Raw genomic sequence first — 112,743 nt, forward strand, 5'->3', positions numbered from 1 at the left:
GGCAGACACGCGGCCAGCGTCTCGCGGGCGTGGGTCAGCCGGTTCGCGGCGGCCGGGGTGCTGGCCTCCGTCTCCGCCGCCGTCTCCGGCAGATCGAGGCCCACCCCGTCGTACAGCACGAGCGTGCGCCGGTACACCGGTGGCAGGTTCAGCAGGGCCTCCAGCAGCGCTCGGTCCGCCGGGTCGGCCAGCGGCGGCTCCGGGCTGCGGTGCCGGCGCCGGAAGCGGTGCCAGGGCGAGAGCGCGCACTCGTGCGCGGCAGCCCGCACCCAGCCGCCGGGATCCCGGTCCCGGGCCACCTCCGGCCAGCGCTGCCAGGCCAGTTGGAAGGCCCGCTCCACCGCCTCGCGGGCCAGTTCCCGGCGCCCGGTGAGCAGATAGCTCTGGCGTACGAGGGCGGGGGCGCAGAACGCGTACAGGGTGTCGAAGGCCTGAGCGGGCGTCAGGGGCTCCGGGCCACCGGTGGTCATCGCTTGCTCCACGCTCACCTCCGCTGTCGTGGTACACCCTTCCGTACCAAAAAGAACATAAACGTATATTGTGCGACACATCGGTAGTTCGCCTGTTGCGACGGGAAAGCGTGTGTCATTGGGAGCATGGCCGCGTGATTCTGACGACCGCTCGCCGAACGTCGCTGTCGCCCCTGCTGACCCGGATGCGGGACCGCGAGCCCGGGCTGGCCGCGAGTTTCCTGGGCGGCGCCGTGGCGGCCGGGCTCGGGTTCGCCTCGTTCGCCGCGCTGCTGATGGTGCTGTGGGTCAGCTCGCCGTACCCCGACAGCGGTCCGGGCGGCGCGCTGCACGTCGCCGCCGCGTTGTGGCTGCTCGCGCACGGTGTCGAACTGATCCGCACCGAGACGCTCTCCGGCGCGCTCCTGCCGGTGGGCGTCTCGCCGTTGCTGCTCCTCCTGCTGCCGGTGTGGCTGGTGTACCGGGCGGCCAGGGACGCGGTGGACGCGCCCGCCGACGCCGACGGCCCGCCGCCCGTGCCGGCGCGCACGGTGTGGACGGGGGTCGTCCTCGGCTATCTCGTCGTCGGCGGCGCGGTCGCCCTGTACTGCGGGGGCGCGGAACTGCGTCCCAGGTGGCCCTGGGTGACGGTGTGTCTGCCGCTGGTCGCGGCGGGCTCGGCGGCGGCCGGGGTGTGGTCGGCGTACGGCTGTCCGCGCGAGCCGGTGCTGAGGGCGCTCGCGGTGCTGCCGGAGCCGGTGCGGCGGCTGGTCCTCGGCGCGGACGAGTGCGCCCGGCTGGGTACGGCCGTACGGGCCACCGGCGCGGCCATGGCGGTGCTCCTCGGCGGCGGGTCGCTGCTGCTCGGAGTGTCGATGGTGTGGCACGGCTGGGCGGCGCGGGCGTCCTTCCTGCAGCTGACGGAGGGATGGACGGGGCGGTTCGCGGTGCTGCTGCTCGGTGTCGCCCTGATTCCCAACGCGGCGGTGTGGGCCGCGTCCTACGCCCTCGGCCCCGGCTTCCTCCTCGGCGTCGGGCATCCGGTGCAGCCCTTCGCCTCCCATCCGGCCCCGCTCCTGCCGCCCTTCCCGCTGCTGGCGGCGGTGCCGGACGCGGGCGTCGGCACCCCGGCCAACTGGGCGGCGGGGCTGGTGCCGGCGGTGGCCGGGGTGACGGCGGGGTGGTTCGTCGCACGGGGAGCCGTGGGCCTGCCGGAGCCGGGCGCGCCGGCGCCGACGCGCTGGTCGGCGGCCCGTACCGCCGGGGTGACGCTGCTGACGGCGGTGCTCTGTGCGGCCGCCTTCGCCCTGCTCGCCGAGTGGGCGGGTGGCCCGCTGGGCGTGTCCGCGCTGGCCCGCTTCGGACCGGTGTGGTGGCAGAGCGGGGGAGCGGCGGGGGCGTGGACGGCGCTGTTCGCGCTGCCGGTGGCGCAGGTGGTACGGGCGTGGCGGCTGTGGAGGCGGCGGGCGCGGGGTGGTGACGTTCCGGCGCAGGGCACGCGGGCGGGGGCCGGCGGGACCGGAAAGGAACAGCCGAGGGCGAAGGCCGTCGCCCGGGCCGATGAGGCCGGTGGGAAGAAGGAGCCCGCCGAAGGGAAGGACGGGGGCAGGCGCACGGGCAAGGGCGAGCAGGCGGCCGACGGGAAGGGGCCGGGCAAGGGCGAGCAGGCGGCCGACGGCAAGGAGCCCGGCAAGGTCAAGGTGCCGGGCAAGGGCAGGGAAGCGCCCGACGGCAAAGAGGCGGCCGACGGCAAGGGCCCCGGCAAGGGCAGGGAGGCCGGCAAGGGCAGGACCGTCATCGCCCGGCCGGAGCCCCTTCCCGAGGAGGAGCTGTACGACTTCCTCCCGACCGACGACCCCTTCCCCTCGGACTGGCACGACGACCTGGCGCGCGCCTCACGCTGGGCCGCCCTGCGGGAGGCGGCCGCCTCCGACGGCCCGTCCGTCCCATGGACGAGTCCCACGCCGCCGCCACTCTCCGAGCCGCGCCCGGAACCGACCGACCGGACCTCGCCGTCGCCGGACGCGCCGGAGCCGGCGCACCCGGAGTCGCCGTCGCCGGAGACCCCGCAACCCCCTGAACCGGCCCCATGACCGGCCGGCCGCGGCCCGCGGCGTTGCAGGCGCGGCTCCGGCCGTGGGGTCTCAGCTGTTCCCGACTCCCAGAACGCCCCGCAGCTCCTGCGGCAGCAGCCGGTCGCAGGACTGTTTGGCCTCGTGCGTGAGGGCGTCGCTGACGCAGGTGTAGTAGTCGCGGTAGACCAGCTGGACGGTGAACGTGGAGGCCACCAGGACCAGCGCCAGGCAAGCCGTGAGCAGGCCGCCGATGGCCGCCGTCGTCTGGGGCCGGGCCGCTCCCGGTGGCGTCGGGGTGTCCGGGCCGGACCCGCGGGGCTTGGTGCGCAGGGCGCTGATGCCCCAGTACAGGGCCAGCGCGCCCAGCAGCAGGGCCACGTACGTCCAGCCGAACAGGGCGAAGAAGACGGCCCACATGCCGGACAGGAGAGCGTAGCGCGCGCGGCGCTGGGTGGGGTCGGTCGGGTCCCAGCGCATGCCGGGACCGGTCGGTCCGCCGGGGCCCTGGGGGCCGCCGCCGGGGCGCTCGCCGAAGCCGCCGGGGGAGCGTCCGGGCTGGCGGTCGCTCCACTGGCTGCCCCACGCGGGGCCGCCCCCATCACCGGAGCCATGAGAGCCCTCGGGGTGGCGCGGCTGCCAGGGCCGGTCGGGGGTGCCCTCGGGCGGCGGCGCGAAGGGGTTGTCGTCCTGCTGTCCGCCGCCCCGTCCGTCGCCGTCCCGACCGCCCGGACGCGCCTGTCCGCCCTGACCCGCCTGTCCGCCCGGACGCGCCTGTCCGCCCTGACCCGCCTGACCGCCTTGACCCGCCTGACCGCCCTGGTCCTCCTGGTAAGCCTCGGCCGGCGAGGTCGGCCGCTCCCGGAGCAGCACGGTGCGACGCTCGCCTTCCTGGGCAGGGCTCGGAGGGAACGTGAGGAGTCGCAGGCTGCGATCGGGCATCAAAAGAGCGTCTTCCCCTAGGTGAATACGGCTGTGACCACGGCAGTCCGATATGAGCTTTCCCCCCGACAACGCACGGTACGACGACCGCGTTCCCGAAGCTGCCCTCCGTGATTCCTTGCGAACGCTACCTTCCGGCCCCGCCCCCGTCCCGAGGGGGCCGTCCCGTGTGCCGGTATCGTTGCTGACGGTCGGCCGCTTCGTAGACTTCCCTGTATCGCGGGGCGTGAAGCATTCGTATGAATGCACAAAGCGAAAGCGCCGGCCGGTACCGTCGCCCACCCCGAGAAAGGGCCCCATCGTGGCCGCCACCCCCGCTGGCCCAGCGGTCAAGCGCCTCGTCGTGCTGGTCTCCGGATCCGGCACCAACCTTCAGGCGCTCCTGGACGAGATCGAGCGCACCGGAGCCGAGCGGTACGGCGCCCGGATCGTCGCCGTAGGGGCCGACCGCGACGGCATCGAGGGGCTCGCCCGCGCCGAGCGCGCCGGGCTGCCGACCTTCGTGTGCAAGGTCAGGGACCACGAGAGCCGGAAGGTCTGGGACGCCGCCCTCGCCGAGGCCGTGGCCGGGTACGAGCCGGATCTGGTCGTCTCCGCCGGATTCATGAAGATCGTCGGCAAGGAGTTCCTGGCCCGCTTCGGCGGCCGGTTCGTGAACACGCACCCGGCGCTCCTCCCCAGCTTTCCGGGGGCCCACGGCGTCCGTGACGCGCTCGCGTACGGCGCCAAGGTCACCGGCTGCACCGTCCACTTCGTCGACGACGGCGTCGACACCGGCCCGATCATCGCTCAGGGCGTGGTCGAGGTCCGGGACGAGGACGACGAGAGCGCGCTGCACGAGCGCATCAAGGAAGTCGAGCGAAGGCTGCTCGTCGAGGTCGTGGGGCGGCTCGCCCGCAACGGCTATCGCATCGAGGGACGAAAGGTAGTTATCCAGTGACCGCCCAGACCAACGACAGCACCAAGCGGGCCATGCGCCGCGCGCTCGTCAGCGTCTACGACAAGACCGGACTGGAAGAGCTGGCCCGCGGGCTGCACGAGGCCGGTGTGTCGATCGTCTCCACCGGCTCCACCGCCTCCCGCATCGCCGCCGCCGGCGTCCCCGTCACCAAGGTCGAGGAGCTGACCGGCTTCCCCGAGTGCCTGGACGGCCGGGTCAAGACCCTGCACCCGAGGGTGCATGCGGGCATCCTCGCCGACCTGCGCCTGGACAGCCACCGCGAGCAGCTCGCCGAGCTGGGCGTCGAGCCGTTCGACCTGGTCGTCGTCAACCTCTACCCCTTCCGGGAGACGGTCGCCTCCGGCGCCTCGGACGACGAGTGCGTGGAGCAGATCGACATCGGCGGCCCCTCCATGGTCCGCGCCGCCGCCAAGAACCACCCGTCGGTCGCCGTGGTCACCAGCCCCGAGCGGTACGCCGACGTTCTCGCGGCCGTCCAGGACGGCGGCTTCGACCTGGCCGCCCGCAAGCGGCTGGCCGCCGAGGCCTTCCGGCACACCGCCGCGTACGACGTGGCCGTCGCCTCCTGGTTCGCCTCCTCCTACGCCCCCGTCGACGAGTCGTCCTTCCCGGACTTCCTGGGCGCCACCTACGAGCGCAAGAGCACCCTGCGCTACGGCGAGAACCCGCACCAGGACGCCGCTCTCTACGTGGACGGCACCGGTGGCCTCGCCGAGGCCGAGCAGCTGCACGGCAAGGAGATGTCGTACAACAACTACACGGACACGGACGCCGCCCGCCGTGCCGCGTACGACCACGACGAGCCCTGCGTCGCGATCATCAAGCACGCCAACCCCTGCGGCATCGCGGTCGGCGCGGACGTCGCCGAGGCGCACCGCAAGGCGCACGCCTGCGACCCGGTGTCCGCGTACGGCGGTGTCATCGCCGTGAACCGTCCGGTCAGCAAGGAGATGGCCGAGCAGGTCGCGGAGATCTTCACCGAGGTCATCGTCGCGCCGGACTACGAGGAGGGGGCGCTGGAAGCCCTCACCAAGAAGAAGAACCTCCGCGTGCTGAAGGCCCCGAGCGCCCCCTGCAACCGGGTCGAGGCCAAGCAGGTCGACGGCGGTGTGCTGCTCCAGGTCACCGACCGCCTCCAGGCCGACGGCGACGACCCGGCCACCTGGACGCTGGCCAGCGGCGAGGCGCTCGGCGAGGAGGAGCTGAAGGAGCTCGCCTTCGCCTGGAAGGCGTGTCGCGCGGTGAAGTCCAACGCGATCCTGCTCGCCAGGGACGGCGCCTCGGTCGGCGTCGGCATGGGCCAGGTGAACCGCGTCGACTCCTGCAAGCTGGCGGTCGAGCGGGCCGGCGAGGAGCGTGCCCGGGGTGCCTACGCGGCCTCCGACGCCTTCTTCCCGTTCCCGGACGGCCCGGAGATCCTGATCGACGCCGGTGTCCGGGCGATCGTCCAGCCGGGCGGCTCGATCCGTGACGAGCAGGTCGTCGAGGCCGCCAAGAAGGCCGGCGTGACGATGTACTTCACGGGTACGCGCCACTTCTTCCACTGAGCAGCCGCGGAGAAGCCGACGGCCTCCGGCCCCCCTTCGAGGGAGCCGGAGGCCGTCGTGCTCCGGGGGAAGACATCAGGGCCGTGTCTCTCCCCGGACGGGAAAGACACGGCCCTCGACGCCGGTGTGGCGCGAACTGTTTCCTCGCGCGGGCGGGTTCAGTAGCGCGGGCGGTTGAACCACGCCTTGCCGTTGGCGCCGCCCACGAAGCAGGCGATCAGGATGGCCAGCACCGTGTGCACGAGGCCCACGATGACGAACGGGTACAGGCCGAGGACGGCGGTGATGATGCCGAACACGAGCGTGGTGACGCGGACACCGTTGCCGCCGGTGTTGAACTTCACCGCGAGCACGGCCGCGAACACGCCCCAGGCGAGCGCGAACACCGCCATGGCCACCAGGATTCCGGTTCCGTAGTCGGCCATCCGCTGGAAGGCGGAGTCGTCCTGCAGGGTGCTGTCGTGCTTCGCGTGGTTCACGGCCGCCGCGTAGAACGCGCATCCCGCCACGCCGATCACCTGCAGGCCGACGATCACCCAGAGCATCACGCGGGCCGCGCTGACGCTGCCCGGCATGGCGGCCATCGGGACGCCGCCGCCGTACTGCTGCTGGACCGGCGGGGCCTGCGGGTAGCCGTAGCCCGGCTGCTGCGGCTGCTGCTGCGGGTAGGCGTAACCGGGCTGCTGGCCCTGAGGGGGACCGTAGGGATTGTTCGGGTCGCCGAAGCTCATGGCGCTGTTTCCTCCGTTGATCGAGTGCGGGGACGAGGCGCGGCACTGCACGGAGGAGAGTTTCAACAGATGCGGTCCGTCCCCCCGTCGAGCTGCCCGCTGCACTGCGCTGCTCATCGTTCTTGACCGGTTACTGACTTGTCCAGCCAGTGGACGCATGTGTTGTGCAAGTGCAACATCGTTGATCATCTGCTGACCATGCGGTACGGCGTACGGCCACCCGGATTGGAACCGTGGCCGGGTCATCCGCGAGGATGGGAACATGACCGCCCAGATTCTCGATGGCAAGGCCACCGCAGCCGCGATCAAGTCCGATCTGACCGCCCGCGTGGCGGCGCTGAAGGAGAGGGGCGTCACGCCCGGCCTCGGCACGATCCTGGTCGGGGACGACCCCGGCAGCCAGAAGTACGTCGCCGGCAAGCACCGCGACTGCGCGCAGGTCGGCATCGCCTCGATCCAGCGCGAACTGCCTGCCACGGCCACGCAGGAGGAGATCGAGGCGGTCGTCAGGGAGCTGAACGAGGACCCGGCCTGCACCGGTTACATCGTCCAGCTGCCGCTGCCCAAGGGCATCGACGAGAACCGCATCCTGGAGCTGATGGACCCGGCCAAGGACGCCGACGGCCTGCACCCGATGAACCTCGGCCGGCTGGTGCTGAACGAGCCCGCCCCGCTGCCCTGCACCCCGAACGGCATCCTGACCCTGCTGCGCCGCCACGGCGTGGAGATCAAGGGCGCCGAGGTCGTGGTCGTCGGCCGCGGTGTCACCATCGGCCGGCCGATGCCGCTGCTGCTCACCCGGCGCAGCGAGAACGCCACCGTGACCCAGTGCCACACCGGCACCCGCGATCTGTCCGCCCACCTGAAGCGGGCCGACATCGTCATCGCCGCGGCCGGCTTCCCGCACCTGATTCGCGCCGAGGACGTCAAGCCGGGCGCCGCCGTCCTGGACGTCGGTGTCTCCCGCAACGCCGAGGGCAAGATCGTCGGCGACGTGCACCCGGACGTCCTCGAGGTGGCCGGCTGGATCTCCCCGAACCCCGGCGGTGTGGGCCCGATGACCCGGGCGCAGCTGCTGGTCAACGTGGTCGAGGCGGCGGAGCGCAGTGCCGGCTGAGCGGGCGCACGGCGGTGAGCCGACCGTGCGCGACGCGATCAGCGCCCCTGACGCCGAGGGGCGCCCCCGGCGGACCACGCGCCGCTTCCCGCGGATCACCAGGGACACCGCCCGGCCCGAGGGCGGCGGCCGGGCCGCGTCCGGTGACGCCCCGGCCCCGGCGCGGCAGTGGCCCCTGCTCGTCGTGCTCGGCACGGTGGCGCTCGGACTGCTGCTGACCGCGCTGGACGTGTTCCGCTTCGGCACCCTGCTGATCGGCGCCGCCCTGCTGGCCGGTGCGGTGATGCGCTGGATCCTGCCCGGCGTCGGCATGCTCGCCGTCCGCTCCCGCTTCACGGACATCGCCACCTACGGCATCCTCGGCCTGGCGATCGTGCTGCTGGCGCTGATGGCGCAGCCCAAGCCGTTGATGGAGATACCGTTCCTGAAGGACGTCCTGCACTTCACGCTCAGCGACAGGTAACGCGGGCCGCCGCGGAAAGCGGATGTCGCGCCGCCGGTGGCCCGCCTCCCCCTGGGACGCGGGCCACCGGTGTACCCCCGTCCTTCGACGGTACGGCCGCCCGGCCGGATGCCGCATCCCTCAACAGATTGAACTCCCGTACCACTCAGGGTGGTTGCCGGCCTTTCCCGGCAACTTCCGGACGGCCCGACGGCGGCTCGCCCCCACCCCCGACGAGGGGCGAACCACCGTCGTCAAACACCCTTCCGCCCGTGAACCGCCTGTTCAACGCCTGTCCTTGCGCTGTGGCACGGAAGTGACCGTTCCGCTACGGTGCCCACGCGCCGTCCATGCTCCCGCGCGCCCCCACTGCGGGAACTGCGCCCCTTAGACAGTGCATCCTTGTGGGTAGCCAGGACGGGGGAAGCAGGGGGGAAGCGATGCCTCGTTGGAAAGACCTGCCGGAGGGTCTGGATCCGCAGATCAGGGAGTTCACCTGCCAGGTGCGGCGGCTCGTGGACCGCAGCGGTCTGAGCGTCGCGGCACTCGCCGACCGCACGGGCTACAGCAAGACGTCCTGGGAGCGTTACCTGGGCGGCCGACTCCTCGCGCCCAAGGGTGCGGTCATCGCGCTCGCCGAGGTCACCGGAACCAGTCCCGTGCATCTGACCACGATGTGGGAGCTGGCCGAACGCGCCTGGAGCCGGGCCGAGATGCGGCACGACCGCACCATGGAGGCGATCCGCATCTCCCAGGCGCGCGCCGCGCTCGGGGAGGCCGGGGCGGCGGAGGCGACCGGGGGGCCGGCCGGGCGCAAGGACGGCGGTATCGGCGCGGCCACCGGGATCGCCGGTCCGGCCGGCGTCTCCCCGACGATTCCCGTCCAGCCGTCCGCCCCCGACGCCGACGCCCGCAAGGACGCGGGGCGCGACCGGGCCGAGCGCGCGGATCACGAGCCCGCCGACGGCGCGGGGGGCGGTGCGGCCGACGGCGACGGCGGGTCCGAAGCCGCCAACTCCTGGGGAGTGGCCGGGTACCAGGGGCCGTCCAGGACGAGCGCCCGCCCCGGTGGCGCGGCGCGCGCGGGTGCCGCTGCCGGCGCCGGGGCGGCCGCCGCGAACGGTGCGCGGCCCGGCGCCTTTGCCGGCGGCCCGGGATGGCCGCCGGACACCCCGCATCCGTACGACGGACAGCCGCAGGCGGCCCGCCCGGCCCCGGGGAACGCCGGACGGCAGCGGGTGTTGATGTTCCTCGCCGGGCTCGTCGGGGTGGCCGTCGTCATCGGTGCCGTCTTCATCTTCACCGACCGGGGCGGCGCCAGGCACCCGAGCGCCAAGCCGCCGTCCGCGACGGCCTCCACGCACGTGAGCCGGCCGCCCGGCGTCAAGTGCGCCGGTTCCGCCTGCGACGGCAAGGACGCCGAGGCGATGGGGTGCAGCGGCGACCTGGTGACCACCGCCAGGACCGCCACCGTCGGCACCACCACCCTGGAGGTCCGCTACAGCAAGGCTTGCGGCACCGCCTGGGGCCGCATCACCGGCGCGGCCGACGGCGACAAGGTCCAGATCTCCGCCGGCCGGGACCGGCAGACCGGCGAGACCTCCGGCGCCGGCGACACCATTGCCTACACCCCGATGGTCGCGGTGCAGGACGCCGGGCAGGCCAAGGCCTGCGCGACGCTGGCGTCCGGGCGGACGGGGTGCACCCGGTAGGGCGAAGCGCGCGCCGCAGGGTGGAACGACCAAGGAAAAAACAAGGAGGGCGGAATTCCGGTGCGGGACGCATGGCGCGCCGGAAACTGGGCACGCGAGCCTGTACCCCCACGGGAGTCCGGCCCTCCGGTACCCCCCACCCGGTGGCCGCCTCCGTCCTCTCCCCCTCTCCCGGACAGGCGGCCGCCGGGTTGTGCGACACGTGTCCGACTTGTGGGGTGAGCCACAGGGCCCCGTACGTCTCGCATGCCGGATGCGCGATAGCCTGACCGCTGGATCGATCTCTTGACGCCAAGAGATCGATCATCCGTCCGGGGCAGGGACGCCCCATCGCCAGCTGTCATACGGAGAACGCCATGACCCGCACTCCCGTGAACGTCACCGTCACCGGCGCGGCCGGCCAGATCGGTTACGCCCTGCTCTTCCGCATCGCCTCCGGCCAGCTGCTCGGCGCGGACGTGCCGGTCAAGCTGCGCCTGCTGGAGATCACCCCGGCCCTGAAGGCCGCCGAGGGCACGGCCATGGAACTCGACGACTGCGCCTTCCCGCTGCTCCAGGGCATCGACATCAGCGACGACCCGAACGTCGCCTTCGACGGCGCGAACGTAGCCCTCCTCGTCGGCGCCCGCCCCCGCACCAAGGGCATGGAGCGCGGCGACCTGCTGGAGGCCAACGGCGGCATCTTCAAGCCCCAGGGCAAGGCCATCAACGACCACGCCGCGGACGACATCAAGGTCCTCGTCGTCGGCAACCCGGCCAACACCAACGCCCTCATCGCGCAGGCCGCCGCGCCGGACGTCCCGGCCGAGCGCTTCACCGCGATGACCCGCCTGGACCACAACCGCGCGCTGACCCAGCTCGCGAAGAAGACGGGGTCCACGGTCGCCGACATCAAGCGCCTGACCATCTGGGGCAACCACTCCGCCACCCAGTACCCGGACATCTTCCACGCCACCGTCGCCGGCAAGAACGCCGCCGAGGTCGTGAACGACGAGAAGTGGCTGGCCGAGGACTTCATCCCGACCGTCGCCAAGCGCGGTGCCGCGATCATCGAGGCCCGTGGCGCCTCGTCGGCCGCCTCCGCCGCCAACGCCGCGATCGACCACGTGCACACCTGGGTCAACGGCACCGCCGAGGGTGACTGGACCTCCATGGGCATCCCGTCGGACGGCTCCTACGGCGTCCCCGAGGGTCTGATCTCCTCCTTCCCGGTCACCTGCAAGGACGGCAAGTACGAGATCGTCCAGGGCCTGGACATCAACGAGTTCTCCCGTGCGCGTATCGACGTGTCGGTGAAGGAGCTCGAGGAGGAGCGCGAGGCGGTCCGCTCCCTCGGCCTCATCTGACGGCTCCGGAAGACACGGCAGAGCTCGGCACCCCGCCGTAGGGGTGCCGAGCTCTGCCGTGTGCGGGCGGGTGACGGGGTGCATGCGCGGTGCGCAGCACTAGCGGGCCGCAGTGCCGTCGGCTTCGTGGTGCGGCACCCTGCCGGGGCGGGCGAGCGGGCCGTACTCCGCCACCACCAGTGCCGTGGCCGCGAGTACCACCAGCCCCACCGTCCGCAGCGCCGGTCCCATGCCGTGCAGCAGGTCGGGGTGGGAGGACAGGACAGTACCGGTGACGGCCACGCCCAGCGCGGCACCGGTCTCCCGGGCCGTCGTACCGAGGCCGGAGCCGAGGCCCGCCTGGTGGGCCGGGAGCGAGGTGACCACGCCGAGCGTGAGGGCCGGCATGGACAGCCCCGCACCGGCCGAGATGACCAGGAGCCAGCAGACGAACACCGCGTACGGCGTGCCCGCGTCGGCCGTGGACGCGCCGAGCAGACCCAGGCCGATCAGGGTCAGACCGGCGCCGATGACGGCCCGGGGACGGCCGGCCCAGCGGGTGGCCAGCTTCTGCGCCGCGGCCATCCCGAACACCAGCGGCATGATCGCCACCCCGGTGACGGCGGCCCCGAAGCCCTTGACGCCCTGCAGGTACTGCGAGTTGACGAAGAACAGGGCGAAGAGGCCGAAGAATCCGGTGGCCGTGCCGAGGGAGGCCGCCCGGAGCCGGGCGGAGCCGAAGACCCGTGGGTCGAAGAGGGGGGCCGCCGAGCGCAGGGCGTGCAGCGCGAAGGCGGCGATCAGCAGGGCGCCCGCGGCGAAGGCGCCGAGGATGCGGGCGGAGGTCCAGCCGTAGGGCGGGCCCTCGATGATGCCGAACAGGACCGCGACCAGCCCCGCGGTGAGCAGCAGGGTGCCCAGCGGGTCGGGATTGCTCCGGGCGGAGCGCTCGGTGCGCGGGACGGTGACCGCGACGGCCACGGCGAGGGCGGCGGCGAGCGGGACCATGACCGCGAACAGGGCACGCCAGGTGAGGAACTGCCCGGCCAGCCCGCCGCCCAGGTTGCCCGCCGCGCCGCCCAGGCCGATCGACAGCGTCCAGGCACCCATCGAGCGGGCCCGGCGCTCGGGAGCGGACAGGTGCATCAGGACCGAGAGGGTGGCCGGGGTGATCAGTGCCGCTCCGGCGCCGGACAGCCCCCGGCCCGCTATCAGGAAGGCCGGGCCGGTGGCGAGCGCGCTGGTGGCGGCGCCCGCCGCGAACAGGGCGAGCCCGGCGAGCAGGGCGCCCTTGCGGCCGTACCGGTCGCCGAGCGCGCCGGCCGGGACGAGCAGGCCCGCGAAGACGATGACGTAGGCGTCGACCGTCCACAGGATCCCGGTGCGCGAGGGATGCAGGGACGACGAACTCAGCTGCGGAATCAGGAGGTTGATCGCGGCGACCATGCTCTGGGCGACCAGGACGCAGGCGCAGAGCGCGAGCAGGGTGGAGCGTTTCAGGGCGTGCGGGGGCACGGCTCCTCCTGGGAGTGAAGGCGGTGGGGTGGTCGGGACGCGCCCGGTGGCGCTCTCGGATGCGCTCACCGTAGGCTCGCCGCTGACCTGCTTTCCAGTGCAACCTTTGCAAGGGATGCCTGCACATGACGCAATCCATGGGCCTCGACCTGAACCTGCTGGTCGCGTTGGACGTGCTGCTGGAGGAACAGAGCGTGCAGGGCGCCGCCCACCGCCTGCATCTGTCCGAGCCCGCCATGAGCCGCACGCTCGGCCGGATCCGCAAGGCGCTCGGCGATCCGATCCTGGTGCGCGCCGGACGCCGGATGGTGCCCACCCCGCACGCGCTGGCCGTGCGGGCCGAGGTGAGCGCGGTGGTGGAGCGGGCCCGCGCCCTGTTCACGCCGGGCCGCCAGATCGATCTGCGCACGGTGAGCCGGACCTTCACGCTCCTCGGCCACGACGCGATCGCCGCCACCCACGGAGCCGCGCTCTTCGCCCGCGCCGCCCGCGAGGCGCCCGGCATCCGTCTGCGCTTCCTGTCCGAGAGCCACGTGGACGCGCCGTTCCTGCGTCAGGGCACCGCCGACCTGGAGGTCGGGGTGATCGACACGGTCGCGCCCGAGGTGCATGTGGAGACGGTGTACGAGGAGCGCATGCTGGGCGTCGTACGGCGCGGGCACCCGCTGCTCGACGGGGAGCTGACCCCCGCGCGGTTCGCCGGGGAGGCGGGCCACCTCATCGTCTCCCGGCGCGGCAGGCAGCGCGGACCGATCGACGACGCCCTCGCCGGGCTCGGCCTCGCACGGCGGGTGGTGGGCAGTGTCGGCACCTACCCGGCCTCGATGTTCGTGCTGCGCGAGACCGACCTGATCGGGCTGATCACCTCCTACGGCCGCCCGATGGCCGACGCCCTCGGACTGGTCACCTTCGAGATCCCCCTCTCCCTGCCCTCGGTCGAGGTGGGCTTCGCCTGGCATCCGCGCCACGACGCCGATCCCGCCCACGCCTGGCTGCGTGATTGCGTACGGGAACTGATGATCCAGATGTAGCCCGTTTTTGTCCGTTTTCGAACCTGTTTTTAGTGACGCCGCGCACGTTCGACCATGAATTGCGCATGCGATTCATGGGCCCGGGGCAGGCGGCCACGGTCCCTGAGCCGGTCACGCCTGTGACACAGGGGCATGGATCAGGAACGGAAGGCAATACCGATCATGGCGGACAGAACGGAACGAAAGGCCCAGGCCACCATCCACGCGGGAGGCGAGTGGCTGGAGGCGATCTCCGGTGCGACCCGCGAGATCCTGGACCCCGCGGACGCCCGGCCCTTCGCCGTGGTCGCCGAGGGTGACGAGAAGGACGCCGAGCGCGCCGTGGCCGCCGCCCGGCAGGCGTTCGACAGCGGCCCGTGGCCCCGTACCCCCGTCGCCGAGCGCGCCGCCCTGCTGCGCCGCGTCGCCGACCTCCTCGTCCGCGACCGCGAGGACCTCGGCCTGCTGGAGAGCCGGGACGCGGGCAAGACCGTCGAGGAGGGCCGGACCGACATCGACTGCGTCGCCGACGCCTTCCGCTACTTCGCCGACCTGGTCGCCGCCGAGGCGCCCGGCCGGGTCGTGGACGCGGGTTCGCCCGACGTCCACAGCGTCGTCGTGCACGAGCCGGTGGGCGTCTGCGCACTGATCACCCCCTGGAACTACCCGCTCCTCCAGGCCAGCTGGAAGATCGCCCCGGCGCTCGCCGCGGGCAACACCTTCGTGGTCAAGCCCAGCGAGATCACCCCGATGACCACCGTCGCGCTGATCGAGCTGCTGGCCGAGGCGGGCCTGCCCGCCGGAGTGGCCAACATCGTCACCGGTCCCGGCCACACCGTCGGCGCCCGGCTCGCCGAGCACCCCGACGTCGACCTGGTCTCCTTCACCGGTGGCCTGGTCAGCGGCATCAAGGTGGCCCAGGCCGCCGCCCCCACCGTGAAGAAGACCGCCCTCGAACTCGGCGGCAAGAACCCCAACGTGGTCTTCGCCGACGCCTGCGCCACCGAGGAGGGCTTCGACACCGCCGTCGACCAGGCACTCAACGCCGCCTTCATCCACAGCGGCCAGGTCTGCTCGGCCGGCGCCCGGCTCATCGTCGAGGAGTCCGTGCGGGACCGGTTCGTCACCGAACTCGCCGACCGGGCCCGGAAGATCAGGCTCGGGCGCGGCACCGAGGACGGCGTCGAGTGCGGCCCGCTGGTCTCCGAACAGCAGCGCGCCAAGACCGAGGCGTACGTCGCCTCCGCGCTGGCGGAGGGTGCCGTACTGCGCTGCGGCGGCAAGCGGCCCGAGCCGTCACCGCAGCGCCCGGCGACCGGCTACTTCTACGAGCCGACCGTCCTCGACGGCTGCCACCGCGAGATGAAGGTCGTACGCGAGGAGGTCTTCGGGCCGGTCCTCACCGTCGAGACCTTCCGCACGGAGGACGAGGCGGTGTTCCTCGCCAACGACACCGAGTACGGCCTCGCCGGCGCCGTGTGGACCGCCGACCCGGGCAGGGCCCGCCGCGTCGCGGGGCGGCTGCGCCACGGCACCGTCTGGATCAACGACTTCCACCCCTACCTGCCGCAGGCGGAGTGGGGCGGCTTCGGCCGGAGCGGCACCGGGCGCGAGCTGGGGCCGGCCGGACTCGCCGAGTACCGCGAGACCAAGCACGTCTACCAGAACCTCGCGCCGAAGCCGGTGCGCTGGTTCGCCGGCTGACCCCCCACCGGAGATCGCGCCGCACCCCCGGAACCGGGAGCAGGGCCCCACATCCCCGCTCCCGGTCCCCGCTCGACCTCCCACCCCCCAGGAGTAACCACCCCATGCACGATCACACCCACGAGTTCGACTACGTCGTCATCGGCGGCGGCACCGCAGGGTCCGTCATCGCCTCCCGCCTGACCGAGAACCCCGACGTCACCGTCGCCGTCATCGAGGGCGGCCCGAGCGACGTCGGCCGCGACGACGTCCTCACCCTGCGCCGCTGGATGGGTCTGCTCGGCGGCGACCTCGACTACGACTACCCGACCGTGGAACAGCCCCGCGGCAACTCCCACATCCGGCACAGCCGCGCCCGCGTCCTCGGCGGCTGCTCCTCGCACAACACCCTCATCTCCTTCAAGCCGCTCCCGTCCGACTGGGACGAGTGGGAGGAGGCCGGCGCCAAGGGCTGGGGCGCCGTCCCCATGGAGGCCTACTTCGCCCGTCTGAAGAACAACATCGTCTCCGTCGACGAGAAGGACCGGAACGCCATCGCCCGCGACTTCGTCGACGCCGCCCAGGCGGCGCTCGGGGTACCCCGCGTCGAGGGCTTCAACCGCAAGCCGTTCACCGAGGGCGTCGGTTTCTTCGACCTCGCCTACCACCCGGAGGACAACAAGCGGTCCTCGGCGTCGGTGGCGTACCTGCACCCCGTCATGGACGAGCGGGCCAACCTGACCATCCTGCTGGAGACCTGGGCCCACAGGCTGGAGCTGAACGGCACCCGCGCCGAGGGCGTGCACGTGCGCACCAAGGACGGCGAGGAGCTGCTGATCCGCGCCCGCAACGAGGTCGTGCTGTGCGCGGGCGCCGTCGACTCCCCGCGTCTGCTGCTGCACTCGGGCATCGGACCCCGCAGGGACCTGGAGGCCCTCGGCATCCCCGTCGTCCTCGACCTGCCGGGCGTCGGCGAGAACCTGCTGGACCACCCCGAGTCGGTCATCGTCTGGGAGACGCACGGCCCGATCCCGGAGAACTCCGCGATGGACTCCGACGCGGGACTGTTCGTGCGCCGCGACCCCGCAAGCGCGGGCCCCGACCTGATGTTCCACTTCTACCAGATCCCGTTCACGGACAACCCCGAGCGCCTGGGCTACGAACGCCCGCGGTACGGCGTCTCGATGACCCCGAACATCCCCAAGCCGAAGTCCCGCGGCCGCCTCTACCTCACCAGCGCCGACCCGTCCGTGAAGCCCGCCCTGGACTTCCGCTACTTCACCGACGAGGACGACTACGACGGCCGGACCCTGGTCGACGGCATCCGCATCGCCCGCGAGATCGCCAGGGCCGAACCGCTCGCGAGCTGGCTCAAGCGCGAGGTCTGCCCCGGCCCCGACGTCGTCGGCGACGCCGAGCTGAGCGAGTACGCCCGCAAGGTCGCGCACACCGTGTACCACCCCGCCGGCACCTGCAAGATGGGCGCCGCCGACGACGAACTCGCCGTGGTGGACCCTGAGTTGAGGATCCGCGGTCTCGAAGGAATTCGCATCGCCGACGCCTCCGTCTTCCCGACGATGACCGCCGTGAACCCGATGATCGGTGTGCTCATGGTCGGGGAGAAGGCCGTCGACCTGATCGGAAGTGACGCCTGATGACTCTCACCGTGCCCACACGCAAGCCGCCCACCACGACCGGCCCCGTCTTCTCGGTGTCCGGCCTGTGGAAGGTCTTCGGCCCGAAACCGGAACGGATCCCCGCCGACCCGGAGCTCGGCGCACTCGACCCCGCCGACCTCCGCGCCCGCACCGGCTGCACCGCGGCCGTCCGTGACGTCTCCTTCGACGTCCGCAAGGGCGAGGTCTTCGTCGTCATGGGCCTGTCCGGCTCCGGCAAGTCCACCCTGGTGCGCTGCCTGACGCGCCTCATCGAACCGACCGCCGGCACGATCGCCATCGACGGCGAGGACGTCCGCGCGATGGACAAGGCACGCCTGCGCGAACTGCGCCGGCACCGGGCCGCCATGGTCTTCCAGCACTTCGGCCTGCTCCCGCACCGCACGGTCCTCGACAACGTGGCCTACGGCCTGGAGATCCAGGGCATGGGCAGGGCCGAGCGGCGCGAGCGGGCCGCCGAGGTCGTCGCCAAGGTCGGCCTCGAGGGCATGGAACACCGCCGCCCCGCCCAGCTCTCCGGCGGCCAGCGCCAGCGGGTGGGTCTGGCACGGGCGCTGGCCGTCGACCCCGAGGTCCTGCTCTTCGACGAGCCCTTCAGCGCCCTCGACCCGCTCATCCGGCGCGACATGCAGGACGAGGTGGCCCGCCTGCACCGCGAGGAGGGCCGCACGATGGTCTTCATCACCCACGACCTGTCCGAGGCACTGAAACTCGGCGACCGCATCGCCCTGATGCGCGACGGCAAGGTCGTCCAGCTGGGCACCCCGGAGGAGATCGTGGGCTCCCCGGCCGACGACTACGTCCGTGAGTTCGTCCGGGACGTACCGCGCGAACAGGTGATGACGTGCCGTTCGGCGATGCGTCCGGCCTCCGCCGGGGAGGCGGAGGCCGGCCCGGCGGTCCGCCCGCAGGCCACGGTCGCCGAGGCGATCGAGGCCGTGGCGCGGGCGGGAGAACCGGCCCGGGTCATGGACGAGGGCAAGTGCCTCGGCGTTGTCGACCACGAACAGCTGCTGGACGTGGTGGCCGGCGTGGCCACCCCGGCCCCGCGCGCACAGGCGATCCCCGCCCAGGCCAGTACCACCCCGGAGGCCATCTGATGGCAACGCTCAGTCTCCCGACCTCCGGTACCGGCAAACCCCGCATCCTCAAGAGCCGGGCCGCGGGCAAGCTCCTCCTGCTCGCCCTCTTCACCGCCGTCCTGCTGCCGTTCCTCAACGGCCGCTTCGGCAGCGGGTCCTGGCCCCACGAGCTGACCGTCCACCTCGACAAGCCCCTCACCACGGCCAGCAACTGGGTCATCGACAACCGGGACAGCCACCCGCTGTTCCTCTACTTCTTCGGCTACGTCAGCAACGCCGTCGTCCTCTCCGTCCGCGCCGTCTACCTCACCCTCCTCGCCGCGGGCTGGACCGGTGTCACCGCGTTCGGCACGCTCGTCGCCTGGCGCGTCGCCGGCGTCCGCCTGGCCGCCGGCACCGCGATCGCCTTCCTGGCCTGCGGCGCCCTCGGCATGTGGGTCCCGACCATGCAGACCCTCGCGCTGATGGTCGTAGCGGTCCTCGCCTCCGTGGCCGTCGGCGCGGTCCTCGGCCTCGGCGCCGGCCTCTCCGACCGCCTCGACCGCGCCCTGCGCCCGGTGCTGGACACCATGCAGGTGCTGCCGGCCTTCGCGTACCTCCTCCCCGTCGTCCTGGTCTTCGGCATCGGCGTCCCCGCGGCCGTCCTCGCCACCGTCGTCTACGCCGCCCCGCCGATGGCCCGCCTCACCGCGCTCGGCCTGCGCGGCGCCGACCCCGAGGTCCTGGAGGCCGTGGAGTCGCTCGGCGCGACCCGCCGCCAGCGGCTGCTCACCGCCCGCATCCCGCTGGCCCGCAAGGAACTCCTGCTCGGCCTCAACCAGACGATCATGATGGCGCTGTCCATGGCGGTCATCGCGTCCGTGATCGGCGCCGGCGGTCTCGGTGACCGCGTCTACCAGGCGCTCGCCTCGGTCGACGTCGGCCAGGCCCTCGCGGCCGGCATCCCGATCGTGCTGCTCGCCATCGTCCTGGACCGGGTCACCGCGGCCGCCGGATCCGGCACCCCGGCGAGCGACCGCCCGCAGACGATCGGCCGGCCGTACGCCCTCGCCGTCACCGTGGCGATCGCCCTGGTGACCCGCCTGCTCGGCGGTCTCGACTGGCCCTCCGGCTGGACCCTGGACATCGCCGAACCGGTCAACCGCGCCGTCGACTGGATGACCGCCCACCTCTACTCCGGCGTCCCGGTCGTCGGCGGCACCGCCGACTGGGCGGGCCACTTCACCACCTGGGTGCTGGACCCGGTGCGCGGTGGCCTGCAGTGGCTGCCCTGGTGGTCGGTGCTGCTGATCGTCGCCGCCCTGGCCTGGCTGATCGGCACCTGGCGCACCGCGCTGACCGCCGTCCTCGCCATGGCCGCCATCGGTGTGCTGGGGGTCTGGGAGCCGTCGCTCGACACCCTCTCGCAGGTGCTGGCCGCCGTCGCCGTCACCCTCGTCCTCGGCTTCGCGGCCGGCATCGCCGCCGCCCGCAGCGACCGCGTCGAACGCGCCCTGCGTCCCGTCCTGGACGTCTTCCAGACGATGCCGCAGTTCGTGTACCTGATTCCGGTCGTCGCCCTGTTCGGCGTCGGCCGCGCACCCGCGGTCGCCGCGGCCGTCGTCTACGCGCTCCCGGCCGTCGTCCGGATCACCGCGCAGGGCCTGCGCCAGGTCGACCCGGCCGCCCTGGAGTCGGCGCGCTCGCTCGGCGCGACCGGCCGCCAGCAGCTGTGGCAGGTCCAGCTCCCGCTCGCCAAGAGGTCGCTGCTGCTCGCCGTCAACCAGGGCGTGGTCCTGGTGCTCGCCGTCGTCATCATCGGCGGCCTGGTCGGCGGCGGCGCCCTCGGCTACAACGTCGCCTTCGGCCTCGCCCAGGGCGACCTGGCGACCGGCCTGGTGGCCGGTGCGGCCATCGTCTGCCTGGGCCTGATGCTCGACCGGGTGACCCAGCCGACGCAGCGACGTGCGACGAAGGGAGCGTGACATGAGCAAGCAGCTGAAACCGACGGGGCTCAAGCGCAGGACGGCCCTGGCCGCCGCCGGAGCGGCCACCGTGTCGCTGCTCACCGGCTGCGGTGCCGCCGACATGACCAAGCAGGCCAGCCCGTTCGCGAACGCCCGGGGCTCGAAGACGGTCACCCTGTCCGTGCAGTCCTGGGTGGGCGCGCAGTCCAACGTCGCCGTGGCCCAGTACCTCCTGGAGCACGAGCTGGGCTACCGCGTCGACACCGTCCAGGTGGACGAGGTGCCGGCCTGGGACGCGCTCAGCCAGGGCCGGGTCGACGCGATCCTGGAGGACTGGGGTCACCCCGACCAGGAGAAGCGGTACGTCGAGGACAAGAAGACGATCGCGCGGGGCGGCGACCTCGGGGTGACCGGTCACATCGGCTGGTTCGTGCCGACGTACCTCGTCAAGCAGCACCCCGACATCACGAACTGGAAGAACCTCAACAAGTACGCCTCGCTCTTCCGCACCGCGGAGAGCGGCGGCAAGGGCCAGCTGATGGACGGCTCGCCGTCGTACGTCACCAACGACAAGGCCCTGGTACAGAACCTGAAGCTGGACTACCAGGTCGTCTTCGCCGGCTCCGAGGCCGCCCAGATCACCCAGATGAAACAGTTCGCCAAGGAGAAGAAGCCCTTCCTGACCTACTGGTACTCGCCCCAGTGGCTGTTCAAGAAGGTCCCGATGACCGAGGTGAAACTGCCGCCGTACCGGGAGGGCTGCGACGCGGACGCGGCAAAGGTCGCCTGCGCCTACCCGCACACCCCGCTGCAGAAGTACCTGAACGCCGGCTTCGCGAAGTCCGGCGGCAAGGCGGCGGCCTTCCTGAGGAAGTTCAGGTGGACGACCGAGGACCAGAACGACGTCTCCCTGATGATCGCCGACGAGAAGCTCTCCCCCCAGGCCGCGGCCAAGAAGTGGGTGGACAGTCACCCCTCCGTGTGGAAACAGTGGCTGTCCTGAACATCCCGGGTGCTGCGACACTGGCCCCGGAGGGTGGCGGCGATCTCCGTCAGCGCGGCGGTCGCCCTGTGATGGAGTCCCGGCCCGAACGTGATGCGGGTGGCCCCGAGTTCGCCGAGTCCGGCGGGCGAGGGGCCGCTCCCGTCCAGCCGGGCCAGTGCGTTCAGCGGACCCTGGATCCCGGACCGCAGCAGGGGCAGTACGCCGACGGGGGCGAGGATCGGATAGATGCAGTCCGCGCCCGCCGCCACGTACAACGCGGCCCGCTCGATGGCCCGTCCGGGGTCGCCGTCCCCGTGCGCGAAGACGTCGACCCGGGCGTTGACGAACAGCCGGTCCGCGGCGGCCGAGCGCACCTCGGCGAGGTACTCGGCGTGCTCCTGCGGGTCCTTGAGGACACCACGGTCGGAGTCCTCGATGTTGCACCCCACGACACCCGCCTCCAGCAGCCGCTCCACCAGCTCCTTCGGCGCGAGGCCGTAGCCGCCCTCGACGTCCGCCGACACCGGCACGTCCACCACTCGCGTGATCCGGGCGACCGCGGCGAACATCTCACCGGCCGGGGTGGCCCCGTCCGCGTACCCGAGCGAGGCGGCCACCCCCGCGCTCGGCGTGGCCAGCGCCGGAAACCCGGCCGCGGCGAACACGCGCGCGCCGGCCGCGTCCCAGGGCCCGGGCAGGACCAGCGGATCGCCCACCCGCGTCCGGTACGGCAGCGGACGGCACGCCCGACCGGGCGCCGGCGCCCCGGCGCAGCGAACCGGCCCGCCCGGTCCACAGCCTCGTCCCCGGCACTCCCGACCTCGCCGCCTTCCCGCGCGCCGAGTGGCTCGCGGCCGCCCGCCGCGCCCTCACCACCGCCCCGTACCACGCCCTCGGCTACGGCGATGCGCGTGGCCGCCCCGAACTGCGTACCGCCCTGGCCGGGTATCTCGCGCGCGTGCGGGGCGTCCGTGCGGACCCCGAGCGGGTCCTGATCACCTCCGGTTTAGCTCACGCCCTGCGGATCACCGCCACGCTCCTCGGCGCGCGCGGGGTGCACACGGTCGCGGTCGAGTCGTACGGCCTCGACGTGCACCGGGATCTGCTCCGGCGGTCCGGACTCGCCACCCCGGCCCTCCCGTACGACGAACTCGGCACGGATCCAAGGGCGCCGGCGGGGGCGGGCGCCGTACTCCTGACCCCGGCCCACCAGTTCCCCATGGGCACGCCCCTGCACCCCGACCGGCGGGCCGCCGTCGTGGACTGGGCGCGGCGCACCGGCGGGCTGATCCTGGAGGACGACTACGACGGCGAGTTCCGCTACGACCGCCAGCCCGTCGGCGCCCTCCAGAGCCTCGACCCCGACCGCGTCATCTACTTCGGCACCGCCAGCAAGTCCCTGGCCCCCGGACTGCGGCTGGGCTGGATGGTGCTGCCGCCGTCCCTCGCCGAGGAGGCGGCCCGGGCCAAGGGCGGCACCGACACCGTGGGTACGCTGGAGCAGCTCACCCTCGCCGAGTTCCTCACCTGCGGCGCGTACGACCGTCATGTCCGCTCCTCGCGCCTGCGCTACCGGCGCCGCCGTGACGCCCTCGCCGCCGCCGTCGCGGCCCGCGCGCCCGAGGTGACGGTCACCGGCATCGCCGCCGGCCTGCACGCGGTCCTGCGCCTGCCGAACGGCATGGAACAGTCGGTGATCCAGGCGGCGGCCTGGCAGGGCCTCGCCCTGCACGGCCTGTCCTTCCACCGGCACCCGCAGGCCGTCACCGAGCCGCTGGACGCGCTGGTCGTGGGCTACGCGACGCCGCCGGACAGCGCCTGGGCGGGGGCACTGGACGCGTTGTGCAGGGTCCTGCCGTAGGGATCGGCGCCCCGAAGCCGAAGGTCTCCGCCGCCTCAGGCGGCCCCTTCCTCCACCGGCGCCTCCCCGAAGCGTGCGAGCGCCATCGCCCCCACCACGGCCACCACGAAACCGAGCACGGCCAGCCAGGCCAGGCCCTCCCGCGTACGGTCCCCCAGCCAGACCACACCGACGGCCGCCGGACCGATCGTCTCCCCGATCACCATGCCGGCCGTGGCCGTCGTCACCGACCCCCGCTGAAGAGCCGACGTCAGCAGCATGAACGCGGCGCCACCCCCGATCAGCAGGGCGTAGGCCGCCGGGTTGGTGACAAGATCCGCCGGTGCCAGGCTGTCGATCAGCCGGACCGACACCTCCACCACCCCGAACCCGAAACCGGCCCCGAGGCCGAGCACCAGCGCCCGTCCCGGCCCGGACAACCGCCCGCCCGCGAGGGCGAGGAGCAGTATCCCGACGGCCACGCCGAGCATCACGTACCGCAACGCGTCCGAGCCGTCCTCCGCACCCTCCGGCCCGGACGCCAGCCCCAGCATGGCGAGCCCGGCGCACACCACGGCCACCGCACCCCACTCCGTGCCGCTCAACCGCACCCGCAGCAGGCGCGCCGCCACCACCGCGGTCACCGCCAGACTCGACGCGAGGGCCGCGCTGACCGCATAGATCGGCAGGGACCGCAGCGCGGCGATCTGGAACAGGAAACCGAGCCCGTCCAGCGCCAGCCCGGCCAGGTACCGCCACTGTCTGAGCGCCCGCAGCAGCAGCGCCGCCTCGCCCCCACCACCCGCGCCGGCCGACCGCGCGGCCACCGCCTGCAACACCGTCGCGGTACCGAAGCAGACCGCCGCGCCGAGGGCGCACACCATTCCGAACAACACAGAGGGACTCTAGGGGAGTGGTGAAAGGGCGGGTCGCCCGGGCGGCCGTTCTCACCGGTCTGCGGACTCGGCCGCCGCTCAGCCGCTCAACACCGCCGCCAGCTGCTCCAGCCCCCAGTCCAGGTCCTCCTCGCCGATCACCAGCGGCGGGGCGATCCGTACGGTCGTCCGGTGCGTGTCCTTCACCAGCACCCCGCGGTCCATCAGCCGCTCCGACACCTCCCTTGCCGTGCCGGCCCCCGGCGCGACGTCCACGCCCGCCCACAGCCCGCGGCCGCGCACCGCCGTCACCGTGCCCGTCGCCCGCAGCGCCGCCAGCGCCCGGTGCATCCGCTCGCCCAGCCCGGCCGCCCGCGCCTGGAACTCGCCGGTGCGCAGCATCGCGATCACCTCCAGTGCCACCGCACAGGCCAGCGGGTTCCCGCCGAACGTCGACCCGTGCTCGCCCGGCCGGAACACCCCGAGCACCTCCGCACTCGAGACCACCGCCGACACCGGCACGATCCCGCCGCCCAGCGCCTTGCCCAGCACATACATGTCCGGGACCACGCCCTCGTGCTCGCACGCGAACGTCCGCCCGGTCCGGCCCAGTCCCGACTGGATCTCGTCGGCGACGAAGAGCACGTTCCGCTCGCGCGTCAGCTGCCGGACGGCGGGCAGATAGCCGGCCGGGGGCACGATCACGCCGTTCTCGCCCTGGATCGGCTCCAGCAGCACCGCCACGGTGTTCTCCGTCAGCGCCTGACGCATCGCCGTGAGATCGCCGTACGGCACGATCTCGAACCCGGGCGTGTAGGGCCCGAAGTCCGCCCGGGCCTCCGGGTCGGTGGAGAAGCTGATGATCGTCGTCGTACGCCCGTGGAAGTTGCCGCCCGCCACCACGATCTTCGCCATCTCCGCGGGCACGCCCTTCACCCGGTACCCCCACTTCCGGGCCGTCTTCACCGCGCTCTCTACCGCCTCGGCGCCGGTGTTCACCGGCAGCACCATCTCCATCCCGCACAGCTCGGCCAGCTCCGTGCAGAACGCCGGGAACCGGTCGTGCAGGAAGGCGCGGGACGTCAGCGTCACCCGCTCCAGCTGAGCCTTCGCCGCCTCGATCAGCCGCCGGTTGCCGTGGCCGAAGTTGAGCGCCGAGTAGCCGGCCAGCAGATCCAGGTACCGCCGCCCTTCCACGTCCGTCATCCACGCGCCCTCCGCCGTGGCCACGACGACCGGCAGCGGACGGTAGGTGGGCGCACAGTGCGCTTCGGCGGCGCTGATGAGGTCTTCTGCAGTGGTCATGGCCTCTCCCGGAGACGACGAGAACGCGACGGGGACACGACGATGAACTCCTTCCTATCCCCGCTCGCATGGTGGACGCGGGAGCTGCGCCGTCCGGCTCGCCCGGTAGGCTGATCAGCGGGCCGTGACTGGCGCGCTGGGATGGGACGGACCATCGGGGAGCGGCCCCAGTGGAAGAAAGTGCCGTGCGCCTGGGCCGAACGTGAACGCTGTACGCACATCGTCCGGAGGTCCTCATGCCAGAGCAGCAGCCCCTGTCCACCGAGTCCACCGCCTTCCGAGCCGCCCTCGACGTCATCCGCGCCGTCGAACCGCGCGTCGCCGACGCCATCGGCCAGGAGGTCGCCGACCAGCGCGAGATGCTCAAGCTGATCGCCTCCGAGAACTACGCCTCCCCGGCCACCCTGCTGGCCATGGGCAACTGGTTCAGCGACAAGTACGCCGAGGGCACCGTCGGCCGCCGCTTCTACGCCGGCTGCCGCAACGTCGACACCGTGGAGGCGCTGGCCGCCGAGCACGCACGGGAACTCTTCGGCGCCCGCCACGCCTACGTGCAGCCGCACTCCGGCATCGACGCCAACCTCGTCGCCTTCTGGGCCGTCCTCGCCGACCGGGTCGAGGCCCCCTTCCTGGAGAAGGCCGGCGCCCGCCAGGTCAACGACCTCTCCGAGGCCGACTGGGCCGAGCTGCGCCAGGCCTTCGGCAACCAGCGGATGCTCGGCATGTCCCTGGACGCCGGCGGCCACCTCACCCACGGCTTCCGCCCGAACATCTCCGGCAAGATGTTCGACCAGCGCTCCTACGGCACCGACCCGGCCACCGGCCTCATCGACTACGAGGCCCTGCGCGCCCAGGCCCGTGAGTTCAAGCCGCTGATCGTCGTCGCGGGCTACTCGGCGTACCCCCGTCTGGTGAACTTCCGGATCATGCGCGAGATCGCCGACGAGGTGGGCGCGACCCTCATGGTCGACATGGCCCACTTCGCGGGCCTCGTCGCCGGCAAGGTCCTCACCGGGGACTTCGACCCGGTCCCGCACGCCCAGATCGTCACCACCACCACCCACAAGTCGCTGCGCGGCCCGCGCGGCGGCATGGTCCTGTGCGACGACTCCCTCAGGGACCAGGTCGACCGCGGCTGCCCGATGGTCCTCGGCGGCCCGCTGCCGCACGTCATGGCCGCCAAGGCCGTCGCCCTCGCCGAGGCGCGGCAGCCCGCCTTCCAGGACTACGCCCAGCGCATCGTCGACAACTCCCGCGCCCTGGCCGAGGGCCTCATGCGGCGCGGCGCCACCCTGGTGACCGGCGGCACGGACAACCACCTCAACCTGATCGACGTCACCACCTCCTACGGCCTCACGGGCCGTCAGGCCGAGGCCGCCCTGCTGGACTCCGGCATCGTCACCAACCGCAACGCCATCCCGGCCGACCCCAACGGCGCCTGGTACACCTCCGGCATCCGCATCGGCACCCCCGCGCTGACCACCCGGGGCCTGGGCACCGCCGAGATGGACGAGGTCGCCGGCCTCATCGACCGCGTCCTCACCACCACCGAGCCGGGCACCACCAAGTCGGGCGCCCCCTCCAAGGCGGCCCACGTCCTGGACGAGAAGGTCGCCCAGGAGATCGCCCAGCGGGCGACCGACCTGGTGGCGGGCTTCCCGCTGTACCCCGAAGTCGACCTGGGCTGAAGCGCCTGAAGGGCGCGGGGGGCCGCGCGAGCGACCACGACGGTCCGCGGTCCCCACGCCCCGCGCCACCCCACCTCATGGGCCGATCCCGCCCCAGCCGATGAGACAATGGGCGACATGGCCACTGCTGATCGCCCCCGCGTGCTCTCCGGGATCCAGCCCACCGCCGGCTCGTTCCACCTCGGCAACTACCTCGGCGCCGTCCGTCAGTGGGTGGCCCTGCAGGAGTCCCACGACGCCTTCTACATGGTCGTCGACCTGCACGCGATCACGCTCCCGCAGGACCCGAAGGAGCTGCGGGCCAACACCCGGCTCGCCGCGGCCCAGCTGCTGGCCGCCGGTCTGGATCCGGACCGCTGCACCCTCTTCGTCCAGAGCCACGTCCCCGAGCACGCCCAGCTCGCCTGGATCATGAACTGCCTCACCGGCTTCGGCGAGGCCAGCCGCATGACCCAGTTCAAGGACAAGTCCGCCAAGCAGGGCGCCGACCGCGCCTCCGTCGGCCTGTTCACGTACCCGGTCCTGCAGGTCGCCGACATCCTGCTGTACCAGGCGAACGAGGTGCCGGTCGGCGAGGACCAGCGCCAGCACATCGAGCTGACCCGCGACCTCGCCGAGCGCTTCAACGGCCGCTTCGGACAGACGTTCACGATCCCGTCGCCGTACATCCTCAAGGAGACGGCGAAGATCTATGACCTGCAGGACCCGTCGATCAAGATGAGCAAGTCGGCGTCCACGCCGAAGGGCCTGATCAACCTGCTCGACGAGCCGAAGTCCACCGCGAAGAAGGTCAAGAGCGCCGTCACCGACACCGACACCGTGATCCGCTACGACGCGGAGAACAAGCCGGGCGTGTCGAACCTCCTCACCATCTACTCCACACTCACCGGCAAGTCGATCGGCGAGCTGGAGCGGGAGTACGAGGGCAAGATGTACGGCGCCCTCAAGACCGACCTCGCCGAGGTCATGGTCGACTTCGTGACGCCGTTCCGCGAGCGCACCCGGCAGTACCTGGACGACGCCGAGACGCTCGACTCGATCCTCGCCAAGGGCGCGGAGAAGGCGCGCGCGGTCGCCGCGGAGACGCTCGCGCAGGCCTACGACCGGGTGGGTTTCCTGCCGGCCAAACACTGACGACCAAGGGCCGGCGCCGAGGCGCACGGCACGGGGGAGCACGGACCGGCGCCCGGGCGCACGACCGTACACACGTCCGAGTGGGCGGAGCGCTGCACATCACTTCCACTGCGCCTGCCCACAGGACATCCGTGGCCGTACAGTCGATAACCGACGGCCCGGACGAGACGGCCGAGAAGACGACAGACACGACGACAGGAGACGACGTGGGGACCGTAACGATCGGCGTGTCGATCGCGGTCCCGGAGCCTCACGGCAGCCTGCTCCAGGAGCGGCGCGCGGGCTTCGGCGACGCCGCGGCTCACGGCATCCCCACACATGTCACGCTGCTGCCGCCGACCGAGGTCGACGAGAGCGAACTGGCCGCCGTCGAGGCCCATCTCACCGAAGTCGCCGCGGCCGGCCGGCCGTTCCCGATGCGGCTCTCCGGCACCGGCACGTTCCGTCCGCTGTCCCCGGTGGTCTACGTCCGCGTCGTCCAGGGCGCGGAGGACTGCACCCTGCTGCAGCAGCGGGTGCGGGACGCCTCGGGACCGGTGGCGCGCGAGCTGCAGTTCCCGTACCACCCCCACGTCACCGTGGCGCACGGCATCGACGAGGCGGCGATGGACCGCGCCTTCGAGGAGCTGGCCGGGTTCGAGGCCCAGTGGCCGTGCACGGGTTTCGCGCTGTACGAGCAGGGCGCGGACGGGGTGTGGCGGAAGCTGCGGGAGTACACGTTCGGGGGATCGGTGGTACCCGCCCAGGCCGCCCACGCCGACGTCGTGCGCGGGAAGATCGCCAGCCGGTAGGTGCCGGCCGTCAGATCGGCAGCCTGCGGAACAGCACCCTCGGTGTGTGCCGCAGCGCCGACATCACCAGCCGCAGCGCTCCCGGCACCCACACCACCTCCGAACGTCTGCGCAGGCCCAGTTCGATCGCCGTGGCCACCGCCTCCGGCGTCGTCGTGAGCGGCCCCCGGACCTGGACGTACCCGGGCCGTACGACCATCACGTGCACGCCCGTGCCGTGAAGGGCGTCGCCGAGGCCCTGGGCGAAGGTGTCCAGGCCGGCCTTGCTCGAGCCGTAGATGAAGTCGGCGCGGCGAGCCCGCTCACCGGCGACGGAGGACAGGACGACGAGCGAGCCGCGCCCCTGGCTCTGCAGCGCGCGGGCGGCGGCGAGGCCGGCGCAGACGCCGCCGGCGTAGTTGGTCCGGGCGACCTGGGCGGCGCGTACCGGGTCCCGCTCGTCGTGGGCCTGGTCCCCGAGGACACCGAAGGCCAGCAGCACCATGTCGATGCCGCCCTCGGCGAAGACCTTTTCGATCACGCTCTCGTGGGACCCGGGATCGAGGGCGTCGAAGTCGACGGTGCGGGTGTGCGCGCCGAGCGCGCGCAGGCTCGCGGCGGCCTGCTCCAGGGCCGGTGAGGGGCGGCCCGCCAGCCACACCGTGCGGGTGCGGCGGGCGATCAGCCGGCGCGCGGTGGCCAGCGCGATCTCGGAGGTGCCGCCGAGGACGAGCAGGGACTGGGGGAGACCGAAGGCGTCCTTCACGTCAGCTCCTGGGATCCGGCGGGAATGCTAGAGGTCGAGCCTGCGGGCGAGGTCGGAAGCGAACACGCCGCGCGGATCCAGCCGGGCGCGCAGGGCGCGGAAGTCGGCCACGCGCGGGTACATGACGGGGAGCAGGTCGGGGCGCAGCGGGGAGCCGTCGGCGAGGCACACCCGTCCGCCGGCCGCGGCGACCTCCTCGTCGATCTGGTCGAGGAGGCCGTCGAGTCCGGGGAACGCGGCTGGGAGGTCCAGGGCGAGGGCCCAGCCGGGCACGGCGAAGGAGAGCCACCCGGGGTCGGCGTCCCCGAGGGGCTGGAGGATGGCGTGGGCAGAGGCGCAACGGTGTGCGGCGAGACGCCGCACGATGCGGTGCAGGGTCTCCTCCTGACCGGGGCCGACGGCGAACCGGTGGCGGACTCGGCCGGCTCGGCCGGGGCCGCCGGGCTTGTGCGGGACGGTGGCCGGGGAGGGGAACGCGGCGGCCAGCGGCCGGAGTTCGCCGACACGCGCGCGTGGCGTGGCACGGTGGCGGAACTCGCCCAGCAGCCCGGCGGCGGTGCGGCCCAGTGGCCCGTCGGGGAGTTCGACGGGGAGGCCGCCGGGGAGGAGGGCGGACGCGGACGGCAGGCGGCGGGGGAGGGGGGACAGCGGGTGCCGCCACGCACGCGTGCCCGGGCGCAGCGCGCCGAGCGGGGTGTGGTCGGCGCGGGTGAGGACGGCGCGTCCGGTGGCCGCACCTCGCGCCGTCAGGTCGATCCGGGCGGTGCGGTAGCGCTGCCGTGCGCGGGCGGCGGTCATGCGGGCCAGCAAGTCGTCGAGGTCCGTGGCACGTTCGGTGTCGACGGTCAGGTACGCCGTCTCCACCGCAAGCAGCCGGACGGTGGCCGTGAGGATCACTCCGGTCAGGCCCATGCCGCCGGCGGTCGCCGCGAACAGCTCGGTGCCCGGCTTGACCGCGTGGACCTCGCCGTCGGCGGTGAGCACCTCCAGGGACAGCACATGGCGGGAGAAGGAGCCGGCGACGGGATGGTTGCCGCCGTGCAGGTCGGCGCCGATCGCGCCGCCGACGGTCACCCGGCCGCCCACGGGGGCGACCGGTACGGACCAGCCGAGGGAAGGCAGGAGTCGGGCCAGCCGGTGCAGGGGGACGCCGGCGCCGCACAGGACGATTCCCTCGTCGGCGTCGACGACGTGGACGCGGTCGAGGCCGGCCATGTCCAGGACCGCGCCGCCCGCGTTCCGCGCCGCGTCCCCGTGCGGCCGTCCCGGGCCGCCCCGGGCCACGGCGCCGCGCGCCCCGCAGTCGCGGACGGCGGCCGCGGCCTCCTCGTACGTCCGCGGGCGGACCACGGAAACCGTGTCTCCAAGCATGTCGGTGACCGTATCGCCCATATACGGGTGGTTAGTTACGGAACATTCGCCCGCTCCACACAACGGGTGATTAGTGGGATGTCATACGAGCGCGGGGGCAGGGGCAGGAACGGATCATGGACTGGCTGAAGAGACTCCCCGGCATCGGGCCGATCGTCGCCCGGCTGATGGAGACGCACGCGTGGCACTGCTACGAACGGCTCGACCGGGTGAAGTGGACACGGCTGGCCGCGGCCATGACGTTCATCAGCTTCATCGCGCTGTTCCCGCTGCTGACCCTGGTCGCCGCGATCAGCGCCGCCACACTGAGCCCGGACCGGCAGCAGACCGTCCAGCACAAGATCTCCGAGCAGTTCCCGGGCGTCCTCTCCAGCCGGCTGGACCTCACCTCGCTCGTGCAGAACGCCGGCACCGTCGGTGTCATCGCGGGCGCCGTGCTGCTGTTCACGGGCATCGGCTGGGTCGGCCAGACGCGGGACTGCCTGCGCGCGGTGTGGGAGCTGCCCGACCAGCAGCAGAATCCGGTGGTGGCCAAGGCCAAGGACGCCGGAATCCTCCTCGGCCTCGGCGGGGCCCTGCTGGTCACGCTCGCCGCGTCCACGCTCGCCTCGGCCGCCGTCGGCCTGGTCTCACGCGAACTCGGCCTGGCCGAGCACGGCTGGGGCAGCGTGCTGCTGCGGATCGCCGCGTTCGCGGTGGCCGTGCTCGCCGACTTCCTCGTCCTGCTCTACGTCCTGACCCTGCTGCCCGGGGTCGAGCCGCCGCGCCGCCGCCTGCTGGTGGCCGCACTGCTCGGCGCGGTCGGCTTCGAACTGCTGAAGCTGCTGCTCAGCGGCTATATTCAAGGTGTCGCGGCAAAGAGCATGTACGGCGCGTTCGGTGTTCCCGTGGCACTGCTGCTGTGGATCAACTTCACCGCGAAACTCGTCCTGTTCTGCGCCGCCTGGACGGCGACGCACGGGACCCCCGCAGAGCCGGCCGACGTCACGGACGCGACCGGCGGCGCATCAGGTCCGGCAGCGGCCACCGGCGGTTGACCAGGAACGCCCCGCCCCCGAGCAGCACCAGCAGCCCGCCCGCGATCGCGGCCGCGGTGCCGACGCCGGAGCCGGATCCCGCGGTCGCGCGGGCCGCCGCCCCGGTCCCGGGCCCGCCGGTTCCCGTGGCATTCGCGGCGGAGGCGCTGGGCGCGGGGCTCGGCAGGGCGCTCTTCGGCCGCACCAGCTCGCCGACCGGGTTGACCTTGCCGGCCGCCTGGAAGCCCCAGTCGAACAGCCTGGCGGCCTCCTTGTAGACCTCGTTGTGCCCGGGCTTCTCCGGGTGCATCACCGTGACCAGCAGCACCCTGCCGTTGCGCTCGGCGACTCCGGTGAAGGTGGCGCCCGCGTTGGTGGTGTTGCCGTTCTTCACGCCCGCGATGCCCTGGTAGACCGGCACGTCGGTGTCACCGCTCAGCAGCCGGTTGGTGTTGCGGATCACCCCGGACCCGAACCTGGCGCTGACGGTCGCGCAGTAGTCCCGGAAGTCCTTCTTCTGCAGCCCGGAGCGGGCGATCAGCGTCAGGTCGTACGCGGACGACACCTGCCCCGGCTCGTCGTAGCCGTCGGGGGAGACCACGTGGGTGTCCAGGGCCTGGAGTTCGTCGGCGTGGTCCTGCATGTCCCGGACGGTCTGCGCGACGCCCTCGTTCATCGCGGACAGCACGTGCACGGCGTCGTTGCCGGAGCGCAGGAAGACCCCGAGCCACAGGTCGTGGACGGTGTAGGTGTGCCCTTCCTTTATCCCGACCACGCTGGAGCCGGCACCCATGCCCGCGAGGTCGGACGACATCACCTTGTGCTCGGTCTCCTGCGGGAAACGGGGCAGCAGGGTGTCCGCGAACAGCATCTTCAGCGTGCTCGCCGGGGGCAGTGGCCAGTGCGCGTCGTGCGCGGCGAGCACGTCGCCGGACTCGGCGTCCGTGATGATCCAGGACCGGGCGGTGATGTCTTTCGGCAGCACGGGCACGCCCGGCGCGAGATTGACCTGGGTGCCGCTCTGACCCAGCCGGACGCCGCCCACGGTCGACATGGTGGCCGGGGGCGTGGCCGCCGGGCTCGTCGACGGGACCGGGGCGGCCAGGGCGGCGGGCGCGGTGACGGACAGGGACAGCAGCGTGGCGGAGGTGACCAGCAGGGATCGCCGGCCGGTCTTCTTCGGAGCGGACACGGTCGAGAACGTACCTGGAGTGGACCACGAAGTCCCAGCACCGACCGCACCCCCGACACGGAACCGGACGGCGAGCGGCAATACTGGTCCCATGAAGCTCAGCCGCCCGGTCTCCTGGTTCCTGCTCGCTTTCGGGGTGTGGTCCTGGGTCATCTGGGTCACTTTCGTCAAGAACCTGGTCAAGGACAGCAGCGGGCTCGCCTTCGACGACGGCCACCCGACCGCGTACTTCTGGGTGCATCTGCTGCTCGCGGTCGTTTCCTTCGTATGGGGGACGGTCATCGGGGTCATCGGGTTGCGCGGTCTGCGCGCACTGCGCCGCACGTCATGAGCACGGCGTACTGAACCGCTGTCACCCTGTGAAGACGCCGTGAAACCCGGGGGAAACGACGCCACCGTAAGTTCTTTCCCCATGTGGTCAGAAAGCCCTTCCCCCAGGCGAAACCCGTGTGATTAGGTGAGCCGCGCCACTAGGGGAGTGGCCGAATCGTGCTGGCCAGGGGTAGGGCCTGTGAAGGGCCTGGGGAGGGCACCACCATGCGATCTGTTCGCATGCGCATTCTCGTGACGCTGCTCGTGCTGGCGGTCGTGGGAATCGGCGGTTGGCAGCTGCTGCCGTCACAGCGGGACAAGAACAAGAGCATCGCGGTCGGTACGACGGACGCGGTCACGGACCTCGACCCGGCCGGTGCCTACGACGCCGGTTCCTGGGCGTTGTTCAGCAATGTCTTCCAGTCACTGCTGACCTTCGAGCCGGGCGGCGTCGACCCGGTCCCGGACGCGGCGAGGAGCTGTGACTTCCAGGGCGCCGGCCTGAAGACGTACCGGTGCACGCTGCGGCCGGGGATCACCTTCCCGAGCGGGCGCACGATGACGGCCGAGGACGTGAAGTACTCCTTCGACCGGGTCAAGAAGATCAACTCCGATGTAGGCCCGGCGTCGCTGTTCTCCACGCTCGCCTCGGTGACCGCCGACAACGCGACGACCGTCACCTTCCATCTGTCGTCCGCGGACGCCACCTTCCCGCTGAAGGTCGCCACGGGCGCCGGGTCCATCGTGGACAAGGAGAAGTACCCGGCCGGCTCCCTGCGCACCGGCAGCGCCGTCGACGGCACCGGCCCGTACACGCTCACCTCGTACACCAAGGGCGAGCAGGCCGACCTCGAGCCGAACGGGCACTACAGGGGCTACCTCAGTGGCACCGGCCGCCCGATCGAGCTGCGTTACTACACCGACTCCGCGAAGCTGAACAGTGCCTGGAAGGCGGGGCAGGTCGATGTCGCCACCCGGGATCTGCCGCCGACCATGCTGTCCGCGCTGAACCCGAGTGACCCCAACAAGCGGGTCAACGAGTCCGACAGCGCCGAGACCCGCAACCTCTATCTGAACACGCGCCCGCAATCCCCGCTGCACGACGTGCGGGTGCGCCGCGCGCTGGCCTGGCTGGTCAACCGCGAGGAGCTGGCCTCGACGGTCTACGAGGGCACGGTCGACCCGCTGTACTCGCTGATCCCGACCGGCATCACCGGCCACACCACGTCGTTCTTCGACGACTACCCGGCGCAGAGCGTGCAGAAGGCACGGGCGCTGCTCACGCAGGCCGGGGTGACCCTGCCCGTCCGGTTCACCTTCGGCTACGGCAAGAACCGGGGCGAGGGCGAGGCGGAGGCCGCGGCGCTGAAGAAGCAGCTGGAGGCCGGTGGTCTGTTCAAGGTGGACGTCCAGGGCTACGAGTGGACCGACTTCCAGAAGCGCTGGGCCGCCGGGAAGATGGACGCGTGGGCGGTCGGCTGGGTGCCCGACTACCCCGACCCGGACACCTTCGGCGCCGCGCTCGTGGGCACCGGCTCCACGATGAGCACCGGGTACAGCAACAAGCTGGTCGACCATCTCATCCTGGACAGCCAGCAGTACGCCGACCGGACCCGGGCCGGGAACGACTTCAGGAACATCCAGGCGGACGTCGCCCAGGACGTCCCGCTCATCCCCTTGTGGCAGCGCAAGTCGTACGTGGTCAGCACGGAGGACGTGGGCGGCAGCCAGTACCTGGACGACGGCACGGGCGTCTTCCGCCTGTGGCGTCTGCAGTGGATCTGACCGGCGCGCCTAGCCCTTTTCCTCGCCCTTTTCCTGCCCCTTCTCCTCGTCCTTTTCCCGGGCTCTCGGCTCGTTCGTCGCCTCGTGCCCCCTGGTCGCCCTGGGTCCCCTGGACCGCGGGTCCGGCAGCGCCTTGGTCATGCCGGGCAGGAAGTCCGTGAACAGCTCGTGGACCTCGAGGACCAGGGGGCGCAACACCCGGAACCGGGCGAGGGCCACGCCGCGGGCGGTCAGCCTGGCGCCGCGGCGGGCCAGCCGGTAGCTGCGCTCGCGGCCCTCCGTGCGGTCGAAGATCCAGTACAGGACCAAACCCATCTGGGACAGCCACATCAACTCCGGCAGAATGTCCCGCAGTTCGGGGGCGACCTTGGACTTCGAGCCGGCCAGCACCTCCCGGTGGACGCCGATGGCCTCCTCGCGGGCGTGCTCGCTCTCCGGGGAGAAGGGGCTGAGCGGGCTGTCCGGGTCGGCGGCGTTCTTGAAGAACTGCACGGCGAACTCGTGGTACGGGCGGGCGATGTCGAGCCAGACGGTCAGCACGCCCGCGAGCCGCGCCTCCAGATCGGTCTCCCGGTCCAGGACCTCGCGGACCGCCGCCCGGTGTTCGGCGGCGAGCCGGTCGTAGAAGCCCTGGATCAGGTGTTCCTTGCCCTCGAAGTAGTAGTACGCGTTGCCGACGGAGACCCCTGCCTCCTTGGCGATGGCCCGCATGGTGGTCTTGTCGTACCCGCGCTCCTGGAACAACCGCATCGCGGTCTCCAGGATCAGTGCGCGGGTCTGCTCGGACTTGCTGCTGGGGGAGCCGGCCGTCTCGGGGCCGCCGTTCTTCGCGGGCACGGTAGAAGAGCCTAACGAGTGCGCCGGAGGTGACCGACGGGTGGCGCACGAGCCGTCGGCGCAGGCACCCGGCCCCTGTCGATGTCCTGCCGCCGGTACGTCCGGTGCGTCCCCGCCTCAGCCGCGGCGCCCGAGCTCCCGGCGCTTGGTGTAGTCCGTGAATCCGAGGACGTTGCCCCAGGGGTCGGCGATCTCCACGGTCCAGCCCGTGGCTCCCTGGAACACCTGGTCCAGGGGCGTGATGCCGGCGGCGGTCAGCTTCCGCGCCGCGGCCCGCGCGTCCGGCACCTCCAGCCAGATGCGCGGTGAGGGCCACGGCGGTGTCCGGTGGCTCAGCGCCTCGTCCGCCCGCAGCAGGATCCCGGGTGTCTCCCCGCCGACCTTCAGCAGTGCGATCCCGGCCTCGTCGAAGCGGAACCCCACGGCGAATCCGGCCCGCTCGTAGAAGTCGACGGCCTCGCCGAGGTTCCCGACGGGCAGCAGCACGTTGTCGAAACCGAGCAGTTCGTAGGACTCATCGTCTGCCATGTCGTCAGATTAGAGCCGCAGAGGAGGCAAATCCGTTAAAACCATGTCGAAACCCAGCAAAAACGCCCGAGGGCCCTGCTTCCGGAGGATCGGAAGCAGGGCCCTCGGCCCGAACCGGCGGAGCCGGGAAGGATCAGTAGCGGCGTGTGATGAGCGCGCGCTTCACTTCCTGGATCGCCTTGGTGACCTCGATGCCGCGCGGGCAGGCGTCCGTGCAGTTGAAGGTCGTACGGCAACGCCACACGCCGTCGCGGTCGTTCAGGATCTCCAGGCGCTGCTCGCCCGCCTCGTCACGGCTGTCGAAGATGAAGCGGTGGGCGTTCACGATCGCGGCCGGACCGAAGTACTGGCCGTCGTTCCAGAACACCGGGCAGGACGACGTGCACGCGGCGCACAGGATGCACTTCGTCGTGTCGTCGAAGCGCTCGCGGTCCTCGGCGGACTGCAGCCGCTCACGCGTCGGCTCGTTCGTGTCCTTGGTGACCAGGAACGGCATGACGTCCCGGTACGCCTGGAAGAACGGTTCCATGTCCACGACCAGGTCCTTCAGGACCGTCAGGCCCTTGATGGGCTCGATCGTGATCGGCTTCTCGGGGTTGATGTCCTTGATCAGCGTCTTGCAGGCGAGGCGGTTCTTGCCGTTGATCCGCATCGCGTCCGAGCCGCAGATGCCGTGCGCGCACGAGCGGCGGAAGGTGAGGGTGCCGTCGACGTCCCACTTGATCTTGTGGAGGCCGTCGAGGACACGCTCCTTCGGGTCGATCTCCAGCTGGAAGTCTTCCCAGGTCGCCTCGGCCGAGACCTCCGGGTTGAACCGGCGGACCCGGAAGGTGACCGTGATGTAGGGGGAGTCGGCGAAGCCGGGCTCGGGCTGGCCGGCCGCGTCCGCCTTGTCCAGAACAGGGGTAGCCATCAGTACTTACGCTCCATCGGCTGGTAGCGGGTCTGGACGACCGGCTTGTAGTCGAGACGGACGGTTTCCGAGCCGTCGGCGCCGACCTCGCGGTACGCCATGGTGTGGCGCATGAAGTTGACGTCGTCGCGGTTCGGGTAGTCCTCGCGGTAGTGACCGCCGCGGGACTCCTTGCGGGCCAGGGCCGAGACGGCCATGACCTCGGCCAGGTCGAGCAGGTTGCCCAGCTCGATGGCCTCCAGCAGGTCCGTGTTGAACCGCTTGCCCTTGTCCTGGATCGCGACGTTCTTGTAGCGCTCGCGCAGCTCGGCGATCTTCTCGACGGCCGTCTTGATCGTCTGCTCGGTGCGGAACACCATGACGTTGGCGTCCATGGTCTCCTGCAGCTCGCGGCGCAGCGTCGCCACCCGCTCGTTGCCCGTGGAGTTGCGCAGCCGCTCGATCTGCTCGACGACGAGGGTCTCCGGGTTCTCCGGCAGCTCGACGAAGTCGGTCGTCGCGGAGTACTCGGCGGCGGCGATGCCCGCGCGGCGGCCGAAGACGTTGATGTCCAGCAGCGAGTTGGTGCCCAGGCGGTTGGCGCCGTGCACCGACACGCAGGCGACCTCGCCGGCCGCGTACAGGCCCGGGACGACCGTGGTGTTGTCCGCCAGGACCTCACCCTCGACGTTGGTCGGGATGCCGCCCATCGCGTAGTGCGCGGTCGGCTGGATCGGGATCGGGTCCGTGTAGGGCTCGATGCCGAGGTAGGTCCGCGCGAACTCGGTGATGTCCGGGAGCTTGGCGTCCAGCTGCTCCGGCGGGAGGTGCGTCAGGTCGAGGTAGACGTGGTCGCCCTCGGGACCGCAGCCGCGGCCCTCGCGGATCTCCGTGTAGATGGAGCGGGACACGACGTCACGGGACGCCAGGTCCTTCATGACGGGAGCGTACTTCTCCATGAAGCGCTCGCCGTCCTTGTTGCGCAGGATGCCGCCCTCACCACGCGCACCCTCGGTCAGCAGGATGCCCATGCGCCAGATGCCGGTCGGGTGGAACTGGAAGAACTCCATGTCCTCCAGCGGCAGGCCCCGGCGGTAGACGGCGGCCTGGCCGTCACCGGTGAGGGTGTGCGCGTTGGAGGTCACCTTGAAGAACTTGCCGCAGCCGCCGGAGGCGTAGATGACGGCCTTCGCCTGGAAGATGTGGATCTCGCCGGTGGCCAGCTCGTAGGCGACGACACCGGCCGACTTCTTGACGCCGTCGACCTCGCTGATCAGCTGGTCCAGGACGTAGAACTCGTTGAAGAACTCCACGCCCTCCTTGACGCAGTTCTGGTACAGCGTCTGGAGGATCATGTGGCCGGTGCGGTCCGCGGCGTAGCAGGACCGGCGGACCGGGGCCTCACCGTGGTTGCGGGAGTGACCGCCGAAGCGGCGCTGGTCGATGGTGCCGTCCGGGGTCCGGTTGAACGGCAGGCCCATCTTCTCCAGGTCGAGGACGGCGTCGATGGCCTCCTTCGCCAGGATCTCGGCGGCGTCCTGGTCGACCAGGTAGTCACCGCCCTTGACCGTGTCGAAGGTGTGCCACTCCCAGTTGTCCTCCTCCACGTTGGCCAGCGCGGCGGCCATGCCGCCCTGCGCGGCGCCCGTGTGGGAGCGGGTGGGGTAGAGCTTGGTCAGCACCGCGGTGCGGCTGCGCTTCGTCGACTCGATGGCCGCGCGCATGCCCGCGCCACCGGCGCCGACGATGACGGTGTCGTACTTGTGGATCTTCATGATTCTCGCAGCCCCGTGCCTAGCGGATGTTCGGGTCGAAGGTGAAGATCACCAGCGTGCCCAGCAGGATGGTCCACACCGTGGCGGTGTACAGCAGGGCCTTCAGCCACATGCGGGAGGCCGGCCGCTCGGCGTAGTCGTTGATGACCGTGCGCAGGCCGTTGGCGCCGTGCAGCATCGCGAGCCACAGCATCAGCAGGTCCCAGACCTGCCACCACGGGGAGGCCCAGCGGCCCGCCACGAAGGCGAAGCCGACCTTGGACACACCGCCGTCCAGGACGAGCTGGATCAGCAGGTGGCCGAGGACCAGGACGACCAGCACGATGCCGGACAGGCGCATGAACAGCCACGCCGCCAGCTCGAAGTTGCCCCGGGTCGACTTCGGGGACTTCTTGGTGCGCTTGCGCGGCGCCTCGATCAGCGGGGCGGGGTTGTCGGCGCCGTAGACGGGGGCGCCCTCGACCGGGCCGACTCCGGACGCGGTGGTTTCAGTGGTGGACATCGGCGTCAGCTCCCAAAGAGAACGCGGGCGGCGTGGCCGAGGACCGGGTAGATCGCACCGATCATCAGGACGACCCAGACGCCCATCACGGTCCAGAACATCTGCTTCTGGTAGCGCGGGCCCTTCGACCAGAAGTCGACGGCGATGACGCGCAGGCCGTTGAGCGCGTGGAAGAGGATGGCGGCGACGAGGCCGTACTCCAGCAGCGCGACGATCGGCGTCTTGTACGTGGCTACGACCTTGTCGTAGTCCTCGGGGGAGACACGCACGAGAGCGGTGTCCAGCACGTGAACGAACAGGAAGAAGAAGATGAGGACACCGGTGACTCGATGAGCCACCCACGACCACATTCCTTCCCGGCCGCGGTACAGCGTTCCAGCCGGCACGGAAGAACCCTCCGGGAGCGGGGACTAGGGCCGCGCCGGCTTCACTGTCGGTCGGGCCCGGCCGGGTACGGTCCACCGGCCCCCAGCATCGTAGCGAGGCGCCGCGCCGTGCCTTACGGGGGGCCTGCCGGTGTGATCAAAGTGGCACCGGACGGGCTAGAAATGCGGCTGCTGGGGCGGATTGCCCTGTTATTTACCGTGTGCGGGCGCGTTGGGGCTGGTCGCGCAGTTCCCCGCGCCCCTGAGGAACCGGCCCAGTCGGTCGCGCGCCAGACGCCGGAGTTCGTCCGCCGCCACCACCCGCTCCTCCTCGGGATCGTTTGCCAATCGTGATCGAATCGCCTCGAGGATGCGGTCGAGGGACTCGTCCGGGTGGGTGTCCCCCAGATAGATGACGAACGCGTGCCCGAACCGGGCCTCGTAGGCCGCACGGGCCGCGCCCATGGCCATGTGGGCCGCCGAGTACGTGCCCTCGGGCAGGTCGGGGAGCGATTCTCCGGCCAGCGCCTCCGCCAGGTCGGCCGGTGACAGGTCGTACGCCGCCTCGTCCGCCGCGGCCAGGAGGGACTCCAGATCGGGATACGGGCGGTGGTCCGTGACGCGGTGGGACCAGCGCGGGCTGCGCAGACAGTGCAGCAGGACGGCGCGGGCCTCGCCGGCGGGAGCGGCGTTGAAGGCGTCGAGCGGCTTGGGGAGGTGGGGGAGAGAGTGGGCGGGCAGCGTAGGTCCTCGCGTCACATGTGGCGTGGCAGGGGATGCTGTGAAATGTGTGTCGTCAGGTTATCGAGAGTGGTCACTGTGTGTCCCTGTGATGCCTGAAATTCACCCGGACGGGAGAGTTTCGGAACCCCTCGATGACGAAGTACGTGCGAATCGGTCGTACGTTGGCGGGGTGACCCAGCACAGGCGCCGCGCTCCGGCGCAGCAGGTACGCAAACGGGCGGTGGTGGCCGCCGCGGTCGTCGGGACCGTCGCGCTCGGCACGGGGGTCGGCGTGTGGGCCTCCTCGGACGGCGGCGGGACGGAAGGGCAGTCGTCGTCCGGGCGGGTGGCCGGCAGCGCCTCGGCCACGTCCCCGGCGAGCCCGACGCCCAGCCGGTCCTACCCGCTGTCCCGGCCGCCGCGCACGATACCCGCGGTGCGCTCCGCCACTGCGGCGCGCGGCCCGGGCTGGAAGCCGCAGAAGGCGGACCGGGTGGTGATCGGCGACGGCGAGCTGGCCGACGAGGGCCGGCTGATAGCCGGGGAGCTGGGACTCACCTACGCGGGGCGGCAGGACGACGTGCGGGCGGGGGACGTCCGGCTGGCGCTCGGCGGCGGGGACGGTAACCAGGAGTCGTACACGATGACGGTCCGTGGCGGACGGGTCGACATCAGCGGGCCCGGCGAGGCCGGTGTCTTCTACGGCACCCGGACGCTGAAGCAGGAGGTCCACGGCGGCGGTACGGCGCCGGAGGGCGTCGTACGGGACGAGCCGGCCAAGCCGGTGCGCGGGTTCATGCTGGACATCGCGCGCAAACCGTTCTCCGAGTCCTGGATGGAGGACCGGATACGCGAGCTGGGGGATCTGAAGTTCAACGAGCTGGGCCTGCACTTCTCCGACGACCAGGCCTTCCGGATCGAGTCCAGTACCCACCCCGAGATCGTCTCCAGGGATCACCTGACCAAGGCGCAGGTCAGGCGGATCGTGGGCCTGGCGAACAGTCGGCACATCACCGTCGTCCCCGAGATCGACTCGCCGGGACACCTGGGCGCCGTCCTCGCCGCCCACCCCGAGCTCCAGCTGCGCAACGCGAGCGGGGTCGCCACCAAGGGCGCGATCGACATCTCGAAGCCCGCCTCCGCGAAGCTCGTCGACGATCTGCTGAACGAGTACGCGGGCCTGTTCACCGGCGGCCAGTGGCACCTCGGCGGCGACGAGTACCAGGCGCTGACCGTGAAGGACCCGCAGGCCTCCTATCCGCAGCTGGCAGCCGCCGCGCGGAAGAAGTACGGCTCCGGCGGCACCGTCGCCGACCTCACCACCGGCTGGCTCGACGACCGCGCCGCCACCGTCCGTGCCCACGGCAGGACCATGAGGGCCTGGAACGACGGCTTCTACCGCGGGACCTCGGTGCAGGCGGCCAAGGACCTGCAGGTCGCCTACTGGACCGGCAAGGAGATCGGCGCCCGCCAGCCGGTGGAGTATCTGAGCGCGGGCCGCAAGGTGCTCAACTACAACGACGAGTTCCTCTACTACGTCCTCGGCCAGCCGCAGACCTTCGTCTACCCGACCGGGCAGCGGATCTACCAGCAGTGGAACCCGCGAGTGCTGCGCGGCACGACCGCAGTGCCGGCCGGCTACGACGGCCAGATACCCGGCGGCTCGTTCGCGGTCTGGTGCGACTTCCCCGACGCCCAGACGCAGGCCCAGGTGGCGGCCGGGATACGGCTGCCGCTGCGGGCCACCGTGCAGAAGCTGTGGGACCCGGGCACGCCGGCGCTGTCTTGGACCGACTTCCGGAAACTGGCGAACCGGCTGGGCTGACTTGGCCGAAAACCTCTGCGAACCCCGGCTGTGACACTCCCGCGCCGTATCACGCAGTAAAGGGAAGTGCGGGCTCCGTAACGGTCGGCGCCCCGGCGAGGGAGACACTGCATGAGCCTCGTGGAACTGATCGCACAGGCCGACGAACGCGGACTGGCCGCCAGCGGGTTGGCTTGTTTGGATCGGTGCCTGCCGCTGCTCGGCGCCGACGACGAGCTGCTGCGGCCCCTGTGGGCGAGCCTCGCCGACGGCTCCGGCTGGGGCGACAGCCTGGACAAGGCCCGCGGGACGCTCGACGCCGAGCAGCCCGGCGACGACGAGGCCGCTCGACTGACCCGCCGCATGCTCCATGCGGCCCCGGCGGCACGCACCGCCGAGGCGATACGTCCCTGGGCCGACGCCTGCTCGGTCGCCTCGCTGCGCATCCACCGGCTGCTCGATCCCGCGGCTGACGGCACGTCGGCGGACGGCGTGGATGCCGGCCGGACGGGGGACACGGCGGACCTGCCTCCGCTGGTGGCGGCGGAGCTGCGCCGGCAGACGACGGTCCTGGAGGTCCTCGCCGAGCACGGCCCCAACGGTCTGCGCCGCGCGCTGGACCTGTCGATCGAGGGGCGCCGGGTTCTGCGCGCGGTGGTGTCGCGGCGGGCGCGCAGCGGGGCGTGAGCGAAACAGGACGCGTGTGCGCACTGCGAGGGTGCGCCGAGCTGGTCGGACCCCCTTTGTGGGCGAGTCCTGTGACTGTCCTGCGGTCGCCGTGGGGTGGTTCCGCGACGGTTGGCGAAACGCCGCGGAATCGCGTGACGGATGGCCGGGGCCGCTCGCTCTTCCCTATGTGACAGCCCATTACGTGACAGCACAGCAGGAGACCCGGCCGCACGCCGCGGCGAAGCCCGTGCGGTGGGCCGCGGACGCCGTGGCGACGATGCGCGAGGGCGCCCGGGTGCGGCTCGACTACACGGCGCAGAGCCTGTGGCGGGTCGACCGGATGATCGAGGAGATCCGCCGCGAGGGGCCGCCGTACGCCGCCGTCGAGACCGTGCTGCGCGGCTTCGGTGCCTACGCGGGTGAGGTGATCGTCCGCCAGACCGGTGCCGAGTGGTGGGGGAGCGGCGGTGAGCACTGGGTGCGCACACCCGACGGCCGGCTCTGGGACCCCATCGACGAGGCCCGGCGGACCTACGGCGGCCACGGCTCGCTGCGCCTGCTGTGCCGCGACGCCACCGCCACCCACTGACCGAGCTCATGGGGCCGGCCGGACATCACCGGGCCCTGTGGGCAACCGGCCTGCCCGTCCCTCTCCAGGAGGGTGACCGAGACCAGCGGCCGGCCCGAGGTCCTGGCCTACGGTGGTGCCCGTGTTCGTGGACGTCGTGACGGTCGCCTCGGTCGTACTGGCTCTCGTGCTCGCCCCCCGGGTGGCGGCCGCCGCCCGGCGCGTCCCGGCCGGGCCGCGCCCCGGCCGCTCGATGCCGCCGCTCACCGCGCTTGCGGTGGTGACCGGGCTGGTCTACGTCAACCAGGTGCTGTTCACGGTGTACGTGGTGCGCGTCCACGGCGGTGACCCGTCCTTCGTCGCGCGGTACCTGCCGCCGGGATGGTTCGAGCTCGCCTCCGGCAACCCCGTGCTGCGACGGTTCGCCGACGGCTTCCCCGCACCCGGACTGCTCGCTCCCTCGGTCCTGCGCGCCCAGGCCTTCCTCGAACTCCCCTTCGTCCTGCTGGCCTTCGCGACCGTGGTGCGGTGGCTCGACGCCGGCCTGTACCGGGCGATCGCCCGGTCCGCCCTGCTGCCGGCGGCCTCTGTGTCGTACACGGTCGTGTTCTGCCTGGTGGAGTGGGATCTGCGCAATCCGTACACGGTCGACGACATCGTCGTGCGGGGTGTCTCGGCCGTCCTGACCCCCTGTCTGCTGCGGTGGCTCGCGGGACGGGACACGCACACCTCCCGCACGCCTGCCTCCGTGCCGGGACTGCTCGTGTTCATCGGGTCGCTCGGCGCCCTGGGCACGCTCGTCCTCGTCGTCTACGACACCGCTCTGCTCTACAACCTGGGACGGCTGGGCGAACGCCTGCCCATGGCCGCGGTGGCCGTCCTCGCGCTCGCCGGCCTCCGCGGTGCCGCCGCCCGTCTGCGGGAACCGGCCGCCCCCGGACCCACGCAGGCCTTCGCGCACCATGCCCTGGGCCACTGGCTCGCCCTGTTCTTCCTGCCCGCCCTCGCCATCCGGTACGGCGTCGTGTTCGGCACGCCCCGGCTGGCCGAATCGGCAGGCGTTTGGGTGGCCGTCACCGCCATCGCCCTCTCCTGGCGGGACGCGCCGGCCGACGCAGGGCGGCTCGGGCTCGCCGTGCTCGCCGCCACCGGCGCCGCGTGCGCCGCAGCCCGGGCGACGCCGGCGCCGTACTACGAGGTCACCCTGCTGTTCGCGACGGCCGCCTTCCTCGGCACGGGCATCGTCGTCGGCGGACTCGTCGACGCGCGCGCGGAGCGCCGGTCCCGCCGACGGCTGTGACAAAACCTTGAGCCCCGGCGCTGATCACCGTGGGGCATGGAGCACGCGCGGCCTCTGTCGCACGATGCCGATTCGGTGCGAGCGCGGGCACGAGCCCGGGCCGGGTACGGACGAGGACGGTTCTTGGGCCAGGGAGGACGAGCCCGCCGACCGCAGCCGCGGGACGGGGAGCTGGGCGCGGCCGTCGCGCGCGCCCGGGACGGCGACGAAGCTGCCTTCGCGGTGGCCTACCGGATCGTGCAGCCGGGCCTGCTCGGCTATCTGCGGGGCCTGGTCGGCGAGGACGCCGAGGACGTGGCCGCCGACGCCTGGCTGGAGATCGCCCGGGACCTCGGCCGGTTCAAGGGTGACGGCGCCGGTTTCCGCGGCTGGACCGCGACCATCGCCCGGCACCGCGCCCTGGACCACCTGCGCCGCAGGCGGGTACGGCCCCGGATCGCGCCGCTGGAACAGGACGCGCTGGAGCTGCCCGGCCGGCTCACCACTCACGAGCAGGCCCTGGAGTCGCTGTCCACCGAACGAGCCCTGGAGCTGGTGCGCGGCCTGCCCCGCGACCAGGCCGAGGCGGTACTGCTGCGGGTGGTCGTCGGCCTGGACGGCCCGGCAGCCGCGCGCGTCCTCGGCAAGCGTCCCGGCGCCGTCCGCACCGCCGCCCACCGTGGGCTGAAACGTCTCGCCCGGCAGCTGGGCGCCCACGGAGCGGCCGATGACGACACCGAGGGCATGACCGGCGACCGCCCCCGGACGCCGGGTGAGCCGACATGAACGGCGCCGGCCGAGAGCCGTATGGATACGGGAGACAGGGGAGCGCGGCCGGCCCCGGAGCCCGTAGCGGGTCCGGGAGCCGCGGCTTCGACGGCACAGCGGGCGAGGACGGGAACGGACATGGGTGAACGGCACAGCGGCGACGGGCTCCTCCGCCGCCGGTACCCGCACCCCGGGGGCACCGTGTCCGCACCGGACCGCGCCGACGGGGCCCGGGCCGACGCCGCATTCGAGGCCCGGCTCGGTGCCGCGCTGCGCGCCGGCGGCGTCGACGCCGAGGCCGAGCGCCGGGCCGTGGCCGCTTTCCGCGCCGCCCGCGAGTCCGCGCCGGCACGGGCGCGCACCCGGCGCCGGGACGACTGGCGGCCCGCCGCACGCAGGCGTGCCCGGCTGTCGCTGAAGGCCACGCTCTCGATGGCGCTCGCGAGCCTCACCCTGGGCGGTGTCGCGGTCGCGGCGATCGGCTCCGCCGGATCCGGCGCCGACGGCCACCGCGACACCCCGCCGCGGGCGCACTCGTCGACGACCGCCCCGCACCGGCCGGCCGCTCCCGCCGGAGCCACCGGACGCGGCTCCCTTGCCGCCTCCGCGCGCCCGGACCACCCGGCCACCGCCCGCGACACCGTGGCCCACTGCCGTACCTACGTGCGGGCCGGGGGCCGGGGCGGTGCCCTGGACTCGGCGGCATGGCAGCGGCTCGTCACGGCGGCGGGCGGCAAGGACGAGGTCGCGGCCTACTGCGCGGCCCGGCTGACGTCTGCTCAGGCCAAACAGCGCGACAAAAGCGGCTATCCACCCGTGAAGGGGCAAAGTGCCGCCAAAGGCAAGAATGCCAATGGCGGTGGTGATGCGGGGCGTCAGGGCCCCGGCAGGAAGAAGTAGGTCCCGGCCCTCGTCCGTCGGGCGGAGCGGGTAAAGGCAACGGCCGGGGCCGCCACCCCCCACAGGAGAGGCCCCGGCCGTCGCGCTGACGGACCGCGCGCGGCCCGTACTCCCTACAGCGCCGTGAGTGCGTTTTCTGTCACACCCCGTTCCGGTGGACCCTCACCCTGCGCACATCCGTACCTGGTCACGAGTTAGTTGCATCTTCTACAGACATGGACGGGGAGCGGTTTCACGCCGTAACGTGCCTTTCGCGCCGACCAGGGAACCAGGCGTAAAGGGAGTGCGGTGCTGGGGGACGACGCGGAGCTGACCACCGCGGTGCGTGCGGCGCAGTGCGGAGACGAGAGCGCGTTCCGTACGGTGTACCGCGCGGTGCACCCGCGGTTGCTCGGATACGTACGCACGCTGGTCGGTGATCCGGACGCCGAGGACGTGGCGTCCGAGGCCTGGCTGCAGATCGCCCGCGACCTCGACCGGTTCAGCGGAGACGCCGACCGCTTCCGTGGCTGGGCCGTCCGGATCGCCCGCAACCGCGCCCTGGACCACATACGCATGCGCGGCCGCCGTCCCGCCATAGGCGGCGACGAGACGGAACTGACCGGCCGGGCCGCCGAGGCCGACACGGCCGGCGAGGCCATCGAGGCCCTGGCCACCGACAGCACCCTCTCCCTCATCGCGCGCCTTCCGCAGGACCAGGCCGAGGCGGTCGTCCTGCGCGTCGTCGTCGGCCTCGACGCCAAGAGCGCCGCCGAGACCCTCGGCAAACGCGCCGGTGCCGTACGGACCGCGGCGCACCGCGGTCTGAAGCGGCTCGCGGAACTGCTCGGCGACGATCCGGAATCGGCCGGTGTGCTGGACGCGCTCCCACCCCAGCGAGAACCGCGCGGTCGCGCGGTGTCGTCCGCAACTGTGACGGATACGCGTGCGCGGACGCAGAAGGACATGTGATGGCCGACGAGCAGTACAAGTGGCTGAACCGGGAGACGGCGGAACGCCTGCTGCGCGGTGAGTCACTGGACGCCGTCGACGCCTCCGCCCGTGACCAGGCCGAACGTCTCTCCAAGGCACTCGGCGCGCTCTCCGCGGAGGCGGCCCCCGCCACCGGTGAACTCCCCGGCGAAGAGGCGGCCCTGGCCGCGTTCCGCAAGGCCCGCGAGTCCGCCGACGCCGAACGGACCGCCGCCGGCCGCGCCGACGGCACCTTCGGCCTGCCCGCGTCCGGCACCCATGAGGGCCTGGTCCGCATCGGCGCCCCGGCCCCTACCGGAATCCCGGCCCGCCGTCCCCGCTGGGGCCGCCCGGTGCGCCTGGCGCTGGCCGCCGTGGTCGCCGCGGGCACGTTCGGCGGGGTCGCCATGGCCGCCGGAGCGGGGATGCTGCCCACGCCGTTCGGGCCGGAGCGGCCCGGCCCCGCCGCCTCGGTCTCCGCCGACCCGAGTTCCGGGGCGCCGCTCGCCTCGGTTCCGCCGCACGGCACCCCGGGCGCGACCGACGGTCCGGGCCTGCCGAGCGGCAGCCCGGGCGGCCACCCCGGCGGCGCCTCCGGCGAGGCCGTCGGACCGGACGACCGCACGGGCAGGAGCAGCACTCCGGGCACCGGCGAGCCCTCCGGCACCCCCGGCGGCCGGTGGAAGGGCGCGGCCGCGGCCTGCCGTGACTTTCGCGACGGCAAGGAGCTGGACGGCGGCCGCCGGCGCGTCCTGGAGAAGCTGGCGGGCGGCAGCGCCCGGGTGAGCCGGTACTGCAAGGTCGTCCTGGCCACCGCCGGTTCGGCCGACGGCACGACGAGCGGCGGCAAGGGCGACGACGGCGGCGCCCGGGGCGGGAACAAGGGCAAGGGCAAGGGCAACGAGAACGGCCAGGGCGGCGACGACGAGGGCAACCCCGGCCGGGGCGGCGGCCGTCACCCGGGCTGGGGTGGCCACCTCGGCAAGGGCAACGGCGACGGCAAGGGCAACGGCGACGGCAAGCGCCGGCACGGCGACGGCGCCGCAGTCGTCCCCACCGCCCTCAGCTTCGACGTGCACCCCTCACGCCCCCTGTGACCTGCGGTTTCGCGGCCGCCAAAAATTTTTCGCGCGGGGGTGTGACGTTTTTGGAGCCCGGGACGCAGTACTGAGTGAGCCGACTGGTCATCGGCCGTCGCACTGAGCCGGGGTTCCCCCCGTACCTACGGCTCGTGCACCTGGCGCGGGCGGGACACGTTCCCCCGGTCCCGCCCGCGCCCCGCTTCGTTTCCCTCCGCTCCCCTGGTTCCCCTCGCTCCGCGTCACCAGTGGATGACGACTTCGTCGCCCACCCGCACCTGAGCGAACAGCCCGGCGATCGCCGTCTCGTCGCGGACGTTCACGCATCCGTGCGAGGCGCCCGCGTAGCCCCGCGCCGCGAAGTCGTACGAGTAGTGCACCGCTTCGCCGCCGCTGAAGAACATCGCGTACGGCATCGGTGAGTGGTAGAGCGTGGACACCCAGTTCCGCGCCTTCCAGTAGACGTGGAAGACGCCCTCCCGGGTGGGCGTGTACTGGGCCCCGAACCGCACCGACATGGTCGAGAGCGTCCGCCCGTCGACCATCCAGCGCAGCGTCCGCGTCGTCTTGTCGATGCACAGCACCCGCCCGGTCATGCAGCGCGGGTCTGGCGCACCGGCCGGCTGACCGCCCATCAGGTACAGCTCCCAGGTGCCGGGCGCATGCGTCATCTCGACCAGCCGCCGCCAGGTGACGGTGTCCGTCCGCCCGGTCCGTGGCAGACCCCGCTTGCCCTGGAAGCCCCGGACGGCCTGCTCGGTCAGATCGTCGTACGAGCCCGTCGGCCCGTCGAACAGCCAGTCCAGCCGGCGCAGCCGCGCCTGCAGCTCCCGTACGCCCGGCCCGCTGTCACCGCGCGACCACAGCACCCGCGCCGCGGGCGCGGCCGGTGACCGCTGGGCCGTCCGGGTGGGATCCGCCGGGCGGCTTCCCGGGAGCCGGAGGTGCACCGGCGCCCGGGCCCTGCCGTCGGCGTCCGTGGGCTGCACCGTGCAGCCGCACAGGGCGGCGAGGGCGGCGGCAGCGGCGAGTACGGCGGCGGGTCTTCGCGGGATCCTCATGCCGAGGATGCTTCCCAGCGTGACCGCCGCCGAACGACGGGGCATGGTGAGGGGAGACAGGACGTACCGCGGAGGCCTCCATGACGCGTGAGTCGGAGTCGGGACTGCCGATCGAGCCGGTCTACGGGCCCCAGGCCCTGCAGGGCTGGGACCCGGCCGGGAAACTGGGCGAACCGGGCACGTACCCCTTCACCCGCGGGGTCTACCCGACCATGTACACCGGCCGCCCCTGGACCATGCGCCAGTACGCCGGCTTCGGCACGGCCGCCGAGTCCAACGCCCGCTACCGCCGGCTGATCGCCCACGGCACCACGGGCCTGTCGGTCGCCTTCGACCTGCCCACCCAGATGGGTCACGACTCCGACGCGCCGCTCGCGCACGGCGAGGTCGGCAAGGTGGGCGTGGCGATCGACTCCGTCGAGGACATGCGGGTGCTGTTCGACGGCATCCCGCTCGACCAGGTCTCCACGTCGATGACGATCAACGCCCCGGCGGCGCTGCTGCTGCTCCTCTACCAGCTGGTGGCGGAGGAGCAGGGCGTACCCGCCGGCCGGCTCACGGGCACCATCCAGAACGACGTGCTGAAGGAGTACATCGCGCGGGGGACCTACATCTTCCCGCCGAAACCCTCACTGCGCCTGACGGCGGACATCTTCAGGTACTGCACCGCCGAGATCCCGAAGTGGAACACGATCTCGATCTCCGGCTACCACATGGCGGAGGCGGGCGCGTCGCCCGTACAGGAGATCGCCTTCACGCTCGCCGACGGCGTCGAGTACGTCCGCACGGCGGTGGCGGCGGGCATGGACGTCGACGACTTCGCCCCGCGCCTGTCCTTCTTCTTCGTGGCCCGTACGACGCTGCTGGAAGAGGTCGCCAAGTTCCGTGCGGCGCGCCGCATCTGGGCCCGGGTGATGCGGGAGGAGTTCGGGGCGCGCAATCCCAAGTCCCTGATGCTGCGTTTCCACACCCAGACGGCGGGGGTCCAGCTGACGGCCCAGCAGCCGGAGGTGAACCTGGTCCGGGTGGCGGTGCAGGCGCTCGCGGCGGTACTCGGCGGCACCCAGTCCCTGCACACCAACTCCTTCGACGAGGCGATCGCCCTGCCGACGGACAAGAGCGCCCGGCTGGCGCTGCGGACCCAGCAGGTGCTGGCGCACGAGACGGACGTCACGGCGACCGTGGACCCGTTCGCGGGGTCCTACGCGGTGGAGCGGATGACGGACGACGTGGAGGAGGCGGCCGTCGACCTGATGCGGCGGGTCGAGGACTTGGGCGGGGCGGTCGCGGCGATCGAGCGCGGCTTCCAGAAGACCGAGATCGAGCGGAACGCCTACCGGATCGCGCAGGAGACGGACTCCGGGGAACGGGTGGTGGTGGGGGTGAACCGCTTCCAGCTGGACGAGGAGGAGCCGTACGAGCCGCTCCGGGTCGATCCGGCGATCGAGGCCCGGCAGGCCGAACGGCTGGAGAAGCTGCGGGCCGAGCGGGACCGGGGGGCGGTGCACACGGCGCTGGACGCGCTGCGGAAGGCGGCGGAGGGGGAGGACAACGTGCTGTATCCGATGAAGGAGGCGCTGCGGGCGCGGGCGACGGTGGGAGAGGTGTGCAACTCCCTTCGGGGGGTTTGGGGTAGTTTCGTGCCATCGGATGTGTTCTGACGGGTGGTTGTGTCCGACCCACCCCTCCTCCCGGTGTCGTACCCCCGTGCGACACTCCTCGCATGTTCGGCGTCATCGACCTCCCCACCTACCTCGCGGGCCTGATCCTGATCGTGCTGCTGCCCGGACCCAACTCGCTGTACGTCCTGTCCGTCGCCGCCCGGCGCGGCGTGCGGGCCGGTTACACCGCCGCCGCCGGGGTGTGGTGCGGGGACACGGTGCTGATGGCGCTGTCCGCCGCCGGCGTGGCCTCGCTGCTCAAGGCCAACGCCGTGCTGTTCGGGATCGTGAAGTACGCCGGTGCCGGGTATCTGACCTGGCTGGCGATCGGGATGCTGCGGGCCGCCTGGCGGATGTGGCGCACGCGGCGGGAGAAGCCGCTGGAGGGCTCCGCGGCCGCCGCGGCCGCCGTCCCCGATGAGCGGCCCTTCCGGCGCGCCCTCGTCGTCAGCCTGTTCAATCCCAAGGCGATCCTGTTCTTCGTCGCCTTCTTCGTGCAGTTCGTCGACCCGGGCTACGCGTACCCGGCGCTGTCCTTCGTCGTCCTCGGCTCGTTCGCCCAGCTGGCGAGCGGCCTGTATCTCAGCGCGCTGATATTCGGCGGCACCCGGCTCGCCACGGCGTTCCGGCGCCGCAAGCGGCTGTCCGTGACGGCCACCTCGGCGGCCGGTGTGCTGTTCCTCGGGTTCGCGGTGAAACTGACGCTCGCTTCGGCCTGACGCAGGCCCAGGCTCGCTGCGCGTACTCCTCCAGTCCCCGTGCCGACCCCCCGCCCAGCCGCCGCAAGGGTTCCCGCCGCGACGCCGTGCCGTCGGACCAGGAGAGCGACCGGCATGTCAGCGATCGGCTCCGTCGTCGAGGAGCAGGGCGTGAAGCCCCTCCCGGGCGAGCGCCGGGAGGGGTACGACATCGGGGAAAGCACTTGGCGGCCGGCCGGCCGGCCACCTGCTCGCGGCCGAGGCCGGACAGTTGCTCTTCGACGGCTGCGACGAGCAGTTCGAGGAGGGGCGGGCGGTCGTGACCGCGGGCATCGGGGCCCGGTACGGGACCGGCTGAGCCGTCACCTCCGGGCGGCGCGGGCGTTGCGTATCGCCCGTGTGACCACCGGTGGGAGCAGGTCGACGGCGACCCGGCGGATCCGGCGCGTGCTGCGCCGCGGCGCGGGCCGGACCGGTGCCTGCGCGGCCACGGGAGCGGGTCCGGGGTCCGGGGCGGGCGCGGCGGCCTCCCGCGGCTCCGGTGCCGGAGCCGCGGCCGGTTCCCCGCTCGCCTCCGCGTGCTTGGACGGCGGGAACTGCGGCGCCCGCATGCCCTTCGACTTCAGCCGGATGATCCGGTGTCCGGCGGCTTCCTGGACACTCAGGTGGCAGTCCGACCGCTCCCGCACCATGGCCACCAGCTCCTCCTGGACCGGCTCCGGGTCGCCCCAGGTGCCGTACAGCTTCTGGGTGCTCAGACAGACCGGGTGCAGACCACGGTTGAGCACGGCCTCCCAGGCGGCTATGGAGACCCCGGGGGTGTGCTCGGAGCGGAAGTCGTCCAGGACCACGATGCCGTCCGGAAGCAGCAGGTCGTGCGCGGCTCCTATGTCGCCGTGCACATGCTCGTACAGGTGGGAGGCGTCGACGTGCACGAACCGGCACGAGCCCGGCTCGACCTCGCCGGGCACCAGTGAGCTGGGGCCCTGCAGCACGCGGGGCAGCTCGTCGTGGAAGGAGAGGTAGTTGTCCTCGAAGAGCCGCCGGGTCAGCGCGCTGTAGGACTGGGTCGCCTCGGCCCGGTTGGCGTCGTCGGGGGCGTCGCCCTCGAAGAGGTCGCACACGGTGTACTTCTCGCCCGGCTGCTGGTGCCGGCCGGTGAAGATCGCGCTCTTGCCCATGTAGACCCCGACTTCGAGCAGATCACCCCGCATGCCGGAGCTCTCCTGCCGGTTCAGGAACCAGTCGAACAGCACCTGGTCCAGCACCGGGAACCAGCCGGGCACGTCGTCGAGACGGCGGGGCGGTTGCGTCGCTTCCTGAATGGTGGCCATGCGGGGTGGGCACTCCCTCGGTACGGCGTCTATGGGATCCCTGCGGGGGGCCTGTGAGGAACAGGTGGCAAGGGCTCTACGGTGCCTGCCCGTCGGGCACTTTCAAAACCCACGACGAGGTGAACTGCTGGCCAACTTCCGTGCTTTCAGGGCCCTCTTCAGTCGTGGGCCGAGCGGTCGCTCCACGAACCGGTGGATCAGCCAGGCCAGTACCAGCATGCCGAGCACGGTCACCACCAGGGTCGGCCACGCAGGCAGGCCGAGTCCCCGGTGCAGCACCCGGATGACGAACCAGCCCAGGTGTTCATGGACCAGGTAGAACGGGTACGTCAGCGCGCCGGCCGTGGCCAGCCAGGACCAGGAGGCCCAGCGCGCCCAGCCCAGCGCCACGGCGGCGACGGCCGCGAAGGCGACGGTGACTATCAGCAGGACGACGTAGGGATCGCGGTGCGGGTGCGGGTGCCACAGCCCGCGGGTGGCCTCGCTCTGCGCGAGCAGCCAGGACATTCCGACGATGCCCCACGCGAGCAGGTCGCTGCCGAAGCGGTGGACCAGGTACAGCGCCAGACCGCCGATGAAGAAGGGGGCGTAGTCCGGCATGACCACCTGGTTCAGCAGGTCGTTGCCGGACGATCGGCACAGGACGGCCGCCACGGTCCAGATGCAGGCGAACAGCACCACCCGGCGGTGGTTCACCCCGCGCAGGACGACGAGCAGCGCGAACAGCACGTAGAAACGGACCTCGACCCAGAGCGTCCAGCACACGCCCAGCACACGGGTCGCGCCCATCGGCTGCTGGAGCATCGTCAGATTGACCAGGAATTCGTCCAGCCGGACCGGGTGGACCACGACGGGCAGGGCGAGGGACGCCCCCGTGACCAGGAACAGGGCCACCCAGTAGGCGGGGTAGAGGCGGGCGACCCGGGAGCGCAGGAAGTCCCCGGGGGTACGGCCCCAGCTGCTCATGCAGATCACGAAACCGCTGATGACGAAGAAGAACTGCACGCCGAAATTGCCGTACACAGCTGCCCGGGACAGGGACGGGAAGAGGTGGGCCGGACTCCCGTGCCAGGACGCGGAGACCGTGCCGCCGCGTCCGGCGTAGTGGTAAAGGCAGACCATCAGCGCGGCGACGAGCCGCAGGCCGTCCAGGGCCAGGAGACGGCTACCGCGCCCGCGGGACGACACCGGGGCGGGAGCCGTCCGGGATATCAGCGGGCCGGGGGCGGCGGTGAGGCCGGGGGGTGAAGCAGCCATGTGCGCTTTCCTTCCTCATTCGGTTGTGCGGCCGGCCGGGTGCGGTCCGCCGCCCTGCCGCTGCTAACCGCGTGCGCCCCGGCGCAGGCTGCGCGCCTTGCGGGCCACCCGGCGGACCGTCGCGTTGCGCGGGATGAACGCCAGCTGGGCGGGCACCCCGCCGGGCAGGGCCAGCGAGGACAGGCGCCGGCGCTTGAAGTAGCGCGTGGTCTGGGGGTTCAGGTGCCGGGCGAGCCAGGTCTCCGCGTGCGGGCGCAGCTTCGGGTAGATCTTCGGCTGCATCGCGAAGCCCACCGCACGGATCAGCGCGCCGAGCGCCTCGACGGCCATGCCGGTGCGCTGCTCGGTCACCGCGGCACGGTCACCGAGGCTGGGCAGCAGCGCGTCCACGATGGTCACCGGGACCCGGTTGCTGTTCTCGTACGGCGCGAGCTGCTCCAGCAGCAGTTCGGTGCCGATCCGGGCGACCGGGAGGCCGTACAGCGCCTGTGCCGTGAGCAGGGCGGTGGAGAAGCAGCCGACGACCAGCGTCGGCCGCATGCGCTGGTACAGCACCTCGGCGAGGACCGGGGTGTCGAGCACGGTCAGCTCGACCTCCAGCCGCTCCGCCTCCTGCTCCAGCAGACGGGCGAAGCGCGCCGGGGCGGACGGGTGCGGTTTGAACACGACCTTGGTGTGGCCCAGCGCGGCCGCGCCCTTCAGCATCCGCACATGCAGCTTCTCCTCCTGCTCGGCGGTGAGGATGTCCAGCGCGGACAGGTACTGGCCGAGCAGCAGGGCGGGCTCCTCGATCTCCGGCAGTTCCGCGCCGGAGGGGGCGAGTTCGGCGAGCACCTTGGTGAAGGCGGCCGTCTGCACGATCTCGCCGGGCACGTCGAACTCGGTGAGCAGCAGCGGCTTCAGCCCCGGGACCAGGTCCAGGTGGAGCACCCGGTCCACGCGGGTGCCGACCAGCGGGTCGATCTTGTTGCGGGTGGGGCCGTAGCTCATCAGTCCGTCGGCGTAGACCGTGACCGGGGCGCCGGTGAAGATCTGCGCGAGCGCGAGGGAGGGGTTGACCTGGATCGACTCGACGGCCAGCTCCACGTCCTCGTCGCCGAGTTGCCACTCGTGGCGCAGGAAGCGTTCCCACAGCGGCATGTCGTCCACGCGGGGCGCCCAGCCGCCCGGGTGGAACGGGAAGATGGTCTCGTTGTACAGGATCACGTCGTCGAAGCGGTCGCGCAGCTTCTCGAAGCCGGGCGCCTCGTCCAGCGCGGGCGTGGTCTCGGGCGTGGCCGCGTTGTTGCAGACCAGCAGGATCCGCCGGTCGGCCGGGCGGAAGCAGCCGGAGTCCAGGGCCGCGGCGAGGGTCGCCGTGCCGTACAGCGTCGACGCCTGGAAGATCTGGGTGGTCACGCGGCGGCCCCCGCGGTGGCGGGACGGCGGCGCAGCCGGCGCAGCTTGGTGGCGCGCTGGAGGTCCATGGAGTCCAGCGCCTCGTCCAGCACGTCCTGCGGCATGCGCCGCAGGGCCGCGGCACTCATGGATTTCAGTTTCTTCGCCACCGCGGGCTCGAACCTTTCGATGGATCCCAGATGATGGGAAATGATGGCGCAATAGGTGCGGACGGCCTTCGGCAACAGCTGATCGGCATCCCGGTCCTGAGCGGTTTCCGCGACGACTTGATCGAACGCGCGAATGAAATCGAGTTGCCGTACGTCACCGATCTGGGTGAGCGAGGAGGCGACCCCGCGCCGGTAGAACACGCCGAGCATGCTCACCGCGGCGAAGGATTCCGCCTGCCGGTGCAGCTTCCAGATCCACGGCCGGTCCTCGGCCGTGCGCAGTCCGTCGGTGAAGTGCAGCAGCCCCTTGTCCACCAGCCGGCGGTGGTAGACGCCCGCCCAGGCGTACGCGTAGTCCACGGACGTGGACCGGTCGGCGGGCAGTATGGCGTCGCGCGGGTCCAGCACCACGTTGCGCCGGCCGACGGGGACCCGGTTCACCTGGCGCGACCGCGCCGTGCACTGCACATGGTCGGTGCGGATGAAGTCGCAGCCCAGCTCGTCCATCGCGGCGACCAGCTGCGCGAAGTAGCCGGGGGCGAGCCAGTCGTCGCCGTCCAGGAACGTCAGGTACTCGCCGCGCGCCCGGTCGATACCGGTGTTGCGGGCGGTCGCCAGCCCTCCGTTCTGCTCGTGCCGGACGTGGACCGCCCCGGGCAGCTCGCGCTCCGCGCGCGCGAGAATCTCTGGTGTCCCGTCGCGGGAGCAGTCGTCGACGAGAATGAATTCGAAGTCCTCACGCGCGTTCGCCCTCAGGCTCCTGAGCGTGTCGGGCGCGTATTGCTGCACGTTGTAGAACGGCACGATGACGGAGAGCTTGACCACGTCAGGGACGTTAGGACGAAGCCCGTCATTCGTCTTGACCGTCTGCTTGATGCTGGGTGAACGGCACGTGGCGAAGCTGTGAACCGGGCTTATTTCCCGTGCCCTCACGGCCTGATTCGCCATTCGGCGATGTGCTGTTAACCGTTTGTTGCATTCTGGTTGGGCGGATCCTCGGAATGCCTTCCTAGCGTCTTCGGCGTGCCAGCAAGTGCTACGAAGTCCCTGCGGGTCGCCGTCCTCGCCGATTCCGACACCCGGTGGAAGTGGGGCGCGCTCACCGCGCAGCGCCTCGCCCCCGCCGATGCCGAGATCCGCCTCGACGGCTACCTCCTGCGGGGGCGCGCCACCCCGACGGCCCGCCAGCTGAAGGAGGTGGGCGTCCGGGCGGACTCCCTCCGCGAGGTCACCGGCGTCGAATTCCTGCGTGTGATGGGTGAGCCGTCGTACGACGTCCTCATCCTCGCGCTGGTCGGGGGCGGCGTCCAGGCGATGCTGCACGGACTGCGGGCCGCCTGGGCGGGCGCCGGCAAGCGGCCCGTCGTCGTCACCGGGTACGTCGGTGTCGTCTACGAGAAGCTCGCCGACGGCCTGCTGCTGCGGCACGGCGCGGACCTCGTCCTCGCCAACTCCCGGCACGACGCGGACCGGTTCCGCGCCGTGTACGAGGGCGTGGGCGCCGACGCCACCTCGGTCACCGAGGTCGCGCTGCCCTTCCTCGGCGGGGCGCCGTACGCCGGCGAACACGACCGCTGCACGGTGGTGTTCGCGGCCCAGCCCTCCGTCCCGGACAGCCGTAAGGACCGCACGTACCTGCTCGACCGGCTGATCGAGCACGCCCGCAGGCACCCCGAGCGCGAGGTGCTGCTCAAGCTGCGCTCCAAGCCCGGCGAACACACCACCCACATCGAGGAGCTGCCGTACCAGAAGCTGGCGCAGGGCAAGGACCTGCCCGCCAACTTCCGCCTGGTGTACGGCCACATGGGCCAGGTGCTGGACCGTACCGACCTGCTGGTCACGGTCAGCTCCACGGCCGCCCTGGAGGCCCTGCACCGCCGCATCCCCACGGTGATCCTGACCGACCTGGGCGTGCGCGAGGTGCTCGGCAACCACCACTTCACCGGCTCCGGCTGCCTCGCCTCCTGGGACCAGCTCGACGCCGGCCACCGCCCGGTGGCCGACGAGGAGTGGGTGTCCCGGCAGGGCGTGGCCGCCGACGGCACTTACGGCACGGCCTTCGACACCGCCCGCGAGCGCATCGCCAGGCTGCTGGACCGCCCCGGCGGCCTGCCGCCCCTGAACCCCTACTACACCCCCGAGACCGCGCCCGGCTATCTGCCCGGCATCCTCGCCCGGCACCACCTCGGCCCCGACGGCGTCCCGCTGCCCGGCGCGCCCGCCGCCGACAAGGAGCCCGGACCGGTCCGCCAGATCGTGCGCCGCGCCGCCCGCGGCGCCTACCGCCACGGCGTGCAGCGGGTCGCTCCGGTGATCCGGCGGATGGGGGAGCTGTGACCTTCCAAGGCTTCCAAGGAGTGGACCCCATGTCGAACCCGGAAGCGGGCCAGGGCGCCTCGGTGCGCCGCGTGCTCGCGGTGATCCCCGCCCGTGGCGGTTCCAAGGGCGTGCCCGCGAAGAACCTCGCGCCCGTCGGCGGTGTCCCGCTGGTGGCGCGCGCGGTGCGCGAGTGCCGGGCGACCCGGCTGGTGACCGACGTCGTCGTCTCCACCGACGACCAGGCCATCGCCGCCGCCGCCCGGGAGGCCGGCGCCGAGGTCGTGCTGCGCCCCGGCGCGATCGCCGGGGACACGGCCACCTCCGAGGCCGCGGTCCTGCACGCCATGGACGCCCACGAGGCGCTGCACGGCGCGGCCGTCGACGTGGTCCTGCTCGTGCAGTGCACCAGCCCCTTCCTCGTCCGCGAGGACATCGACGGGGTGGCCGGCGCGGTCGTGGAGAACGGCGCGGACACGGCCGTCACCGTGGCCCCGTTCCACGGCTTCGTCTGGCGCGAGGCCGACGTGGAGTCCGAGGGCGGGGTGGGTGTCAACCACGACAAGTCCTACCGCCCGCGCCGGCAGGACCGGCCCCAGGACTTCCTGGAGACCGGCGCCGCCTACGCGATGGACGCGGCCGGCTTCCGCAAGCACCGGCACCGCTTCTTCGGCCGCACGGAACTCGTGCGCACGGACCCCGCGCGCGTGCTGGAGATCGACGACCCGCACGACCTGGCCCGGGCGCGCGCCCTGGCCCCCCTCTTCGACGCGGACCGCCCCGGTTCGCTGCCGACCGCCGACGACATCGACGCGGTCGTACTCGACTTCGACGGTACCCAGACCGACGACCGGGTGCTGATCGACTCCGACGGACGGGAGTTCGTCTCCGTGCACCGCGGTGACGGACTCGGCATCGCGGCCCTGCGCAGAAGCGGCCTGAAGATGCTGATCCTGTCCACGGAACAGAACCCTGTGGTCGCCGCCCGTGCCCGGAAGCTGAAGCTTCCCGTGCTGCACGGCATCGACCGCAAGGACCTCGCGCTGAAGCAGTGGTGCGAGGAGCAGGGCATCGCGCCGGAGCGCGTGCTCTACGTCGGCAACGACGTCAACGACCTGCCGTGCTTCGCCCTCGTCGGCTGGCCCGTGGCGGTCGCGAGCGCCCACGACGTCGTACGCGGCGCCGCACGCGCGGTCACCACCGTCCCCGGCGGTGACGGCGCGATCCGAGAGATCGCCAGCTGGATCCTCGGCCCCTCTCTCGATTCCCTCCCCAAGTAAGGACATCCCCCTGATGAGCACCAACTCCCGTCTGCGTACGTTCGGTTCCCGCGAGGTCGGCCCCGGCAAGCCCGTCTACATCTGCGGCGAGATCGGCATCAACCACAACGGTGAGCTGGAGAACGCCTTCAAGCTGATCGACGTGGCCGCCGAGGCCGGCTGCGACGCCGTCAAGTTCCAGAAGCGCACCCCGGAGATCTGCACGCCGCGCGACCAGTGGGACATCGAGCGCGACACCCCCTGGGGCCGGATGACCTACATCGACTACCGCCACCGCGTGGAGTTCGGTGAGGACGAGTACCGCCAGATCGACGAGTACTGCAAGGAGAAGGGGATCGACTGGTTCGCCTCCCCGTGGGACACCGAGGCCGTCGCCTTCCTGGAGAAGTTCGACGTCCCCGCCCACAAGGTGGCCTCCGCCTCCCTGACCGACGACGAGCTGCTGCGCGCCCTGCGCGCCACCGGCCGCGCGGTCATCCTCTCCACCGGCATGTCCACCCCGAAGCAGATCCGTCACGCGGTCGAGGTCCTGGGCAGCGACAACATCCTGATGTGCCACGCCACGTCGACCTACCCGGCGAAGGCCGAGGAGCTGAACCTCCGCGTGATCAACACGCTGGAGAAGGAGTACCCGAACGTTCCGATCGGCTACTCCGGCCACGAGACCGGCCTGCAGACCACCCTCGCCGCGGTCGCGCTCGGGGCGACCTTCGTCGAGCGTCACATCACCCTGGACCGCGCCATGTGGGGCTCCGACCAGGCCGCCTCCGTCGAGCCGCAGGGCCTTCAGCGCCTCGTCCGCGACATCCGCACCATCGAGGCCTCCCTCGGTGACGGTGTCAAGAAGGTCTACGACTCCGAGCTCGGCCCGATGAAGAAGCTGCGCCGCGTCGCCGGTGCCGTCGCCGAGGCGGAGATCGCCGCGGCGGCGGGCGAGCCGGTCACGGTCTGACCACCGGCCTCTTGACTGCCTTACGACGGGACGGTCGTACGCCGATGAGCCCCCGCGCCGGTCACGCCGGCCACCCTCCCCGCACGCTCGCCTTCGTGGAGAGCCCGGTCCAGCTGCTGAACGTGCTGGAGTGGGCGCATCTGCAAGGCCTGCGCGGTGCGCACACGGACCCGCTGCCCGGCGCGGACCCGCTTCCGTCCGTGCCCGCGCAGGTGCGCCGGACGGTGGCCGGCGACTCGCCGCAGGCCGGCGCGGAGCTCACGGTCGTCGTGCTGTCCCCGACCGACCCCATGACCCGGGGCCAGCTGCGCCGCATGGCCGACCTGGCCCGGGACGAGGGGTACCGGGTGCGCTGGGAGGAGGCGCGGGGCGGGCCCGCCGCGCCCTTCTCGACGATCGGCGGTCTGGCGGGGCCCCTTCGCCGGGTCGACCGGATCGTCATGGGGGACCCGTTCTCCCGCTATGTACAACTGCTGCTGACCATCACCCGCGCCCGCGACCTGGTGGTCGTCGACGACGGCACGGCCACCATGGAGTTCGTCGCCCAGCTGGCCCGCGGCGAGCGGCTGGTCCGCTGGCACCGCAAGGGCGGCCGCCCCGGGGCGAGGGACCTCCTCTTCGCCCCGGTGTCCTCCTCGGCCCGCCGCCGGCTGACGCCGAGCTCCCGCCGCCGGGTCGAGGTCTTCTCCTCCATGCCGGTGACCGAGACCCCGGACGGGGTGACGGTCACGGCCAACGACTTCTCCTGGACCCGCGCCCGCTTCGGGCCGCCGCGCATCACCAAGAGCGCGGACATGGTGGGAACGTCCCTGGTGGAGACGGGAGTCGTGGACGGCGACCGCTATCTGGACGCCGTCCGCACCCTGGCCAAGGCCCACGGCGCGACACGCTACTTCGCGCACCGCCGCGAGAGCGCGGACAAGCTCCACCGCCTCGCCGCCGAGACCGGCCTGGAGATAGTCCGACCGGACCTCCCCCTGGAGCTGATCGCCCGCCGCGGCCCGATCGGCCGTACGATCCTCAGCTTCCCGTCGACGGTCGTCCACACCCTCCCCCTGGCCCTCACCGGCACGGGTGTCCGCGTCGCGGTGTGCGACATCGACCCCACCTGGCTGACGGAGACCGCCTCGCCCCGGGCCCAGGGCTTCCTGTCGGGCGTGACGGGGACGGCGCGGGACGTCCACCGGCTGGCCGCGGTCGCGATGGCCTGACGGAGAGCGCCGCGCCGCCCGGAACGAACCGGTGCCGGGTCGCGCTGCCGGCAGGCGAGCCGTCCGGTGCCGGGCACCTCGGCCCGGACCACCGCCTGGACGCGCTCGGCCCTGATCCGGTCCGGCTCCTGCGTGTAGGCGATCTTCGCGAGCTCGTCCGCCGCCGCTGCGCCGCCTTCTCGGCGGCCGGGGTACGGCGGGCCGCCGTCTTCAGCCCGCGGGCGTGCTCCTTCAGCGCGGTGCCGGGACGTCGCCCCGGCCCGCCCGCAACGGCACCGGGAAGCGCACACTCCACCGGTGCCCCCCTGCGGCGGCCGCCCGGCCAGGGGCTCAGGCTGCGCCGCCGGGCTGCGGGCCAGGGTAAACGCCCGCGCCCGCGTCTCCTGCCCGTCCGGCTCCCGCCGCAGCGTGGCCACCAGCTCCAGCCCGGCCTCCGTCAGAGCCCCGGTGAGTGGCGCACTCCGGAGCGGGGCCGCTGCCCAGGTCCGCCACGGGGGCCGTGCCGCCTCGCGTGACCAGCTCGGCGAAGGCGGTGATCAGACTGTGGTCCAGGGGATGCCGGCCGCCGGCCGGGAACTGGGTGGCGTAATCCTTGGCGATCGCGTCGTAGGAGGTGCGGGTCGTCTGGAGGAAGGTCTCGGTCGCGTCCGTCACGTGCGCGGACCCTGCCGTTCGGGACCGCTAAGCGGGGTCCGGTTCCTGGACACGGCGCGCGTGAGTGCGGCAAGGCGTGGTATGCGTGGAAGAGGAAACGGATGTCTTACCCACCAGTGTCCGCCGTCATGCGTCCGCCGGTCAGATTTTATTCCCCTAACGGGCTGAAGTTTTGTTGATCGAGGGGTAGTTGACCAGCCGGGCGTCCTACCCTTCAGAGGGTGAAGCAATTGATGTCCCTAGAGTCCGAGGCCGGCCTCGCGGGGGATGTGCTCCCCGGCGTGCTGAGCGAAGCCCTGCACGCCGAACTCGTCGCCTTCCGTCGCGACTTGCACATGCACCCTGAGCTGGGCAATCAGGAGTTCCGCACGACCGCCGCGATCAAGGAGCGGCTGGAACTGGCGGGGCTTCGGCCCCGGGTGCTCGCCAAGGGAACCGGACTCGTGTGCGACATCGGTCTGGCGGAGGGCCGGCGGTCGGCCGTACCCCTGCTGGCGCTGCGCGCGGACATCGACGCCCTGCCCATCCCGGACACCAAGAGTGACTGCCCGTACCAGTCGACCGTGCCGGACCGTGCGCACGCGTGCGGTCACGACGTGCACACGACCGTCGTGCTCGGCACCGGGCTGGTCCTCGCCGACCTGCACGCCAAGGGACTGCTGCCCCGGCCGGTGCGGCTGATCTTCCAGGCCGCCGAGGAGGTGCTGCCCGGCGGCGCGCTGGACGCCATCGAGGACGGGGTGCTGAGCGGGGTCGGGCGGATCCTCGCCGTGCACTGCGACCCCCGGGTGGACGCCGGGAAGATCGGACTGCGGCACGGCCCGATCACCAGCGCGTGCGACCGGCTGGAGATCGCCCTCGACGGCCCCGGCGGACACACCGCCCGCCCCCATCTGACCACCGACCTGGTCACCGCCGCCGCCCGGGTCGCCGTCGACGTGCCCGCGGTGATCGGCCGTCGCGTCGACACCCGCGCCGGCCTCGCCCTCACCTGGGGCCGGATCGAATCGGGCCACGCGCCGAACGTCATCCCGCAGCACGCCGAGCTGTCCGGCACGGTCCGCTGCCTGGACCTGGAGGCCTGGCGGCAGGCCCCCGACATCGTGCACGCGGCCATCGACGAGGTCGCCACCCTGCACCGCGCCAAGTCCGAGATCACCTACGTCCGCGGGGTCCCGCCCGTCGTCAACGACCGGGAGTCCACCGAACTGCTGCGCCGGGCGATGGCCGCGCGCCGCGGCCGGGACGCCGTCGAGAGCACCGAGCAGAGCCTCGGCGGCGAGGACTTCTCCTGGTACCTGGAGAACGTGCCGGGCGCCATGGCCCGCCTCGGCGTACGCCGGCCGGGCGAGCGCACCGTGCGCGATCTTCACCAGGGTGACTTCGACGCCGACGAGGACGCGATCACGGTCGGTGTGGAGATGTTCACGGCGGCGGCCTTCCTGGAGCCGAACGGGGTCCAGGAATGAGCGCGGTGCAGGAATGAGCGCGCGGCCCCCGCTGGTGAGGACCTGGGGGCCTTCCCCTGGCCGGCGCAACACGCCCGTAAGCCATTCGTTCACGGAGTGCGACAACGCCCTGAGACGGGGTGAGATCCCGAGTTCAGGCAGTGTTTGCCTCGAATCGATAACGGCTTCGAGAGGGGGTTTTTTGCGACATCTACGCGCGTTACGATGCCGCGAAGCCAACGCCGTCGGGGCGTTCCGGCTCGAGCACTGGCATGGTGCTCACATCAAGCGCCGACACGGCGCTCAGGTCAGGTGAAGGAGCCTCCCGTGCGCCGGGTAGCCAAGCTTTCCGCTGCGGCAGTCGCGACCGCAGCACTCGCCATGACTGCCACCGCGTGTGGCAGCACGTCCTCCGACAACAACGCCTCGCCCTCGTCCTCGGGCGGTGCCAAGGGCGGCATCAAGATCGGTCTGGCCTACGACGTCGGCGGCCGTGGTGACCGTTCCTTCAACGACTCCGCCGCGCGCGGCGCCGACAAGGCCGAGAAGGAGTTCGGCGGTTCCATCAAGGAGCTGACCGCCAAGACCTCCGACACCGAGGCCGACCGCGAGCAGCGCCTGTCGGACCTGGCGCAGGCGGGGTACAACCCGATCGTGGCGGTCGGTTTCTCCTACGCCTCGGCCGTCGACAAGATCGCGAAGCAGTACCCCAAGACCAGCTTCGGCATCGTCGACTCGGTCGTGAACGCGAAGAACGCCGACAGCATCACCTTCACCGAGGAGCAGGGCTCCTACCTCGCCGGTGTCGCCGCGGCGCTGAAGAGCAAGGCGCACCACATCGGCTTCATCGGCGGCGTCGACGTCCCGCTGATCAAGAAGTTCGAGGCGGGTTACGTCCAGGGCGCCAAGGCCACCGACCCGAAGATCAAGGTCGACACCCAGTACCTGAGCCACGGCTCGGACTTCTCCGGCTTCGCCAGCCCCGACAAGGGCAAGGCGGCCGCGCAGGGCATGCTGGACAACGGCGCCGACGTGATCTACTCGGCGGCCGGCTCCTCCGGCAACGGTGCCATCGAGGCCATCAGCGGCAAGAAGGGCACCTGGGCCATCGGCGTGGACTCGGACCAGTACAACATCCCGGGTCTGGCCAAGTACAAGAACTCGATCCTGACCTCCATGGTCAAGAACGTCGACGTCGGTGTCTACGACTTCATCAAGTCCGTGCACGACGGCAAGCCGCTGACCGGCCTCAACGCCTACTCCCTCGCCAAGAACGGTGTCTCGCTGGCCACCAGCGGTGGCTTCATCGACGACATCCAGCCCAAGCTGGACGCGGCGAAGAAGAAGATCGTCGACGGCCAGATCAAGGTCAAGACGACCCCGTGACCCGACCGGTACGGCCGGACCGTCGAACCGACGGTCCGGCCGTACCGCGGGACTTGAGGCTCGGCGCTGGGGCGCCTCCGGTCGCCCCCGCCGAGCCATAACAATGTGTCAACTCTACGCGTGTAGCGCGGAGTTGCCGCGCTAGCGTCGCCGACGCCCGCCACCTCCCCCATGCAGCCCCTTCCCCCGAGGAGAGTGCGCCATCAACGCGTCCAGCCCTCCCGCTGCCGTCGAACTGCGCGGCATCACCAAGCGTTTCCCCGGCGTCGTCGCCAACCGCGACATCGACATCACGGTCCGCGCAGGCACCGTCCACGCCCTGTGCGGTGAGAACGGCGCCGGCAAGTCCACCCTGATGAAGATCCTCTACGGCATGCAGCAGCCGGACGAGGGCACCATCACGGTCAACGGCGAGCAGGTCACCTTCCACAATCCCGGCGACGCCATCGCCCGCGGCATCGGCATGGTGCACCAGCACTTCATGCTCGCCGACAACCTCACCGTGCTGGAGAACGTCGTCCTCGGCGCGGAGAAGCTGTACGGCATCGGCAACAAGGCCCGTACCAAGATCAAGGAGATCTCCGACGCGTACGGCCTGAACGTCCGCCCGGACGTGCTCGTGGAGGAGCTGGGCGTCGCCGACCGCCAGCGCGTGGAGATCCTCAAGGTCCTCTACCGCGGCGCCAAGACCCTCATCCTGGACGAGCCGACGGCCGTGCTCGTGCCGCAGGAGGTCGACGCGCTCTTCGACAACCTGCGTGAGCTGAAGTCCGAGGGCCTCACCGTCATCTTCATCTCCCACAAGCTGGGCGAGGTGCTGTCGGTCGCCGACGAGATCACCGTCATCCGGCGCGGCACCACCGTCGGCACCGTCTCGCCGAAGGGCACCACGCCCAAGCAGCTCGCCGAGCTGATGGTCGGCGCCGAACTGCCCACCCCGCAGACCGCGGAGTCCACCGTCACGGACGTCCCGATGCTGAAGGTGGAGGGGCTGCACCTCGCGCAGACCGACCTGGAGGGCATCGAGCGGATCATCCTGGACCAGATCTCGCTCACCATCCACAAGGGCGAGGTCCTCGGCATCGCCGGTGTGGAGGGCAACGGCCAGTCCGAGCTGGTCGAGGCGATCATGGGCATGCGCCACCCCGACGCCGGTGTCGTCACCCTCGACGGCACCGACATCTCCCGCACCCACACCCGCGACCGCCGCGAGGCCGGTATCGGCTACATCCCCGAGGACCGCCACCGCCACGGTCTCCTGCTGGAAGCCCCGCTGTGGGAGAACCGCATCCTCGGCCACGTCACCGAGAAGCCCAACTCCCGCGGCCAGCTGCTCGACATCAAGGCCGCCCGCACCGACACCGAGCGGATCGTGCAGGCGTACGACGTCCGCACCCCCGGCATCGACGTGACCGCGGCCTCGCTGTCCGGCGGCAACCAGCAGAAACTGATCGTCGGCCGGGAGATGAGCCACAACCCGAAGCTGCTCATCGCCGCCCACCCCACCCGCGGTGTGGACGTCGGCGCGCAGGCCGCGATCTGGGACTACATCCGTGAGGCCCGCCGCGAGGGCCTGGCCGTGCTGCTGATCTCCGCGGACCTGGACGAGCTGATCGGGCTCTCCGACACCCTGCGGGTGATGTACCGCGGCCGCCTGGTCGCCGACGCCGACCCCGCCACCATCACCCCCGAAGAGCTGGGCTCCGCCATGACGGGTGCGGCCACCGGCCACCTGGAGCACACAGAGGACGACGAGCGATGAACAAGCTGACCTCACGGATCGACAAGGAGCGGCTGCTCCTCGGCATCGCCGCGCCGGTACTGGCGATCGTCGCCGCGCTCCTCGTCACCACCCTGGTGATCCTCGCGACCGGCAAGAACCCCGGCGACGCGTTCAGCGACATGGTGACCTACGGCTTCGCCAGCGACAGCCAGGTCTACATCCTGAACAAGGCGACGACGTACTACCTGGCCGGTGTCTCGGTGGCCATCGGCTTCCGGATGAACCTGTTCAACATCGGTGTCGACGGCCAGTACCGGCTCGCCGCGTTCTTCGCCGCCGTCCTCGGCGGCGCGCTGACCGTGCCCGGCTGGATCGCCATCCCGCTGATCCTGATCTGCGCAATGGCGACCGGTGCCCTGTGGGCGGCCATCGCGGGCATCCTCAAGGTGACCCGGGGCGTCAGCGAGGTCATCTCGACCATCATGCTGAACTCGATCGCCACCGCGATCATCGCCTACCTGCTGCAGCCGGGGAAGCTGGCCCAGCTCGAACAGGGCGGCACCGTCGTCTCCACCAAGCCGCTGCCGTCGTCCTCGTACTTCTTCAGCATCAACACCGGCCCGGCCGGTGAGCTGTGGGGCTTCATCTTCATCGCCGTGGCCGTCGGTGTCGCGTACTGGTTCGTGCTCGGCCGCACCCGCTTCGGCTTCGACCTGCGCACCGTCGGCCAGTCCGAGAGCGCGGCCTCCGCGAGCGGTGTGTCGGTGAAGAAGATGATCGCCACCAGCATGATCATCTCGGGTGCGGTGGCCGGTCTGATCGGCATGCCGACCCTGCTCAACGACTCCTACGCCTACAGCAACGACTTCCCGGTCGGCATCGGCTTCACCGGTATCGCCATCGCGCTGCTCGGCCGCAACCACCCGATCGGCATCGCGCTCGGCGCCCTGCTCTGGGGCTTCCTCGAGCGCACCACCAACCACCTGGAGTTCCAGGGCTACGACAAGGAGATCCTCGGCGTCATCCAGGGCGTCATCGTCCTGTGCGTCGTGATCGCCTACGAGGTCGTACGCCGCTACGGCCTCAAGCGCCAGCAGCAGAAGGTCGGCGCCGAACTCGCCGCGCAGGCCGCCGCCCCGACGAAGAAGCAGGAGGTGGCGTGATGACTGCCACGATGACCGACGCGCCGCCGCCCGCGGCGCCCAAGGCGGCGGGCGCGCCGCAGCGCTCGGGCCGCTCGTTCGGCCAGATCCTCATGCTCGTGGCGGGTGCCCTGCTGCTTCTGGCCGCGGTCCGCGTGATCACCGGCTCCAACCAGCTCGACTCCGCCGGGCAGGTCAGCGCCGCGCTCGGCCTCGCCGTACCCATCGGCCTCGCCGGTCTCGCCGGTCTGTGGTCCGAGCGCTCCGGCGTGGTCAACATCGGCCTCGAGGGCATGATGATCCTCGGCACCTTCGGCGCCGGCTGGGTCGGCTGGCAGTCCAACCCCTGGCTGGGCCTGCTGTGCGGCATCGGCTTCGGCGTCCTCGGCGGCCTGCTGCACGCCGTCGCCACCGTCACCTTCGGCGTGGACCACATCGTCTCCGGTGTCGCGATCAACCTGCTCGCGCTCGGCGCCACCCAGTACCTCGCCAAACTGTTCTTCGCGGGCGGCAGCGCGGCCAACGCCGGCGGCAACCCGAAGCAGTCCCCGCCGGTGGACCCGCTGCCGCAGGTCACCGTGCCAGGCCTCTCCAGCGGTCTGCACTCGATCGAGACCCACCACTGGTTCCTGATCTCCGACCTCGCCGGCATCATCGGCGGTCTGATCACCGACCTGTCCGTGATCACGATCCTGGCCGCGGTGCTGTTCGTCGGCAGCTGGTGGCTGCTGTGGCGCACTCCGTTCGGTCTGCGGTTGCGTTCCTGCGGCGAGAACCCGACGGCCGCCGAGTCGCTCGGCGTCAACGTCTACACGTACAAGTACGCGGCCGTGGCCGTCTCCGGCGGCCTCGCCGGCCTCGGCGGCGCCTTCCTCGCGCTGGTCACCTCGCACACCTACCTCGAGGGCCAGACCGGCGGCCGCGGCTACATCGGCCTGGCGGCGATGATCTTCGGCAACTGGCGTCCGGGCGGCCTCGCGATGGGCGCGGGCCTGTTCGGCTACTCCGACGCGCTCCAGCTGCGCAACGGCGGTCCGACCGTCCACGCGCTGCTGCTCCTGCTGGTCATCCTGCTCGTCGCCCTCGCAGGCTGGAAGCTGTACCGCACCTCGATGTGGCAGGGCGCGATCAGCCTCGTCGTGGCCGCGCTGGTGCTGGCCTGGTACCTGCTCACCGACGAGGTCCCGAGCGACTTCGTGGGCGCCACCCCGTACGTCGTCACCCTGCTCGTGCTGTCGCTGTCCGCGCAGCGCCTGCGGATGCCGAAGGCGGACGGCATGCGCTACCGGAAGGGTCAGGGCAAGTGACGCAGGAAGCGGCCGGGTTCGACTGGGAGGCGCTGCGGGGGGTGGCGCGCGAGGCGATGACCCACGCGTACGCCCCCTACTCCGGCTACCCGGTCGGCGTGGCGGCCCTGGTCGACGACGGCCGCACGGTCACCGGCTGCAACGTGGAGAACGCCTCCTACGGCCTCGGCCTGTGCGCCGAGTGCGGTCTGGTCTCGGACCTGCAGCGCACGGGCGGCGGCCGCCTCACCCACTTCACCTGCGTGGACGGCACCGGCGCCCTGCTGGTGCCCTGCGGCCGTTGCCGCCAGCTCCTCTACGAGTTCGGCGGCCCGGACCTCCTCCTGGACACCCCCGCGGGCGTCCTGGCGCTCTCCGAGATGCTGCCCCAGGCCTTCGGCCCGGACCATCTCACCAAGTAACGCCGTACGGCCCCCCTGCCCCGCTCGCAGGGGGGCCGCGCACTTCGCACCTCCCGGAAGGAAGCCATCAGCCATGGCCATGGACGCCATCTCCGTGATCCGCACCAAGCGGGACCGCGGCGAGCTGACCGACGAGCAGATCGACTGGGTCATCGACGCCTACACCCGCGGCGAGGTCGCCGACGAGCAGATGTCCGCGCTCGCCATGGCGATCCTGCTCAACGGCATGAACCGCCGCGAGATCGCCCGCTGGACCGCGGCCATGATCGCCTCCGGCGAGCGCATGGACTTCTCCGCCCTGTCCCGCCCCACCGCCGACAAGCACTCCACCGGCGGCGTCGGCGACAAGATCACGCTGCCCCTGGCACCGCTGGTCGCGGCCTGCGGCGCGGCGGTCCCGCAGCTCTCCGGCCGGGGCCTCGGCCACACGGGCGGCACCCTGGACAAGCTGGAGTCGATCCCGGGCTGGCGCGCCCTGCTCTCCAACGAGGAGATGCTGCACGTCCTCGACACCACCGGCGCGGTGATCTGCGCGGCGGGCGACGGCCTCGCTCCCGCGGACAAGAAGCTCTACGCCCTGCGCGACGTGACCGGCACGGTCGAGGCGATCCCCCTGATCGCCTCCTCGATCATGTCGAAGAAGATCGCCGAGGGCACGGGCAGCCTGGTCCTGGACGTGAAGGTGGGCACGGGCGCCTTCATGAAGACGATCGAGGACGCCCGCGAACTGGCGAGCACGATGGTGGGCCTCGGCACCGACCACGGCGTGAAGACGGTGGCCCTCCTGACGGACATGTCGACCCCGCTCGGCCTGACGGCGGGCAACGCGCTGGAGGTCCGCGAGTCGGTGGAGGTCCTGGCCGGCGGCGGCCCCGCGGACGTGGTCGAGCTGACGATCGCCCTGGCCCGCGAGATGCTCGACGCGGCCGGCATCAAGGACGCCGACCCGGCGAAGGCCCTGGCCGACGGCTCGGCGATGGACGTCTGGCGCCGGATGATCGCGGCGCAGGGCGGCGACCCGGACGCCGTGCTGCCCACCTCGAAGGAGCAGCACGTGATCAAGGCCCCGTCCTCTGGCGTCCTGACCCGCCTCGACGCGTACGGCATCGGCGTCGCCGCCTGGCGCCTGGGCGCGGGGCGTGCGCGCAAGGAGGACCCGGTGCAGGCGGGCGCGGGCGTCGAGATGCACGCCAAGCCGGGCGACACCGTGACCGAGGGCCAGCCCCTCCTCACCCTGCACACGGACACCCCGGAGCGCTTCGAGTACGCACTGCAGGCAGTCGACGGCTCCTACGACATCGCGACGCCGGGGACCGACTTCACGCCGTCGCCGGTGGTGCTGGAACGTATCGCCTGACCAGGTGTTTTCCCTTTCGGGTGAACGGGATCGGTGGACCTCCACCGGTCCCGTTCGGCATGCTGGGATCGGTGACGCACCGATAGGAGACCGCCGTGAGCGCACTCACCGTCAGCCAGGACCCCGACCAGAACTGGGACGATCTCGTCCGGTACTGGGAGGAGATGGAATGGCCCGAGGGCAGCAAGGTGGAGATCATCGAGGGGATCATCACCGTGTCACCTGCTCCCGCGTTCCGCCACAACGTCATCGCGGCCCGCATCCAGCGTCGCCTCTACTCCGTGATCCCCGAGGACTGGGAAATCTTCCAGACCCTGGCGATCGCCGTGCCGCACGTCTCGGCATGCTCATCCCGGACCTGCTGGTGACGCCGGTGCAGGAACGCCCGGAAGCGGACTCCCACATCCCCGCCGCCCTCGCTGAACTCGTCGTCGAGGTGACCTCCAAGTCCAACGCCCGCCACGACCGCGTCAGCAACCCCGCCGCCTACGCCACCGCCGGGATCCCGCTCTACCTCCTCATCGACCGCTGGGCCCCCGGAGGGCCCACCGCGACGCTGTACGGGGAGCCGAAGGGCGATGTCTACCGAGTCCTCAGCGCGGTGAAGTTCGGCGATCCCATCAAGCTCCCGGCGCCCTTCGACGTCACGATCGACACAGGCGAGTTCCCCGTCGACTGACACCCGGTCTCCCCGGCACCGCCTCCGCGCCCCGATGATTTCCGCATGCCCCGCCGGTCTACCGGTCGTGGATGCCGAGAACCCCGCCGTGCTCGTGCTGCGCGGCCCCGTCACCCGGGACGAGGTGGCGGGGCTGTGCGATGACGTACGGACGCTGCTGGAAGCGACCGGGGCCGGGGCCGTCGTCTGCGATCTGGGCGGGCTCGGGCCACCGGGGCTGGCCGTCGTGGACCTGCTGGCCCGGCTGGAGCTGGCCGCCCGCCGGGCAGGCGGGCGGATCCGGCTGCGCGCCCCCGACCCCGCGCTACCGGCCCTTCTCGATCTCGTCGGGCTCCGCTTCCAGATGGAGGGGGAGGCCGAAGAGCGGGAACCAGCGCTTGGTGTCGAGGAAGCAGTGGAAACCGGTGATCCGGCCGTCTGACAGCTCCAGCACCTGGACCGCCCAGGGGCTGAATCCGCCGTCCTCCGGGTCCGGCTTGTAGTGGGCGAAGCCCGGCAGGCCGTTGACCTGCACCGGGCGCAGCCGGGAGCCGGCGCAGGAGGCGCCGAGGGTGGTCATGAAACCGGTGATGTCGGCCGGGCCGCGCAGCCACAGGTCGAACGGCGGCATCGTCATGACGGCGTCCTCGTGGAGCAACGCGGTCAGCGCCGTCATGTCGTACCCCTCGAACGCCTTGACATAGCGCTCCAGGAGTTTTTGCTGCTCCTCGTCGAGAGGATCGGACACCGCGCCCTCGGGGGCCGCGTCCGCGCGCTCGGCGAGCGTGGCCCGCGCCCGCTGCAGCGCGCTGTTGACCGAGGCGACCGTGGTGTCCAGGAGCTCGGCGACCTCGCTCGCCCTCCAGGCCAGCACCTCGCGCAGGATCAGCACCGCCCGCTGCTTGGGCGGCAGCTGCTGGAGGGCCGCCATGAAGGCGAGCCGGACCGACTCCTTCGCGACGGCGGCCTCCGCCGGGTCGTCGACCGTCGGCAGCACCCGCGCGTCCGGCACCGGCTCCAGCCAGGTGTGGTCCGGGCGGGGCGACAGCGCCGCCCGCGCGAGCGGCGTCGACTCCGTCAGGTCCATCGGGCGTGCCCGCTTGTTGCCCGCCGTCAGCATGTCCAGGCACACGTTCGTCGCGATCCGGTACAGCCACGAACGCAGCGAGGAGCGGCCCTCGAACTTGTCGTAGCTCCGCCAGGCCCGCACCAGGGTGTCCTGCACCGCGTCCTCGGCCTCGAAGGAGGAGCCGAGCATCCGGTAGCAGTACCCGGTCAGCTCGGTCCGGTGCTTCTCCAGTGCGACGTCGAGGTCCGCCGTCGCCGTGCCATCGCCCATCGTCCACCCACCCCTGTGGCCGTGTCTCCGGCGCTTCTTCGCGCCACTTGGGAAGCTACCGCAGGGCACTGACAATGGCGCCCGGTGTTCGGAAACGTGCAGGTGAAGGATGGTATGCCGCACAACTTGGCTGGTGCTGTCCGGTTCAGTGAGCCGTGGCCACGACCGAGCGCCGGGCCGCCACGGAACCGAGAACGGTGATCGTCACCACGCCCGCCACCGCCAGCAGGCCCACGCCCACCGTGCCGGCCCAGCCCTCCGCGTGGAAGGCCGTCGCGCCGACCGTGCTGCCGACGCTGGAGCCGATGTAGTACATGGACTGGTACAGCGCCGAGGCCTGGGCGCGGCCGTGGAGGGCCGTCTTGCTGACCGCCGAGGAGGCGACGGCATGGCCCGCGAAGAAGCCCGCCGTGATCAGCACCAGGCCCAGCAGGACCAGCGGCAGCGCGGGTGCCAGTGAGAGCAGCAGGCCCCCCGCCGTCGTACCGCCCGCCAGGTACAGCGCGCCCCGGCGGCCGAGGCGGCCCACCAGCCGGCCCGCCACCGACGCGGAGACCGTACCCACCAGGTAGACCAGGAAGATCGAGCCCGCGATTCCCTGCGGCAGTCCGAACGGTGCCTCCGTCAGCCGGTAGCCGATCACCGTGTAGACACCGCCGAACACCGTCATGAACAGCGCGCCGATCGCGTACAGGCGGCGCAGCAGCGGGTTCGCGAGGTGGGCACGGACCGTGCCGAGCAGGACCCGGGGCCGCAGCGAGCCCGCCGTGAAGTGCCTCGGCGCCGGCAGCAGCAGCCGGAAGGCGACGGCGCACCCGACGGCGATCACACCGATCGCACCGACCGCGACCCGCCAGCCCCACTCCTGGGCCACCCAGCCGGTGATCACGCGGCCGCTCATGCCGCCGACGCTGTTGCCCGCGACGAACAGCCCGATCGCCGTGACCAGCGCCTTCGGCCGGACCTCCTCGGCCAGATAGGCCTGCGCCGAGGCCGGCAGACCGGCCAGCGCCGCGCCCTGCACCGCTCGCAGCACCACCAGTGCGCCGATCGACGGCGCGAACGGCACCAGCAGCCCCACGGTCACCGCGACGGCCAGCGAGGCCGTCATCACCGTACGGCGGCCGAAGCGCTCCGACAGGGCGCTCATCGGCAGGACGAACAGGGCCAGCCCACCGGTCGCGGCCGCCACGGTCCAGCTCGCCTCGCTCGCCGGGACCCCGAACTCGCCGGAGATCAGCGGCAGCAGAGCCTGCGTGGAGTACAGGAGGGCGAAGGTCGCGACTCCGGCGAGGAAGAGGGCGAGGCTCATCCGGCGGTAGCCGGGGCCGCCCGGGCTCATCCGGGAGTCGCAGGCCGTGGAGTCGACGGACGGGGCGGGCATGGCGGCGTCCACGGTGCCGGACGCCCCGGTACTGGCGGGAGACATGCCTCGACCGTATGGACGGGCCGTCTCATGCGTCCAATGCATGGAATCGTCATAATCGTTCCCATGGCGCATCAACACAGCTCCCGGGCCCGCCTGTCACCGGGCAGTGACACAGAAGACATGTCTGAGATGTCGAGGGTGCTCGCTCCGCGCCTCGCGTACTTCGCCGGAGTGGCCCGCACCGAGCACGTCACCCGGGCCGCCCACGAGCTGAACGTCCCCCAGTCCACCCTCTCCCGTGCGATGGCCCGGCTGGAGCAGGACCTGGGGGTCGACCTGTTCGCCCGGCACGGCCGCACGGTCTCCCTGACCCCCGCCGGCCGCACCTTCCTCACCTCCGTCGAACGCGCCCTCGCCGAGATCGAGCGGGCCGCCGAGGAGGTGCGCGCCGACGCCGACCCGGCCACCGGCAAGGTCGCCTTCGGCTTCCTGCACACCATGGGGGCGGAGACCGTACCCGGCCTGCTGCACGCCTTCCGCGCCGACCACCCGCGTGTCCGCTTCAGCCTGGTCCAGAACTACGGCGAGGCCATGCTCGAGCGGCTGCGGGCGGGGGAGCTGGACCTCTGTCTGACCTCGCCGGTCCCTGACGCCCCGGACCTGGTGGCCCGCCGGCTCGACGAGCAGAAGCTCCGCCTCGTCGTCCCCGCCGAGCACCGCCTCGCCGCCCGTCGCCGCATCCGCCTCGCCGAGGCGGCCGAGGAGACCTTCGTGACCCTGGAGCCCGGCTACGGGCTCCGCCGCATCTTCGACGCCCTGTGCCGCGAGGCCGGCTTCCGCCCGAGGGTCGCCTTCGAGGGGGAGGAGGCCGAGACGCTGCGGGGTCTGGTGGCGGCCGGACTGGGGGTGGCTCTGCTGCCTCCACCGACCGTTCCGCGGCCCGGTGTCGTGGAACTGACGGTGACGGCCCCAAGAGCGGTACGGGAGATCGGTGTGGCCTGGCTGGCGGAGCGCCCCGACACCCCACCGGTGGCGGCCTTCAAGCGGTTCCTGCTCTCGAGAAGGGGCAACCTGCTGCCGGGCTGAGGGCCGGTCTACCGGTGCAACGACCTGCCGAACCCCGCAGCCAGGGGCATCCGCAACCCGATCGGCGGCGGAGCGGCGAGCGCGTCCTCGACGGGGCGCGAGACGGAGTGCCCGAACAGCGCCCCCATCATGAAGTCGACGGCCAGGCACACCACTTCGTCGCGATGCCCGTGCAACCCGTGGCCGTCCGAGTGGACTTCGAACCGGCACACCTCCCGGTTGGCCTTCTTCGCCCGGGCCGCGAACCGGAACGACAGCTCGGGATCGGTCCGTTGGTCGTTCGTGCCGTGCACGATCAGCACCCGCCGCCCCACGAGCTGCTTCACCGGCTCGGCGGGGGCGGCCACATCGTCCTCCGGCAGCCAGGGAGCCAGCGCGACGACCGAGTTGACGGCCTCATGGCCGCCGGCGCGCAGTGCCGCCCGTCCGCCCATGTCCACTCCGACCAGGCACACGGGAACGTCCCCGTACCGTCGTACGACCTCGTCGGCGGCCCACTCGGCGTCCGCCGCCAGGTGTGCCTCGCTCCCGTTCCAGCCGCGGTAGCGGTACCGCACGCCGTGCACGGCCAGCCCCTCGGGGCGCCCCGCCCGTGCGATACGCCGGCCCAGTGAGCGCAGTGCGGTCGCCGCCCACACGGGGGACGGCCTGCGGGCGGACACCTCCTCCCCGCCGGGGAGCAGCAGGACCGCTCCGCTCACCGCCGTCGGCACCGGTCCGACGGCCCTTCCCAGTCCGGCCGTTCGGACCGGCGTAGCTTGCTGTCCCATGACAGAACAGTGTCAGAAGGGGCGGTGTACGAAACCCGTACATGCGGTCACCGTTGCGTATCGGCGGAAAACCGTCGTCGCGTGCCGCAGCCGCTCTACGCGCGTAGGCGTTAGAGTGCGGAAATGACGAGCCAGACTGCACCGACAGGGCACGCCCCGACCATGGACCAGATCCGCCGGGCGCCCAAGGTTCTGCTGCACGATCATCTCGACGGCGGGCTCCGCCCGGGCACCGTCGTCGAACTCGCCCGCGAGAGCGGCTACTCGGAACTGCCCGAGACCGATCCGGACAAGCTGGGCATCTGGTTCCGCGAGGCCGCCGACTCCGGCTCGCTGGAACGGTATCTGGAGACCTTCAGACACACCGTCGGCGTGATGCAGACCCGGGACGCGCTGGTGCGGGTCGCCCGCGAGTGCGCCGAGGACCTCGCCGAGGACGGCGTCGTCTACGCCGAGGTGCGGTACGCCCCCGAGCAGCATCTCGACAAGGGGCTCAGCCTGGAAGAGGTCGTCGAGGCCGTCAACGAGGGGTTCCGGCAGGGTGAGCGGCTCGCCAGGGAGAACGGCCGGCGGATCCGGGTCGGCGCCCTGCTGACCGCGATGCGGCACGCCGCCCGCTCCCTGGAGATCGCCGAACTCGCCAACCACTACCGGGACTCCGGCGTGGTCGGCTTCGACATCGCCGGCGCCGAGGCGGGCCACCCGCCCACCCGCCACCTGGACGCCTTCGAGTACCTCAAGCGCGAGAACAACCACTTCACCATCCACGCCGGCGAAGCCTTCGGGCTGCCCTCCATCTGGCAGGCGCTGCAGTGGTGCGGTGCCGACCGGCTGGGGCACGGCGTGCGGATCATCGACGACATCGAGGTCCACGAGGACGGCTCGGTCACACTCGGCCGACTGGCCTCGTACGTGCGCGACAAGCGGATCCCGCTGGAGCTGTGTCCGAGCTCCAACCTGCAGACCGGGGCCGCGTCCTCCTATGCCGAGCACCCGATCGGGTTGCTGCGCCGGCTGCACTTCCGGGCCACCGTGAACACCGACAACCGGCTGATGTCGCACACCGGTATGAGCCAGGAGTTCGCACATCTCGTCGACGCGTTCGGTTACACACTCGACGACCTGCAGTGGTTCGCCGTCAATGCGATGAAATCAGCATTCATTCCATTTGATGAACGCCTTGCGATGATCAATGACGTCATCAAGCCTGGATATGCAGAGCTGAAATCCGAATGGCTGTTTCAGCAGACGGCCTCCATCAGTGGTTCTGTCGACCAGGAAGGATAGTAGCGTCCGGCTCGTGGGCCCGGAATGCGGACGGGTTTTCACAGGTCGTCCGCATTTCGATGTTTGCGGGGCGTGGTCCGGCATGTTTACGGTCGTGGACCGCTCGGATCTCTTTCGATCTTCCGTCTCCGCATGCAAGGACGCATTCGCCATGAAGCACTCTGCTGCCAAGACCCTCGGTGTCGCCGCCCTCGGTGCCGCATTCGCCGCCCTCGGTGCCGGCGCGGCCAGCGCGGCCGCGGCCGTACCGGCCGTCCCGGACACGCAGGCGCTGGACGCCGTCACCCACACGCTGCCGGGCCAGAGCTCCGGCAGGACGCAGTCGGGTGCCACCGACGCGCTGACCCGGGGTCAGGACGCCCTGTCCCGGGGGCAGAACGCCCTGGGCACCGGCGTGACCGCCGCACAGCCGGCCATCCAGAACGCGCTGAAGGGGGGGCCGACCGGGCCGCTCCACAGCCGGCTCGGCGGACTTCCGGTGCAGAGCCTGCCCACGCACGGTCTGCCCACGCACGGCCTGCCGGTGAACGGGCTCGCGCTCGACTGAGCCGGCCGACTGGACCGACGGCCACATGTCGCGCTGGGGCGCCCCGAAGCCGGTCCGGGAGCGCCCCAGCGGCGTCTCGGCCTGCGGCCGGCGCTCGTCACCACGCGGTGGCGCGGGTGCTGTCCTCGGCCGGCAGCAGGATCCACAGCGCTATGTAGAGCAGGAACTGCGGGCCCGGCAGCAGGCAGGACAGCAGGAAGATCACCCGCATGGTCGTGGCGGAGGTACCGAAGCGCCGTGCCAGCGCTGCGCACACTCCGCCGAGCATGCGGCCATGGGTCGGGCGGGCGAGGGCGGTCATGTGGGCTCCTCCGTAGTCAGTCGTGGATCGCTGTGTTCAGCCGTGTTCGGCTTCAGCCGGTTCGACTTCAGCTGTTATCGACGATACGGAGACGAAGGGGGCGAAGCGTCACTCTACGGAGCCATGCCGACCCTGGGAATCGTCGGGGTACGCCCCTGAGACAGCTCCTCCTGGACGCTGACGGACGGCACCGCCCCGGCGTCCGCCCGCGCGTCCCGCCGCCGCAGCCAGGCCCGGCCCGCCGGGACGACGGCCAGGTGCGCCAGGGCCACACCCGTGGCGTTCAGCAGCACCGAGTCGACGTCCACCACCCTGCCGGGCACACCGGTCTGCAGCAGGGCGATGCCGACGGAGATCAGGGCACCCGCCGCCGTCGTACGGATCAGGGAGGACAGGGGGGAGACGGCGAGTCTGCCGTGGGCCATCGGCAGCAGCACGCCCAGCGGAGCGAGCAGTACCAGGCCCTCGCCGAGCGGTCTGAGCGCCTCCGGCCAGCCCAGGGCCAGGTCGGCCCGGATGCCGGCGAGGGGGTGCAGGTTGGGGGGCGTCACCCAGGGCACGTCCAGGGGTCGCAGCATCAGCCAGGCGGCCAGAGCCAGGTGGGCGACGAGGAGGACACCCCCCGTCACCCGGACATGGATCGCGGCGCTGCCGCCGCCGATGGAGCCTTGACGCTGCACGACCCCCTAGACGCACCACGGGGCACGATCGGTTCCGCGCCGCAACTTTCCGGTCGCAGCGCTAGGTACCCGCCACCTCGCTGGACGGCGGCTGGACGTTGCCGGGGCGGTCGCGCACGTCGCCGGTGCATGCGTAGCGGTGGACGGGCCCCGTGCCGGGGCCGCCCAGGATGACCGAGCCGTCGCCCTCCGTCGCCGCCGAGTCGGAGAGGGTGCAGACCAGCTGGGCCAGGGCGTAGGAGGTGAGACGGGACGGCGCCGCGCTCAGCCGGAGCGTCTCCTCGGGATCCTTCGGACCGGGCCCCCGCACGGTGACGCCGCCCGGCACGTACGTCGAATAGCCCGCCGAGCGCTCCGCGGCGGAGGGCCGCGCGGCGAGCTGGGCCAGCAGCCCCTGCGCCAGGATCACCCGGCGCCGCGCGTCCGGGGTGCCCTCCGGGACCCGTACCGTCCGGTCGACGGTCACCAGGGACGCCCCGCAGAGCAGGAAGACCTGCACCGGCACGCCCTGCGGGGACTGCGTGGCCAGGTCGGGCCCGGCCAGCGAGCACGGCACCCGGGAGGGCGCCGCACCGAAGTCGGTCGGCACCTGGGTGGCCCGGATGCCGCAGCCGGTGAGCAGCAGGCCCAGGAGGGGCAGCGCGAGCACGCTTCGTACGGTCATGACCCCTCCTTTCCGGGACCGTCGTCGGTCTTGCTGTGGTGGTCGTCGTTCTTCGTCTCGTCCGCCTCCTCGGTCAGCCGGGAGGCGTCCCGTGGCAGTCGCAGGGTGAACACCGCGCCACCGTCGGGAGAGTTGGCGGCGGTGATCTCGCCGCCGTGGATGTGGGCGTTCTCCATGGCGATCGACAGACCCAGTCCGCTGCCCTCGGAGCGCGGCCGGGATGCGCTCGCCTTGTAGAAGCGGTCGAACACGTGCGGCAGGACGTCCTCGGGGATGCCGGGGCCGTGGTCGCGGACCTGGATCAGGATCTCGTCGTCCGCCTCGCGCACCGAGACCCGCACCGGCGACCCGCCGTGCTTGAGCGCGTTGCCGATCAGGTTGGCGAGGATGACGTCGAGCCGGCGCGGGTCGAGGCGGGCGTGCAGGCCGCGCTCGGCGTCCAGCTCGACCGCGTCCAGCCAGGCGCGGGCGTCGATGCAGGCGGTGATCTGGTCGGCGAGGTCGACGTCGTCCAGCACCAGCCGGGCGGTGCCCGCGTCGAAGCGGGTGACCTCCATCAGGTTCTCGACCAGGTCGTTCAGCCGGCGGGTCTCGCTCACCACGAGCCGTACCGCGGGCTCGATCATCGGGTCGATGCCGCCGGCCTCGGACTCCAGCTCCTCCTCCAGCACCTCCGTCACAGCGGTGATGGCGGTCAGCGGCGTGCGCAGCTCATGGCTCATGTCGGCGACGAACCGGCGCGAGGCCTCGTCCCGCGCGGCCATCTCCGCGACCCGCTCCTCCAGCGCCTCGGCGGCGTTGTTGAACGTCCGCGAGAGGTCGGCCAGTTCGTCCGTGCCGGACACCCGCAGCCGGGTGTCCAGTCTGCCCTCGCCGAGCCGCCGCGCGGCCACGCCCAGCCGGTGCACCGGCTTCAGCACGGTCGTGGCGGCGGCCTGCGCGAGCAGTGCGGCGCCGATCAGCGCGAGACCGGTGGCGATGCCCAGCGACCAGGCCAGCGAGTCGAGGTCCTTCGCCTCCGGCTCGAGGGACTTGGCCATGTAGCCGGTCGGGCCGCCCCCGATCACCTTCGTGCCGGCCACCAGGTACGGCGTGCCGTGGTCCACGACCCGCTGCCAGTACAGGTGGTACGGCTCGTCGTTGGTGTCGGTGACCTTCTGCTGCTTGTTCACGGCCGCGCGCAGCGACTTGGGCACGTCCTCCAGCGCGAAGCCGTTGATGCCGCCCGAGTTGCCGTACACCGTCTTGCCCGCGGCGTCCTGGGCGACCAGCAGCACGCTGAAGTGCTGGCTGCTCGCAGCCATCTGGCCGGCCGCGCGCTGCAGTTGGTCCTGTGTGGGGTGCGCGGGCAGCGCGCCGGCGCGGTTCTGCATCTCCTGGCGGAAGTCGCGCAGCACCGCGTCCTGGGCGCGCGTGAGCACCGCTTCCCGGTTCAGCCAGTAGGCGATGCCGGACGCCGATACGGCGGCCGTCAGGGCCACCAGCGCGAAGACGACGACCAGACGCAGCCTGAGGCTGGTGAACCTGAGCCGCGACAGACTCCCCCTGCGGCGCGCGGACCAGCCACGCAGCCCCCCTTGCGTGTCCGTCACTGAGGCGCGTCCAGGCGGTAGCCGACACCACGGACGGTGCGGATCAGGGTCGGGGACGAGGGCACGTCCTCGACCTTGGCGCGCAGCCGCTGCACACACGCGTCCACCAGCCGGGAGTCGCCCAGGTAGTCGTGCTCCCACACCAGCCGCAGCAGCTGCTGCCGCGACAGCGCCTGACCGGGCCGCCGGCTCAGTTCCAGCAGCAGCCTCAGCTCGGTCGGGGTCAGCTGGAGGTCCTCGCCGTTCTTCGTCACGGTCATCGCCGACCGGTCGATGACCACGTTGCCGAAGGTCGCCGAGTCGCTGGACTCGCGTTCCCCGCGCCGCAGCACGGCCCGGATCCGGGCGTCCAGCACCCGGCCCTGGACCGGCTTGACGACATAGTCGTCGGCGCCGGACTCCAGTCCGACGACCACGTCGATGTCGTCGCTGCGCGCGGTCAGCAGGATGATCGGCAGCTGGTCGGTGCGCCGGATGCGCCGGCACACCTCGAAGCCGTCGATGCCGGGCAGCATGACGTCCAGCACGATCAGGTCGGGCCGCTGTTCGCGCAGCAGCTTCAGACCGTCCTCACCGCTGGCAGCGGTCGCCACCCGGTGTCCCTGGCGCGTCAGGGAGAGCTCCAGGGCCGTGCGGATGGCGTCGTCGTCCTCGATCAGCAACAGGGAAGGCACGGGCTCATTCTGGCCCATGGACGGGCTGTCGTACGACCCGCCGACACCGGGCCTTTCCCACCGCCACCATCTGTGCACCTCCTGTGACGGTCCTGGGCAGAGCCCCTGTGACAGGTCTGTGACAGTCGACAGACACGGCCATGAAGTCACCCCGGCAGTCTTTTGGGCACGGGCCGACGGGGAGCGGAGAGCCGGCCCGGCAGGACCGAACCACCGGAAGTCCACGACGGGGAGCGCGAGATGAACACGCTGCACAGCATCAGCACCAGCGCCGTAATCACGCGTCTGCACGATGTGCACCGGGGTTCCGAGAAGTCCGGTGCCGTGAGCGGGCGGGGGTGCGCTCGCGGCACCGGGCGTCAGCACACCGCCTACATGACGGTGGTTGACGCGCACACGGGGGAGACGCACGGGGGAAACGCGTACAGGGAGGACTCGGGGGAGCAGCGCCGTTCCCTGACGGAGGCGGAGTTCACCGCCTACGTCCAGGAGCGACGCGCCTCCCTGTACGCCACCGCCTACCACCTGACCGGCGACCGCTTCGAGGCCGAGGACCTGCTGCAGAGCGCGCTGTTCTCGACGTACAGGGCGTGGGAGCGGATCAGCGACAAGGCGGCGGTCGGCGGATACCTCCGCCGCACCATGACCAACCTGCACATCAGCGCCTGGCGGCGCCGCAAGCTCAACGAGTACCCGACCGAGGAACTGCCGGAGACGCCCTCCGACACGGACGCGATGCGCGGCACCGAACTGCGCGCGGTCCTGTGGCAGGCGCTGGCGCGACTGCCCGAACTGCAGCGCACCATGCTGGTCCTGCGCTACTACGAGGGCCGTACGGACCCGGAGATCGCGGAGATCCTCGGCATCAGCGTCGGCACGGTGAAGTCCAGCATCTGGCGGTCCCTGCGCCGGCTGCGCGAGGACGACGTCCTCAGCTTCGGCCGTGACGAGGAGGACGCCTTCGGCGAACTGGTCGCCTGAAGGTCAGGGGTCATCGGGGGATGACCCGGGGGGACACGGGGGAGCACAGGAGCGGGACTGGAGGGCCGGGGGGCCTGCCCAGTCCCGCTTTTGCGTGTGCGGCCGGCACCTACGCCGCGGTCTGCTGACGTGCCTGCCGGCCCGCCGCCGCTGCCGCCAGCCGGTCCAGCGCCTCGTCACGGTCGCAGGGGTGCGCACCCAATGACACCTGGCGGGCGACGATCGAGCGTTCGGCGCGCATCAGCCGCCAGCCGCGACGCAGCAGGAACGGCACCGACTTGCGGCCCTCCTTCAGGTCCCGCAGGAACCGCCGGCGGAAGGTGACGACCGGGCCGCGGGTCAGACACAGCGCGTCCGCGAGCAACCCCAGCGCGCGGCACCGGTCGACGATCTCCGCCGCGAACACGCCCTCCGCGATGAACAGCGGGGTACGGCCGATGTGCAGCGTCTCCTCGCCGGTACGGGCGCTCAGCGCGAGGTCGTACACCGGCACCGGCGCCGAACCCGCCGCGCAGAGCCGGGCGATGGCCTCGACCGCCACCTCGGCGTCCCACGAGCCCGGGTGGTCCCAGTCGATGTCCGAACTCCCCTCCACCAGGGGCAGAGTCGGGTCGTCACCCTCCTTGTAGAAGTCGTCCAGACGCAGGACGGGGAGCCCGGAACGGGCGGCGACGAGGGACTTGCCCGAGCCCGAGGGACCGCACAGCAGCGCGACACGGGCGTGGGACGGGGGATGAATGCTCACGGAACACCAGTTTGACGTATGGCGGCGCGCCTGCCGACCCCGCGGGTCGGCTTTTGAGCGTGACTCGCGCCTCAACTACCCTGCGTGTCTACACTGTCACTCCGTGCTTCAGAAGGTTGGCCCCGACATGGCACGACACGCCTGCCCCCTCCACCGCACCGCGCAGCGCGCCCTGATCGTCCTCGCGACCGCCTCGGCGGCGGTGGGCGCGGGCGTGGCGGCGGCGTCCGCGGACACCGGTGCCGTCACCAGGGTGCCGGTGCGGCCCACTTCGCTCGACAGCGTCCGCCCGCAGGCCGGCCTGGCGCCGGCCGGAGCGGTGCGGCACGTCGGCGGCTCCGCGCGGGGCTTCCGGTCCACGTTGATCACCCGTACCCGCGCCACGCCCGCCGCCGACGGCGGCGACCTCACCGGCCTGACCGGCCCCATCGCCCGGACGGGTCCGATCGGGGCGGTACCGGCGGCGGAGGGACTCGCAGGGGTGCTGGGAAGCCTGGGGCTCGGCGGCTGAGCGTCGACGAGAGAGCCGCGTCTCCCCCGGACGGAGGGGAGGCGCGGCTCTCGTCCTGTCTTCCGGCTGTCAGTACGACGAGCCGGAGGCGCCCAGCGAACCGGTCGGATGCCAGACGGTCTTCGTCTCCAGGAACGCCGTCATCTGGTCGACGCCCGGCGTCTCGGAGTAATCCACAGGCTGTGGACGAAGGACCCGCTTCAGATTGTCCGCCGCCGCGATCTCCAGCTCCTTCGCCAGATCCCCGTCGGCACCCGCGAGGTCGATCGCGTTGACGTCCTGGTGCGCGGCCAGCGGCGCCGCGAGCTCCGCCGTACGGCCGGACAGGACGTTGACGACACCGCCCGGCACGTCGGAGGTGGCCAGGACCTCGGCCAGGGACAGCGCGGGCAGCGGGGACTTCTCGCTCGCCACCACGACCGCCGTGTTGCCGGTGGCGATCACCGGAGCGAGCACCGACACCAGACCCAGGAACGACGACTCCTGCGGAGCCAGCACCGCGACGACACCCGTCGGCTCGGGGGAGGAGAGGTTGAAGAACGGCCCCGCGACCGGGTTCGCCCCGCCGATCACCTGGGCGATCTTGTCGGTCCAGCCCGCGTACCAGACCCAGCGGTCGATCGTGGCGTCCACGACCGCGGCCGCCTTCGGCTTGGACAGGCCCTCCGCGTCGGCCACTTCGCGCACAAACTGCTCGCGCCGGCCCTCCAGCATCTCCGCGACACGGTAGAGGACCTGGCCGCGGTTGTACGCCGTCGCGCCGGACCAGCCGCCGAACGCCTTGCGCGCGGCGACCACCGCGTCCCGGGCGTCCTTGCGCGAGGACAGGGGAGCGTTCGCCAGCCAGTTGCCCTTCGAGTCCGTCACCTCGTACACCCGGCCGCTCTCGGAACGCGGGAACTTCCCGCCGACGTACAGCTTGTAGGTCTTGAAGACGCTCAAACGGTCAGACATCGAGGTAAGCCTCCAGGCCGTGACGGCCGCCCTCGCGGCCGAAGCCCGACTCCTTGTAGCCGCCGAACGGCGAGGTCGGGTCGAACTTGTTGAACGTGTTGGACCAGACCACTCCCGCGCGGAGCTTGCCCGCGACCGCCAGGATCCGCGAGCCCTTCTCGGTCCAGATGCCCGCCGACAGGCCGTACTGCGTGTTGTTCGCCTTGGCGACCGCCTCGTCCGGGGTGCGGAAGGTGAGGACCGACAGCACCGGGCCGAAGATCTCGTCGCGGGCGATGGTGTGCGCCTGGGTGACGTTCGTGAAGAGCGTCGGGGCGAACCAGTAGCCGGACGACGGCAGTTCGCAGGCCGGGGACCAGCGCTCGGCGCCCTCCGCCTCGCCCTGCTCGGCCAGCGCCGTGATCCGGGCCAGCTGCTCGGCGGAGTTGATCGCGCCGATGTCGGTGTTCTTGTCCAGCGGGTCGCCGAGGCGGAGGGTGGAGAGGCGGCGCTTGAGGGCGTCGAGCAGCTCGTCGTGGATCGACTCCTGCACCAGCAGGCGGCTGCCGGCGCAGCAGACCTGGCCCTGGTTGAAGAAGATGCCGCCCACGATGCCCTCGACGGCCTGGTCGATCGGGGCGTCGTCGAAGACGATGTTGGCGCCCTTGCCGCCCAGCTCCAGGGTGAGCTTCTTGCTCGTGCCCGCGACCGTGCGGGCGATCTCCTTGCCGACGGCCGTGGAGCCGGTGAAGGCGACCTTGTTCACGTCCGGGTGCGCGACCAGCGCGGCGCCCGCGTCGCCGTAGCCCGGGAGGATGTTGACGACACCCTTGGGCAGGCCCGCCTGGCGGCAGACGTCCGCGAAGAAGAGCGCGGACAGGGGGGTGGTCTCGGCCGGCTTCAGGACGACCGTGTTGCCGGTCGCGAGGGCCGGTGCGATCTTCCACGCCAGCATCAGCAGCGGGAAGTTCCAGGGGATGACCTGGCCGGCCACGCCGAGCGGCTGCGGGTTCGCGCCGAAGCCGGCGTGGCCGAGCTTGTCCGCCCAGCCCGCGTAGTAGAAGAAGTGCGCGGCGACCAGCGGGAGGTCCGCGTCGCGCGTCTCCTTGATCGGCTTGCCGTTGTCCAGCGTCTCCAGGACGGCCAGCTCGCGGCTGCGCTCCTGGATGATGCGGGCGATGCGGAACAGGTACTTGGCGCGCTCGGAACCGGGCAGCGCCGACCACTTCTCGAAGGCCTTGCGGGCGGCCCTGACGGCACGGTCGACGTCCTCGGCGCCCGCCTGGGCGATCTCGGAGAGCACTTCCTCCGTCGACGGGCTGACCGTCTTGAAGACCTTTCCGTCGGCGGCGTCCACGAACTCGCCGTCGATGAACAGGCCGTAGGAGGGGGCGATGTCGACGATCGAGCGCGACTCGGGCGCGGGTGCGTACTCAAAAGCCATGGGGGATCAGTCCACCGTCACGTAGTCGGGGCCGGAGTAGCGGCCGGTGGCCAGCTTCTGACGCTGCATCAGCAGGTCGTTCAGCAGCGAGGAGGCGCCGAAGCGGAACCAGTGGTTGTCCAGCCAGTCCTCGCCCGCGGTCTCGTTGACCAGGACCAGGAACTTGACGGCGTCCTTGGAGGTGCGGATGCCGCCGGCCGGCTTCACGCCCACCTGGATACCGGTCTGGGCGCGGAAGTCCCGTACGGCCTCCAGCATCAGCAGGGTGTTGGCGGGCGTGGCGTTGACCGCCACCTTGCCCGTCGAGGTCTTGATGAAGTCGGCCCCGGCGAGCATGCCGAGCCAGGAGGCGCGGCGGATGTTGTCGTACGTCGACAGCTCGCCCGTCTCGAAGATGACCTTCAGCCGGGCGGCCTCGCCGCAGGCCTCCTTCACGGCGACGATCTCGTCGTACACCTTCAGGTACTTGCCGGCGAGGAACGCGCCCCGGTCGATGACCATGTCGATCTCGTCGGCGCCGGCGGCGACGGCCTCGCGGACGTCCGCCAGCTTCACCTCGAGGGCGGCGCGGCCCGCCGGGAACGCGGTGGCGACCGAGGCGACCTTCACGCCGGAGCCGGCGACGGCCTCCTTGGCGACGGCCACCATGTCGGGGTAGACGCAGACCGCGGCCGTGGTCGGGGCCGTACGGTCGGTGGGGTCGGGGTGGACCGCCTTGGCGCCGAGCGCCCGGACCTTGCCCGGGGTGTCCGCGCCTTCCAGCGTCGTCAGGTCGACCATCGAGATGGCGAGGTCGATGGCGTACGCCTTCGCGGTGGTCTTGATGGAACGGGTGCCGAGAGACGCGGCGCGCGCCTCCAGGCCGACCGCGTCGACGCCGGGCAGCCCGTGCAGGAAGCGGCGCAGCGTGCTGTCGGACGCGGTGACGTCGGCGAGAGCGTGAGCTGTGGGTGCGGTAGTGGGCATGGTCACCAGACGAGCATATCTACGCGCGTAGCGAATGTATAGCCCCGGGGCTCATCTCCCCTGGCGAGATCACGGATGAGCGCCGGTTCCGGGGCGCATGACGGCACCGCCGCCGGTGTCATGCAGACTTGGCCCATGACCACCCCCGACCCCCAGTCGCCCGCGTCACAGCCTCCGGAGTCCGTGTTCAAGGACCGGATCTACCGCTCGCCCCTGGCCATTCCGAGCGGTGTGCTGCTGCTCGGTCTCATCGGCTGGCTGGGCTTCGATGCGCTGTTCCGCGGCCACGGCCGCACGCCGTGGCTGGCGCTCGCCGGGATGATCCTGGTCGTCCCGCTGGTGATCGCCTTCACCCTGCGCCCCGCGGTGTTCGCCAACGACGACCGGCTGCGCATCCGCAACCCCTTCCGGGTGATCACCCTGCCCTGGGGCGAGATCGCCGCCCTGCGCTCCGCCTACTCCAACGAGGTCGTGGCCACGTCCGGCACCAAGTACCAGCTGTGGGCCATCCCGGTCTCGCTGCGGGCCCGCAAGCGGGCGGCGCGCCGGCAGGTGCGGGCGGGGACGGAGGGGACCGAGGGCGGCGCGGCACAGGCCCGTCGCCTGGGCGTCAGCAGGGGCGGGTTCGGGCTGGCGACGGGCGCCGACTCCGGGCCGACGCGGGCGGAGACCGACCAGTGGATGAACGACCTGCGCTCCTTCCACGAGCGGCACGAGGGCAGGGAGACGGCCCACGGCGAGACCACCGTGCGCTGGGCCTACGAGGTGCTCGGACCGGCGCTGGCGGGCGCGGTCGTGCTGGCGATCCTGCTGGCCACCGGGTGAGTCCCGGGCATCCTGCGGCGGCGCGTTCCGGCGCCGCACCGTGAACGGCCGGGGTGGCCCTCCTGCGGGGGCCACCCCGGCCGCCGTTCCGCCTCAGATGCCGGCGGCCGCCGACAGGTCCCGCTTGATGGCGGTGAGCAGTTCCGTGGCCCGGGCGCGGGCCGCCGGGAGGGCGGCGTGGTCCGCGACCGGTACGACGACCTCCAGGTAGCACTTCAGCTTCGGCTCGGTGCCGCTCGGGCGGACGATCACCCGGGCCCCGTCGAGCGTGTAGCGCAGGCCGTCCGTCGGCGGGAGCCTGTCGGTGCCCCGGGTCAGGTCCTCGGCGCGCACCACGGGCAGGCCCGCCAGCCCGGTCGGCGGCTGCTCGCGCAGGCGGCGCATCGCGTCCGCGATCAGGGAGAGGTCCTGGACGCGGACCGAGAGCTGGTCGGTGGCGTGCAACCCGTGTTCGACGGCGAGGTCGTCGAGGAGGTCGAGGAGGGTGCGGCCCTCCTCCTTCAGCACCGACGCCAGCTCGGTGATCAGCAGTGCCGCGGTGATGCCGTCCTTGTCGCGCACGCCGTCCGGGTCCACGCAGTAGCCGAGGGCCTCCTCGTAGCCGTAGCGCAGGCCGTCCACCCGGGCGATCCACTTGAAGCCGGTCAGGGTCTCCTCGTAGGGCAGTTCCGCCTTCTCGGCGATGCGGCCGAGCAGGGAGGAGGAGACGATCGACTCGGCGAAGGTGCCGCTCGCGCCCCGGCGGACCAGGTGGGCGGCGAGCAGCGCGCCGACCTCGTCGCCGCGCAGCATGCGCCAGTCGGTGCCGTCCTTGACGGCCACCGCGCAGCGGTCGGCGTCGGGGTCGTTGGCGATGACCAGGTCGGGGTCGATCGCACGGGCCTGTGCGAACGACAGGTCCATCGCGCCCGGCTCCTCCGGGTTCGGGAAGGCGACCGTCGGGAAGTCCGGGTCCGGCTCGGCCTGCTCGGCGACCAGCACCGGCTCGGGGAAGCCGGCCCGTGCGAAGGCGGCCAGCAGGACGTCCCGGCCTACGCCGTGCATGGCCGTGTAGACCGTGTGGGCGGTGCGCGGGGAGCCGGGGGCCAGTACGGCGTCCGTACGGGCCAGGTAGGCGTCCAGGACCGCGTCGTCGAGGGTCTCCCAGCCGGAGTCCGGGCGGGGTACGTCGTGCAGGGTGGCGATCGCGTCGATCTCGGCGGCGATCTGCGTATCGGCGGGCGGCACGATCTGGGAGCCGTCGCCGAGGTAGACCTTGTAGCCGTTGTCCCGGGGCGGGTTGTGGCTGGCGGTGACCTCGACGCCCGCGACCGCGCCCAGGTGCCTTATGGCGAAGGCCAGGACGGGGGTGGGCAGCGGGCGGGGGAGTACGGCGGCACGCAGGCCGGCGCCGGTCATCACGGCGGCGGTGTCCCGGGCGAAGTCGGCGGACCGGTGGCGGGCGTCGTAGCCGATGACGACGAGTCCGCCGGTGTGGCCGTTCTTCCTGAGGTACGCGGCGAGGCCGGCGGCGGCGCGGATGACGACGCTGCGGTTCATGCGCATCGGGCCGGCGCCGAGTTCCCCGCGCAGGCCGGCGGTGCCGAACTGCAGGGTGCCGCTGAAGCGGGCCGAGAGCTCCGCCGTGTCACCGGCGTCGATCAGCTTGGCCAGTTCGTCGCGGGTCTCCTGGTCCGGGTCCTCGGCGAGCCATGCGTGGGCCCTGGCCATCAGATCGTCGTGCACCTTGGGATCAACCTCTCCGTGTTTGCCTGGTCCGTGTCGCCCGGTCCGACCGGGGGGCTCCGCCCCCGAACCCCGTCTCCCACCGCCCACCCGACCCGGTCGGCCCGGGAAGCAGGCGGACGGGCTCGGCGGCGTCTACAGCTTGCCCAGCACCTGGCCCAGCAGCTGGCCCATGCGTGCCGCCGAGTCGCGGCCCGCCTGGAGGACCTCCTCGTGGTTGAGGGGCTCACCGGTCATGCCGGCCGCCAGGTTGGTGACCAGGGAGATGCCCAGCACCTCGGCGCCGGCCTCACGGGCGGCGATGGCCTCCAGGACCGTGGACATGCCGACCAGGTCCGCGCCGATGACACGGGCCATGCGGATCTCGGCCGGGGTCTCGTAGTGCGGGCCGGGGAACTGCGCGTAGACACCCTCCTCCAGAGAGGGGTCGATCTCCTTGCACAGGGCGCGCAGGCGGGGGGAGTAGAGGTCGGTCAGGTCGACGAAGTTGGCGCCGACGATCGGGGAGGTGGCCGTCAGGTTGATGTGGTCGCTGATCAGGACCGGCTGGCCCGGACGCATGCCCTCGCGCAGACCGCCGCAGCCGTTGGTGAGGACCACGGTCTTGCAGCCGGCGGCCACCGCGGTGCGCACGCCGTGGGCGACGGCGGCGACGCCACGGCCCTCGTAGTAGTGCGTGCGGCCCAGGAAGACCAGCGCGCGCTTGTCACCGAAGGCGTACGAGCGGATCTTGCCGCCGTGCCCCTCGACGGCCGGCGGCGGGAAGCCGGGCAGCTCGGTGACCTGGAACTCGGCGTCGGGTGCGCCCAGGGCGTCGACAGCCGGAGCCCAGCCGGAGCCCATCACGAGGGCGACGTCGTGGGTCTCGGCGCCGGTCAGTTCGCGCAGGCGCGCGGCGGCGGCGTCGGCGGCGGCGTACGGGTCGCCCTTGATGTCGTCCGGAAGAAGAGATGCGTTCACGTGGATGAGGGTAGCCGCTCTTCGCCTACGCGCGTAGATGACAGACGTCACGGGATGGGGATCGTTGTCTTGTCGTTTCCGACGAAGGGGGCGGCGGCCGCGATCGGACGTCGGTGAGGCGGACGTCCTGGCTCTTTGGGGAGCGGGGCCGCTCAGCAGGGCCGCTTCCGCAGTTCCATCACGTAGTCGTGGGGCGCCCCCGCCGACTCCGCCGCGTCGGCGATCTCGCCCAGATAGCGGGCTGAGGGCAGTCCGCCCTCATAGCCGTTGAGCACGTACGTCCACGCCGCCTCCTCGCCGTCGAGGGTGTGCACGCGCACGCGCATCCGGCGGTAGAGGTCCAAGCCGACGCCCTCCCACCGGTCGAGGGACTCCTCGTCCATGGGTGCGATGTCGTACAGGCCGACGAAGACCTGCGCGAGCGGGTCCTCGACGATCGTCGCCAGCGCGCCCTCCCAGCCCAGCTGCTCGCCGCCGAACGTCAGCCGCCAGCCGTTCAGCCAGCCGGTGGCGCGCAGCGGGGAGTGCGGGGCGCGGTGGGACATCAGGCGCGCGTCGAGGTTGCCGGCGTACGCGGCATAGAGCGACATGGAGAGAGGGTACGGCAGGGGCCACGTCTGCCTCTCGAGCCCCAGGAGTGAGCCGGTTCGCGCCCCCGGGCAGTAGCACCTTGAAGCGTGCGGGACAATGGAGTACGTGACTCGGATCGTGATCATCGGTGGCGGACCCGGCGGATATGAAGCGGCGCTGGTGGCCGCCCAGCTCGGTGCGGAGGTGACCGTCGTCGACTGCGACGGTCTGGGCGGAGCGTCGGTGCTGACCGACTGCGTGCCGTCGAAGACCCTGATCGCCACGGCCGAGGTGATGACCACCTTCGACTCCTCCTACGAGGAGCTGGGCATCATCGTCGCCGACGACACCCCGCCGCTGGAGCAGGCGGCCCGGGTGGTCGGGGTGGACCTGGGGAAGGTCAACCGGCGGGTGAAGCGGCTCGCGCTCGCGCAGTCGCACGACATCACCGCCTCCGTCACCCGCGCCGGTGCCCGGGTCATGCGCGGACGCGGCCGCCTGGAGGGCATGCAGGCCCTCGACGGGTCCCGGAAGGTCGTCGTCACCGCCGCCGACGGCACCGAGGAGACACTCGCCGCGGACGCCGTGCTGATCGCGACCGGGGGTCACCCGCGCGAGCTGCCCGACGCCCAGCCGGACGGCGAGCGCATCCTCAACTGGACCCAGGTCTACGACCTCACCGAGCTGCCGGAAGAGCTGATCGTGGTCGGATCGGGTGTCACCGGCGCGGAGTTCGCCGGTGCCTACCAGGCCCTCGGATCCAAGGTCACCCTCGTCTCCTCCCGCGACCGCGTGCTGCCCGGCGAGGACCCGGACGCCGCCGCCGTGCTGGAGGACGTCTTCCGGCGCCGCGGCATGAACGTCATGGCCCGCTCCCGCGCGCAGTCCGCCAAGCGCGTCGGCGACCAGGTCGAGGTGACGCTGGCCGACGGCCGGGTCATCACCGGCTCGCACTGCCTGATGGCCGTCGGTGCCATCCCGAACAGCGCGGGACTCGGCCTGGAGGGGGCCGGCGTCAAACTGCGCGAGTCGGGTCACATCTGGACCGACAAGGTGTCGAGGACGACCGCACCCGGCGTCTACGCCGCCGGTGACGTGACCGGCGTCTTCGCCCTGGCCTCCGTCGCCGCCATGCAGGGCCGCATCGCCATGTACCACTTCCTCGGCGACGCGGTGGCCCCGCTGAACCTGAAGACCGTCTCCTCCAACGTCTTCACCGACCCCGAGATCGCCACGGTCGGCTACACGCAGGCGGACGTGGACGCGGGCAAGATCGACGCGAGGGTGGTCAAGCTGCCCCTGCTGCGCAACCCGCGCGCCAAGATGCAGGGCATCCGGGACGGCTTCGTCAAGATCTTCTGCCGGCCGGGCACGGGCATCGTGGTCGGCGGTGTGGTCGTGGCGCCGCGCGCCTCGGAACTGATCCACCCCATCTCGATCGCCGTCGACAACAATCTGACGGTCGAACAGATCGCGAACGCGTTCACGGTGTACCCCTCCCTTTCGGGGTCGATCGCGGAGGTGGCCCGGCAGCTGCACACCCGCAAGGCCGGCGCGGAGGTCTGATGGCCGGCTCCGACTTCCCGCTGGTCACGGGGAGTTGCCGCGAGTGCGTACGGCATAGTCGGGCCGACTAGGTCCTATACCACTTCGCACCCTGCCATGCGAACAACTTCTGTTATTCGGCGCAAACTGCTGAAAGCAGACGGTCGCTGGGGTTACTGTCAGTTTCGTGTTCGCTGCTGAACGTCGCCAACTGATCCTCGAAATGGTGCGAGCGAACGGTGCCGTGTCGCTCCGTGAACTCGCCCGCGTCGTCCAGACCTCCGAAGTGACCGTACGGCGGGACGTGCGGGCACTGGAGGCAGAAGGACTCCTCGACCGCCGGCACGGCGGTGCGGTACTCCCGGGCGGGTTCACGCGGGAGTCCGGCTTCCCGCAGAAGTCGCATCTCGCGACCGCCGAGAAGACGGCCATCGCCGACCTCGCTGCGGGCCTCGTCGAAGAAGGCGAGGCCATCGTGGTGGGGGCCGGTACGACCACGCAGGAGCTGGCCCGCCGCCTCGCGCGCGTGCCCGGCCTGACCGTCGTCACCAACTCCCTCCTGGTCGCCCAGGCGTTGGCCCATGCCAACCGGGTGGAGGTGGTGATGACCGGCGGCACCCTGCGCGGCTCCAACTACGCCCTCGTCGGCTCCGGCGCCGAGCAGTCCCTCCAGGGACTGCGGGTGTCGAAGGCCTTCCTCTCCGGAAGCGGCCTGACGGCCGAGCGCGGCCTGTCCACCTCCAACATGCTCTCGGCGTCCGTCGACCGGGCCCTCGTCCAGGCCGCCGCGGAGGTGGTGGTCCTCGCGGACCACACCAAGCTCGGCACGGACACGATGTTCCAGACGGTGCCGACCGACGTCATCACCCGGCTGGTCACCGACGAGCCCCCGGCGCACGACGACCGTGCCGCCACCGAGTTGCAGGCTTTGGCCGATCAGGGGGTGCAGATCGCCGTGGCCGGGGCGAACGGAGCCCCTCCGGGGGGTGAGCAGGCCCCGGCGCGGCGCGCTCCCCTGCCGGGGCCGCGCAGGGGCATGGCGATCCGTGCGGGGGCGGGGTACGGGGAGCCGGCGGGTGTCGAGCGGGGGCGCGTCGCTGATCTGCGGCGGCGTTAGCTTCGCGGCTCGGCCGGGTTCGGTGCCTGATCGCCGTGAGGCTTCGGGTTTTGGGCCGGTGCGGGTGCGGGTGCGGGTGCGTCGTGGTCGTTCGCGTCCACGCGGCGGAGCCGCATGGCGAGCGCAGTCCCGCGCCCCTGGGCCGGCTGCCCCTCGGGGGCGTGGGCCGTCCGCGTGCCTCGGAAAAGGGTGACGCCCGGCAGACCGGAGCAGTCGGTCCGCCGGGCGTCACTGTGCAGCTTGCCGTCAGTCCTTGATCTCGCAGATCGCGGCGCCCGAGGTGATGGACGCGCCGACCTCGGCGCTCAGCCCCTTGATGGTGCCCGCCTTGTGGGCGTTGAGGGGCTGTTCCATCTTCATGGCCTCCAGGACGACGACCAGGTCGCCCTCCTTGACCTCCTGGCCCTCCTCGACGGCGACCTTGACGATCGTGCCCTGCATCGGGGAGGCGAGGGTGTCGCCCGAGGCGACCGGGCCGGACTTCTTCGCCGCGCGGCGCTTCGGCTTGGCGCCGGCCGCGAGGCCCGTGCGGGCCAGGGACATGCCGAGGGAGGCCGGGAGGGAGACCTCCAGGCGCTTGCCGCCGACCTCGACGACGACCGTCTCGCGGCCCGTCTCCTCCTCCGCCTCGGTGTCGGCGGGGGCGGCGAACGGCTTGATCTCGTTGACGAACTCGGTCTCGATCCAGCGGGTGTGGACCGTGAACGGGTCCTCGGAGCCGGTCAGTTCGGGGGCGAACGCCGGATCCCTGACCACCGCGCGGTGGAAGGGGATCGCCGTGGCCATGCCCTCGACCTGGAACTCGTCCAGCGCGCGGGCGGCCCGCTCCAGGGCCTCCTTGCGGGTACGGCCGGTCACGATCAGCTTGGCGAGCAGGGAGTCCCAGGCCGGGCCGATCACGCTGCCGGCCTCCACGCCGGCGTCCAGGCGGACGCCCGGGCCGGAGGGGGCGTCGAACCGGGTGACCGTGCCGGGGGCGGGCAGGAAGTTGCGGCCCGGGTCCTCGCCGTTGATGCGGAACTCGAAGGAGTGGCCGCGCAGGACCGGGTCGTCGTAGCCGAGTTCCTCGCCGTCGGCGATGCGGAACATCTCGCGGACCAGGTCGATGCCGGCGACCTCCTCGGTCACCGGGTGCTCGACCTGGAGACGGGTGTTGACCTCCAGGAAGGAGATCGTGCCGTCCTGGCCGACCAGGAACTCACAGGTGCCCGCGCCCTCGTAGCCGGCCTCCTTCAGGATGGCCTTGGAGGCGCGGTACAGCTCGGCGACCTGCTCGTCGGAGAGGAACGGCGCCGGGGCCTCCTCCACCAGCTTCTGGTGGCGGCGCTGCAGGGAGCAGTCACGGGTGGAGACGACGACCACGTTGCCGTGCTTGTCGGCCAGGCACTGGGTCTCGACGTGGCGGGGGCGGTCCAGGTAGCGCTCGACGAAGCACTCGCCACGGCCGAAGGCGGCGACCGCCTCGCGGACGGCGGACTCGTACAGCTCGGGGACTTCATCCAGCGTGCGGGCGACCTTCAGGCCGCGGCCGCCGCCGCCGAAGGCCGCCTTGATGGCGATGGGCAGGCCGTGCTCCTCGGCGAAGGCCACGACCTCCTCGGCACCGGAGACGGGGTCGGGGGTGCCGGCGACCAGGGGGGCGCCGGCGCGCTGGGCGATGTGGCGGGCGGCGACCTTGTCGCCGAGGTCGCGGATGGCATGCGGGGGCGGGCCGATCCAGATCAGGCCGGCGTCGAGAACGGCCTGGGCGAAGTCGGCGTTCTCCGAGAGGAAGCCGTAGCCCGGATGGACGGCGTCCGCACCGGCCTCCCGCGCCGCGTTCAGGATCTTGTCAATGACCAGGTAGCTGGTGGCCGGGGTGTCACCGCCCAGGGCGAACGCCTCATCCGCGGCGCGGACATGCAGAGCGTCCCGGTCCGGGTCGGCGTAGACGGCCACGCTCGCGATCCCGGCGTCCCGACAGGCCCGGGCCACGCGGACAGCGATTTCGCCACGGTTGGCGATGAGCACCTTGCGCACGATTGAGGCTCCCTCCTTGAAACAAGCCGAGTTTAGGGACTGCCGACACGGCACTTCGACCCGTCCCCAGTGGTGAGCTTGCCCACACGGAGCGTGATTCGAGGCTCGCTCGACCCGCGAAAACCCTTGTCGCACCGCTGTACGCAGGGGTCCTCCGGGAAACCCTAGCCCGCCTATGTGGTCAAGGTCTCTGTGAGAGCGTGCTGCGGCCCACTCTGTTTCTTTGTCGAGTCCCTACGAATGGCCCAATGATTCTTTGCTGCTGCCCGAACCCTTGTCCCGGGGTTTACCCGTTAGTAGCGTTCACGATGACTCGAACGTACCTGGGGTAACAGTCGCGGGGCTGGGAAGTGGGTGGGACCGGTGGTGCGCAGACCGGTGGCATGGGTCGTGGCGGTCGTCCTCCTGGCGGAGGCGGTCTTCATCGCGGCGCTGAACTGGTTCCTGGGTGTTGTCGTCGACCGGCAGAAGATGTCCCTGGCCGGCCTCGATCCGCACCTGATGTCGGCGTCCTCGAAGATCGGCGGCGTCGTCTTCGGCCTCTACTTCGCGCTGTGCGCGCTGGTCGCCGCCCTGGTCGCGATCCGCGACCGCGCGCCCGCGGGCTTCGGGCGTGTCCTGCTCATCAGCGTGGCGGTCGTGCACGGCCTGCTGGGCGCCTTCGCCTGGGGCCTGGTCGGCTGGACGGCGTTCCTGTTCATGGTGGTCGTACTCGGCCTCGTGGTGCTGCTCCTGATGACGTACGACCGTGACGGCGGAACCCAGCCGGCCGCGCCCGGCGGTGGAGCGGGGGAGGACGGCGGCCCGGCGGCCGAGGCCGAGCCCGGGCCGGCCACGGCCCCGGAGGCGGCGGCGGTGCCGTCGCCCCGGGCGGACGAGCCGCGGGGCGGTGACGACGCGCCGCAGGACTCCGTGCCCGCCGGGGTCACTCGGCCGGCGCCCACAACTCCGTGATGCCGATGCCCAGTTCGGCGAGCAGCCGGCGCACCAGGGGCAGGCTGATGCCGATCACGTTCCCGTGGTCGCCGTCGATGCCCTCGATGAACGGCGCCGAACGGCCGTCCAGGGTGAAGGCCCCGGCGACGTAGAGGGGTTCGCCGGAGGCCACGTACGCCGCGATCTCCTCGTCGCTGGGTTCACCGAAACGGACGACGGTGGAGGCGGTCGCGGACACGTACCGCTTGGCCTGCGTGTCCCAGATGCAGTGCCCCGTCTGGAGGGTCCCGGCCCGCCCGCGCATCGCCTTCCAGCGGGCGGTCGCCTCCTCGCCGTCGGCGGGCTTTCCGAGGGCCTGGCCGTCCAGCTCCAGCACCGAGTCGCAGCCGATCACCAGGGCGCCCTGCACCTCCGGCTTGGCCGCCACGACGGAGGCCTTCGCCTCGGCCAGGGCGAGCGCCAGCTCCGCCGGGGTGGGGGCGGTGACGGCGTCCTCGTCGACGCCGCTGACGATCACCTCCGGTGAGAGGCCGGCCTGCTGCAGGAGGCCCAGGCGGGCGGGGGACTGGGAGGCGAGGATCAGGCGGCGGCGTGGCTTGGCAGTCATGCGGCCAGGTTAGCCAGCGGGCGCCCGTCCGGCTCACCTCAGGCCGATGACCAGCATGGCCAGGACCATGGCCAGCGCCATGAGGAGGCCGAGCCGCCGAAGCATGTCGTGCGCCTCGCGCATGTCCTTCGGCGGCTCGTCTTCGGGGTCTGACCACAACACTCGTCCAGCGTGCGGCCCCCTGGGGGCGGGCGCCTGAGTACGGGTACTCAGGTGGCGCCCCGAGCTGTACCTCTGCGGGTGGTCCCGCGCCCCTTCGGACCTCAGCCGGGCCAGTAGGTGCGGGTCCAGGACGCCGGACCCGGCTTGGGGAGGTGGGCGGACGCGATCCTGCCCGGGTCGGACCACGCGTCCCTCGGTCCCTCCGCGCCGGGCGGCTCGGCTGCCGCCGCCGCGGCGCGGGCGCGGACCACCGCCAGAGCGGCGGCCAGCTCCTCGGGGGTCGGGTTGCCCCGTACGACTCTGATCGTCACAGCGGCTCCTTACAGGGGGATGTTGCCGTGCTTCTTCGGAGGCAGGGATTCCCGCTTGGTACGCAGCTGACGCAGGCCGCGGACGATGTGGGCGCGGGTGTCGGACGGCATGATCACCGCGTCGATGTAGCCGCGCTCGGCCGCGATGTAGGGGTTGAGGAGGGTGTCCTCGTACTCCTGGATCAGCCGGGCCCGGGTGGCCTCACCCTCTCCGGCGGACTCCGCCTCGGCGATGGTGCGGCGGTGCAGGATGTTGACCGCGCCCTGGGCGCCCATGACGGCGATCTGGGCGGTCGGCCAGGCGAGGTTGAGGTCGGCGCCCAGGTGCTTGGACCCCATGACGTCGTAGGCGCCGCCGAAGGCCTTGCGGGTGATGACCGTGATGAGGGGGACGGTGGCCTCGGCGTAGGCGAAGATCAGCTTCGCGCCGCGGCGGATGATGCCCTCGTGCTCCTGGCCGACGCCGGGCAGGAAGCCGGGGACGTCCACGAAGGTCAGCACCGGGATGTTGAAGGCGTCGCAGGTGCGCACGAACCGGGCGGCCTTCTCGGAGGCGTCGATGTCCAGGCAGCCGGCGAACTGCATCGGCTGGTTGGCGACGACACCGACCGGATGGCCCTCCACCCGCCCGAAGCCGGTGACCATGTTGGGCGCGAACAGGGCCTGCGTCTCGAAGAACTCGCCGTCGTCCAGGACGTGTTCGACCACCGTGCGGATGTCGTACGGCTGGTTCGCGCTGTCCGGGACGAGGGTGTCCAGCTCGCGGTCCTCGTCGTTGACGGCGAGGTCGGCCTCCTCGGGGAAGACCGGGGCCTCGGACAGGTTGTTCGACGGCAGGTACGACAGCAGCTGCTTGACGTACTCGATGGCGTCCTTCTCGTCCCCGGCCATGTGGTGCGCCACGCCGGAGGTCGCGTTGTGCGTCCGGGCGCCGCCCAGCTCCTCGAAGCCGACGTCCTCGCCGGTGACCGTCTTGATGACGTCCGGGCCGGTGATGAACATGTGCGAGGTCTGGTCGACCATGACCGTGAAGTCGGTGATCGCCGGGGAGTACACCGCGCCGCCGGCGCACGGGCCGACGACCAGGCTGATCTGCGGGATCACGCCGGACGCGTGGGTGTTGCGGCGGAAGATCTCGCCGTACGCGCCGAGGGAGGCGACACCCTCCTGGATCCGGGCGCCGCCGGAGTCGTTGATGCCGATGACCGGGCAGCCGGTCTTCAGCGCGAAGTCCATGACCTTGACGATCTTCTGGCCGTAGACCTCGCCGAGGGCGCCGCCGAAGACGGTGAAGTCCTGCGAGAAGACGGCGACCGGGCGGCCGTCGACGGTGCCGTAGCCGGTGACGACCCCGTCCCCGTACGGGCGGTTCTTCTCCAGCCCGAAGTTCGTGGACCGGTGCCGGGCGAACTCGTCCAGCTCGACGAAGGAACCCTCGTCGAGGAGGAGCTCGATGCGCTCACGGGCCGTCAGCTTGCCCTTGGCGTGCTGCTTTTCGACGGCGCGTTCCGAGCCGGCGTGCGTCGCCTCATGGATGCGACGCTGCAGATCCGCGAGCTTCCCCGCGGTCGTGTGGATATCGATCCCTCGAGTCTCGTGGATCTCTTGACGCTCTTCCGGCTCGGACATCGGGATGCGGCTCCCTGCCTGCTCAAAAGGGGGGACGGTTACTCATCCGTAGAGTAGTGCTGGGCCTGTGGGTCGGCAGTGCGGCGTTTCCCACACCTAGGGTGGCTTGCATGACGCCGCACAATGCATCAGATGACAGCCGCTGGTCCGAACTGGAGCGCCCGCCCCTGAACGCCGCGGCGCTGCGGCGGGCGCTGGTCCGGGAGGGAAGCCTGTACAGCCAGGTGGACGTGGTGCAGCGCACCGGCTCCACCAACTCCGACCTGGTCGCCCTGGTCGCCGCGGGGAAGGCCGCGGAGGGGGCCGTGCTGGTGGCCGAGGAGCAGACGGCGGGCAAGGGCCGTCTGGACCGCCGGTGGACGGCGCCGGCACGTTCGGGCCTGTTCTTCTCGGTGTTCCTGCGGCCCGCCGGGGTCCCGGTGGCCCGGTGGGGCTGGCTGCCGCTGCTCACGGGCGTCGCCGTGGCGACCGGGCTGTCCCGGGCGGCGGGCGTCGACACGGCCCTGAAGTGGCCGAACGACCTGCTGGTGACCGTGGGCGGGGAGGAACGCAAGGCGGGCGGCATCCTCGCGGAGCGGGCCGGCGAGGACGGTGTGGTCATCGGCGTCGGCATCAACGTCACGCTGCGGGCGGAGGAGCTGCCGGTGCCGCAGGCCGGGTCGCTGACGCTGGCCGGGGCGGTGGGCACGGACCGGGATCCGCTGCTGCGGGCGGTGCTGCGGTCGCTGGAGGACTGGTACGGGCGGTGGCGGTCGGCGGGAGGCGATCCGTCGGCGTGCGGGCTCCAGGAGACGTACGCGGCGGGGTGCGCGACGCTGGGGCGCTCCGTGCGGGCCGAGTTGCCGGGTGACCGGTCGATCGTGGGCGAGGCCGTGGCGGTCGACGGGGACGGGCGGCTGGTCATCGCCACGGCGGAGGGCGTGCAGGAGCCCGTGGGGGCGGGGGACATCGTGCACCTGCGACCCGCGTAGGGGCGCGGCGCCGGAGGTGCGCTGCCGCTTGCGGGTGCCGCTGCCGCCGCGCCCCGAAGGGGCGCGGGGACCCGCGCGACCAGCCACCTGCGGCCCGGCCCTGCGACGGTGCCCCGCCACCCGGACCTGACCAGCACATCCACCGGGGCGAAGGACCATGCACCCGGTACCGAGCACATGCTCGCGGCCCAACCCGACGGAGTGAGCTGGCGCACACCTGCCGTAGAGTTGAGGCCGGTCGAAACGTGACCGCGGCAGATCGGAAGGGCAGCAGGCGTGACCGTCGACGACACGGGCTCCGGCGCGGGTGCGGACGCCGCCGATCCCGGCGAGGACCCGCTGGCCCTGCGCCTCGAACAGCTCATCCTGGGCGCCGAGCGCCGGTACACGCCGTTCCAGGCGGCCCGCAGCGCCGGTGTCTCCATGGAGCTGGCGTCACGCTTCTGGCGGGCCATGGGCTTCGCCGACATCGGCCAGGCCAAGGCGCTGACGGAGGCCGACGTACTCGCGCTGCGCCGCCTCGCCGGTCTGGTCGAGGCCGGACTGCTCAGCGAGGCCATGGCGGTGCAGGTGGCCCGGTCCACCGGGCAGACCACCGCCCGGTTGGCCGAGTGGCAGATGGATTCCTTCCTGGAGGGCCTGACCGAGCCGCCCGAGCCCGGCATGACCCGCACCGAGGTGACGTACCCGATCGTGGAGCTGCTCCTGCCCGAGCTGGAGGAGTTCCTGGTGTACGTGTGGCGGCGGCAGCTCGCCGCCTCGGCCGGACGGGTCGTGCAGTCGGCGGACGACGAGGAGATGGTCGACCGGCGCCTGGCCGTCGGCTTCGCCGACCTGGTGGGGTTCACCCGGCTGACCCGCCGGATGGAGGAGGAGGAGCTCGGGGAGCTGGTCGAGGCCTTCGAGACCACCGCCGCCGACCTGGTGGCGGCGCGTGGCGGCCGGCTCATCAAGACCCTCGGTGACGAGGTGCTGTACGCGGCGGACGACGCGGGCACGGCCGCGGACATCGCGCTGCGGCTGGTCGAGACGCTGGCGAACGACGAGACCATGCCGGAGCTGCGCGTGGGCATGGCCTTCGGGACGGTCACCACGCGCATGGGCGACGTGTTCGGTACGACGGTGAACCTGGCCTCCCGGCTGACGTCGATAGCCCCGCGGGACGCCGTGCTGGTGGACAGCGCCTTCGCCGAGGAGCTGATCCGCACCGGGGAGGCTCCCGCCTCCGAGGCGGAGGCGGCCGAGGCCGCGGCGGCCGCCGAAAAGGAGGGCGAGGAGCCGCCGACCTACCGTTTCGCGCTCCAGCCGATGTGGCAGCGCCCGGTGCGCGGCCTCGGCGTGGTCGAGCCCTGGCTGCTGGCCCGCCGCGACAGCCGGGCCTGACACCGGGCCCGCCGCGACAGCCGGGCCTGACACCGGGCCCGCCGCGACAGCCGGGCCTGACACCGGGCCCGCCCCGCTCGTGACGCCCCGGCCCACTAGTGCCCCGTGCCGCCGCGCAGGTCCACGCACAGGCCGAGCACCGGCACGCACAGCCCGCCCGGGCCCGGGGCCGCCGTGCTGTGGCCGGGTGCCGGAGTGGTCGACGCGGGCGCGGAGGCCGTCGGGTCCGGGCGTGGCGCGGACACCGTCGCCGAGGGCCGCGGTGGGGCGGCCGGGCCGGTCGGGACGGTGGTCGCGGCCGGTACGGCGGTGCCGCCGGCGGATGTGGTGGGCGCGGCCGGGCCGGTGGTGGCCCGGGCCGCGGCGGTGCCGCTCGGGGCGGGGCTACTGCCGCCCATGACGGAGGTCGCCGAGGGAAGTGCGGTGGGGCCGGCGGCGAGCGTGGCGGCGGTGTTCGCCGCGTGGTCCGTGGCGCCGCCGCCCGCGCCGAGGCGGGGCTCGGCCTCCGCCGTGCCCGGGGAGCCGGCCCCCGACTCCGGCGCGACCCGGACCAGGCTGAGCACGCCTGCCGCGAGCGCGAGACCGCCGGCGGCGAGCAGCACCTTGCGGGGGCGTGGTTTGCGGTGGCGCCCACGCCGTACGCCGAACGCACCGCCGTCCGGCTCGCCGCGCTGTGCGGGCCTCCGGGCCGGCGCCTGCGCCGTGTCTTCCGTGTCTCCCGCATCTCGCGTACGGGACTGTGCACGTATCGGTGACATGGTTCCCCTCCCGCCGCGCGCCCCGGGCGCGCCGTGGCGGACGCACGCTATGCGCTCCTGTGGGCGATGTGGGGTGAGACGGCCGGGATGTCACTCGAACGGGCGTAGCCCCCTGGACTTTCCCGAGGTGGAGTACGGCTGCGATGATCGGGCCGACAGACGTTAACCCGCGTTAACACGGTGAGCCGGAGGGTGTCATGAGCGAGGAGCGGTTCGGGGAGTTCGTGCTGGTGCGGCGGCACGGGCATGTCGCGGAACTGGTCATGGACCGGCCCAAAGCCATGAACGCCGTCTCGACGGAGATGGCCCGCTCCCTCTCCGGTGCCTGCGCGGCGCTGGCCGCCGACCAGGACGCCCGCGTGGTGGTGCTGACCTCGTCCCACGAGCGGGCGTTCTGCGTCGGGGCGGACCTCAAGGAGCGGAACTCCTTCAGCGACGCGGATCTTCGGCGGCAGCGGCCGGTGACGCGCGGGGCGTACACGGGGGTGCTGGAGCTGCCCATGCCGACGATCGCGGCGGTGCACGGGTTCGCGCTCGGCGGCGGCTTCGAACTGGCCCTGTCCTGCGACCTGATCGTGGCCGACCGCACGGCGGTGGTCGGGCTGCCGGAGGTGTCCGTGGGCGTGATCCCCGGGGGCGGCGGCACGCAGCTGCTGCCACGGCGGATCGGGGCGGCGCGCGCGGCGGAACTGATCTTCTCGGCGCGGCGGGTGGAGGCGGCGGAGGCGGCCGAGCTGGGGCTGGTGGACCAGCTGGTGGACGACGGCCGGGACCGCGAGGAGGCGTTGGCGCTGGGTGCCCGGATCGCCGGTAACTCGCCGGTCGGTCTGCGGGCTGCCAAGCGGGCGCTGCGGCTGGGGCACGGGCTGGATCTGCGCGCCGGCCTGGAGGTCGAGGACGCGGCGTGGCGGACGGTGGCCTTCTCCGGGGACCGGGCGGAGGGTGTGGCGGCCTTCAACGAGAAGCGCAAGCCGCAGTGGCCCGGCGAATGAAGACGGTCCGCGCTCCCGAGCCGGTGGCCGCGGGGCCGTCCACCTGATCGCCCCACCAATGTCCCGAATCCCTCAAATCCTCCCTAACCTGGAGGAATGGGCGAGGACAGGCGGCTAGCCGCAGTCGTGGCGCTGGCGCAGGGCATGGCGGCGGCGCACACCCCGCGGGACTCGTGGCAGGCCGCCGCACTCGGCGCCTGCCGGGCGCTGGACGGCAGCTTCGCCGCGCTGTCGGTGTGGGAGCGGGAGCTGGGCCGGCTGCGGGTCCTGGTGAACGTGGGGGACCGGCGCCCGGACGAGGAGGAGTTCCCCGAGGCCGAGGCCTATCCGGTGCACCAGTTCCCGGAGATCACCGAGTTCCTGCACGAGCGGTGGGCCGGCGGGGGCGGCCCGAACGCGTGGGTGGAGACGGCCGAGGGGACCGCCGCCGGCACCCCGGGCTACTTCCACCACCGCGTCGCCGCCCTGCGCCGCCGGGGCCGCGGCTGCTGCGTCGTCGCACCCGTCGTGCTGCACGGCAGGGCGTGGGGCGAGCTGCACGTCGCCCGCGCCGTCGGGGCGCCCGTGTTCGACCGGGGCGACGCCGACTTCGCCACCGTGCTGGCCTCCGTCGTCGCCGCCGGGCTAGCGCAGACCGAGCAGCTGGAGGAGGCCCGCCGGCTCGCCTACACCGACGCCCTCACCGGACTCGCCAACCGCCGGGCCGTCGATGTGCGTCTGGAGGAGGCCGTGGAGCGGCACCGCGCCGAGGGCGTGGTGGTCAGCCTGGTCGTCTGCGACCTCAACGGGCTGAAGCGGGTCAACGACACCCTGGGGCACGCCGTCGGCGACCGGTTGCTGGAGCGTTTCGGCTCGGTGCTGTCGCTGTGCGGCGCGATGGTGCCGGGCGCGCTGGTGGCGCGGCTCGGCGGGGACGAGTTCTGCCTCCTGGCGGTCGGCCCGGCCGCCGACGACGTGGTCAAGGCGGCCGACGAACTGTGCCGCAGGGCAGGGGAGTTGGAGCCGGGGGAGGGGGTGGCGTGCGGGGTCGCCTCGACCGAGGATCCGATCGGGGAAGTGGGCGACGCCCGGCGGCTGTTCCGGCTCGCCGACGCAGCCCAGTACCGGGCCAAGGCCCTGCGTGCCGAACGGCCGGTGGTGGCCGGCCGGGAGGGACCGGAGGATCCGGTCGTACGGCTGGCCGACGAGCCGCCGCACCTGGCGCCGGCCGAGCGGCGCCGGTTCCGGGGGCGCCGGCCGTGAGGCGAAGCCCACACGGATCGGTAAGGGTCACTCCCGTGCACCACTAGTGACATCTCCGCATTCAATGCGTACGCTCCTGAATATGGATATGCACACTGTGGTGGTGGGGACGTCGGGTGTCACGGCGTCCGACGTGCTCGCCGTGGCGCGCGGCGGTGCGCGCGTCGAACTGTCGGCGGATGCGGTGACGGCCCTCGCGGCGGCCCGTGAGATCGTGGACGCGCTGGCGGCCAAGCCGGAGCCGGTCTACGGCGTCTCCACCGGCTTCGGCGCTCTGGCGACCCGGCACATCAGCCAGGAACTGCGCGCCCAGCTGCAGCGCAACATCGTCCGCTCGCACGCCGCCGGCATGGGCCCGAGGGTCGAGCGCGAGGTCGTACGGGCGCTGATGTTCCTCAGGCTGAAGACCGTCTGCTCCGGGCACACCGGCGTCCGGCCCGAGGTCGCGCAGACCATGGCCGACGTGCTGAACGCCGGAATCACCCCGGTCGTGCACGAGTACGGCTCCCTCGGCTGCTCCGGCGACCTGGCCCCGCTGTCCCACTGCGCCCTGGCCCTCATGGGCGAGGGCGAGGCCGAGGGCCCCGACGGGGTCGTCCGGCCCGCCGGCGAACTGCTCGCCGAGCACGGGATCCAGCCGGTCGAACTGCGCGAGAAGGAGGGTCTCGCCCTCCTCAACGGCACCGACGGCATGCTCGGCATGCTGATCATGGCCCTCGCCGACCTCGACACCCTCTACAAGTCGGCCGACATCACCGCCGCCCTCAGCCTCGAGGCGCTGCTCGGCACGGACAAGGTGCTCGCGCCCGAGCTGCACGCCATCCGCCCGCACCCGGGCCAGGGCGCCTCCGCCGCCAACATGCTGGCGGTGCTGAAGGGTTCGCAGCTCACGGGGCACCACCAGGACGACGCCCCGCGCGTCCAGGACGCCTACTCGGTGCGCTGCGCCCCGCAGGTCGCGGGCGCCGGACGCGACACCCTCGCGCACGCCCGGCTCGTCGCCGAGCGCGAGCTGGCCTCCGCCGTCGACAACCCGGTGGTGCTGCCCGACGGCCGCGTGGAGTCCAACGGCAACTTCCACGGCGCCCCGGTCGCCTACGTCCTGGACTTCGTCGCCATCGCCGCAGCCGACCTCGGGTCCATCGCCGAGCGCCGCACCGACCGGCTGCTGGACAAGAACCGCAGCCACGGCCTGCCGCCGTTCCTCGCCGACGACGCCGGTGTCGACTCGGGCCTGATGATCGCCCAGTACACGCAGGCCGCGCTGGTGAGTGAGATGAAGAGGCTCGCCGTACCGGCGTCCGCGGACTCCATCCCGTCCTCCGCCATGCAGGAGGACCACGTGTCCATGGGCTGGTCGGCCGCGCGCAAGCTGCGCACCGCCGTCGGCAACCTCACCCGGATCATCGCCGTGGAGCTGTACGCGGCCACCCGCGCGGTGGAGCTGCGCGAGGGCCTGACCCCGGCGCCCGCCTCGCAGGCCGTCATCGAGGCCCTGCGTGCAGCCGGTGTGCAGGGCCCGGGCCCGGACCGCTTCCTGGCACCCGACCTGGCCGCCGCCGACGCGTTCGTCCGCGGCGGGCACCTCGTCGCCGCTGCGGAGTCGGTCACCGGCCCGCTGCAGTAACGTCTTGGCACCAGGACAGGGGCCCCGCACGGTCGGGCCCCTGTCGCCGGGTCATTTCAACTTGGCCTGCTGGGCCTTGACGACCTCCGGCGACACCGCGTAGGCCTTCTTGGCCATCATCGCGCCCAGGTTCGACGTGAAGTACACCGACAGGGTGCTCCCGAGCCGGACGACCTCGGCGTGCACGGGCGCCGCGTCCCCGTCGCCGGAGTCCATGGTCGCGGTGAACGCCACCGACCCGTCCCCGGCACCCGTCGCCTTCTCCTCGGCGACCTTGGTGAACCGCAGCTTCGACCCCGCCTGCCTGCCGGAGAATCCGCCCGCACAGGCCTTGACGGCCGTGGAGACCGACGCGAGGGCCTTCTCGGCGCCGTCCCCGTCGTACGAGGCCAGGGTGACCGTGGTGACGTCCCGGTCCAGGGACGTACGCATCGCTTCCTCGACCTTCTTCTCGTCGAGGTCGTCCAGCGAGGTCGGCTTGGCCGAGGGGGACTTCTTCCGGTTCTCCATGGCCAGGCGGCCCGTCCTGGCCGCCGCGTCGGCCGGCGGAAGCGCGCTCATCACGCGGACCAGCGGCCGGCACGGCGCGCTGTCCGCGGTGATGGCCCGGGACCGGGTGGCCGGCACCGGCCCCACCTTGTACCCGGGCACCTCGCCCTCGGCGATGATCAGCTTCTTCAACTCGGCGGTGCTGTGCGCCTTCGCGGCAGGCTCCGCCGCATTCTTTCCGGAACACCCCGTGACAAGGGCGAGCGACAGTGCACCCACGACCGCGGTGGCGCACAGCCGCACGCCCGATGATCTCTTCATGGGGCGAACTATGTGGGTACCGTCAAGGACTCGTCAAGGGAAATTAAAGGCCCAGGCGTTCGCGGCGCACGGAGTAGACGACGAAGGCGGCGCCCAGCCCGAGGAAGAGGGTCCCGCCGACGACGTACGGCGTGGTGTCGACGCTTCCGGTGTCGGCGAGTTCGGTGTCGTCCGCGGCTTCCCGCGCCGTCTCCGCGGTCGCCTGCGACACCGCCGAGGCCTGCTGGGCGACCCGTGCCGACGAGGACTGTGACGTGCTCGTTCTCATCGCGGAGTCCGCCGGGGAGACCTGCGAGGCCTTCGCGGACGGGACGAACCACAGCGCGCACAGCAGGGTGCCCGCGGCGGTGGCGGTCAGCAGCGGACGGCGAGCGGATGACACGGAATATCGATCCCCTTGTGACGCTGGCGAATTGGCCGTGGGGAGCGATGTTAGTGAAAGTCGCGGGTCACAGGAAAGTCACGGGGGGTTTCGGTCGTACGCTCCCGCCATGAGCGCTGAAGAGACATCACGTTTTGTACGGCTTCGTGTGGAGCTGGTCCTCGAGGTGCAGGAAGGGGACGAGGTGACCAAGGCCGCGCTGAGCCGGATCGCCGCCGATCCTGAGCTGCCGGAGGAGGAACGGGCCCACGCCGAGGGCGCTGTGACGGAAGACACCGCCGAGGCCCTCGCCTATCTCGTCGACCCGTTCGACCTGGTCAGCGAGGTTCCCGGAGTGGAGCTCCAGCAGGCGTCCTGGTCGAGCGAGCGCATCGACTACGACCCCGACTCGCCCGACTGGGAACTCGACGAGGATGATGGGGGCGACGACGAAGAGGACGGCATCGGCTGAGCGTCGCGGGGAACTCCTGACCCCGGACGGCAACCGCCGTCCGGGGTTTCGTCGTCCCGGGGGGACGCACGGACCGACTCCCGCACCGTTCACGCCCGGACGTGGTGTGGCCCACAGAAGCAGTGGATGTGGAACGGGACGACACGGCCGTAGCGTTGAACGTTCTTACGGGGACACTCGGGGTTTTCCGGCGACTCGGCAACGATGGAGAAGCGTGTGATGACGGACAGTAAGCGGCGCCAGGTCCTGATGGCCGCGTCCGCTCTGCTCGGCGGCGTCCTGGCCCTCACGGGCTGTTCCGGCGGTGGTGGCAAGACCAAGGCGTCCTCCGGCGACAGCTCGCAGGCCCAGGCGGACGAGGCGGCGGCCAAGAAGTCCTCGGAGGCGCAGATCACGGTCACGCCGAAGGACGGCTCGGACAACGCGTCGATCAACAACTCCGGCACCGTCACCGTCACCAAGGGCTCCCTCACCGGCGTCACCATGACCACCGAGGCCGGCCAGGCCGTCGCCGGTCAGCTCTCCGCCGACAAGAAGAGCTGGAAGCCCAGCACCCAGCTGGAGCGCTCCACCACCTACAAGATCGCGGCGGAGGCCAAGGACTCCCAGGGCCGCATAGCCCACGAGAACGCCTCCTTCACCACGGTCTCCCCGGCCAACAGCTTCATCGGCACCTTCACCCCGGACAACGGCGCCACGGTCGGTGTCGGCATGCCGGTCTCGATCAACTTCGACAAGGCGATCACCAACAAGGCGGCCGTGCAGAAGGGCATCACGGTCAGCTCCAGCAGCGGCCAGGACGTCGCCTGCCACTGGTTCAGCGCCAACCGCATGGACTGCCGCCCTGAGCAGTACTGGAAGGAAGGCTCCACCGTCACCCTCAAGCTGGCGCTCGACGGCGTCGAGGGCGCGCCCGGCCTCCACGGCGTCCAGCAGAAGACGGTCACCTTTCACATCGGCCGCAACCAGGTCTCCTACGTCGACGCGAAGACCCACCAGATGAAGGTCACGCAGGACGGCAAGGTCATCAAGACCATCCCGATCTCCGCCGGCGCCCCCGAGCACACCACGTACGAGGGCCAGATGGTGATCTCCGAGAAGTTCACCCAGACCCGGATGAACGGTGCGACGGTCGGCTTCAAGGACTCCGACGGCAAGGGCGAGTACGACATCAAGGACGTGCCGCACGCCATGCGCCTGACCAACTCCGGCACCTTCATCCACGGCAACTACTGGGGCGCGCCGTCCGTCTTCGGCAGCGTCAACACCAGCCACGGCTGCGTCGGCCTGCAGGACGTCAAGGGCGCCGGCGACGCGAACACCCCGGCCGCCTGGTTCTACAGCCACTCCCTCATCGGTGACGTGGTCGTCGTCCAGAACACCGGCGACAAGACGGTCTCCCCGGACAACGGCCTCAACGGCTGGAACCTGGACTGGTCCCAGTGGAAGGCGGGTTCGGCCGTCTGACGGTTCGCCCACAGCTTCCCGGTGCCGCCCCTCGTGGGCGGCACCGGCGTTTCCGGGCCCTTCACGGGCCGGCCCACAGCGTTCTCGTTCTCATCTTTCTTTTATGCCGGACTTAGCGTGCCGTCACGGTCCGTTCCTAGCTTGCGTCCATGTTCTTCACCTACCTGAGGCGCGAACTGCGCCGCCGCAGAAAGGCGGCCCTCGTCGTCGCCTCCGGTCTCGCCCTGGGCATCGCGCTGGTCATCGTGGTCGACTCCGTGTCGAGCGGCATGGGGAAGGCCCAGGACAAGGTCCTGCAGTCGCTGTACGGCCTGGGCACGGACATGACGGTCACCAAGGCGCAGACGCCGAGTGGCGGCACCTCGCAGCGGCCCCGCTTCCAGTTCGGCGCACGGGGCAACGACGACAAGTCCTCCCAGAGCAGCGACCGGGTCATGGTGCAGGGCTTCACCACGCTGCCCTCCTCGACGGTGGGCAGGGTCGCGGGTCAGACGGGTGTGTCGCAGGCCGCCGGCGGGCTCAGCCTCAACGTCTTCCGCGTCAACGGCCGGTTCACCCGCGGCCGGTTCGAGCAGAGCGGCGGCGGTGGGTTCCGGCGCGGCGGTGGGCAGCCGCAGGGTGAGGTCAAGGGTGGCGGCGCCAACTTCGACATCAACCAGTACACGGTCTGCGGCACCGACGTCACCCACACCGGGATCGGCCCGCTGACCTCCTCGAAGCTCACCAGCGGCCGGACCTTCAAGACCACCGAGACGGATGCCGAGGTGGCCGTCGCGGACTCGGCCTACGCCAAGGAGAAGAGGTACGAGGTCGGTTCGACCGTCACCGTCAAGGGCACCAAGTTCACGATCATCGGCATCGCCACGGCCGACAGCGGCGACTCCGCGGCCGACCTGTACATCCCGCTGCGGCAGGCACAGACCCTCGCCGACGAGAAGGACGAGGTCACCACGATCTACGTCAAGGCGACCGGCTCCCAGCAGATCGACTCGGTGAAGCGCGCGATCCAGAAGAACGTCTCCGGTACGACGGTCACCACCTCCTCCGACCTCGCCAAGACGGTCTCCGGCTCGCTGTCCACGGCCTCCTCCCTGGCCACCAAGGTTGGCAAGTGGCTGTCCATCGCGGTGCTGGCGGCCGCGTTCCTGGTCGCCGGCCTGCTCACCTCCTCGGCGGTCTCCCGCCGCGTCCGCGAGTTCGGCACGCTCAAGGCGCTGGGCTGGAAGTCCGGCCGGGTGACCCTGCAGGTGGCCGGCGAGGCCCTCGTCCACGGCCTGGTCGGTGGCGTCCTCGGCATCGCTCTCGGCCTCGCGGGCGCGTACGCCGTCACGGCCGTCAGCCCGACGCTGCAGGCCCAGTTGGGCGGCGGTACGGGCGGCGGGGGCGGCTTCGGCGGCGGTGGCTTCGGCGGGGCCGGCGGCGGCTTCGGCGGCGGTGGCTTCCCCGGCCGCCGGGCGGCGAGGACCCTGGAGGTCGCCCTCACCGCCCCGGTGAGCGTGACGACCATCGCCCTGGCGGTGGGCCTCGCGGTGGCGGGCGGCCTGATCGCCGGAGCGTTCGGCGGCTGGCGCGCGTCCCGGCTTCGTCCGGCGGACGCGCTGCGCCGGGTCGAGTAGCCAAGCGCCCTGACGGGGCGCGGCGAACCGGGCGAGCGACCCCCGATCACCGCACTCGACGACGAAGCGCACCACCTCCGAACCCTCCCCAGGAGCCACCATGTACGAACTCGACAACGTGACCAAGCACTACACACGCGGCAAGGACACCGTCCACGCCCTGGACGGCGTGGACCTGACCATCGGCGACGGGGACCGGCTCGTCATCCAGGGCCCCACCGGCGGCGGGAAGTCCACCCTGCTGCAGATGCTCGGCGGTCTCGACCGCCCCTCCTCGGGCGAAGTCGTCCTGGACGGCGTCGACCTGGCCAAGCTCAGCGAAGCCCGGCTGACCGCCGTCCGCAGCGAGAGCATCGGCTTCGTCTTCCAGTCCTTCAACCTCATCCCCACCCTCACCGCCCAGGAGAACGTGGAGACGGCTCTCGTCCCGCTCGGCATCAAGGTGCGGGAACGCCGCGAACTCGCGG

General features: G+C 71.8%; 105 protein-coding genes, 2 pseudogenes and 1 riboswitch (2 of these 108 running past the window's edge). Of the genes and pseudogenes, 61 read left to right on the forward strand and 46 right to left on the reverse strand.

Features of this window, described 5'->3' with window-relative positions; genetic code table 11:
* Positions 1-470, reverse strand: the 5' portion of a protein-coding gene (locus tag ABZ919_RS06875; RefSeq protein ID WP_361244079.1) for a sigma factor-like helix-turn-helix DNA-binding protein. Its footprint begins 349 nt before the window's first position; 470 of the gene's 819 nt are visible here — the first part of the coding sequence; it begins with the start codon at positions 468-470; the stop codon falls past the left edge of the window.
* Between the two features lie 134 nt (positions 471-604).
* Between ABZ919_RS06875 and ABZ919_RS06880 the strand changes: the two genes are divergently transcribed.
* Positions 605-2,542: a DUF6350 family protein gene (locus ABZ919_RS06880; protein WP_361243584.1), complete on the forward strand. Its 1,938-nt coding sequence runs from the start codon at positions 605-607 to the stop codon at positions 2,540-2,542.
* Positions 2,543-2,593: 51 nt separating this feature from the next.
* Here ABZ919_RS06880 and ABZ919_RS06885 read toward each other — a convergent pair whose 3' ends face one another.
* Positions 2,594-3,463 carry a hypothetical protein gene (locus ABZ919_RS06885; protein WP_361243586.1) on the reverse strand — a complete coding sequence of 290 codons (870 nt, stop codon included), beginning with the start codon at positions 3,461-3,463 and terminating at the stop codon, positions 2,594-2,596.
* Positions 3,464-3,764: 301 nt separating this feature from the next.
* On the opposite strand from ABZ919_RS06885, the gene purN reads away from it, so the two are divergent.
* Both purN and purH read left to right on the forward strand, forming a co-directional pair.
* Positions 3,765-4,403, forward strand: a complete 639-nt coding sequence (gene purN / locus ABZ919_RS06890; protein WP_361243588.1) for a phosphoribosylglycinamide formyltransferase — start codon at positions 3,765-3,767, stop codon at positions 4,401-4,403.
* Between the two features lie 32 nt (positions 4,404-4,435).
* Positions 4,436-5,971, forward strand: a complete 1,536-nt coding sequence (purH, locus tag ABZ919_RS06895) for a bifunctional phosphoribosylaminoimidazolecarboxamide formyltransferase/IMP cyclohydrolase (protein ID WP_361244081.1) — start codon at positions 4,436-4,438, stop codon at positions 5,969-5,971.
* Positions 5,972-6,129: 158 nt separating this feature from the next.
* Here the strand turns inward: purH and ABZ919_RS06900 are convergent, their stop codons facing one another.
* Positions 6,130-6,702: a hypothetical protein gene (locus ABZ919_RS06900; RefSeq protein WP_361243590.1), complete on the reverse strand. Its 573-nt coding sequence runs from the start codon at positions 6,700-6,702 to the stop codon at positions 6,130-6,132.
* Between the two features lie 262 nt (positions 6,703-6,964).
* Between ABZ919_RS06900 and ABZ919_RS06905 the strand changes: the two genes are divergently transcribed.
* The 4 genes from ABZ919_RS06905 to ABZ919_RS06920 all read left to right on the forward strand — a co-directional run bounded on the left by ABZ919_RS06905 (position 6,965) and on the right by ABZ919_RS06920 (position 11,319).
* On the forward strand, positions 6,965-7,819 hold the full coding sequence (locus tag ABZ919_RS06905; protein ID WP_361243592.1) for a bifunctional methylenetetrahydrofolate dehydrogenase/methenyltetrahydrofolate cyclohydrolase: 855 nt from the start codon (positions 6,965-6,967) through the stop codon (positions 7,817-7,819).
* Positions 7,809-8,282, forward strand: a complete 474-nt coding sequence (locus tag ABZ919_RS06910; protein WP_361243594.1) for a DUF3017 domain-containing protein — start codon at positions 7,809-7,811, stop codon at positions 8,280-8,282. The genes ABZ919_RS06905 and ABZ919_RS06910 overlap by 11 nt, the downstream gene beginning before the upstream one ends.
* Positions 8,283-8,701: 419 nt before the next feature.
* Positions 8,702-9,973 (forward strand): DUF2690 domain-containing protein, encoded by a 1,272-nt coding sequence (locus ABZ919_RS06915; protein WP_361243595.1) that lies wholly within the window; start codon positions 8,702-8,704, stop codon positions 9,971-9,973.
* A 356-nt stretch (positions 9,974-10,329) separates the two neighbouring features.
* Positions 10,330-11,319 (forward strand): malate dehydrogenase, encoded by a 990-nt coding sequence (locus ABZ919_RS06920; RefSeq protein WP_361243597.1) that lies wholly within the window; start codon positions 10,330-10,332, stop codon positions 11,317-11,319.
* Positions 11,320-11,418: 99 nt separating this feature from the next.
* Here the strand turns inward: ABZ919_RS06920 and ABZ919_RS06925 are convergent, their stop codons facing one another.
* Complete coding sequence (locus ABZ919_RS06925; protein ID WP_361243599.1) at positions 11,419-12,813, reverse strand: MFS transporter; 1,395 nt, start codon at positions 12,811-12,813, stop codon at positions 11,419-11,421.
* Between the two features lie 125 nt (positions 12,814-12,938).
* On the opposite strand from ABZ919_RS06925, the gene ABZ919_RS06930 reads away from it, so the two are divergent.
* The 6 genes from ABZ919_RS06930 to ABZ919_RS06955 all read left to right on the forward strand — a co-directional run bounded on the left by ABZ919_RS06930 (position 12,939) and on the right by ABZ919_RS06955 (position 21,213).
* The gene (locus ABZ919_RS06930; RefSeq protein ID WP_361243601.1) at positions 12,939-13,844 is read left to right on the forward strand and encodes a LysR family transcriptional regulator; all 906 of its coding nucleotides are present in this window, start codon (positions 12,939-12,941) and stop codon (positions 13,842-13,844) included.
* Between the two features lie 162 nt (positions 13,845-14,006).
* Entirely contained in the window at positions 14,007-15,527 is a 1,521-nt protein-coding gene (locus tag ABZ919_RS06935) for an aldehyde dehydrogenase family protein (protein ID WP_361243603.1), read from the forward strand.
* Positions 15,528-15,631: 104 nt separating this feature from the next.
* A complete protein-coding gene (locus tag ABZ919_RS06940; protein ID WP_361243605.1) occupies positions 15,632-17,161 on the forward strand; it encodes a GMC oxidoreductase in 1,530 nt (509 codons plus the stop codon).
* On the forward strand, positions 17,161-18,282 hold the full coding sequence (locus ABZ919_RS06945; RefSeq protein WP_361243607.1) for a glycine betaine/L-proline ABC transporter ATP-binding protein: 1,122 nt from the start codon (positions 17,161-17,163) through the stop codon (positions 18,280-18,282). Before ABZ919_RS06940 ends, ABZ919_RS06945 begins: the two co-directional genes overlap by 1 nt.
* Positions 18,282-20,228 carry an ABC transporter permease subunit gene (locus ABZ919_RS06950; RefSeq protein WP_361243609.1) on the forward strand — a complete coding sequence of 649 codons (1,947 nt, stop codon included), beginning with the start codon at positions 18,282-18,284 and terminating at the stop codon, positions 20,226-20,228. Before ABZ919_RS06945 ends, ABZ919_RS06950 begins: the two co-directional genes overlap by 1 nt.
* Position 20,229: 1 nt before the next feature.
* Complete coding sequence (locus ABZ919_RS06955; RefSeq protein ID WP_361243611.1) at positions 20,230-21,213, forward strand: ABC transporter substrate-binding protein; 984 nt, start codon at positions 20,230-20,232, stop codon at positions 21,211-21,213.
* Here the strand turns inward: ABZ919_RS06955 and ABZ919_RS06960 are convergent.
* On the reverse strand, positions 21,180-21,911 hold the full coding sequence (locus ABZ919_RS06960; RefSeq protein ID WP_361243613.1) for an isocitrate lyase/phosphoenolpyruvate mutase family protein: 732 nt from the start codon (positions 21,909-21,911) through the stop codon (positions 21,180-21,182). The genes ABZ919_RS06955 and ABZ919_RS06960 overlap by 34 nt on opposite strands.
* A 62-nt stretch (positions 21,912-21,973) precedes the next feature.
* Here ABZ919_RS06960 and ABZ919_RS06965 point away from each other — a divergent pair.
* Positions 21,974-23,056 (forward strand): annotated as a pseudogene (locus ABZ919_RS06965) (PLP-dependent aminotransferase family protein); the annotation flags it as partial.
* Positions 23,057-23,091: 35 nt separating this feature from the next.
* On the opposite strand, the gene ABZ919_RS06970 reads toward ABZ919_RS06965, so the two are convergent.
* Both ABZ919_RS06970 and rocD read right to left on the reverse strand, forming a co-directional pair.
* The gene (locus ABZ919_RS06970) at positions 23,092-23,919 is read right to left on the reverse strand and encodes a DMT family transporter (RefSeq protein WP_361244083.1); all 828 of its coding nucleotides are present in this window, start codon (positions 23,917-23,919) and stop codon (positions 23,092-23,094) included.
* 90 nt (positions 23,920-24,009) lie between these two features.
* Positions 24,010-25,215 (reverse strand): ornithine--oxo-acid transaminase, encoded by a 1,206-nt coding sequence (gene rocD, locus ABZ919_RS06975; RefSeq protein ID WP_361243615.1) that lies wholly within the window; start codon positions 25,213-25,215, stop codon positions 24,010-24,012.
* A gap of 114 nt (positions 25,216-25,329) precedes the next feature.
* Positions 25,330-25,419: riboswitch (ZMP/ZTP riboswitch) on the forward strand.
* Between the two features lie 32 nt (positions 25,420-25,451).
* Between rocD and ABZ919_RS06980 the strand changes: the two genes are divergently transcribed.
* The 3 genes from ABZ919_RS06980 to ABZ919_RS06990 all read left to right on the forward strand — a co-directional run bounded on the left by ABZ919_RS06980 (position 25,452) and on the right by ABZ919_RS06990 (position 28,828).
* Entirely contained in the window at positions 25,452-26,903 is a 1,452-nt protein-coding gene (locus ABZ919_RS06980; RefSeq protein ID WP_361243617.1) for a glycine hydroxymethyltransferase, read from the forward strand.
* Positions 26,904-27,020: 117 nt separating this feature from the next.
* Positions 27,021-28,037 carry a tryptophan--tRNA ligase gene (gene trpS, locus ABZ919_RS06985; protein WP_361243619.1) on the forward strand — a complete coding sequence of 339 codons (1,017 nt, stop codon included), beginning with the start codon at positions 27,021-27,023 and terminating at the stop codon, positions 28,035-28,037.
* Positions 28,038-28,243: 206 nt separating this feature from the next.
* A complete protein-coding gene (locus tag ABZ919_RS06990; RefSeq protein ID WP_361243621.1) occupies positions 28,244-28,828 on the forward strand; it encodes a 2'-5' RNA ligase family protein in 585 nt (194 codons plus the stop codon).
* Positions 28,829-28,838: 10 nt separating this feature from the next.
* On the opposite strand, the gene ABZ919_RS06995 is transcribed toward ABZ919_RS06990, so the two are convergent.
* The gene (locus ABZ919_RS06995) at positions 28,839-29,573 is read right to left on the reverse strand and encodes an SDR family NAD(P)-dependent oxidoreductase (RefSeq protein ID WP_361243623.1); all 735 of its coding nucleotides are present in this window, start codon (positions 29,571-29,573) and stop codon (positions 28,839-28,841) included.
* Positions 29,574-29,600: 27 nt separating this feature from the next.
* A complete protein-coding gene (locus ABZ919_RS07000) occupies positions 29,601-30,944 on the reverse strand; it encodes an FAD-binding oxidoreductase (RefSeq protein WP_361243624.1) in 1,344 nt (447 codons plus the stop codon).
* Between the two features lie 116 nt (positions 30,945-31,060).
* Between ABZ919_RS07000 and ABZ919_RS07005 the strand changes: the two genes are divergently transcribed.
* Positions 31,061-31,981, forward strand: coding sequence for a YihY/virulence factor BrkB family protein (locus ABZ919_RS07005; RefSeq protein ID WP_361243626.1), 921 nt, complete (start codon positions 31,061-31,063; stop codon positions 31,979-31,981).
* Here the strand turns inward: ABZ919_RS07005 and ABZ919_RS07010 are convergent.
* On the reverse strand, positions 31,929-33,152 hold the full coding sequence (locus ABZ919_RS07010) for a D-alanyl-D-alanine carboxypeptidase (protein WP_361243628.1): 1,224 nt from the start codon (positions 33,150-33,152) through the stop codon (positions 31,929-31,931). The genes ABZ919_RS07005 and ABZ919_RS07010 overlap by 53 nt on opposite strands.
* Positions 33,153-33,243: 91 nt before the next feature.
* Between ABZ919_RS07010 and ABZ919_RS07015 the strand changes: the two genes are divergently transcribed.
* Together ABZ919_RS07015 and ABZ919_RS07020 are read left to right on the forward strand one after the other, a co-directional pair.
* Positions 33,244-33,483: a hypothetical protein gene (locus ABZ919_RS07015; protein ID WP_361243630.1), complete on the forward strand. Its 240-nt coding sequence runs from the start codon at positions 33,244-33,246 to the stop codon at positions 33,481-33,483.
* Between the two features lie 221 nt (positions 33,484-33,704).
* Entirely contained in the window at positions 33,705-35,249 is a 1,545-nt protein-coding gene (locus tag ABZ919_RS07020) for an ABC transporter substrate-binding protein (protein WP_361243632.1), read from the forward strand.
* A 9-nt stretch (positions 35,250-35,258) separates the two neighbouring features.
* Here ABZ919_RS07020 and ABZ919_RS07025 read toward each other — a convergent pair whose 3' ends face one another.
* The 7 genes from ABZ919_RS07025 to ABZ919_RS07055 form a co-directional block, all read right to left on the reverse strand.
* Positions 35,259-36,086, reverse strand: coding sequence for a TetR family transcriptional regulator (locus ABZ919_RS07025; protein ID WP_361243634.1), 828 nt, complete (start codon positions 36,084-36,086; stop codon positions 35,259-35,261).
* A gap of 117 nt (positions 36,087-36,203) precedes the next feature.
* Complete coding sequence (locus tag ABZ919_RS07030) at positions 36,204-36,614, reverse strand: VOC family protein (protein ID WP_361243636.1); 411 nt, start codon at positions 36,612-36,614, stop codon at positions 36,204-36,206.
* Positions 36,615-36,747: 133 nt separating this feature from the next.
* Positions 36,748-37,527: a succinate dehydrogenase iron-sulfur subunit gene (locus ABZ919_RS07035; protein ID WP_201832048.1), complete on the reverse strand. Its 780-nt coding sequence runs from the start codon at positions 37,525-37,527 to the stop codon at positions 36,748-36,750.
* Complete coding sequence (gene sdhA / locus ABZ919_RS07040; RefSeq protein WP_361243638.1) at positions 37,527-39,281, reverse strand: succinate dehydrogenase flavoprotein subunit; 1,755 nt, start codon at positions 39,279-39,281, stop codon at positions 37,527-37,529. The genes ABZ919_RS07035 and sdhA overlap by 1 nt, the downstream gene beginning before the upstream one ends.
* A gap of 19 nt (positions 39,282-39,300) precedes the next feature.
* On the reverse strand, positions 39,301-39,783 hold the full coding sequence (locus tag ABZ919_RS07045) for a succinate dehydrogenase hydrophobic membrane anchor subunit (protein ID WP_361243640.1): 483 nt from the start codon (positions 39,781-39,783) through the stop codon (positions 39,301-39,303).
* A gap of 5 nt (positions 39,784-39,788) precedes the next feature.
* Positions 39,789-40,169 carry a succinate dehydrogenase, cytochrome b556 subunit gene (sdhC, locus tag ABZ919_RS07050; protein ID WP_361243642.1) on the reverse strand — a complete coding sequence of 127 codons (381 nt, stop codon included), beginning with the start codon at positions 40,167-40,169 and terminating at the stop codon, positions 39,789-39,791.
* A gap of 189 nt (positions 40,170-40,358) precedes the next feature.
* Positions 40,359-40,907 (reverse strand): 2-oxo-4-hydroxy-4-carboxy-5-ureidoimidazoline decarboxylase, encoded by a 549-nt coding sequence (locus ABZ919_RS07055; protein ID WP_361243644.1) that lies wholly within the window; start codon positions 40,905-40,907, stop codon positions 40,359-40,361.
* 154 nt (positions 40,908-41,061) lie between these two features.
* On the opposite strand from ABZ919_RS07055, the gene ABZ919_RS07060 reads away from it, so the two are divergent.
* The 8 genes from ABZ919_RS07060 to ABZ919_RS07095 all read left to right on the forward strand — a co-directional run bounded on the left by ABZ919_RS07060 (position 41,062) and on the right by ABZ919_RS07095 (position 48,907).
* A complete protein-coding gene (locus ABZ919_RS07060; RefSeq protein WP_361243646.1) occupies positions 41,062-42,696 on the forward strand; it encodes a glycoside hydrolase family 20 protein in 1,635 nt (544 codons plus the stop codon).
* 111 nt (positions 42,697-42,807) lie between these two features.
* Positions 42,808-43,362 (forward strand): hypothetical protein, encoded by a 555-nt coding sequence (locus tag ABZ919_RS07065; RefSeq protein WP_361243648.1) that lies wholly within the window; start codon positions 42,808-42,810, stop codon positions 43,360-43,362.
* 184 nt (positions 43,363-43,546) lie between these two features.
* Complete coding sequence (locus ABZ919_RS07070; RefSeq protein WP_361243650.1) at positions 43,547-43,933, forward strand: hypothetical protein; 387 nt, start codon at positions 43,547-43,549, stop codon at positions 43,931-43,933.
* 121 nt (positions 43,934-44,054) lie between these two features.
* On the forward strand, positions 44,055-45,212 hold the full coding sequence (locus tag ABZ919_RS07075) for a hypothetical protein (RefSeq protein WP_361243652.1): 1,158 nt from the start codon (positions 44,055-44,057) through the stop codon (positions 45,210-45,212).
* Positions 45,213-45,335: 123 nt separating this feature from the next.
* Positions 45,336-45,977 carry an RNA polymerase sigma factor gene (locus ABZ919_RS07080; protein WP_361243653.1) on the forward strand — a complete coding sequence of 214 codons (642 nt, stop codon included), beginning with the start codon at positions 45,336-45,338 and terminating at the stop codon, positions 45,975-45,977.
* 120 nt (positions 45,978-46,097) lie between these two features.
* Entirely contained in the window at positions 46,098-46,859 is a 762-nt protein-coding gene (locus tag ABZ919_RS07085; protein ID WP_361243655.1) for a hypothetical protein, read from the forward strand.
* Positions 46,860-47,147: 288 nt separating this feature from the next.
* The gene (locus ABZ919_RS07090; protein ID WP_361243657.1) at positions 47,148-47,810 is read left to right on the forward strand and encodes an RNA polymerase sigma factor; all 663 of its coding nucleotides are present in this window, start codon (positions 47,148-47,150) and stop codon (positions 47,808-47,810) included.
* The gene (locus tag ABZ919_RS07095) at positions 47,810-48,907 is read left to right on the forward strand and encodes a hypothetical protein (RefSeq protein ID WP_361243659.1); all 1,098 of its coding nucleotides are present in this window, start codon (positions 47,810-47,812) and stop codon (positions 48,905-48,907) included. Before ABZ919_RS07090 ends, ABZ919_RS07095 begins: the two co-directional genes overlap by 1 nt.
* A 224-nt stretch (positions 48,908-49,131) precedes the next feature.
* Here the strand turns inward: ABZ919_RS07095 and ABZ919_RS07100 are convergent, their stop codons facing one another.
* Positions 49,132-49,950 carry a L,D-transpeptidase family protein gene (locus ABZ919_RS07100; protein ID WP_361243660.1) on the reverse strand — a complete coding sequence of 273 codons (819 nt, stop codon included), beginning with the start codon at positions 49,948-49,950 and terminating at the stop codon, positions 49,132-49,134.
* Positions 49,951-50,030: 80 nt separating this feature from the next.
* On the opposite strand from ABZ919_RS07100, the gene ABZ919_RS07105 reads away from it, so the two are divergent.
* Positions 50,031-51,611, forward strand: coding sequence for a methylmalonyl-CoA mutase family protein (locus ABZ919_RS07105; protein WP_361243662.1), 1,581 nt, complete (start codon positions 50,031-50,033; stop codon positions 51,609-51,611).
* Between the two features lie 62 nt (positions 51,612-51,673).
* Positions 51,674-52,330, forward strand: a complete 657-nt coding sequence (gene leuE, locus ABZ919_RS07110) for a leucine efflux protein LeuE (protein ID WP_361243663.1) — start codon at positions 51,674-51,676, stop codon at positions 52,328-52,330.
* Positions 52,331-52,671: 341 nt separating this feature from the next.
* Here leuE and ABZ919_RS07115 read toward each other — a convergent pair whose 3' ends face one another.
* The 4 genes from ABZ919_RS07115 to ABZ919_RS07130 form a co-directional block, all read right to left on the reverse strand.
* Positions 52,672-53,643 (reverse strand): class I SAM-dependent methyltransferase, encoded by a 972-nt coding sequence (locus ABZ919_RS07115; RefSeq protein WP_361243665.1) that lies wholly within the window; start codon positions 53,641-53,643, stop codon positions 52,672-52,674.
* A gap of 102 nt (positions 53,644-53,745) precedes the next feature.
* Positions 53,746-54,900, reverse strand: a complete 1,155-nt coding sequence (locus tag ABZ919_RS07120; RefSeq protein WP_361243667.1) for an acyltransferase — start codon at positions 54,898-54,900, stop codon at positions 53,746-53,748.
* A gap of 63 nt (positions 54,901-54,963) precedes the next feature.
* Complete coding sequence (locus ABZ919_RS07125; protein WP_361243668.1) at positions 54,964-56,298, reverse strand: alpha-2,8-polysialyltransferase family protein; 1,335 nt, start codon at positions 56,296-56,298, stop codon at positions 54,964-54,966.
* Positions 56,295-57,272 (reverse strand): glycosyltransferase family 2 protein, encoded by a 978-nt coding sequence (locus ABZ919_RS07130; RefSeq protein WP_361243670.1) that lies wholly within the window; start codon positions 57,270-57,272, stop codon positions 56,295-56,297. Before ABZ919_RS07130 ends, ABZ919_RS07125 begins: the two co-directional genes overlap by 4 nt.
* 198 nt (positions 57,273-57,470) lie before the next feature.
* On the opposite strand from ABZ919_RS07130, the gene ABZ919_RS07135 reads away from it, so the two are divergent.
* From ABZ919_RS07135 to ABZ919_RS07150, 4 genes are read left to right on the forward strand one after another with little or no spacing between them, the layout of a single operon-like run.
* Positions 57,471-58,784, forward strand: coding sequence for a DUF6716 putative glycosyltransferase (locus ABZ919_RS07135; protein WP_361243672.1), 1,314 nt, complete (start codon positions 57,471-57,473; stop codon positions 58,782-58,784).
* 29 nt (positions 58,785-58,813) lie between these two features.
* Positions 58,814-60,043, forward strand: coding sequence for an N-acylneuraminate cytidylyltransferase (locus ABZ919_RS07140; RefSeq protein WP_361243674.1), 1,230 nt, complete (start codon positions 58,814-58,816; stop codon positions 60,041-60,043).
* 13 nt (positions 60,044-60,056) lie between these two features.
* Positions 60,057-60,995, forward strand: coding sequence for an N-acetylneuraminate synthase family protein (locus tag ABZ919_RS07145; protein ID WP_361243676.1), 939 nt, complete (start codon positions 60,057-60,059; stop codon positions 60,993-60,995).
* Between the two features lie 44 nt (positions 60,996-61,039).
* A complete protein-coding gene (locus tag ABZ919_RS07150; RefSeq protein ID WP_361243678.1) occupies positions 61,040-62,206 on the forward strand; it encodes a hypothetical protein in 1,167 nt (388 codons plus the stop codon).
* 330 nt (positions 62,207-62,536) lie between these two features.
* Here the strand turns inward: ABZ919_RS07150 and ABZ919_RS07155 are convergent, their stop codons facing one another.
* Complete coding sequence (locus ABZ919_RS07155; RefSeq protein WP_361243679.1) at positions 62,537-62,860, reverse strand: hypothetical protein; 324 nt, start codon at positions 62,858-62,860, stop codon at positions 62,537-62,539.
* Positions 62,861-63,093: 233 nt separating this feature from the next.
* Here ABZ919_RS07155 and ABZ919_RS07160 point away from each other — a divergent pair, with 233 nt between their 5' ends.
* From ABZ919_RS07160 to ABZ919_RS07200, 9 genes and pseudogenes are all read left to right on the forward strand, one after another.
* The gene (locus ABZ919_RS07160) at positions 63,094-64,329 is read left to right on the forward strand and encodes an amidohydrolase (protein ID WP_361243681.1); all 1,236 of its coding nucleotides are present in this window, start codon (positions 63,094-63,096) and stop codon (positions 64,327-64,329) included.
* Positions 64,330-64,635: 306 nt separating this feature from the next.
* Positions 64,636-65,694 (forward strand): BMP family ABC transporter substrate-binding protein, encoded by a 1,059-nt coding sequence (locus ABZ919_RS07165; RefSeq protein WP_361243683.1) that lies wholly within the window; start codon positions 64,636-64,638, stop codon positions 65,692-65,694.
* Between the two features lie 235 nt (positions 65,695-65,929).
* Positions 65,930-67,456, forward strand: coding sequence for an ABC transporter ATP-binding protein (locus ABZ919_RS07170; RefSeq protein WP_361244085.1), 1,527 nt, complete (start codon positions 65,930-65,932; stop codon positions 67,454-67,456).
* Positions 67,453-68,580 carry an ABC transporter permease gene (locus tag ABZ919_RS07175; protein ID WP_361243685.1) on the forward strand — a complete coding sequence of 376 codons (1,128 nt, stop codon included), beginning with the start codon at positions 67,453-67,455 and terminating at the stop codon, positions 68,578-68,580. Before ABZ919_RS07170 ends, ABZ919_RS07175 begins: the two co-directional genes overlap by 4 nt.
* A complete protein-coding gene (locus tag ABZ919_RS07180) occupies positions 68,580-69,866 on the forward strand; it encodes an ABC transporter permease (protein ID WP_361243687.1) in 1,287 nt (428 codons plus the stop codon). The genes ABZ919_RS07175 and ABZ919_RS07180 overlap by 1 nt, the downstream gene beginning before the upstream one ends.
* Positions 69,863-70,267 (forward strand): cytidine deaminase, encoded by a 405-nt coding sequence (locus ABZ919_RS07185; RefSeq protein WP_361243689.1) that lies wholly within the window; start codon positions 69,863-69,865, stop codon positions 70,265-70,267. Before ABZ919_RS07180 ends, ABZ919_RS07185 begins: the two co-directional genes overlap by 4 nt.
* A gap of 73 nt (positions 70,268-70,340) precedes the next feature.
* A complete protein-coding gene (locus ABZ919_RS07190) occupies positions 70,341-71,624 on the forward strand; it encodes a thymidine phosphorylase (protein WP_361243691.1) in 1,284 nt (427 codons plus the stop codon).
* A gap of 95 nt (positions 71,625-71,719) precedes the next feature.
* Positions 71,720-72,303, forward strand: a pseudogene (locus ABZ919_RS07195) (Uma2 family endonuclease).
* 34 nt (positions 72,304-72,337) lie between these two features.
* On the forward strand, positions 72,338-72,724 hold the full coding sequence (locus ABZ919_RS07200; protein WP_361243693.1) for an STAS domain-containing protein: 387 nt from the start codon (positions 72,338-72,340) through the stop codon (positions 72,722-72,724).
* Here ABZ919_RS07200 and ABZ919_RS07205 read toward each other — a convergent pair.
* Positions 72,608-73,621, reverse strand: coding sequence for a sigma-70 family RNA polymerase sigma factor (locus ABZ919_RS07205; protein ID WP_361243694.1), 1,014 nt, complete (start codon positions 73,619-73,621; stop codon positions 72,608-72,610). The genes ABZ919_RS07200 and ABZ919_RS07205 overlap by 117 nt on opposite strands.
* A gap of 145 nt (positions 73,622-73,766) precedes the next feature.
* Positions 73,767-75,050 carry an MFS transporter gene (locus ABZ919_RS07210; protein ID WP_361243696.1) on the reverse strand — a complete coding sequence of 428 codons (1,284 nt, stop codon included), beginning with the start codon at positions 75,048-75,050 and terminating at the stop codon, positions 73,767-73,769.
* 63 nt (positions 75,051-75,113) lie between these two features.
* On the opposite strand from ABZ919_RS07210, the gene ABZ919_RS07215 reads away from it, so the two are divergent.
* The gene (locus tag ABZ919_RS07215) at positions 75,114-76,076 is read left to right on the forward strand and encodes a LysR family transcriptional regulator (RefSeq protein ID WP_361243698.1); all 963 of its coding nucleotides are present in this window, start codon (positions 75,114-75,116) and stop codon (positions 76,074-76,076) included.
* Between the two features lie 8 nt (positions 76,077-76,084).
* On the opposite strand, the gene ABZ919_RS07220 is transcribed toward ABZ919_RS07215, so the two are convergent.
* Positions 76,085-76,846, reverse strand: a complete 762-nt coding sequence (locus ABZ919_RS07220; RefSeq protein ID WP_361243700.1) for an alpha/beta hydrolase — start codon at positions 76,844-76,846, stop codon at positions 76,085-76,087.
* A 123-nt stretch (positions 76,847-76,969) separates the two neighbouring features.
* Here ABZ919_RS07220 and ABZ919_RS07225 point away from each other — a divergent pair, with 123 nt between their 5' ends.
* Both ABZ919_RS07225 and ABZ919_RS07230 read left to right on the forward strand, forming a co-directional pair.
* Positions 76,970-78,133: an adenosine deaminase gene (locus ABZ919_RS07225; RefSeq protein ID WP_361243701.1), complete on the forward strand. Its 1,164-nt coding sequence runs from the start codon at positions 76,970-76,972 to the stop codon at positions 78,131-78,133.
* A gap of 151 nt (positions 78,134-78,284) precedes the next feature.
* Positions 78,285-78,680 carry an ATP-binding protein gene (locus ABZ919_RS07230; RefSeq protein WP_361243703.1) on the forward strand — a complete coding sequence of 132 codons (396 nt, stop codon included), beginning with the start codon at positions 78,285-78,287 and terminating at the stop codon, positions 78,678-78,680.
* A gap of 97 nt (positions 78,681-78,777) precedes the next feature.
* Here the strand turns inward: ABZ919_RS07230 and ABZ919_RS07235 are convergent, their stop codons facing one another.
* From ABZ919_RS07235 to afsQ1, 5 genes are all read right to left on the reverse strand, one after another.
* Positions 78,778-78,981, reverse strand: a complete 204-nt coding sequence (locus ABZ919_RS07235) for a PspC domain-containing protein (protein ID WP_361243705.1) — start codon at positions 78,979-78,981, stop codon at positions 78,778-78,780.
* A 113-nt stretch (positions 78,982-79,094) separates the two neighbouring features.
* Positions 79,095-79,661: a VanZ family protein gene (locus tag ABZ919_RS07240; protein ID WP_361243707.1), complete on the reverse strand. Its 567-nt coding sequence runs from the start codon at positions 79,659-79,661 to the stop codon at positions 79,095-79,097.
* A 61-nt stretch (positions 79,662-79,722) separates the two neighbouring features.
* On the reverse strand, positions 79,723-80,325 hold the full coding sequence (locus ABZ919_RS07245; protein ID WP_361243709.1) for a hypothetical protein: 603 nt from the start codon (positions 80,323-80,325) through the stop codon (positions 79,723-79,725).
* The gene (locus tag ABZ919_RS07250) at positions 80,322-81,917 is read right to left on the reverse strand and encodes a HAMP domain-containing sensor histidine kinase (RefSeq protein ID WP_361243711.1); all 1,596 of its coding nucleotides are present in this window, start codon (positions 81,915-81,917) and stop codon (positions 80,322-80,324) included. Before ABZ919_RS07250 ends, ABZ919_RS07245 begins: the two co-directional genes overlap by 4 nt.
* Positions 81,914-82,591: a two-component system response regulator AfsQ1 gene (afsQ1, locus tag ABZ919_RS07255; protein ID WP_026248263.1), complete on the reverse strand. Its 678-nt coding sequence runs from the start codon at positions 82,589-82,591 to the stop codon at positions 81,914-81,916. Before afsQ1 ends, ABZ919_RS07250 begins: the two co-directional genes overlap by 4 nt.
* Before the next feature lie 240 nt (positions 82,592-82,831).
* Here afsQ1 and ABZ919_RS07260 point away from each other — a divergent pair, with 240 nt between their 5' ends.
* Positions 82,832-83,572 carry a SigE family RNA polymerase sigma factor gene (locus ABZ919_RS07260; RefSeq protein ID WP_361243713.1) on the forward strand — a complete coding sequence of 247 codons (741 nt, stop codon included), beginning with the start codon at positions 82,832-82,834 and terminating at the stop codon, positions 83,570-83,572.
* A 109-nt stretch (positions 83,573-83,681) separates the two neighbouring features.
* On the opposite strand, the gene ABZ919_RS07265 is transcribed toward ABZ919_RS07260, so the two are convergent.
* The gene (locus tag ABZ919_RS07265) at positions 83,682-84,317 is read right to left on the reverse strand and encodes a uridine kinase (RefSeq protein WP_361243715.1); all 636 of its coding nucleotides are present in this window, start codon (positions 84,315-84,317) and stop codon (positions 83,682-83,684) included.
* Positions 84,318-84,444: 127 nt separating this feature from the next.
* On the opposite strand from ABZ919_RS07265, the gene ABZ919_RS07270 reads away from it, so the two are divergent.
* A complete protein-coding gene (locus ABZ919_RS07270) occupies positions 84,445-84,828 on the forward strand; it encodes a hypothetical protein (protein WP_361243717.1) in 384 nt (127 codons plus the stop codon).
* 69 nt (positions 84,829-84,897) lie between these two features.
* Here ABZ919_RS07270 and ABZ919_RS07275 read toward each other — a convergent pair whose 3' ends face one another.
* From ABZ919_RS07275 to deoC, 3 genes are read right to left on the reverse strand one after another with little or no spacing between them, the layout of a single operon-like run.
* The gene (locus ABZ919_RS07275; protein WP_361243718.1) at positions 84,898-85,782 is read right to left on the reverse strand and encodes an aldehyde dehydrogenase family protein; all 885 of its coding nucleotides are present in this window, start codon (positions 85,780-85,782) and stop codon (positions 84,898-84,900) included.
* Positions 85,775-87,205, reverse strand: a complete 1,431-nt coding sequence (locus ABZ919_RS07280; protein WP_361243720.1) for an aldehyde dehydrogenase family protein — start codon at positions 87,203-87,205, stop codon at positions 85,775-85,777. The genes ABZ919_RS07275 and ABZ919_RS07280 overlap by 8 nt, the downstream gene beginning before the upstream one ends.
* Positions 87,206-87,211: 6 nt before the next feature.
* Complete coding sequence (deoC, locus tag ABZ919_RS07285) at positions 87,212-88,171, reverse strand: deoxyribose-phosphate aldolase (protein WP_361244087.1); 960 nt, start codon at positions 88,169-88,171, stop codon at positions 87,212-87,214.
* A gap of 135 nt (positions 88,172-88,306) precedes the next feature.
* On the opposite strand from deoC, the gene ABZ919_RS07290 reads away from it, so the two are divergent.
* Positions 88,307-88,996: a PH domain-containing protein gene (locus ABZ919_RS07290; RefSeq protein WP_361243722.1), complete on the forward strand. Its 690-nt coding sequence runs from the start codon at positions 88,307-88,309 to the stop codon at positions 88,994-88,996.
* Positions 88,997-89,089: 93 nt separating this feature from the next.
* On the opposite strand, the gene ABZ919_RS07295 is transcribed toward ABZ919_RS07290, so the two are convergent.
* The 3 genes from ABZ919_RS07295 to ABZ919_RS07305 all read right to left on the reverse strand — a co-directional run bounded on the left by ABZ919_RS07295 (position 89,090) and on the right by ABZ919_RS07305 (position 92,271).
* Positions 89,090-90,721 carry a phospho-sugar mutase gene (locus tag ABZ919_RS07295; protein WP_361243724.1) on the reverse strand — a complete coding sequence of 544 codons (1,632 nt, stop codon included), beginning with the start codon at positions 90,719-90,721 and terminating at the stop codon, positions 89,090-89,092.
* Positions 90,722-90,856: 135 nt separating this feature from the next.
* A complete protein-coding gene (locus ABZ919_RS07300; protein ID WP_361243726.1) occupies positions 90,857-91,681 on the reverse strand; it encodes a purine-nucleoside phosphorylase in 825 nt (274 codons plus the stop codon).
* 152 nt (positions 91,682-91,833) lie between these two features.
* Positions 91,834-92,271, reverse strand: coding sequence for a gamma-glutamylcyclotransferase (locus tag ABZ919_RS07305; RefSeq protein ID WP_361243728.1), 438 nt, complete (start codon positions 92,269-92,271; stop codon positions 91,834-91,836).
* Between the two features lie 97 nt (positions 92,272-92,368).
* Here ABZ919_RS07305 and ABZ919_RS07310 point away from each other — a divergent pair, with 97 nt between their 5' ends.
* Together ABZ919_RS07310 and ABZ919_RS07315 are read left to right on the forward strand one after the other, a co-directional pair.
* On the forward strand, positions 92,369-93,817 hold the full coding sequence (locus ABZ919_RS07310; RefSeq protein ID WP_361243730.1) for an NAD(P)H-quinone dehydrogenase: 1,449 nt from the start codon (positions 92,369-92,371) through the stop codon (positions 93,815-93,817).
* A 166-nt stretch (positions 93,818-93,983) separates the two neighbouring features.
* Positions 93,984-94,913, forward strand: coding sequence for a DeoR/GlpR family DNA-binding transcription regulator (locus ABZ919_RS07315; RefSeq protein ID WP_361243732.1), 930 nt, complete (start codon positions 93,984-93,986; stop codon positions 94,911-94,913).
* A gap of 246 nt (positions 94,914-95,159) precedes the next feature.
* Here ABZ919_RS07315 and ABZ919_RS07320 read toward each other — a convergent pair whose 3' ends face one another.
* Positions 95,160-96,932 (reverse strand): biotin carboxylase N-terminal domain-containing protein, encoded by a 1,773-nt coding sequence (locus ABZ919_RS07320; RefSeq protein WP_361243734.1) that lies wholly within the window; start codon positions 96,930-96,932, stop codon positions 95,160-95,162.
* Between the two features lie 354 nt (positions 96,933-97,286).
* Here ABZ919_RS07320 and ABZ919_RS07325 point away from each other — a divergent pair, with 354 nt between their 5' ends.
* Positions 97,287-97,886 carry a hypothetical protein gene (locus tag ABZ919_RS07325; protein WP_361243736.1) on the forward strand — a complete coding sequence of 200 codons (600 nt, stop codon included), beginning with the start codon at positions 97,287-97,289 and terminating at the stop codon, positions 97,884-97,886.
* On the opposite strand, the gene ABZ919_RS07330 is transcribed toward ABZ919_RS07325, so the two are convergent.
* From ABZ919_RS07330 to ABZ919_RS07345, 4 genes are all read right to left on the reverse strand, one after another.
* Positions 97,858-98,475 (reverse strand): nucleoside triphosphate pyrophosphatase, encoded by a 618-nt coding sequence (locus ABZ919_RS07330; protein WP_361243738.1) that lies wholly within the window; start codon positions 98,473-98,475, stop codon positions 97,858-97,860. The two genes, ABZ919_RS07325 and ABZ919_RS07330, sit on opposite strands and share 29 nt — an antisense overlap.
* 33 nt (positions 98,476-98,508) lie before the next feature.
* On the reverse strand, positions 98,509-98,637 hold the full coding sequence (locus ABZ919_RS07335) for a hypothetical protein (RefSeq protein WP_361243740.1): 129 nt from the start codon (positions 98,635-98,637) through the stop codon (positions 98,509-98,511).
* A 101-nt stretch (positions 98,638-98,738) separates the two neighbouring features.
* Entirely contained in the window at positions 98,739-98,948 is a 210-nt protein-coding gene (locus ABZ919_RS07340; RefSeq protein ID WP_361243741.1) for an acyl-CoA carboxylase epsilon subunit, read from the reverse strand.
* 9 nt (positions 98,949-98,957) lie between these two features.
* A complete protein-coding gene (locus tag ABZ919_RS07345) occupies positions 98,958-100,577 on the reverse strand; it encodes an acyl-CoA carboxylase subunit beta (RefSeq protein WP_361243743.1) in 1,620 nt (539 codons plus the stop codon).
* A 110-nt stretch (positions 100,578-100,687) separates the two neighbouring features.
* On the opposite strand from ABZ919_RS07345, the gene ABZ919_RS07350 reads away from it, so the two are divergent.
* Both ABZ919_RS07350 and ABZ919_RS07355 read left to right on the forward strand, forming a co-directional pair.
* Positions 100,688-101,548 (forward strand): biotin--[acetyl-CoA-carboxylase] ligase, encoded by an 861-nt coding sequence (locus tag ABZ919_RS07350; RefSeq protein WP_361243745.1) that lies wholly within the window; start codon positions 100,688-100,690, stop codon positions 101,546-101,548.
* 276 nt (positions 101,549-101,824) lie between these two features.
* Positions 101,825-102,931 carry an adenylate/guanylate cyclase domain-containing protein gene (locus ABZ919_RS07355; RefSeq protein ID WP_361243747.1) on the forward strand — a complete coding sequence of 369 codons (1,107 nt, stop codon included), beginning with the start codon at positions 101,825-101,827 and terminating at the stop codon, positions 102,929-102,931.
* A gap of 95 nt (positions 102,932-103,026) precedes the next feature.
* On the opposite strand, the gene ABZ919_RS07360 is transcribed toward ABZ919_RS07355, so the two are convergent.
* Positions 103,027-103,689 carry a hypothetical protein gene (locus tag ABZ919_RS07360; protein WP_361243749.1) on the reverse strand — a complete coding sequence of 221 codons (663 nt, stop codon included), beginning with the start codon at positions 103,687-103,689 and terminating at the stop codon, positions 103,027-103,029.
* 197 nt (positions 103,690-103,886) lie between these two features.
* Between ABZ919_RS07360 and ABZ919_RS07365 the strand changes: the two genes are divergently transcribed.
* From ABZ919_RS07365 to hutH, 3 genes are all read left to right on the forward strand, one after another.
* Positions 103,887-104,681, forward strand: a complete 795-nt coding sequence (locus ABZ919_RS07365; RefSeq protein WP_361243751.1) for an enoyl-CoA hydratase-related protein — start codon at positions 103,887-103,889, stop codon at positions 104,679-104,681.
* Between the two features lie 96 nt (positions 104,682-104,777).
* Entirely contained in the window at positions 104,778-105,923 is a 1,146-nt protein-coding gene (locus tag ABZ919_RS07370) for a sensor domain-containing diguanylate cyclase (RefSeq protein ID WP_361243753.1), read from the forward strand.
* Positions 105,924-106,011: 88 nt separating this feature from the next.
* A complete protein-coding gene (hutH, locus tag ABZ919_RS07375; RefSeq protein ID WP_361244089.1) occupies positions 106,012-107,550 on the forward strand; it encodes a histidine ammonia-lyase in 1,539 nt (512 codons plus the stop codon).
* Positions 107,551-107,601: 51 nt separating this feature from the next.
* Here the strand turns inward: hutH and ABZ919_RS07380 are convergent, their stop codons facing one another.
* Positions 107,602-108,360 carry a hypothetical protein gene (locus ABZ919_RS07380; RefSeq protein ID WP_361243755.1) on the reverse strand — a complete coding sequence of 253 codons (759 nt, stop codon included), beginning with the start codon at positions 108,358-108,360 and terminating at the stop codon, positions 107,602-107,604.
* A 43-nt stretch (positions 108,361-108,403) separates the two neighbouring features.
* Positions 108,404-108,742, reverse strand: a complete 339-nt coding sequence (locus ABZ919_RS07385) for a hypothetical protein (protein WP_361243757.1) — start codon at positions 108,740-108,742, stop codon at positions 108,404-108,406.
* Positions 108,743-108,851: 109 nt separating this feature from the next.
* Between ABZ919_RS07385 and ABZ919_RS07390 the strand changes: the two genes are divergently transcribed.
* From ABZ919_RS07390 to ABZ919_RS07405, 4 genes are all read left to right on the forward strand, one after another.
* Positions 108,852-109,193, forward strand: coding sequence for a hypothetical protein (locus ABZ919_RS07390; protein ID WP_361243759.1), 342 nt, complete (start codon positions 108,852-108,854; stop codon positions 109,191-109,193).
* Between the two features lie 219 nt (positions 109,194-109,412).
* A complete protein-coding gene (locus ABZ919_RS07395) occupies positions 109,413-110,660 on the forward strand; it encodes an Ig-like domain-containing protein (RefSeq protein ID WP_361243761.1) in 1,248 nt (415 codons plus the stop codon).
* 149 nt (positions 110,661-110,809) lie between these two features.
* Positions 110,810-112,276 (forward strand): ABC transporter permease, encoded by a 1,467-nt coding sequence (locus ABZ919_RS07400; RefSeq protein ID WP_361243763.1) that lies wholly within the window; start codon positions 110,810-110,812, stop codon positions 112,274-112,276.
* 100 nt (positions 112,277-112,376) lie between these two features.
* On the forward strand, positions 112,377-112,743 hold the 5' portion of the coding sequence (locus tag ABZ919_RS07405) for an ABC transporter ATP-binding protein (protein WP_361243764.1). It continues 317 nt past the right edge of the window; the window shows 367 of its 684 coding nt (coding positions 1-367); it begins with the start codon at positions 112,377-112,379; the stop codon falls past the right edge of the window.

The organism is Streptomyces sp. NPDC046759 (genome assembly GCF_040645475.1).
GTDB lineage: Bacteria > Actinomycetota > Actinomycetes > Streptomycetales > Streptomycetaceae > Streptomyces.

What these genes read in the sequence shown, in the direction of transcription:
- ABZ919_RS07005 (WP_361243626.1), top strand. Translation starts at nt 31,061, where the DNA reads ATGGACTGGCTGAAGAGACTCCCCGGCATCGGGCCGATCGTCGCCCGG.
- ABZ919_RS06900 (WP_361243590.1), bottom strand. Translation starts at nt 6,702, where the DNA reads ATGAGCTTCGGCGACCCGAACAATCCCTACGGTCCCCCTCAGGGCCAG.
- ABZ919_RS07395 (WP_361243761.1), top strand. Translation starts at nt 109,413, where the DNA reads ATGACGGACAGTAAGCGGCGCCAGGTCCTGATGGCCGCGTCCGCTCTG.
- ABZ919_RS06970 (WP_361244083.1), bottom strand. Translation starts at nt 23,919, where the DNA reads ATGGTGTGCGCCCTCGGCGCGGCGGTCTGCTTCGGTACCGCGACGGTG.
- ABZ919_RS06905 (WP_361243592.1), top strand. Translation starts at nt 6,965, where the DNA reads ATGACCGCCCAGATTCTCGATGGCAAGGCCACCGCAGCCGCGATCAAG.
- ABZ919_RS07115 (WP_361243665.1), bottom strand. Translation starts at nt 53,643, where the DNA reads ATGGCCACCATTCAGGAAGCGACGCAACCGCCCCGCCGTCTCGACGAC.
- ABZ919_RS06885 (WP_361243586.1), bottom strand. Translation starts at nt 3,463, where the DNA reads ATGCCCGATCGCAGCCTGCGACTCCTCACGTTCCCTCCGAGCCCTGCC.
- ABZ919_RS07215 (WP_361243698.1), top strand. Translation starts at nt 75,114, where the DNA reads ATGGCGCATCAACACAGCTCCCGGGCCCGCCTGTCACCGGGCAGTGAC.
- ABZ919_RS07205 (WP_361243694.1), bottom strand. Translation starts at nt 73,621, where the DNA reads ATGGGCGATGGCACGGCGACGGCGGACCTCGACGTCGCACTGGAGAAG.
- ABZ919_RS07370 (WP_361243753.1), top strand. Translation starts at nt 104,778, where the DNA reads ATGGGCGAGGACAGGCGGCTAGCCGCAGTCGTGGCGCTGGCGCAGGGC.
- ABZ919_RS07330 (WP_361243738.1), bottom strand. Translation starts at nt 98,475, where the DNA reads ATGACTGCCAAGCCACGCCGCCGCCTGATCCTCGCCTCCCAGTCCCCC.
- ABZ919_RS07380 (WP_361243755.1), bottom strand. Translation starts at nt 108,360, where the DNA reads ATGAAGAGATCATCGGGCGTGCGGCTGTGCGCCACCGCGGTCGTGGGT.
- ABZ919_RS07035 (WP_201832048.1), bottom strand. Translation starts at nt 37,527, where the DNA reads ATGGCTACCCCTGTTCTGGACAAGGCGGACGCGGCCGGCCAGCCCGAG.
- ABZ919_RS07290 (WP_361243722.1), top strand. Translation starts at nt 88,307, where the DNA reads ATGACCACCCCCGACCCCCAGTCGCCCGCGTCACAGCCTCCGGAGTCC.
- ABZ919_RS07260 (WP_361243713.1), top strand. Translation starts at nt 82,832, where the DNA reads ATGAACACGCTGCACAGCATCAGCACCAGCGCCGTAATCACGCGTCTG.
- ABZ919_RS07160 (WP_361243681.1), top strand. Translation starts at nt 63,094, where the DNA reads ATGTCCCTAGAGTCCGAGGCCGGCCTCGCGGGGGATGTGCTCCCCGGC.
- ABZ919_RS06935 (WP_361243603.1), top strand. Translation starts at nt 14,007, where the DNA reads ATGGCGGACAGAACGGAACGAAAGGCCCAGGCCACCATCCACGCGGGA.
- ABZ919_RS07150 (WP_361243678.1), top strand. Translation starts at nt 61,040, where the DNA reads ATGAGCCCCCGCGCCGGTCACGCCGGCCACCCTCCCCGCACGCTCGCC.
- ABZ919_RS07175 (WP_361243685.1), top strand. Translation starts at nt 67,453, where the DNA reads ATGAACAAGCTGACCTCACGGATCGACAAGGAGCGGCTGCTCCTCGGC.
- ABZ919_RS07000 (WP_361243624.1), bottom strand. Translation starts at nt 30,944, where the DNA reads ATGCTTGGAGACACGGTTTCCGTGGTCCGCCCGCGGACGTACGAGGAG.
- leuE (WP_361243663.1), top strand. Translation starts at nt 51,674, where the DNA reads ATGTTCGGCGTCATCGACCTCCCCACCTACCTCGCGGGCCTGATCCTG.
- ABZ919_RS07105 (WP_361243662.1), top strand. Translation starts at nt 50,031, where the DNA reads ATGACGCGTGAGTCGGAGTCGGGACTGCCGATCGAGCCGGTCTACGGG.
- ABZ919_RS07100 (WP_361243660.1), bottom strand. Translation starts at nt 49,950, where the DNA reads ATGAGGATCCCGCGAAGACCCGCCGCCGTACTCGCCGCTGCCGCCGCC.
- ABZ919_RS06980 (WP_361243617.1), top strand. Translation starts at nt 25,452, where the DNA reads ATGCCAGAGCAGCAGCCCCTGTCCACCGAGTCCACCGCCTTCCGAGCC.
- deoC (WP_361244087.1), bottom strand. Translation starts at nt 88,171, where the DNA reads ATGCCCACTACCGCACCCACAGCTCACGCTCTCGCCGACGTCACCGCG.
- purH (WP_361244081.1), top strand. Translation starts at nt 4,436, where the DNA reads ATGCGCCGCGCGCTCGTCAGCGTCTACGACAAGACCGGACTGGAAGAG.
- ABZ919_RS07180 (WP_361243687.1), top strand. Translation starts at nt 68,580, where the DNA reads ATGACTGCCACGATGACCGACGCGCCGCCGCCCGCGGCGCCCAAGGCG.
- ABZ919_RS06940 (WP_361243605.1), top strand. Translation starts at nt 15,632, where the DNA reads ATGCACGATCACACCCACGAGTTCGACTACGTCGTCATCGGCGGCGGC.
- ABZ919_RS07140 (WP_361243674.1), top strand. Translation starts at nt 58,814, where the DNA reads ATGTCGAACCCGGAAGCGGGCCAGGGCGCCTCGGTGCGCCGCGTGCTC.
- trpS (WP_361243619.1), top strand. Translation starts at nt 27,021, where the DNA reads ATGGCCACTGCTGATCGCCCCCGCGTGCTCTCCGGGATCCAGCCCACC.
- ABZ919_RS06955 (WP_361243611.1), top strand. Translation starts at nt 20,230, where the DNA reads ATGAGCAAGCAGCTGAAACCGACGGGGCTCAAGCGCAGGACGGCCCTG.
- ABZ919_RS07020 (WP_361243632.1), top strand. Translation starts at nt 33,705, where the DNA reads ATGCGCATTCTCGTGACGCTGCTCGTGCTGGCGGTCGTGGGAATCGGC.
- ABZ919_RS07245 (WP_361243709.1), bottom strand. Translation starts at nt 80,325, where the DNA reads ATGACCGTACGAAGCGTGCTCGCGCTGCCCCTCCTGGGCCTGCTGCTC.
- ABZ919_RS07225 (WP_361243701.1), top strand. Translation starts at nt 76,970, where the DNA reads ATGACGAGCCAGACTGCACCGACAGGGCACGCCCCGACCATGGACCAG.
- ABZ919_RS07360 (WP_361243749.1), bottom strand. Translation starts at nt 103,689, where the DNA reads ATGTCACCGATACGTGCACAGTCCCGTACGCGAGATGCGGGAGACACG.
- ABZ919_RS07095 (WP_361243659.1), top strand. Translation starts at nt 47,810, where the DNA reads ATGGCCGACGAGCAGTACAAGTGGCTGAACCGGGAGACGGCGGAACGC.
- ABZ919_RS06945 (WP_361243607.1), top strand. Translation starts at nt 17,161, where the DNA reads ATGACTCTCACCGTGCCCACACGCAAGCCGCCCACCACGACCGGCCCC.
- ABZ919_RS07145 (WP_361243676.1), top strand. Translation starts at nt 60,057, where the DNA reads ATGAGCACCAACTCCCGTCTGCGTACGTTCGGTTCCCGCGAGGTCGGC.
- ABZ919_RS07280 (WP_361243720.1), bottom strand. Translation starts at nt 87,205, where the DNA reads ATGGCTTTTGAGTACGCACCCGCGCCCGAGTCGCGCTCGATCGTCGAC.
- ABZ919_RS06920 (WP_361243597.1), top strand. Translation starts at nt 10,330, where the DNA reads ATGACCCGCACTCCCGTGAACGTCACCGTCACCGGCGCGGCCGGCCAG.
- hutH (WP_361244089.1), top strand. Translation starts at nt 106,012, where the DNA reads ATGCACACTGTGGTGGTGGGGACGTCGGGTGTCACGGCGTCCGACGTG.
- ABZ919_RS07310 (WP_361243730.1), top strand. Translation starts at nt 92,369, where the DNA reads ATGGAGTACGTGACTCGGATCGTGATCATCGGTGGCGGACCCGGCGGA.
- ABZ919_RS07190 (WP_361243691.1), top strand. Translation starts at nt 70,341, where the DNA reads ATGGCCATGGACGCCATCTCCGTGATCCGCACCAAGCGGGACCGCGGC.
- ABZ919_RS07365 (WP_361243751.1), top strand. Translation starts at nt 103,887, where the DNA reads ATGAGCGAGGAGCGGTTCGGGGAGTTCGTGCTGGTGCGGCGGCACGGG.
- ABZ919_RS06950 (WP_361243609.1), top strand. Translation starts at nt 18,282, where the DNA reads ATGGCAACGCTCAGTCTCCCGACCTCCGGTACCGGCAAACCCCGCATC.
- ABZ919_RS07030 (WP_361243636.1), bottom strand. Translation starts at nt 36,614, where the DNA reads ATGGCAGACGATGAGTCCTACGAACTGCTCGGTTTCGACAACGTGCTG.
- ABZ919_RS07120 (WP_361243667.1), bottom strand. Translation starts at nt 54,900, where the DNA reads ATGGCTGCTTCACCCCCCGGCCTCACCGCCGCCCCCGGCCCGCTGATA.
- ABZ919_RS07200 (WP_361243693.1), top strand. Translation starts at nt 72,338, where the DNA reads ATGATTTCCGCATGCCCCGCCGGTCTACCGGTCGTGGATGCCGAGAAC.
- ABZ919_RS07390 (WP_361243759.1), top strand. Translation starts at nt 108,852, where the DNA reads ATGAGCGCTGAAGAGACATCACGTTTTGTACGGCTTCGTGTGGAGCTG.
- ABZ919_RS07065 (WP_361243648.1), top strand. Translation starts at nt 42,808, where the DNA reads ATGAGCCTCGTGGAACTGATCGCACAGGCCGACGAACGCGGACTGGCC.
- ABZ919_RS07045 (WP_361243640.1), bottom strand. Translation starts at nt 39,783, where the DNA reads ATGTCCACCACTGAAACCACCGCGTCCGGAGTCGGCCCGGTCGAGGGC.
- ABZ919_RS07220 (WP_361243700.1), bottom strand. Translation starts at nt 76,846, where the DNA reads ATGGGACAGCAAGCTACGCCGGTCCGAACGGCCGGACTGGGAAGGGCC.
- sdhA (WP_361243638.1), bottom strand. Translation starts at nt 39,281, where the DNA reads ATGAAGATCCACAAGTACGACACCGTCATCGTCGGCGCCGGTGGCGCG.
- ABZ919_RS07230 (WP_361243703.1), top strand. Translation starts at nt 78,285, where the DNA reads ATGAAGCACTCTGCTGCCAAGACCCTCGGTGTCGCCGCCCTCGGTGCC.
- ABZ919_RS07210 (WP_361243696.1), bottom strand. Translation starts at nt 75,050, where the DNA reads ATGTCTCCCGCCAGTACCGGGGCGTCCGGCACCGTGGACGCCGCCATG.
- ABZ919_RS07015 (WP_361243630.1), top strand. Translation starts at nt 33,244, where the DNA reads ATGAAGCTCAGCCGCCCGGTCTCCTGGTTCCTGCTCGCTTTCGGGGTG.
- rocD (WP_361243615.1), bottom strand. Translation starts at nt 25,215, where the DNA reads ATGACCACTGCAGAAGACCTCATCAGCGCCGCCGAAGCGCACTGTGCG.
- ABZ919_RS07345 (WP_361243743.1), bottom strand. Translation starts at nt 100,577, where the DNA reads ATGTCCGAGCCGGAAGAGCGTCAAGAGATCCACGAGACTCGAGGGATC.
- ABZ919_RS07350 (WP_361243745.1), top strand. Translation starts at nt 100,688, where the DNA reads ATGACGCCGCACAATGCATCAGATGACAGCCGCTGGTCCGAACTGGAG.
- ABZ919_RS06915 (WP_361243595.1), top strand. Translation starts at nt 8,702, where the DNA reads ATGCCTCGTTGGAAAGACCTGCCGGAGGGTCTGGATCCGCAGATCAGG.
- ABZ919_RS07305 (WP_361243728.1), bottom strand. Translation starts at nt 92,271, where the DNA reads ATGTCGCTCTATGCCGCGTACGCCGGCAACCTCGACGCGCGCCTGATG.
- ABZ919_RS07085 (WP_361243655.1), top strand. Translation starts at nt 46,098, where the DNA reads ATGGGTGAACGGCACAGCGGCGACGGGCTCCTCCGCCGCCGGTACCCG.
- ABZ919_RS07270 (WP_361243717.1), top strand. Translation starts at nt 84,445, where the DNA reads ATGGCACGACACGCCTGCCCCCTCCACCGCACCGCGCAGCGCGCCCTG.
- ABZ919_RS06930 (WP_361243601.1), top strand. Translation starts at nt 12,939, where the DNA reads ATGACGCAATCCATGGGCCTCGACCTGAACCTGCTGGTCGCGTTGGAC.
- ABZ919_RS07235 (WP_361243705.1), bottom strand. Translation starts at nt 78,981, where the DNA reads ATGACCGCCCTCGCCCGCCCGACCCATGGCCGCATGCTCGGCGGAGTG.
- ABZ919_RS07275 (WP_361243718.1), bottom strand. Translation starts at nt 85,782, where the DNA reads ATGTCTGACCGTTTGAGCGTCTTCAAGACCTACAAGCTGTACGTCGGC.
- ABZ919_RS07400 (WP_361243763.1), top strand. Translation starts at nt 110,810, where the DNA reads ATGTTCTTCACCTACCTGAGGCGCGAACTGCGCCGCCGCAGAAAGGCG.